The sequence below is a fragment of the Chromobacterium indicum genome (assembly GCF_039708975.1).
In the GTDB taxonomy this organism is placed as follows: domain Bacteria; phylum Pseudomonadota; class Gammaproteobacteria; order Burkholderiales; family Chromobacteriaceae; genus Chromobacterium; species Chromobacterium piscinae.
In genome coordinates this window covers 1-85,281 of sequence record NZ_JAYFSJ010000021.1, presented here as the reverse complement: position 1 = coordinate 85,281, position 85,281 = coordinate 1, and the positions used below count along the sequence as shown (strand labels likewise).

The following is an 85,281-nucleotide window of genomic DNA, read 5'->3' as shown; positions in this document are numbered from 1 at the left end:
AGCAGTGCTGGCCGCTGCGTCGTCATCACCGGAACCGTTTCGTTTCCGCTGTTTCGTTCGCTGCGTCAGCTGAGGAGACGAACTATACCTGCGCCCTCACCCTCGGTCAACAGGTTTTTTGAGAAAAAGGAGAGGTTTTATAAAAATAACGCACAACCCACTGATATTTAATAAACTAATGAATAGGGATTTTTCCAGGATTTCCTTCCCGCCTTCAGAAATCGGGCTTTCGGCCCAAGAGACTGCGTGCGAAAAATGAAAAAAGCCCCGATATTTCGGGGCTTTTCCCTAATGGATGCGTTTTTCGTACTTATCTAGGCCGTAGCCCCACCTCAGCTGCGGTAGTCAGCATTGATCCGCACATACTCATAGGAGAAGTCGCAGGTCCACACCCTTGCGCTGGCGGCGCCGCGCCCCAGCTCCACCCGAACCGTGATCTCGCTCTGGTTCATCACCGCCTGGCCCTGCTCTTCCTTATATAGGGAATTACGGCCGCCTTCACAGGCCACCAGCACATCATCCAGATATAGGGAGAGGCGGTCGACATCCAGATCGGCGACGCCGGCATAGCCGATGGCAGCCAGCAAGCGGCCCAGGTTCGGATCGGACGCGAAGAAGGCGGTCTTCACCAGCGGTGAACGGGCGATAGCGTAAGCCACGTCCTTGCATTCGGCCACCGAGCGGCCGCCGTTCACTTCCACTGTGATGAATTTGGTGGCGCCTTCGCCATCGCGGACGATGGCCTGGGCCAGTTCGATGGCGACATCCAGCAGCGCCTGCTTCAATAGTTGATAGGCCGGCTGCTCGGCCGAGTCGATCAACAGCGCGCCGCTCTGCCCGGTGGAAATCAGGATGAAGCTGTCGTTGGTGGAAGTATCGCCGTCCACCGTGATGCTATTAAATGACTGGTCGGCCACCTCGCGCACCAGTTGGTTCAGCATCGGGCGGGTGACGGCCGCGTCGGTGGCGACGAAACCCAGCATGGTCGCCATATTGGGATGGATCATGCCCGAACCCTTGGCGATGCCGGTGATGGTCACCGGCTTGCCGCCAATATCCAACTTGCGGCTGGCGGCCTTGGCCAGGGTATCGGTGGTCATGATGGCTTCCGCGGCCTCGGCCCAGTTGGCCTGACGCAGGGTCGGCAGCGCAGAGATGATCTTGTCAGCGGGCAGCGGCTCCAGAATCACGCCGGTGGAGAAAGGCAGCACCTGTTCGGTTTGCAGTTGGTCCCGCTCCGCCACCGCCCGGCAAACGGACAATGCGCGCTCGCGTCCGTCAAAGCCGGTGCCAGCATTGGCGTTGCCGGTATTGACCACCAGCGCGCGGAGCTGCACCCCGGCGGCCAGGTGCTCCTGGCACAGCCGCACCGGCGCCGCGCAGAAACGGTTGCGGGTGAACACGCCGGCGACGGTATTGCCCTTGTCCAGCTTCACCACCAGCACGTCCTTGCGGCCCGGGGTCTTGATGCCGGCTTCGGCCACCAGCAATTCAACGCCGGCGACCGGCGGCAATTGGCCGGCTTGCGGGGGATTCAGATTCACAGCCATGAAATTCTCCAGCATTTACATATATGCGACGGATTGTATAAGAATTTCGCCACTCATGGCTGGGCAAATCGTTTTGCCTATTCTTGCGCCTCGCGCAGGCAGCTCAGCAGCGCCTCGCCGTAGCGGGCCAGCTTCAGCTCGCCCAGACCGTAGATGCGCTGCAGGCCGGCCGGGCTGTCCGGGCGTTTTTCCACCAGATCGCGCAGCGTGCGGTCGGAAAACACCGCGTAGGCCGGCACATTGTGCTCGTCGGCCACCTGGCGGCGCCAGCGCCGCAGCGCCTGCCACAGCCGCTCTTCGCGCTCGGTGCGCAGCCAGCGGTCGGCGCCGCCGCTGCCGCGCGACTTCTTCTCGTCAGCCAGCGGACGCAGGTAGATGCTCTGCTCACCCTTCAGCAGCGGCCGGCAGGCGTCGGTCAGCACCAGCGACTGGCCGCGGGCGATGTCCACCTGCACCAGCTGGCGCGCCACCAACTGGCGGACGATGGAGCGCCACCAGCGCTGGTTCATGTCCTTGCCGATGCCGTAAGTGCTGAGCTGGTCGTGGCGGTGATGGCCGATGCTGGGATTCTGCCGCCCGAGCAGCACGTCGATGACATGGCCGGTCGGGAAGCGCTGCCCCACTCTATAGATGCAGGACAGCAGCTTGCGCACCGGCTCGGTGGCGTCGTAGGTGATGGGCGGATGCAGGCAGTTGTCGCAATGGCCGCATGGTTTGCTCGCCTCGCCGAAGTGCGCCAGGATGTGCTGGCGGCGGCAACCGGCGGTTTCGCAGAAGGCCAGCATCGCGTCCAGCTTGGAAAGCTCCACCTGCTTCTGCAGCTCGGCCATCTCGCCGCCTTCTATCATCTGCCGCAGCTGCACCACATCGTTGAGACCGTAGCACAGCCAGCTGGCGGACGGCAGACCGTCGCGACCGGCGCGGCCGGATTCCTGGTAGAAGTTTTCCGGGCTCTTGGGCATGTCGATGTGGGCGACGAAGCGCACGTCCGGCTTGTCTATGCCCATGCCGAAAGCGACGGTGGCCACCATCACGATGCCGTCCTCGCGCAGGAACAGCCGCTGGTTGGCCTCGCGCTCCGCATGGCTCATGCCGGCATGGTAGGCCAGCGCCTCGATGCCGTTTTCCCGCAGCCACTGCGCGGTGTCTTCCACCCGCTTGCGCGACAAGCAATAGACGATGCCGGTGGCGCCCTGGTGCTCCTGGCGAATGAAATCCAGCAGCTGCTTCTTGGCGTTGTGCTTTTCCACCACCTGATAGAACAGATTGGGCCGGTCGAAGCTGGACAGGAACACCCTGGCCTCGGACAACTTCAGATAATGGATGATGTCGAGCCGGGTCTGCTCGTCGGCGGTGGCGGTCAGCGCGATGCGCGGCACATGGGGGAATTGCTCGGCCAGCATGCCCAGCTGCTGATACTCGGGCCGGAAATCGTGGCCCCAATGGCTGACGCAATGCGCCTCATCGATCGCGAACAAGGCGATCTTCAGGCTGGCGATGAACTCCTGAAAACGCGGCGTCAACAGCCGCTCCGGCGCCACATAGAGCAAGTCCAGCGTGCCGGCGCGCGCCTGGCGCGAGATATCGCGCGCCTCGTCCTGCGAAGTGGCCGAATTTAGGCAGGCCGCTGCGACGCCCAGTTCCTGCAAGGTGGCCACCTGGTCCTGCATCAGCGCGATCAGCGGCGACACCACGATGGCGACGCCATCGCGCAGCAGCGCCGGAATCTGGTAGCACAGGCTCTTGCCACCGCCGGTGGGCATCAGCACCAGCGCGTGGCCGCCATGGGCCACCTGCTCGACGATCTCCTGCTGCTGCCCGCGGAATTCCGGGTAGCCGAAAATATGATTGAGGATGGAGACTGCGTCGTGCATGACGGGACGGGATGGCGCGGAGGAAAGCGCCATTGTACGGCAAGGAGGCTCCCGGGACGAGCCGGGCAAAAAAATGGCCGCCAAGTGATGACGGCCTCAAGTTGGATGGAGACAATGTGAAACGAAGAGGAAAAATGCTCTCGCACTACGAAAGACCGGCCTCGCCGCGGTAAAGTTCCGGACTTTCTGTAAAAATCTGCCATGGCGCCGCAAACGGTTTTCCCGCGCCCCCGGCTATGCGACACTGGCGCCATCTTCTGGAGACATTCATGCGCACCCTGTTCACCCCCCTGGCCGCCGCGATTTTGCTGGCCGGCTGCGCCGCCGCGCCGCAACGGACCACGCCGACCCAAACCGTCAAGCCTTCCGCTCCCGCGCCGGCCCAGGCCAGCGCCGACTGGCAGAACCTGGGCGTCTCGCCCAACGGCAATATCCTGAACGAGCTGGATCTGCTGTCGATCAAGCGCCAGGGCGCGGTGACGACCTTCCGCGACCGCAAGACCATCTTCAATCTGAAGAAGGAAAATTTCCTGACCACCCCGCGGCACAAGACCTCGCTCAACACCTGGCAAATCGATTGCGCGCAGCACACCTTCCGCTTGCTGGACATGACCTTGTTCGACGAAAACGGCCGCCAGATCGCCAGCTTCTCCTATAATGACGGTCAGATAAAATCCATGCCGGTGGTGCAGAATTCCGCCAGTTATCAACAAATGCTGCTGGTTTGCAAAGGACAGCCCGGTTTCTGAAACCACCGGGCGCCTAAGCCCGCAGCGCCTCGTCCTCTCGCCTGCCGCACCGCCCAACTACAGGAGTCACCATGACTATCCGACGCGTGGTATTCAATCAGAAGGGCGGGGTGGGCAAATCCACCATCGCCGTCAATCTGGCGGCGGTGGCGGCCAGCCGCGGCCGGCGCGTGCTGTTGATCGACCTGGACCCGCAAGGCAACGCCAGCCATTACCTGCTCGGCGCCGCCGGCGGCGAAGCCGGCCCCAGCCTGGCCGACCTGTTCCAGCAGATGCTGAACATCTCGCTGTTCGCCAAGGAACCGCGCGAATTCGTCCGCGGCTCCGGCATCGACGGCCTGTCGCTATTGGCCTCGCATCCCGAACTGTCCGAGCTGATGGCCAAGCTGGAATCGCGCTACAAGATGTTCAAGCTGAAAGAGGCGCTGGACCAGCTGGCGCCGCAATACGACGAGATCTGGATAGACACCCCGCCGGCGCTGAATTTCTATACCCGCTCGGCGCTGATCGCGGCCGACCGCTGCCTGATCCCCTTCGATTGCGATGCGTTCTCGCGCCACGCCCTCTATAACCTGAAAGAAAGCGCCGACGAGATTCGCGCCGACCACAATCCCGATCTGTTCATCGAGGGCATCGTGGTCAACCAGTTCCAGCCGCGCGCCAGCCTGCCGGTGCGGCTGGTGGACGAATTGAAGGCGGAGGGCCTGCCCGTACTGGCTTCCCCGCTGTCGGCCTCGGTCAAGATCCGCGAATCGCACCAGGCCGCGCGGCCCATGATCTATCTGGATCCGCGCCACAAGCTGTCCCGTGAATTCGAGGCGTTGTACCAAGAGTTGAGCGATCGCTGACGAGGGAGCCCATGCCGAGGTTGAACCGCCTCACCTCGCTGCTGCTGTGCGGCCTGCTGGGCTTAGGCCTGTTGCTGGGCGAATACTGGCTGCTGCTGGAGCATGACCGGGAAGAGCGCCAGCAGCAGCTGCAGCACTGGGGCGCGCTGGGCACCGGCATCGTGGTCCTGCAGATACAAAACGCGCTGGAGCATTCCCGCATGCTGGCGCAACAGCTGGCCAGCGCCGACGCCCCGCACAGCCTGACTGATCTGGCGCGCCGCGTCGTCCGCGACGACAGCGTGTTCGCCGGCATCGGCACAGTGGAGCTGGTGGAGCAAAACCGCCGCGCCGCGTTTGAAAACCGCATCGCCACCAGCATCCGCTTCCTGCAGAACCAGCATCTGCAGGCCAGCCCGATTCAACTGCAATATTATCCGGTGGCCAGCTACCTGCCCGACGACGCCAACGCGCTGCCGCAGGGCCTGGATCTCAGCCACCGGGGCAACTCCAAATGGGTGTTGGACCTGGCCCGCCGCAGCGACCAGCCCATGCTGTTGTCCGGCCAGCCGATGGATACCGGCATGCCGCGCCTGGACGTCGTCACCCGCCTGGGCAACGACCATACGCTGCTGCTGCTGCACCTGCGCCAGGACAAACTGATACAACCGATCAACAACGAGCTGATCAGCGGCAACCCCCTGCACCATGTGCGGCTGCTGGCCTGGGGGAAAAACCAGCCTGACACGCCCTTGCTGGACTCGGTGCCAGGCCGTCCGCTGCCGACCGATTCGCCGATATTCTCCCGCCTCAGCCCGGTAGGCGGCACCGATCTGCAGCTGGGCGCCTACGCGCTGCAACCGGTGCGCCCCCAGCTCGGCCCTATCGCCTGGATCATCCTTGCGGCGTCCGCGCTGGTGCTGGCCCTGCTCCTGCTGGCGCAGCAACGACTGCTGCGCGGCGGCTTGTTGCTGGAAAGGCTCGCGGCAAGCCTGCGCCTGCAGTTGCAGGAGCTCGACCGCACGCTGCGCGAACAGATCAGCGACCGCGAGCAATCACAGCAGGCCCTGGCGCAAAGCGAGGCGCGCCAGCGCGCGATATTGCAGGCCAGTTCGGACGCCATCATCCTGATCCACCGCGACGGCCACATCATCCAGGCCAATCCGGCCGCCGCCAAATTGGTGGAGCAGAGCGCCCAGTCGCTGGAAAACCTGCCCGTCGGCGTGCTGTTCCCGGAACTGTACACGCCAGAGCCCAGCCCCCCGTTCGAACAGACCGCCCAGCGCCACGAAGGCCGTCCGTTCGAAGCCAGCCTGCTGCGCAGCGACGCCCAGCGCCTGCCGGTGGAGCTGTCCTTGAGCCGGGTGGTGATGCCGGACGACTGGTTCTACGTCACCGTGTGCCGCGACATCTCGCGCCGCAAGGAGCAGGAAGAGGCGCTGATCCGGCTGAAGAACAGCCTGGCCGAGCAAGTCGAGGTGCAGAGCCGGCAACTGGCGGCCCTGCTCGACGCCAGCCCGCTGGCGATGGCCTACATCGTCGATCGCCACCTTCGCCAGGTGAACCACGCCTTCCTCGAACTGTTCCAGCAACAGGGAATGGACGTGATCGGCCAGCCCACCATGCCTTACTTCGAAAACCCAGAACAGTGGGAGCGCACCGGCAAGGCGCTATACAGCCTGCTCAACGACGGCAAGGTGGTGCAAACCGAAGTGAGGCTGCGCACCGGCAAGGGCCAGCTGTTCTGGTGCCGGCTGCACGGCCGCGCGGTCAACCCCTCGGTGCCCAAGCTGGGCACCATCTGGGTGTACCAGGACATTTCCGCCCAGCGCGCGGTGGAGGAAACGCTGCGCCACGCCAAGATACTGGCCGAGGAAACCAGCCGCGCCAAAACCGAGTTCCTGGCCAATATGTCGCATGAGCTGCGCACTCCGCTGCACGCCATCCTAGGCTTCACAGAGATGGGCCAGCTGCGCGCGCAGGGGCAGGGCGACGCCAAGGCGGAGCAGTACTTCGCCCGCATCAATACCAGCGGCAGCCGGCTGCTGACCCTGCTCAACGATCTGCTGGACATGGCTAAGATGGAAGTGGGGCGGATGGAATACTCGATCGGCCGCGGCAATCTGACGCAATGCCTGCGCGAAGCGTGCGACGAAATGACGCCGATGGCCGGCCGCAACCAGATCCAGCTGAAGCTGAGCTGCGAGCCGGAGATGCTGGCGGCCGACATCGACCCCTTCCGCCTGGGGCAGGTGATACGGAACCTGCTGTCCAACGCGATCAAGTTCAGCCCGCCCGGCTCGGAAATCCAGGTGCGGGCATGCCTGACCGAGCGAGACGGATCCGACTGGATCATGACCAGCGTCGAAGACGGCGGCCCCGGCATCCCGGAGAAGGAGCTGGAAACCATCTTCGACAAGTTCATCCAGAGCAGCACCACCAAGACCGGCGCCGGCGGCACCGGCCTGGGCCTAGCCATCAGCCGCGAGATCATGCATGCCCATCACGGCTGGATCACCGCCGGCAACCTGCCCCAGGGCGGCGCCATCTTCACTTTCGCGATTCCCTGCCATTTTCAGCTAAAGGAGGACGACTCCGATGTCTCATAAACTCCTGCTCGTCGACGACGAGCCCTTCAACCTGGAGCTGATGACGGAGCTGCTTCAGGACGCCGGCTATGAAACCCGGCAGGCGGAAAACGGGGAAATCGCCTGGGACATCCTGTCCAGCGAAGGCGAACAGTACTCCACCGTGCTGCTGGACAAGATGATGCCGGGCATGAGCGGCTTCGACGTGCTGAAGAAAATCAAGGCGGAGCCCCGGCTGGAATTCCTGCCTGTGATCATGCAGACCGCGATGGGCGCCGCCTCCAGCGTTCAGGAGGGCCTGGCCGCGGGCGCCTTCTACTACCTGACCAAGCCGTTTTCCCGCGACATGCTGCTGGCCATCGTCGGCGCCGCGGTCGGCCACTGGGACCGCTATGCCCATTTCCGGGAGCTGGCCAATCTCCATGTTGACGCGCTCAAGCACCTGAACGCCGCCACCTTCCGCTGCCGCAGCCATCGCGAGGCCCAGGCGATCACCGCGCTGCTGGCCAAGACCTGCCCGCAGCCGGAACGGGTGGCCACCGGCCTGTTCGAGCTGCTGGTCAACGCCATCGAGCATGGCAACCTGGAAATCAGCTACGAACAGAAAAGCCAGCTGATCGCCGCCGGCACCTGGGAGCAGGAGCTGGAAAACCGGCTGTCCGCGCCGACCTACCGCGACCGGGAGATCACGGTGGCGTTCACGCAGCAGGGCAAGCAGTTGCAATTCGTCATCGAAGACATGGGGCCGGGCTTCGACTGGGAGTACTACCAGAACGCCGAGCCGTCGTCGCTGATGAACAGCCACGGCCGCGGCATCCTGATCGCGCGCAAGCTATCGTTCGACGATCTGCGCTACCAGGACAAGGGCAATCGCGTGGTGGCGCTGGTCAATCAGGGGGAATGACGGCCTCTTCGCCGCAGGGACCGGCATCGCGCCAGTAGCGAGGCGCTTCGCGGCGCAGGCAGCGCCAGGCCAGCTCGTCCCCCATCTCCAGCGTCAGCGCGCCGTCCAGATCGGTGCGCAAGACAGCCGCCCCCGCGCGCCGGAAGCGCTCCAATACCAGCGGGTGCGGATGGCGGTAGCGGTTCAAGTGCCCGGCGCTGACCACCGCCAGCCTGGGGCTCGCCGCCGCCAGCCAGGCCTCGCTGCTGGCGGTGCGGCTGCCGTGATGGCCAGCGACCAGCACGCTGCTGGCCAGACGCAGGCCAGGCTGGGCCGCCAGCGCCTCCTCCATCCGCGCCGGCGCGTCGCCGCTCAGCAGCAGCGCCTGCCGCCGCGTGGCCACCCTCAATACGCAGCTTCGGGCATTATCCTCGTCGGCCTGCCATCCCGGCGGCGGACCCAGCATGTCGAAACGGACGCCGTCCCATTCCCAGCCCTGCCCTTGCGCGCATCCCGCCGCGCCCGGCGCGGATTCCGGCTGCCCCGCCAGCACCCGCCCCACCGGCAACGCGGCCCTCACGCCCGCCGCCGCGCCGTCGTGGTCGCTGTCGTGGTGAGACAGCAGCAACGCGTCCAGCTGATCAACGCCCAGGCCGCGCAGCTGCGGCAGCACCACGCGTCCGGCCTCGCCCGCGCCGGTATCGAACAACAGCGCATGGTCGGCCGTCTGCACCAGCACCGACAAGCCCTGCCCCACGTCCAGCACCGTGGCGCGGGCGATGCCCCATTCCGGCCCCGGCGGCCGGTAGACCAGCAAGGGCAGCAGCAGCAATCCGCCCAGCCCCTTGCCGGGCACGCCGCGCGGCGCGATAAGCCACACGCTGCCGATGCCTGCCAGCGCCAGCAACGCCCATGGCGCGCCGGCCACGTGCCAGGCCGGCCCATGCGCCAATACGCCGACCACCCAGTAGAATCCGCGCGCCAGCCAGCCCGCCAGCGGCAACAAGCCATCCCAGGGCAGGGCGACGGCCAGCAGCGACAGGGGGGTCAACAAGACGGAGACATAAGGGATGGCCACGGCATTGGCCAGCGGCGACAGCAGCGGGAAACCTCCGAACAGCGCCGCCAGCGGCGCCAGGCTGGCGATGCCGGCCGCCCACTGCCCCGACGCCGCGGCCCGCCAGCCGACGAGAGGCCGCCGCCGCGCCAGCGAGCTGAACATCAACGCCGCCACCAGGCCGAAAGACAGCCACAAGCCGGGCGTCAGCGCCGCGAACGGGTCCAGCAGCAATACCAGCGCCAGAGCCAGCCACCAGGCCTGGAACGGCGACAGCTGACGCCGCCACAGCAGGCAGGCGCTGCCCGTCGCCAGCATGAACAGCGTGCGCTGGGTCGGCACCGTGAAGCCCGCCAGCAGCGAATACAACGCCGCCGCCGACAGCGCCAGCATCGCCGTCGCCACTCGGGGCGCCCGCAGCCCGGGCACCCTCCGCACCAAGCGGGCGCCCATCCAGGCGACCAGCGCCGCCAGCATCGTGATATGCAAGCCGGACACCGAAACGATATGGGTCAAACCGGTGGCGGCGAACAGCTGCCAATCCTCCCTGGCGATGCGCTGCTGCGCGCCCACGGTCAAGGCCGCCACCAACGCCGACTCCCGCCCAGCGCCCAGCGCACGCTCGATGCGCGCCACCTGAGCGCCCCGCCAACGGTCCACCCAGGCCATCAGATCGTTGCGGTCCGGCAGCCGTTGGCGCGGCTTGCCCGCCGATCCGCTGGCGAGCAGCCCCTCAGACCAGAGCCAGCGCTCGGCGTCGAAGCCGAAGGCATTGGCGCTGCCTCGCCGCGGCTTGAAACGCGCGCTCAACTGCCAACGGCTGCCCGGCGTCCAGTCACGCCGCTGGTAGTCGTGCAGCTGTACCCGCTCCGGCAGCGCGACGCCCGGCGTCAGCGTCTTCTCCACCTCCAGCGTCAGCCGGACGCCGTATTCGCCGGGATCGGGCAAGCCCCGGACGGTGGCGACCAGTTCGACCGGTTTCTGCCACCATGCCGGCGGCAGCGATTGCTCCAGCCGCCACTGCGCGCGCAGGGCGGCGTAACCCAGACCCAGCAGCAAGGCCAGCGCGCAGACAGCCCCCTGCCGCAGCCATGGCCGCCCGCGGCATCCGGCAACCGCGGCGGCGGCCATCCCCGCCGCCAAGCCCATCCACCATGTGCCGGGCAGCGCAGGCAGGAAAGCGCAAGCGACGATGCCGGCCACCCAGGCCACCCACTGCGACATGTTTCCTCCGACTCTGCGGCCCGCCGGCCATGGCCAGCATCCCGCCGCCTGCCCGGCCTCTGGTTCCTAGGTAAAACTACCTGGCAAAACAACGGGCAATGTCGATTGAATTTAAAACCCCATGGACTAAACCTATGTCAACGGATGGGTTTTTTTCCCCTGCCGGCACCCCGCCGACGGGATCATCTGACGAAGGAGCGAACGTGGAAGCTTATATCGGCAGCATTATCCCCTTTGCCTTTGACTACCCCCCGGTCGACTGGGCGCAATGCCAGGGCCAGACACTGCAAGTCTCGCAAAACCAGGCGCTGTTCGCCGTCATCGGCAACCATTACGGCGGCAACGGCAGCACCAACTTCCAACTGCCCAATTTGTGTGGCCGGATGCCGATCAGCATCGGCCCGGCGCAACCCACCTACAATCTGCCGTCCTACGCGATCGGCAACTTCGGCGGTCAACAGACGGTGGCGCTGCTGACTTCCAATATGCCGCTGCACGCCCATGGCACCTCAGCGGTCAGCGTCAGCTTCCAGGCCTCCACCGTGGCCAATCCCAATCCGCCCGCCAGCTCGCCCAGCACCAACAATCCCTACCTGGGCGCATCCGGCGGCGGCACCGGCCTCGCCACCATCTGGAACGCGCAGCTGGAGAGTCCGGTCACCGTCAAGGGCCTGGGTTTGAGCGGCAACACCGACGTGGCCGGCGGCACCACCCCGGTCAGCGTGCTCAACCCCTTCCTGGCGCTGAACTTCTGCATCGCGGTTCAGGGCTTGTTCCCGACTCGACAGTAAACACAAACCCGCCGGCGGAGCGGATCGCTTCCGCCGGTCCTGCCATGCCAGGGGGAATGCCATGCTGGACACGCTGAGCAGCGAGGATTTCACGCCGCTTCTGGGGCAATGCTGCCGCTTTCGCGCGGCGCCGTGGCCGGAAGTGGAACTGCAGGTGCAATCGATACGGCAAAAGCCTTTGTCCCAGGTGCCGGGACGGGAAGGAAGCGAACGCACGCCGTTCGTGGTCGAGCTGGTGGCCACCGCGGCCACCGAGCTGGTCGACGCCGTCGGCCAACTGCAATTGCCGGCGGCCGGGGCGCTGCCGGCGCGCACGCTGGACAATGTATGGATCAGCCGCACCGGCGCGATGGGCCGCGACCGGCGCTACTGCTATTTCCAACTGCCTTTCAATTAGCGCCTCTTCGCCAGCCGGGACCGGCTGGCGGCCTCAGACCGCGCCGGCCATGATGGCCCGGCCATCCGGATGCCACACCAGCTTGTCGGCCATCGCGCCGGCCTCTTCCAGCACGAAACCCAGCGACTGGTAGACCCGGCGCGCCTCGCCGTTGTTATGCCAGACCACGGCGGCCAGCGGCGCGCCCACCTGCTTCGCCGCCTGCTGCAGTCCTTGCAGCACGGCCTTGCCGTAACCCTGGCCGCGCGCCTCCGGCAGCATGGCCAAAAAGATGATGCGCACTTCGTTGGGCCCGAAGTCGACCATCACCGCGCCAACCGCGCCGCCGGCCTTTTCCACGATGAAATGCATGGCGTTCGGGTAGTTTTGTCCCGTGCCCTGCTGCAGCACCTGCAGTTGCTGGCGCTGCACCATGTCGATCAATTCGGCGTCGCCGCTTATCCACTGCAAGTCGGGCCGCGCGCTGCGGTAAATGCGGTCGATGCAAGGCGCGTCGGCCTGACGCGCAGGGCGCAGCGACAAGGACGGGCACAACGAGGAAAAATGAAGTTCGGCAGACACACATGTCTCCTTGCCAGTTCATGGGAATCGGAATCCCGCGCGCGCCGCGCCGGCCGGACCGCTACAGCCCCGCCTCGCGCTCAAGCACCGCCGCCAGCCGTCGCCAGCCCAGCAGCAGCAAGCTGTAACGCTCGCCGCTCAGACGCGCCCAGCCGGGCATCTCCCGCAGCGGCGGAGCCCGCCGGTCGCAGTCCTCCAGGCGGACCCGGAAAATCGCGCGCAAGGGCACCAGGTCATGGTCTCTCAACTCGACCGGAATCGGCCCGCCATACACCGACGCCAGCAACGGCTGCTCCAGCGCCGCCTGATTCAAACGGTCTATCGGCCCCAACCGGCAGGCGATGGCCCAGGTCTCGCCACTGTCCGGCACGAAACGGGCGGCATCGCCGCGTCGCAGACCCGCCAGGCCGTCCTCGTCGACATAGGCCTCGCCCCTCACTCCATCGGCGCCGACCACCTGCAGCAGACGCTCGCCCTGGGCCACCACGGTGCCTCGCCTCAAAGCCTCGCTCACATCGGCCACCCGGCCGGCGAAGGGCGCCGTCAGAGCCAGCCGGTCCCGCTGGCTCTGCAAGCCCGCCACCTGCTGCCGCGCCGCCTGCCATTGCTGTTGCAAGGCGGTGCCCTTGCTCTGCAGCTCACTGTTGAAAGACTGCTGCGCGACCTGCCAGGCCAGATCCGCCTCCACCACCCGGGCCAAGGCCAGCCGCTGGTCGAGTTGCGGCGAAGCCAGCTGCGCCAATACCTGCCCCGCCCTGACGCGTTGCCCTTCGCGCGCGCTCACGCCGGCAACCACGCCAGCCTCCGCCGCGTACAGCCCCTGGGACTGGGCCGCTCCCATCACCGCCGGGCTGGATAGTTCGTTCTGCCACGGCAGGATCAGAAACAGCAGCAACAGGGCCAGCAGGGCGGCGCTGCGCCGGGTTTCCATCCGCCAGCGCAGATCGGCGCGGCGACGCCACCATGCAGACACCTCGCCGACGATGGGCCTGGCGATGAACCATCCCAGTTCGACGAACAGCAGCAGCAGGCCCAGCGTCTTGAAGAACATGTGGTAGACCAGCAGCGCGATCGAAGTGAACAACACCAGACGGTACAGCCAGGTAGCCCAGGCGAACAGGATCAGGCCGCGATGGCGGGCCGGCGGAAAGCGTTCGGGAACCGGATCGTCCAGCCCCAGCAGCCAGCGCCGCAGCTGCCAGCGCGCCAGCGCGAAGGAGCGGGCGTGCAGATTGGGCACGCCCAGCCAATCAGACAACAGGAAATAACCATCGAAGCGCATGAAGGGGCTGGAGTTGATGGCCAGAGTCGCCAGCCAGGTGGTGGTGGCCAGCAGAAACACGCCGGCGCGCAGCGGCCCCTCCGGCAGCGCGCACCACGCCAGCGTGGCCCAGGCGGCCAGCGTCAGCTCGGTCAGCATGCCGGCGGCGCCGATCAGCAGCCGCTGGCGGCGCGAAGGCAGCTTCCAGGCGTCGTTGGTGTCGGTGTACAACACCGGCACCATCACCAGGAAGGCCACGCCCATCGCCGGCACCCGGCAGCCGAAATGGCGGGCTGTCAGCGCGTGGCCCAGCTCGTGGGACATCTTGGCCAAGCTCAGCGACGCCGTGACACCCAGCGCCGCGGTCCAGCCGCCGTAACCGGCGAAGGTATGGGTGAACTCGTCCCAGCGGCGCGACGCCAAGGCCAGCCCCAGCAGCGCGACGCCGGCCATCGCCCACCAGAATGCCGGCCGGAACAGCCATCCGCACCAGGGCAGCAAACGATTGAGCCAGGCTTCCGGCCTGACCAACGGGATGCGGAAAAACAGGTAGTTCTTCAACAGCCACATCGCATGGCTGGGCCTGCCGGCCTGATGGACGCGCCACAACCAATCGCTGTCCGCCGCCTGCAGCAGCTGGTGGTGCAGCAGGAAGCGCAGCAGCTCCGCCAGATCGTCCTCACCCAGGCGCAGCGTGGTTTCGGCGTTGACCGCCTCCAGCACCGCAGCGCCGCCGCCCAGCGGCCAGCGCGACAGCATCTCGAAGCTCGCCCAGCCCAGCTGGTAGTAGCGGTTGGCCGCCGGGTCGTGGAGCATCCAGCTGGGCGACCCATCCGCCAGATCAGGGCCGGCATGCAGCGTCAGCTCCTGACGCAGCGGCGGCAGCGCGCGGGCGGCCATGCTACCAGCCCAGCCATTGCCGCGCGGCGGTCAGCGGCCGGCGCAGCGCGTAATACGCGAGGGGCACCCAGTCGCCGTACACCCGGGCGGTGCCCATCTGCCCCAGCAGCGGCAGCCGCTGGCCAGCGGCGAACCGCGCCTGCAGCCGGTAAGCCAGCAAATTGCCCTCGCCGGCCTCGGCCTTGTAGGCCACCCGCAGCAGCGTGGCCTCGTACGATTGGAACGGCGTGGCGTTCGGATACAGCGTCACCTTGCCGCCCGGCTCCAGGTCGATCGCCTCCGCCGCCGGCAGCCAGGCGGCCAGTTCCACCTTGGACGGATCGGCCAGCGTCATCACCTTCTCGCCCTGGGCCACCGCCTTGCCCTGCCAGTCGTTCCTGTCGGAAAACACCACCACGCCGTCAGCCGGCGCGGTGACGTGCAAGCGCTTCAACTCCCGGCTGGCGAAATCGGCGCTGATGTCCTTCTCCTCCAGCTTGGCCCTGTCCTGCGCCAGGGCGAGCTTGCCCTTGTCGTCGGTCAGCGCCAGCTGGGCGCTGGCGCGGAAGCTTTCTTCCGCCGCGCTGGCTTCCTCCTTCGCCAGCGCCAGTTGGCTGGACAGCACCGTGGCGTCCAGATCGAACAGCGCCGCGCCGCGTTTGACCGGCTGGTTGGGCAACACCGCCACCTTGTCTATCACCCCGGACACCGGCGCGCGCAACAGGATGGGATCGCTGGGCACCACCTCGGCGCGGGCCAGCACGCTGAGCCGCACCGGGAAGCAGACGACAAGCAGCGCGGCGATCAGCAGTCGCTTGCGGCGGGGACCCTCGCGCAGCCACGCCTTCGCCAGCGCCGTCCAGTCGCGCCGCGGCGCATGCTGGCGCAAGGCATGGCCATAGCCGTGCGCCAGCTCCTCTGCCAGTTGCACCTCGTACTCGCTCCATGGCAGATCGCGGGCCAGCAGCAGCGCGCCGTGCCCATCCAGCCTCAGCCACAAGCCATGCTCCGGCAGCCAGTGCGCCCATTCGTCAGCTAGCGCTTCCGGCAAGCCGGCAGCGTCGCAACACACGCTGAGCCGGTCGGGTGCTCCTGTCGCCAGATGGCGGAACAAGGCGGACAGCCATTGCAGATAAGGGGCAGTGGGGTCCGGCTCGGCCAGCCCGGACAAGACGGCGACATGGGCGCGCAGGCCCTCGCGCCAGAACGCCGCCTGGCGGTAGGGCAGCAGATGCTGGGTCTCGTTGACCATCACGAAGCCCAGGCGCTCCGCGCCATCGGCCTCGCGGGCTCGATGCAGCAGCTGCAGCAGCGTGGCCAGTTCCCGGCTACGATCGGCGTGGCCCATGGCGGCTACTTGAAGCTGGCCCAGCCGCTCATGCCGGGCAGCAGGTTGGCGGCTTTGCCGTCTATCACGCCTATCGCCAGGATGGTCTGGCTGACCGGGTCGATCTGCGCGCCCAGCCGCTCGATGCGCGCCGGGAAGCTGGCGCCCAGCTCATCAACCGCGACGCTGAAGCGGCTGCCCGGCTTCAGCGTCGCCAGCCATTTGGACGGCACCAGCATGCGCAGCTCGAGCGAGTCGGCGTCGACGATGTCCAGGATGGGATTGCCCGGGTTCACGTACTGGTGCACCGCGGCGCTGCGTTTGGCCACCCGGCCGTCGAAGGGCGCGGCGATGCTGCACTTGGACACCAGCGTCTGCGCGTAGCTGGCGTCGGCGGCCGCCTCCTTGGCCTTGCCCTGGGCCTGCGTCAGCTCCAGCGTGCCGACCGAGTTGTACTTGGCCAGCTGGTTGTTCACCTTCAGCAACTGGCTGGCGGCCTCCAGCGAGGCCTGGGCCTTGCGCAGCTGGGCGCGGTAACTGCTGCAATCGAACTCCACCAGCGGCTGGCCGCGGCGAAAGCCGCCGCCCTCCACCACCGGCATCGCCGATATCTTGGCCGGAATCTCGCTGGACAGGGTGACCGCGTGGCGCGACATCAACTGCACGCGGATGCGGCCGTCGGCCGCGGTGGCCGGCGGCGCGGCCTGCGCGGCCATCGACATGGCCATCACGATCCAGGCCAACCTCATTGCTTGCCCCCCGAAACCGTCCCCTGCCACTGGCTTTCCGCGCCTTGCAGCGCCTGGCTCAACGACGCCAGGTCGTAGCCCTTGGTGGTGGACGGCAGCGGATCCAGGCCCAGGCTGGCGCCCATCAGGCCATAGGCGTTTTGCAGATCGCCGTACGATTGATACAGCCGCAGCGACGAGAACACCGCGTTGGCGTCGGCGAGTATGCCCTGCAGCCGCGCCGAGGCGCCGCTCTCGACCGCGTTGCGGGTCTGCTGGTAGATGGCCTGGTCGACGCCGTTCAACTCATGCTCCAGCTCGTACTGCCGCGACTTGCCCTGAAAATCCAGATAGGCGACGTGCACCTGGGTCAGCACCGCCATGTTCAGCGCCAGCCGCTGCGAATTGCTGACCTGTTTCTGGGCGTCGGCAGCGCGGGTGATCGGCCCGGCGCTGAACAGGTTGAGCAGGTTCCAGCTGATGCGCAGCCCGGCGTCGCTCCATGAATTGTTGACCAGGAATTTGTTGCTGTCGTAATGCTGGCCCACGCTGAATTCCAGTCCGGGCAGCAGCTTGGCCATGGCCTTGCGGGTTTCCAGCGCGCTGATGCGGCTGCTGTACTGCGCCTCGACCACTTCCGGCCGGTTCAGCAAGGCCATCTCTTCCATCCGGTCGACATCCATGCCCAGCGCCGGCACCGGCATGCCGGACGGAGTCGCCACCTGGAAGTCCTGGCCCGGCGACACGTTCATGATCGCGGCCAATCTAGGCTTGGCCTGCGACAGCGCATTGCGCACCGCGCTCATCTGGCGGATCACATCCAGCAACTGGCGGCGGTAGTTGAGCGCGTCCAGCGGCGAACGCAACTTCTGTTTCTCCACCTGCCGCGCGTCCTCCAGCGCGGACTGCGCGTCTTTCAGCAAGGCATCGACCCGCCCCTGCAGCTGCTGGGCGCCGGCCGCCTGCCACCACGCCTCGCGCACCTGCTGCATCAGTTGCTGCGCCACCTTGCGCTTGCGCTGCTCCAGGATCAGCACCCGGTCGGCCTGCTGCTGGGCCGAATAGTAGCTGACGCCAAAATCCAGCACGTTCCAACTCAGGTTCAGGTCGGCGGTGCGGTCGCGTTTCTCGGTTGATATGGACGGCACCAGCGATTGCTCGCCGGTGGCGACGTTCTGCGACGACGACGCGTTGTCCTTGCTGCGGGTGGTGTAGCCGGCGGCCAAGGCCAGCTTGGGCAGCATGTCCAGGCTGGACAGGTCCAGCTGCCGCTGCGCCATCGCCTCCTCCATCAGCTTCACCCGGTAGTCCAGGTTGTACTTGAGCGCCCGCGCCATCGCCTCCTGCAGCGTCACCGGCGCGCTGACAGCCTCCTGGCTGCCGAACATCGTCTGCCGGTCGGCGCGGAGCTGGGCCTGGCGCTCGGCCAGGCTCAACGGTTGCGGCGTCACCGCGCAGCCGGCCAGCGCCAGCGCGCACGCAAGCGGAACCAACCGGAGTCCGCGCGAGCGCGGCCTTGCCTGAAAATCGGATTGCATTTCGCTGCCCCCTTAGAGCATTGTCGGTTTACCCAGGCCATCCTTGTCGCTGTCTGATATCCGCGCTTCGCCTGGAGAGGCGGAGCTAACCCTGCTTGTCTTCTCCCAAAAACGCCGCCAGCCGCTGTAAAAAGCTGCGTTGGCCGTGGTGGTCGAACTGTTGGTTGAGCGCCAGCTTTCCGGCGGCGGGTGTCGCCTTGCGCGCCTGCGTTGACGGCGTCGCCTGCCGCTTGCCGAAATTGAGCTGGATATGGCTGTTGCCATGGTGGCCGGTCTTGTCCTGCACCCGGATGTCGATCGAAACCGGCTTGTTCCATCCCGCCGGCGCCTGCCCGGAGAAGCGGCCCGTCGTCGGATCGAACTTCAGCCAGGCTGGCAGGGGCTGGCCATTGCTCTGGCGCGCCACAATGCTGAGGTTGGCCGAGGACTCGCGGCTGATGATGGTGGCCGGCGGCAATACGATGGTGAACGACTGCCCGGCGGCGACGGGGCGCACGCCCAGGTCCGGATTCACCTGCAGAGCGATGGTCGGGTTGCTGGCGGTGTTGCTGACGAAGGAGGGCACGCCGCCGTTGACATTGTCCAGCCCGTTGGCCCCGAGCGACGGCGCGTTGGCATGCGAGGCGTCAGACAACAGATTTTGCGCCGCATTGTCGGCATGCACGTCGCCAATGGCGACAGTCGGCGCGGCTCCCACCGCCGCCAGCACGATATTGGGCGTGATGGGCGGCAACTGGATAGTGTTGGCGGCTACGGCCGGAGGCGTAGAAATTACTGCCGATACCGGGATCACAACGTTGTCAGTCGTCGTCTGCTGAGCGCTGACCTGATACGACGGCATGGTCGCTTGCCCGGTCAACAGATTGCCGGCCTTGTCGCTGACCGTTCCGCTCTTGATCGCCAGCGACAGCGAGCCGGCGCCGCCGACGTCGGTCAGCTGGACGGTATAGGTGGTGGCGTTGACCGCAGTCACGCTGGAGATCGTGCCGTGCGCGCTGCCGCCGGTGACCACGCTCAGGTTATCCGCGGTGAACGAGGCCACCGGCTTGCTGAATGTCACCTGATAGGACAGCGTGCTGGCTGTCGTATTCAGCGGGCCGGTGGCGCTGACGCTCTGAATCTGCGGCGCAGTGGTGTCGATGGTGATGTTGTATCCCGTCGATTGCCCGCTGATGTTGCCGGCCGAGTCAGCCGCCGTCGCCCGGATGCTGTGATTGCCGTCGGCCAGCGGACTGCTCAGGTTGTAGCTCCACGCGCCGCTGCCGTTCGCCGTGGCTGTGCCCACCGCCGTTCCGTCGACATACACCGTCACCGTGCTGTTCGCCTCCGCCGTGCCCTGCACCGTCGGCTGGTTGTTGTCGGTGACGCCGTCGCTGTGGCTGGACCCGGTATCGCTGGCCACGCTCAGCGCCAAGCCGGTCGGCGCAGCCGGCGCGGCAGTGTCCACCGTGACGCTGTATGCGGTCGACTGGCCGCTGGCGTTGCCGGCGGCGTCGGTCGCCGTCGCCCGGATGCTGTGGTTGCCGTCCGCCAGAGGGCTGGCGAGGTTGTAGCTCCACGCGCCGCTGCCGTTCGCCGTGGCTGTGCCCACCGCCGTTCCGTCGACATACACCGTCACCGTGCTGTTCGCCTCCGCCGTGCCCTGCACCGTCGGCTGGTTGTTGTCGGTGACGCCGTCGCTGTGGCTGGACCCGGTATCGCTGGCCACGCTCAGCGCCAAGCCGGTCGGCGCAGCCGGCGCGGCAGTGTCCACCGTGACGCTGTATGCGGTCGACTGGCCGCTGGCGTTGCCGGCGGCATCGGTCGACGTCGCGCGGATGCTGTGGTTTCCGTCCGCCAGGGGGCTGGCCAGGTTGTAGCTCCATACGCCACTGCCGTTCGCCGTGGCTGTGCCCACCGCCGTTCCGTCGACATACACCGTCACCGTGCTGTTCGCCTCGGCGCTGCCGGTGATCGTCGGTTGGTTGTTGTCGGTGACGCCGTCACTGTGGCTGCTGCCGGTGTCCGACGCCGTGTTCAGGCCGCTGACCGCCGGCGCGCTGGGCGCCGCGGTGTCGATGGTGATGCTGTACGCCGCCGACAGAGTGCTGACGTTGCCCGCGGTATCCGTCGCCGTCACTCGTGCGCCGTGGTTGCCGTCCGGCAGGCTGGCGCTCAGGTTGTAGCTCCATGCGCCGCTGCCATTCGCGGTGGCGGTGCCCACCTGGAAGCCGTCGATGTACACCGTCACCGTGCTGTTGGCCGGCGCGGTGCCTTGCAAAGTGGGCGTATTGTCGCTGGTGACGCCGTCGCTGTGGCTGCTGCCGGTGTCCGTCGCCGTGGTCAGCCCGCTGATCGCCGGCGTCGCCGGCGTCGCGGTATCGATGGTGACGCTGTAAGCCGTCGCCTGGCCGCTGACATTGCCGGCGGTATCAGTCGCCGTCGCGCGGATGCTGTGGCTGCCGTCGGCCAGGCTGCTGGAAATGTTGTAGGTCCAGGCGCCGCTGCCGTCGGCCGTGGCGGTGCCCACCGCCGTCCCGTCGACATACACCGTCACCGTGCTGTTCGCCTCCGCCGTGCCCTGCACCGTCGGCGTGTTGTCGCTGGTGATGCCGTCGCTGTGGCTGGAGCCGGTGTCGGTGGCCGTGGTCAGCCCCGTCACCGTCGGCGCGGCAGGCGCGCTGGTGTCTATGGTGACGCTGTAGCCGGAGGACACGCCGCTGTTGACGCCGCCGCTGCTGGCCATCGCGGTGATGGCGTGGCTGCCGTCGGCCAGGCTGGAAACGAAGCTGTAGCTCCAGGCCCCGCTGCCGTTCGCCGTGGTGGTGCCGACGCTGACGCCGTCCACATAGATGGTGACGGTGCTGCTGGCCACGGCGGTGCCGGTCACCGTCGGCGTGTTGTCGCCGGTGATGCCGTCCGAGCTGCTGCTGCCGGTATCGGTGCCCGCCGTCAGGCCGCTGACCGTCGGCGTCGGCAATTGGATGGCGATATTGCGGGTGACGGTGGCGCTGTTGACGGTGCCGTCGTTGACCGTGAAGCTGACCGTGCGGGTGGCGGTGTTGGGCGAGCCGGCGGTGTCGTTGTATGTCACCGCCTGCAGCGCCGCCTGCCACTGCGCCACCGTCGCCGTCGCGCCGCTGGAGGTCAGCGTCAGCACGCCGGTGCCGCTGTTGTAGCTGGCTACGATGTTGCCGTAGGTGGACGAGCTGGTATTGGTGAAGGCCAGCACATCCTCGCTGCTGTGGAAGTTGCCGGTGATGGACACCGTCGCGCTGGCCAGCGTGGTGTTGTCGCGGTCGGACACGGTGATGCCGCTGTCCACCGCCACCGGCGTCGGCGTGCTGCCTATGGTGTAGCTGCCGTTGGCGCCGGACACAGTGGCGATAGGGGTCTGGTCGGTGTCCGCCACCGTCACCGTCCGCGTCGCCGCCGCGCTGTTCTGCTGGCCGTCGTTGACGGTGAAGCTGATGGTGCGGGTGGCGTTGTTGGGCGTGATCGCCGTGTCGGTGTAGGTGATGGCCCGCAACGCCGCCTGCCATTGCGCAACCGTCGCCGTAGCGCCGCTGGAAGTCAGCGTCAGCACCCCGGTGCCGCTGTTGTAGCTGGCGCTGATATTGCCGTAGGTGGTGGAGTTGGTGTTGCTGAACGCCAGCACATCCTCGCCGCTGTGGAAGTTGCCGGTGATGGACACCGCCGCGCTGGCCAGCGTGCTGTTGTCGAGGTCGGACACGGTGAAGCCGCTGTCCACCGCCACCGGCGTCGAGGTGACATTGTTGCCGGCGGTGAAGGCCGCGCTGCCGCCGCTGGCGGTGACGATGGGCGTCTGGTCGGTGTCGGCCACCGTCACGGTCTTGGTCGCCGCCGCGCTGTTCTTGCTGCCGTCGTTGACGACGAAGCTGATGGTGCGGGTGGCGCTATTGGGCGTCACCGCGCTGTCGGTGTACTTGACCGCGCGCAGCGCCGCCTGCCATTGGGCCAGCGTGGCCGTCGCGCCACTGGAGCTCAGCGACAGCACGCCTGTGCCGCTGTTGTAGCTGGCGGTGATGTTGCCGTAGGTGGACGCGCTGGTGTTGGTGAAACTCAGCGAATCCTCGCCGCTGTGGAAGTTGCCGGTGATGGACACCGCCGCGCTCGCCAGCGTGGTGTTGTCGAGGTCGGACACGGTGATGCCGCTGTCCACCGCCACCGGCGTCGAGCTGGTGTTGTTGCCGGCGGTGAAGGCGGTGCTGCCGCCGCTGGCGGTGGCGATCGGCGTCTGGTCGGTGTCGGCCACCGTCACCGTGCGCGTCGCCGCGCTGCTGGCGTTGCTGTTGCCGTCTGCCACCTGGAAGCTGACGGTGCGGGTGGAGCTGTTCGGCGTCACCGCGCTGTCGGTATAGGTGACCGCCCGCAGCGCCGCCTGCCACTGCGCCAGCGTGGCCGTCGCGCCGCTGGAGCTCAGCGTCAGCACCCCGGTGCCGCTGTTGTAGCTGGCGCTGATATTGCCGTAAGTGGTGGCGTTGTTGTTGGTGAACGCCAGCACGTCCTCGCCGCTGTGGAAGTTGCCGGTAATCGACACCGTGCCGCTGGCCAGCGTGGAGCTGGCGTTGTCGGTGACGGTGATGCCGCCATCCACTGCCACCGGCGTCGAGGCGGCATTGTCGCCGGCGGTGAAGGCCGCGCTGCCGCCGCTGGCGGACAGCAACGGCGCGGCGCTGACCGCCATCGTCACGCTGGCGGCGCTGCTGGTGCCGCCGCGGCCGTCGTTGACCGTGACCTGTATCGTGCGGGTGGAGGTGTTGGGTATGCCGGAGGCGGTGTCGTTGTAAGTCAGCGCGTCCACCAGCGTGGTCACCCGGCTGGCGGTGGCATTGCTGTTCAGCGTGACGATCAGGTCGTGGCCGCTGACGCCGTCGCCGCTGCTGGCGATGGTGCCGATCGCCACGCCGCTGATCGACACCGTGCTGCCGACGCTGGTGCCGCTGGACAAGGTGACCGTGCCGCTGGTGTCGATGCCCAGCGCGTCCTCGGCGCTCTGGCCGTTGGCCGAGATGTGCACCGTCACATTGCCGCCGTTGAGGCTGGTGGTGTCGCTGTCGGTGACGGTGGCCGCGGTGCCGGTGTCCAGATGCACGGCGCCGTTGCCGGCGTAATAGGTGTTGCTGTCGCCGTTCAGATTGCCGATCACCGGCGCCGCGTCGGCGGCCACGGTGACAGTCTTGGTCACCGTGCTGCTGGTGTTGCTGCTGGCGTCGGTGATGGCGAAGCTGATGGTGCGGGTGCTGGTGTTGGGCGTCAGCGAGCTGTCCTGGTAGGTCACTGCCTCCAGCGCCGCCTGCCATTGCGCGTTGGTGGCGGTGGAGCCGCTGGAGCTCAGCGTCAGCACCCCGGTGCCGCTGTTGTAGCTGGCGCTGATATTGCCCATGGTGCTGCCGTTGTTGGTGAAGGCCAGCACGTCCTCGCCGCTGTGGAAATTGCCGGTGATGGACACCGTGGCGCTGGTCTGCGTCGAGGCGGCGGTGTCGCTCAGCGTGATGCCGCTGTCCACCGCCACCGCGCTGCCGGTGCCGGAGCTATAAGCGCTGCTGCCGCCGCTGGAGGTCAGCGTCGGCCCGGGAAAGTGGAAATTGGTGGCGTTGATCCCGCCGATGCCGATCAGGCCGGTGACGTTGTTGCCGGTGGAGGGCACGACCCGGAACGAGTCTATGCCCTGGAAATTGCTATTACCGGACACATTGAAGGTCACCACCGAGCCGCTGTTGTCGATGTCGGAGACGCTCTGGCTCAACGTGGCGCCGCTCACCAGCGAACCGTTCAAATAGCCCTGCAGCACCAGCGTGCCGCCGGAAAAGCTGGAGTTGTAACCATCCAGCACCACGCTGATGGAATTGAGCGTGAACAGGCTGCTGTCGTTGGGCTTGACCGAGAAATAGGTGATCTGCTTGCTGCCGTCGCTAAGCGCGTCCACCGTTTCCACCGAACTGGAGCCGTCCTTCTCGACGATGATCATCTCGTTCTGGCCATCGCTGGCGGAATTCATCTGCATCGTGAAATTCCAGCCGAGGAAGTTGCTCACCGTCAGCGAGGTTTGCCCAGTCGGGATCACCGTGGTGGAGCCGTCCAACGTGTCGAAGGAGGTGGTGCCGGAGGTGGGCCGCGTCAGCAGGCCGTTGTAGCCCGGCAGATCCAGCGCCGCCGCGTGCAGCAGGCCGGTGCTGTATTCCAGCGTCCAGTCGCCGCCCAGGCTGGCTGCGCCGGTGGGATCGGTGGAGCCAGCCGTCACCCGGCCGCTTTCCCGCGCGATGGCGTTGACCAAGGCCGCGCCGTCGCTGCCTTCGGCCACATCGCAGCCATACAGCAGGATGTCGCCGCCAGGCCGCAGCGCCTGGCCTATGGTGGCGAGCTCGGCCTGGCGGCTGCCGACATTGGCGGTAGTCAACTCGGCGGTGCCCAGCTGCAGATCGTTCTCTTGGCCGTGGGAAATGATGTGGATCGCGCTGTAACCGTGATGGGTTCGCGCCCATTGCGCGATCTGCGCCAGGCCGTCCTTGCCGCTGTCCAGAATCACCACCTGGTAATTGGACGGCAACTGGGCGATCAGGCTCCGGTAATTGGCCACGTCGGATTCGACAAACACCACCTGCGGCCCCTGCGCATGGGCATCGCGCGCGCTGGCGGCGTCCCGCGGCGGAGCCGCCGCGGCTACGGCCGCCGCCGTCTCCCCATGCCGCTGCTGCGCGTCCACGCGCGCCGCGTCGTGCGCGGGGTCGACATGATGCGCGGCCTCGCCGACCGAAGCCGCCACCGCGCCGTCGAACATCATCCTGGGCTCCAGCGCCTGCAGCAGCAAACGGCCGGCCGGACGCCCAGCCTGTTTGGCCGGTTCCCGGCCCGTCGATTTCCACCATGCCATGTTCCTGCTCCCACACCTGCGCTACGGCAGCCGCCGATTGCGTTTGAATAAAAATGCCCCTGCTACAGAAATAGACTAGTTGAGGGCATAAAAAAATGTCGTATGAGTAAAGGTCCTTTAGATAAATCTACGTATCACCCTCGCGCGCGACGCGCGCCATCCCGGCGCGGCCGCTTGCGACGAGGCCTCGCATCCCGTATCGTGCGCAACAGTTTTGAAGGATTCCCGATGACCGCCACACCGCTTTACTGCGCCGAGCCTGCCCGCCTCGACGCCGCCCGCCGCCTGAGCGAACGCTTCGCCCTGCCCCTGATCAAGCAGCGCCCAGCCGACGGCTACTGGCTGGAGCTGGGCTCCGAGCGACTGGAATTGCTGACCACCGGCAAACACGGCGCGGTGTACGCCGAATTCGTCGAAGGCGCGGCTCGGCACCGCCGCGAACAAGGCGGCGGCCGTGGCCAGCCGGTGGCCAAGGCGGTGGGTTTGAAAGGGGCGAAGGATTTGCCCCACGTGGCGGACGCCACCGCCGGCCTGGGCCGCGACAGCTTCGTGCTGGCCACCCTGGGCTGCCGGGTGACGATGGTGGAGCGCTCGCCAGTGGCGGCGGCGCTATTGGCCGACGCGTTGGAGCGAGCGGAGCGCGACGAAGCCACCCGCGACATCGCCGCGCGGATGACGCTGGTGCACGCCAACTCACGCGACTGGCTGGCGGGATTATCGGCCGACCAGCGGCCGGATGTGGTCTTCGTCGATCCGATGTTCCCCGACACCGACAAGAAATCCGCCGCCGCCAAGAAAGACATGCAGGCCTTCCAGCACGTGATAGGCGACGACATGGACAGCGCCGAGCTGCTGGCCGCCGCCATAGCCGCCGCCAAGGTGCGGGTGGTTGTGAAACGGCCGCGCCTGGGCGCGGCCATCGCCGGCGTGAAGCCGTCGGCGGTGCTGGACGGCAAATCCACCCGCTTCGACCTCTACGTGATCAAGGCGCTGGCCTCAGGCTGAGTGTACGGAGCGGCTGTCCGTCGGCGCCTGCCCGCGCTCGTTCATGCCGTAATCGCGCAGCACCGCCGCCACCCGCAGCCGATAGTCGGCGAACACGCCTCCCCTTCCCGCGGCCTGCGCCATCCGGTGCGACTCCAGATTGCGCCAGGCGGCAAGCGCCGCCTCGTCCCGCCAGAACGACAGCGACAGCAGCTTGTCCGGCTGATTCAGGCTCTGGAAACGCTCGATGGAGACAAAACCGTCCATCGTCCGCAGCTGCTCCGCCAACCGCGCCGCCCATTGCAGATAGGCCCCGCGCCCGCCCTCGGCCAGCGTCGCCTCGAATATCACCGCGATCATGCTCGTTCTCCCGCGCCGAAGCGGCGCATCCTGACATTGGGCGGCCCCTGGAAAACGATGCCGCCGCCCAAGGCCCGCCAATCCGGACGGCTCTCTTCCAACGCGTCCAGCGCGCCCCGGGCGATGGCCAAGGCCTGCGCCTCCCCCGGACAAGCGTGCCGGCCGCGGCCGAAATCCATGGCCTCGCCCGGCGCTGCCGGGTCATGCGCGGCGGCGGCCAACAACACCAGCACCTGGTCGCCGGCCCGCAAGGTCTGGCCGGCCAGCGTCGCATCCGCCTCGACGAAGCGCCGGGTGTGGTGCAACACCGGATCCTGCCGCAAACGCGCGCGCCACTCGCCGGGATCGGCATGGTTCCATTCGCCCAGGCAACGCCAGGCGATGCCGGCCGACAGCAGCCCCGCGCCGGCATCGCGGCTCTGGAACAGGATGCCGAGCAGATTGGCGCATAAGACGGCAGCGTCGAGACCGGCAAACTCGGCGCGCCAGCGCCTCAGCCCCCCCTCGGCCGGCAGCGCGGCGAGATCGGCAAGCAAGGTCCCGCAAGCCTCCGCGCCCCGTTCGCGCGCAACGGCGTCGGCATCGGCCGCCAAGGCCCGGCACACCCGCGCGATCCCTGCCGCCGCCTCTGCCAGCGCGGCTTCCTGCCACCCCAACAGCGAAGCCAGCGTGGCGACCGGCAGGAAATCGACCAAGCTGTCCAAGCGGCGGCCATCGACCGCTCCAGCCGTCAGGAAAGCCCACGCCAGCCGCCGCGCCGTCTGCTCCGCCTCATTGCAGGGCAAGGCCGCCAAGCCCTCGCCCACCGCCGTCCGCAAGCGGGCATGCGCGTCGCCCTCGCTCATCCGCAGCCAGCGGCCGAACACCTCTCCCAGCGGCGACCCGGCGATGCCCGCCGGCACCGGTTCCCGCGCCGGCCGCACCCGGCAGACGGGGCTGCCCAGCACCGCACCCACCGCCCGGCGCGAGGCGGCCAGCCACAATCCCAGCTTCGCGTCGCGCCGCCAGCCATCCTCGGCCAGCGCCCGGTAATAAGGATAAGGATCGGGATGGCTGGCGGCGGCCAGCGCATGCTCCGGCCAGCCGTTCATGCCTCGCCTCTCAGATACTGCCGCCGCACGCCGTCGACGCAGCGCGCGCGGGAGCTGGCCGCGCGCTCATGCGGCGCGAACCATGCCTCGGCCTCATCCAGCAGGTCCACCGCGCGGCGCAGCAAGGCCAGCTCGGGCTCCGGCAACGCCGGCCGGGTCTGACGCTCGGTCAGCCGGTCGATCAAGGCCACCATCGCGCCCTTGGCCGCGATCTGCTCCGCCCGCCCGTGGCGGGTGCAGACGCCGTAGGTGCCGGCCAGGAAATGCGCCCACTCTTCATCCAAACCGCCAATTGATTCGACCGTGGGCAGCCCTTGCTCCGCCAGACGCGCCAGTTCCGCCCGGTAGCGCCGCTCAAAACGCGTGCGCAGCGTCGCCGCGTCGGCATGCTCGGCCTCGATCAGCCACTCGGCCATCGCCTGCGGATACCAAGCCAACTCTCCGTCCAGCGCCTGCTCGCCGAAATAAGACGTGACGGCGCCGGCACAGCGCACCTTGTAAGAAGGCAGGGGCGCGCAGCCCTCGCTCTGCAACGCCGCCAGCCGCCCCGGCGCCAGGCCGCAGCGGAACAGCAGCTGCGGCTCGCTCAAGAAATAGGTGTGTAGATAATCCAGCAGGGCTCGCATGGCTCAACTCCTTGGCATGTCGTTCGAATGTCCGTATCGTAGCCGGCGAACTGCCACAATGTTTCACGCTGGAGTGAACCATGACCGACACCCATCTCCCCGACATCAGCCGCCTAGCCAGCCTGCTGGCCGATCCCGGCCGCGCCCTCATGCTGCTGTTGATGCTGGACGGCCGCAGCTACCCAGCCAGCGAACTGGCGCAGCACGCCGGCCTCAGCGCCCAGGCCGCCAGCAACCACCTGGCCAAGCTGCTGCAAGGCGGCGCGGTCAAGGTGGAGCGGCATGGCCGCCATCGCTACTACCTGCTGGCCAACGCGGCCATCGCCCAGGCGCTGGAGGCGCTGAGCGCCGCCGCCCACGGCCACGATCTGGCCCGGCCGCGCGCGGCCAGCCGGGTCGCGCCGGAACTGCGGCTAGCGCGCACCTGCTACGACCACCTGGCCGGCAGGCTGGGCATCGCCATCGCCGACGCGATGCTGGAAAACGGATTGCTATTGCTGGATGAGGACAGGCAGTTCGCGGTGACGGCAGCCGGCCGCGGCTGGTTCGCCGCGACGCTGGCGGTGGACGCGCCGGCCGGCGGCAAGCGGCCGCTGGCGCGGGCCTGCCTGGACTGGAGCGAGCGGCGCCCGCACCTGGCCGGCGCCCTCGGCGCGGCATTGTGCCGGGAATTCCTGCGGCGGAACTGGGTGGAGCGGCGGCTGGACAGCCGCTCGCTGCGCGTCACGCCGGCCGGGCAAGCCTTCCTGCGAGAGCAGTGGGGCATCCGGCCGGAAACGCTGATTGAATAGACGCTACGGCAGACTCAGGCGGTCAGCCGCTCGGCAAAGCCTTCCGGAATGGCGGGGCGGCCGCGCTCGTTGATCGCGGTGCCGATCACCAGGCCATCCAGCACCACCTTGCCGTCGGACTCGCGCACCACCTGCTGGCGGAAGCCGAAGCGCACTTTGGACACCGCTTCGAAAGCCACGGTGACGGCGAAAACGTCGCCGCTGGTCAGCGAGGCCTTGTAGTCCATCTCCGAGCGCACCACCACCAGGTTGATCTTGTCGCGCGCCAGTTGGGCGAAGTCTATGCCCTTGGCCAGCAGAAACTCGTGCCGGGCGTGCTCCAGATAATTGAAATAGACGCCGTTGTTGACAATGCCCTGCATGTCGCACTCGTAGTCGCGCACTTTGAATTCAACGGAAAAGACTGACATCAAGCGGTTCCCTGTTTCGAAACGATGAAGCGCCCGCCGCGGCGGACAAGCCGCTTGGACGCCGACGATGGCAGGGAGTTTCTCAGATAGGCGCCCAGGGAACCAGCGCAGCCACCCGCTTTCAGCGCTTGGAGGGCGACGGCGGCGGCGCGACCCGCCGCCATTCCACCTTGGGCGGCGCCTGCAGCGCGGTGCGGCCCAGCAGCCAGGCCAGCCAGTTTTCATTGCCGGAGAAAATCATGACAGCCTCCTCCAGCCATGGTGGCGCAAGCGCTGCTCGACCGCGGTGGCGGAGCGGCGGCAGGCCAGCACCGGGATGCCCAGCGCGGCGGCGCGGTCGCGGTAATGCCGCATCACGTTGTGGCCGAGAAAATCGGTGAGCAGGATCAACACGTCCGGCCGGCCGGGCAGCGCTGCCTTGCGCTGATGCGCGACGTTGCGGCCGCAGATGTGGCGGGCGATGCGGATGTCGTACAGGCTCAGCACCTCGGGAATATTGCCCAGGCTATCGGCTCCCACCAGCAGCGCTTCCATCTTGCCTCCTTGCCGCTTCGCGCGGAATCGGGTGATGGTTTGACTGTAAAGCGGCCTCCTAATCTCTCAAAGTAATAATAAATTTTATTTCAATATCAATTTGATATATAGATGACATGAAAGGTCAGACTGCTAGACAGGCCCCGACAAACCCGTTACCCTGCCCGCCCCGCGCAGCCGCGCATAAGCCACTGATTTGTCTATACAAATGAATGCCGTTGTTCTAGCCGTGGGCGCCATGCTCACCCTGACCCTGCTGCGCACCCATGTCGTCATCAGCCTGCTGATCGGCGCCTTGGTCGGCGGCCTCGCCGGCGGACTGTCGCTGCCCGCCACCCTCGCCGCCTTCAACCAGGGCATCACCGGCGGCGCTTCGGTGGCGCTGTCCTACGCCTTGCTGGGCGCCTTCGCCGTCGCCATCGCCAAGTCCGGCCTGCCCCACGCGATGGCCGACCTGGCGGTGAAGAAGCTGGAGCACGCCAGCGCCCACCGCAAGCTGAAATGGACGCTGATCGGGCTGCTGGGCTGCGTCAGCGTCGCCAGCCAGAACCTGGTGCCCATCCACATCGCCTTCATCCCGATGCTGATCCCGCCGCTGCTGTACGTGATGGCGCGGCTGCAGCTGGACCGCCGGCTGGTGGCCTGCGTGATCACCTTCGGCCTGGTGACGCCCTACATGGTGTTCCCGGTGGGCTTCGGCGACATCTACCTGAAGCAGATCCTGCTGGGCAACGCCGCCAAGGCCGGCATGGACACCTCGGGCATCAACGTGATGCACGCGATGGCGATTCCGGCGCTGGGCATGGTGGCGGGCCTGCTGTCGGCGGTGTTCGTCAGCTACCGCAAGCCGCGCCGCTACTCGCTGGGCAAGATCGAAAACGCCGAGCGCACCCACGCCCGCGTCAGCCGCAAGTCGCTGGCCACCGCCTTCGCCGCCATCGTCGCCGCGTTCTCGGTGCAGCTGTACACCGACTCGATGATCATGGGCGCGCTGTCGGGCTTCCTGTTGTTCCTCGCTGCCGGCGTGGTCAAGTGGAAGGACGCCGACGGCGTGTTCAACGAGGGCATGAAGATGATGGCGATGGTGGGCTTCACCATGATCACCGCCCAGGGCTTCGCCGAAGTGCTGCGCGCCAGCGGCGAGATCGCGCCGCTGGTCAAGGCCGGCGCGGCGCTGTTCGAGGGTCAGCGCTCGCTTGCGGCGCTGGCGATGCTGGCCATCGGCATGACGGTGACGCTGGGCATAGGCTCGTCGTTCTCCACCGTGCCCATCCTCACCGCCATCTACGTGCCGCTGTGCGCCCACCTGGGCTTCTCGCCGATGGCCACCGTGGCCATCATCGGCACCGCGGGCGCGCTGGGCGACGCCGGCTCGCCCGCGTCGGATTCGACGATGGGCCCGACCTCGGGCCTGAATCTGGATGGCCAGCACGACCACATCCGCGACACGGTGATCCCCACCTTCCTGCACTTCAATCTGCCGCTGATGACCGCCGGCTGGATCGCGGCGATGGTGTTGTAGAATGGCGGGCATGAACACCGAAAACGAAAACCGCGTCGAGGCGCTGGAAGTGCGCCTCGCCTTCCAGGACGAGCTACTGGACGCGCTGAACGCCACCGTCGCGCGCCAGCAGAAGGAAATCGACCTGCTGCAACAGCAAATCCGCCTGCTGTACCAGCAGTTCAGGAGCGCGCAGCCGGACGACGGCCCCGGCGGCTCGCCGCGGGACGAGATTCCGCCGCACTACTGACCCGCCTCCCGGCGCTCAAGATGCCGGCCGGCGCATCCCGCGCCGCCGGCGGCCATCCGCCTGCCCTCTCCCCCTGACGCGTGCCGCCGCATGCCAACGGCGGACACGCCTTCCTCCCGCCTTATCGGAAAAACAGGTTTGCAAATACGAAATCATGCAGACAAATGCGTCGATATACCTGCTTTTATAGGATATCTGCCGACATAAATCGGCTGGCCGCAATCCCAGTATCCGCGCCCGGCCGCCAACGGTAGGCTGGTCTCACTTTCCGCCGCCTCTGCGGCCACTACCCTGAAACGGAGACCTTCCATGACCGCGACACGCCCCCCCGCCTTCTGCTGTTGACCAACCCAAAGCAGGAGTATCCGACATGGCACACAGCATCGCAGTGAACGTTCCCGCCAGGCAGGAAATCGAAGCCGCCGACGGCGTCGTCAAACAGCTGAAGGAGTATCAGTCGAAAAACTGGGCGATCGGCCTGAACGGCGACAACCTGGCGCCGGACAACTTCCTGGCCTTCTTCACCGAGCGCCAGCTGCCGTTCGCCTACTACGTCCGCGCGCAGGGCGTCAGCGTCGGCGAGTCGTCGGCCTATCAGATCAACATCGACACGCTGAACCACTACGTCGCGCTGATCCGCAGCTCCGAGGGCATCGCCGTGCACGGCGCGATCACGCAGCTGAACCACTACAAGGCCAATAATTGGGCGATCGGCCTGAACGGCAGCACGCTGCAGCCGGACGACTTCCTGCCCTTCTTCGATACCCGCGGCGTGGCGTTCGCCTACTACGTGCGCAGCGGCAGCGTCGAACTGGGCACCCCGGCCGCCTACGACAACAATATCCGGGCGCTGCAACAGTACCTGGACAATCTGTAAGCCCCCAGCCTCCCGCCCCGCCGGCTCCCGCCGCGGGGCGGCCCGCTTTGCTTCAGTTCCGCTTGCGCCGCCGCGACACCGTCGCCTCGATGTTCTTGCGGCCGATCAGCTTGACCGGCTCCGGCATCGCCGGCTTTTCCGCCTCGCCCAGCCATTTGTACATCACCAGGCAGTCGACCAGCCCGTGCGCCGGGTGGCGGTAGGCCCGCGGCAGCCGGCCGACGACGTCGAAGCCCAGCTTCTGCCACAACGCCACCGCCGCCGCGTTGGTGGCCACCACGCTGTTGAACTGCAGCGCCAGAAATCCCCGCTCCCGCGCGCGTTGCTGCGAATGCTCGCACATCGCGCGGGCCACGCCCTTGCCGCGCGCCGCCGGCGCCACCATGTAGCCGCAATTGCCGACATGGCCGCCGGGCCCGGCGGCGTTGGCCTTGAGGAAATAGCTGCCCAGCAACTGGCCATCCTCTTCCGCCAGCCAGGTTTCCAGCGGCGCCTCGCACCACAGCCGGCGCGCCGCCTCCTGGTCCATGTCCGGATCGAAAGCGTAGGTTTCGCGGGCGGCCACCACTTCGCGGAACACCGGCCAGAACGCCGCGAAATCCCGCGGCTCCATCAATCTGATCTGCATCTTGTCTTTCCGATTCTCGATACTCAAGGCGTGGGCTGCGGCTTGCTGCCGGGCCGGCTCATGCCGCCGGACAGCAGGCTGGCGCCGGCGATCAACGCGCCGCCCAGCCACTCCTGCAGCGACATTTTCTCGCCGGCCAGCAGATAGGCCGACACCGCGGCGAACACCAGCTCCATCAGCATCAGCGTCATCGCCTGGGTGGCCGGCATGATGGACAGGCCGTACTGCGACACCACGCTGGTGCACAGCAGCACCACGCCCAAAATCGACAATACCAGCCAGCTCTCGGCCGGGATCTCCAGCATCCTGGGGAGATCGCCGCTCTGCAGCAAGCTGAACGCGCCGATCAGCGCCACGCCGAACCACACCGTCGCCGATTTCACCGGCACCGGGATGCCGTGCGAGCGGCGGCTGATCACATTGCCCAGCGCAAAGGCCATGCCGCCCGACAGCGCCAGCCACTCGTAGCGGTGGGTCAGCGGCAGCTCGCCGGCGAACAGCTCCGGCCGGTAGATGAACACACCACAGCCCAGCAGCGACAACCCCACCACCGCCCAGCCCCGGCCGGTCAGGTGCTCGTGCAGCAGCAGCCGCGACCATAGCGCGGTCCACAGCGGCGACAGGTAGAACAGCAGCAGCACCCGCATCACATGGCCTTCGGCCACCGCCATCGTGTAGCTGAAATTGCACCAGCCGAACAACAGTGTCAGCAGCACCAGCACCGGCTCGAAATGGAACTGACGCCGGTACACTTTGAAGAACAGCGTCAGGCCGGCGGCGATGGTGACCAGATAGGTGGCCAGCGAGGCCATGGGCACGCTGACGCCCTGGGCGTTGAGGCTGCGGAACGGGTACCACATCAGCCCCCACACCAACGCGGTGGTGAGGATGCCGGAGGTAGCGACGATTTTTTGTTTTACAGGTGTCATGGCTGTTCTTAAGATGGTCGATTGCCTGTGCCGAATTTCCAATGGAGACGCCGCTTTGAATCCCCGCCTGGACCAATTGCACCCCTACCCGTTCCAGCGCCTGGCGACGCTGCTGGCCGACGCCAAGCCGCCAGCGGCATTGCCGCACATCAGCCTGGCGATGGGCGAGCCCAAGCATCCGGCGCCGCAACTAGTGAAGGACGCGCTGTGCGCGAATCTCGCCGGCCTGTCCGGCTACCCGGCGACGCAAGGCACTCCGGCGCTGCGCCAGGCCTGCGCCGACTGGGCCGAGCGCCGCTACGGCGCGAAGCTGGATCCGGCGGGCGAAGTGCTGCCGGTCAACGGCAGCCGCGAGGCGCTGTTCTCGCTGACCCAGTGCCTGATCGACGCCGGCGGCGCGGCCAAACCGGTAGTGGTGTCTCCCAATCCCTTTTACCAGATTTACGAGGGCGCGGCACTGCTGGCCGGCGCCGAGCTCCATTACCTGAATTGCGAAGCGACGAACCGCTTCCAGCCGGATTGGGACGGCGTGCCGGCGGACGTATGGCGGCGCGCGCAGCTGGTGATCGTCTGCAGCCCCGGCAACCCCACCGGCGCGGTGATGGACCTGGCCGCCTGGGACCAGCTGTTCGCGCTGTCAGACCGCTACGGCTTCGTGATCGCCAGCGACGAGTGCTATTCCGAGATCTATTTCGACGCGCCGCCGCTGGGCGGCCTGTCCGCCGCCCGCGCGCTCGGCCGCAGCCTGGAACGGCTGGTGATGCTGACCAGCCTGTCCAAGCGCTCCAATGTGCCTGGCATGCGCTCCGGCTTCGTCGCCGGCGACGCGGCGGTGCTGAAGCAGTTTCTGCTGTACCGCACCTACCACGGCAGCGCGATGAGCCTGACCGTGCAGGCGGCGAGCGTCGCCGCCTGGAACGACGAGGCTCACGTCGAGTCCAACCGGGCCGCCTACGCCGCCAAATTCGCTGCGGTGTTGCCGCTGCTGCAGCCGGTTCTCGAGGTGGAGATGCCGGAAGCCGGCTTCTACCTGTGGGCCAGGGTACCGGACGGCGACGACGTGGCCTTCGCCCGCGCGCTGTTCGAGCAGCGGCACGTGACCGTGCTGCCGGGCAGTTTCCTCGCCCGCGACACCCACGGCGCCAACCCCGGCCGCGGCTACGTGCGCATCGCGTTGGTGGCCGAGCAGGCCGAATGCGTGGCCGCCGCGCAAAGGATTGTAGAATTCATCCAGACCCAGAGCGCCGCAATGCCGGCGTGACGCTCCGCCACAGGACCCAGAATCACAGATGACGACTTCGATTCACATTGCCAAAGGACTGAACCAGATGCATCCGATCCAAAGCCTGATCGAACAGGCATTCGAAAACCGCGCTGAAATCACCCCCGCCACCGTGTCGCCGGAACTGAAGGCCGCCATTGAGCAGGTCGTGACGGAACTGGACAACGGCCATCTGCGCGTCGCCGAGAAGCAAGGCGGCGACTGGGTGGTGAACCAATGGGTGAAGAAGGCGGTGCTGCTGTCCTTCCGCATCCGCGACAACGCGATGCAGGACGACGGCGTCAATCGCTACTTCGACAAAGTCGACACCAAGTTCGCCGACTGGAACCAGGCCCGCTTCCAGGAAGCCGGCTTCCGCGTGGTGCCGGGCGCGGTGGCGCGCAAGGGCAGCTTCATCGCCAAGAACACCGTGCTGATGCCGTCCTACGTCAATATCGGCGCCTACGTCGACGAAGGCGCGATGGTGGACACCTGGGCCACCGTCGGCTCCTGCGCCCAGATCGGCAAGAACGTGCACCTGTCCGGCGGCGTCGGCATCGGCGGCGTGCTGGAGCCGCTGCAAGCCAACCCCACCATCATCGAGGACAACTGCTTCATCGGCGCGCGCTCGGAAATCGTCGAGGGCGTGATCGTCGGCGAAGGCTCGGTGATCTCGATGGGCGTCTACATCGGCCAGTCCACCAAGATCTACGACCGCGAAACCGGCGAAGTGATGTACGGCCGCGTGCCGCCGGGCTCGGTGGTGGTGTCCGGCAACCTGCCGTCCAAGGACGGCAGCCACAGCCTGTACTGCGCGGTGATCGTCAAGAAAGTGGACGCGCAAACCCGCAGCAAGACCAGCATCAACGAGCTGCTGCGCGGCGTGTGATCCCGATCCAAGACGCCTCCCGGCGTCTTTGCGCCGGCCGCGAACCGATCCCCGGTCGCGGCCGGTGTGCCATTATGGCAACACCCCTGCCCCTGTCGCGATGACATGGGCATCAAATTGCGGCGATTTTGCACACCGTAACATAGCGAGATTTGGCGCAAAGTCGCCAACGCTATAAAATCCAGCTATTCGAGACCGGATAGTACGCTACCATAAACCGCGGCCGGCCAGATTCGCTCCGCAAGCGAAACAGGTTGAATTTCGCCGCCGCTACAGGGTCAGACAACCGATCCCTCTTTCAAGCTGTTTGGAATTTTTGTGTCCACAGACCATTTCATCGAATTCAGGAACGTCAGCTTCGCCTACGGCGATCGGCCCATCCTGAAGAACCTTACTCTCAGCGTGCCGCGCGGCAAGCTGGTCGCCATCATGGGCGGCAGCGGCAGCGGCAAGACCACGCTGCTGCGGCTGATCTCCGGTCAGATTCGCCCGCAGTCGGGCGAAGTGCTGGTCGACGGCCGCGACATCGCGCGGATGAGCCAGTCCGAGCTGTATCAGCACCGCCGCCGCATGGGCATGCTGTTCCAGTTCGGCGCGCTGTTCACCGACTTGTCGGTCGCCGACAACGTCGCCTTCCCGCTGCGCGAGCACACCAAGCTGCCGGAAAGCATGATCCAGGATCTCGTCACCATGAAGCTGGAGGCGGTGGGCCTGCGCGGCACCCAAAAGCTGATGCCGGCCGAGCTGTCCGGCGGCATGGCGCGCCGCGTCGCGCTGGCGCGCGCGATCGCGCTCGACCCGCAGCTGATGCTGTACGACGAGCCCTTCACCGGCCTGGACCCGATCTCGCTGGGCGTGATCGCGCTGTTGGTCAAGAAGCTGAACGACGCGCTGGGCACCACCGCGGTGATGGTGACGCACGACGTGCACCAGTCGCTGGCCATCGTCGACCACGTGCTGTTCGTCGCCAATGGCCAGATCATCGCCCAGGGCTCGCCGGACGAAGTCCGCGCGTCCGACTCCCCGTGGGTGAAGCAGTTCATCAACGGCGAGGCCGATGGCCCGGTGCACTACAACTTCCCCGCCGCCACCTCGCTGGCGGCGGACCTGGGTCTGCAAGGAGGCGGGCATGCTTGATTTTCTGACCTCGCCGCTGCGCCGCCTCGGCCACGCCACCATCAACGCTGTCTGGCGGCTGGGCTTCGCCGCCCGCTTCCTGGCCGCCATCCTGCTCAACAGCGGCCAGAGCCTGCTGCGGCTGCAGATGACGATACGCGAGATCTACTTCGCCGGCGTGATGTCGCTGATCATCATCGTCGTCTCCGGCCTGTTCGTCGGCATGGTGCTGGGCCTGCAGGGCTACACCACGCTGGCCAAGTTCGGCTCCGCCGACGCGCTGGGCGCGATGGTGGCGCTGGCGCTGCTGCGCGAGCTGGGCCCGGTGCTGGCCGCGCTGCTGTTCGCCAGCCGCGCCGGCAGCGCGATGACCGCCGAAATCGGCCTGATGAAAACCACCGAGCAGCTGGACGCGATGAGCGTGATGGCGGTCAATCCTATGGCCCGCGTGATCGCCCCGCGCTTCTGGGCCGGCGTGATCTCCATGCCCATCCTGGCCGCGCTGTTCAATGTGGTCGGCATCTTCGGCGGCTATCTGGTCGGCGTGGTGATGATAGGCCTGGACGCCGGGACCTTCTGGTCGCAGATGCAGGGCAATGTGGACCTGCATTACGACGTGATCAACGGCATCATCAAAAGCCTGGTGTTCGGCATCGCCGTGACGCTGATCGCCGTGTTCGAAGGCTACGACGCCACCCCGACCGCCGCAGGCGTGTCGGCCGCCACCACCCGCACCGTGGTGACCTCGGCGCTGGTGATCTTGGCCTTGGATTTCGTGCTGACCGCCTTCATGTTCTAGGAATAAAACGAATGAAACGCTCTACCATTGATTTATGGGTCGGCATCTTTGTCGCCCTCGGCATCGCCGCCGTCGTCTTCCTGTCGCTGAAAGTGGCCAACCTGACGCCGCAGAGCGCGTCGCAAACCTATGTCGTCTACGCCGACTTCGACAACGTCGGCGGCCTGAAGGTGAAGGCGCCGGTCAAAGAAGCCGGCGTGCTGGTGGGCCGCGTGTCCGACATCCGCCTGGACCCGAAGACCTACCGCGCCCGCGTCGCGCTGAACATCGACAAGACCTACCAGCTCAGCGACGACGTCAGCGCCTCGATCCTGACCTCCGGCCTATTGGGCGAACAGTACATCGGCCTGCAGCAAGGCGGTTCGGAAACCAATCTGGCGCCCGGCGGCACCATCACCATCACTTCATCGGCGCTGGTGCTGGAACAGTTGATCGGTAAATTCATGACCGGATTTACCGGCAAAGACGCAAGCAAATAGCGTCGCAAGCGGGGCCAACCCTCCTCGCGGCACCGCGTGCCGCCCGACTAGTGAAAAATGGAATGTCGCAAATGAAGAAACTGCTTACCCTGTTCTGTCTGATGCTGGGCCTGTCCTCCACCCAGGTTCTGGCCGCCGCCGACAACCCGGTCGAGCTGATCAAGGACGGCTCGCGCCAAGTGCTGGACATCCTGAAGCAAGACAATGGCAAGAACACCAAGCAAGTGCGCCAGCAGGCCGAAGCCGTCGCCGTGCCGCTGTTCGACTTCCCGCGCATGACCGCGCTGGCGGTCGGCCTGGGCTGGCGCCAGGCGTCGCCGGATCAGCGCAATGAGCTGACCCAGCAATTCCAGACCCTGCTGGTGCGCACCTACTCCACCACCATGACCCGCTTCAAGACCGCCCAGGTCAACGTGCAGCCGAACCCGGTGCCCGGCGCCAACGGCAAGGACGTCACCGTGAAGTCCAGCGTCACCCTTCCGGGCAACGCCAATCCGGTGGCCGTCGACTACGTGCTGAACAAGGGCGACAAGGGCTGGAAGATCTACAACGTCAGCGTGGAAGGCGCCAGCCTGGTGACCGTGTACCGCAACAGCTTCAATGAGGAAATCCGCAAGAACGGCGTGGATGGCCTGATCAAGCTGCTGCAGGACAAGAACGCCGGCCCGGCATCCGCCGCTGCGGCCGCCAAGGGCAAGGGCTGATGCTGAACGCCACCACCCCCGGCGCGGCCAGCCTGTCCGGCCGCATCGACATGGCCAGCTGCGCCGGCTTGGCGCAGCCGCTGGCCCAGCTGGCGGCCCAGGGGCCGCTGCGGCTGGACCTGTCCGGCGTGGAAACCGCCGACTCCGCCGCGCTGGCGCTGCTGCTGTCGGCGCGCCGCGCCGCCGCCGCCGCCGGCCACCCGCTGACGCTGTCCGGCATCCCCGCCGGCCTCGCCACGCTGGCCGGCCTGTACAATCTCGAACCTTTGCTTCGCGCTGGAGACTGACCATGCGCCCCGCCAAACTCCTGGCCGCCGCCAGCCTGCTGGCTCTGGCAGGCTGCGCCAGCCATCCCACCACCGCCTACGACCCGTACGAGCCGTACAACCGCGCGATGTTCACGGTCAACGACAAGGCTGACCAGTGGGTGATCAAGCCGGTGGCCCAAGGCTACCAGGCTGTCGTGCCCTCACCCATTCGCACCGGGGTGAGCAACTTCTTCGACAACCTGAAGGATGTCTACAGCTTCGCCTTCAACGTCCTGCGCGCCGAGCCGGAAAAAGCCGCCAACGACTTCATGCGCGTGGCGATGAATACCGGCTTCGGCCTGTTCGGCCTGATCGACATCGCCGACCAGGCCGGACTGAAGAACAACAAGACCTCGCTGGGCGATGTCATGTCAGCCTGGGGCTGGAAGAACAGCAGCTATTTCGTGCTGCCCTTCTTCGGCCCTTCGACGGTGCGCGACAGCACCGGCCTCGCCACCTCGCTGGCTGGCCCGGGTCCGGAAAAGCTGGTCTACCACAACACCAACGAGGCCATCGCCTTCTATAGCGTCTATGGCGTCAATACCCGCGCCAAACTGCTGGGCGCCGACAATCTGCTGGATACCGCGGCAGTGGACCGCTACAGCTATACCCGTGACCTCTACATGCAGTACCGCGCCAAACAGCTGGGCCAGCCGGACCCGACCCAGCCGGTGGACAACTTCAATCTGGACGACCTGGTGAGCGGCGGCGACAGTTCCGCCCCGGCGGCAGAACGCAAAGCCGCGCCGGCGGAAGCGTCCGCGCCCGCGGCGGCCATCGCCGCTTCGGCCGCGCAATAAGCGCCCGCCTCGTCCCATGCCGCTGCCGTCCTCCGGACGGCGGCGTTTTTCTTTTTCAAAACACAGGAGCCGCCATGAGCCAATTGCCCGCCTGCCCGCAATGCGGATCGGAATACACCTATCAGGACGGCGCGCTGTTCGTATGCCCGGAGTGCGCGCATGAATGGAGCGACCAGCCCGCCGCCGCCGCTGAGGAACAACGCGTGGTGCGCGACGCTGTCGGCAACGTACTGCAGGACGGCGACAGCGTCACCGTGATCAAGGACCTGAAGGTCAAGGGATCGTCGCTAGTGGTCAAGGTCGGCACCAAGGTGAAGAACATCCGCCTGGTGGACGGCGACCATGACATCGACTGCAAGATAGACGGCATAGGCGCGATGGGCCTGAAGTCGGAATTCGTCAAGAAAGCCTGATCCGCGCGGCGGATACCGGCGATCGACGAAGGCGGCCCTCGGGCCGCCTTTTTTTCATCCCTTCTATACTCATGACAACTCCATCGCCAAGCGCCGACATCGATGATCCGCGTATTGTCCGGGCTATGCTCCTGCCTGTGGCTATGCCAGGCCGCCTCCCAGCCTCCCGCCGTCCGCTTGTGCCATGAGGACGCGCCATCCTATCCCTGGCTGCTGGAGAACGGCCGCGGCCTGAGCCAGATCATGATGGGCATGGTGGCCGACCGGCTCGGCATCGCCATCCAGACCGAAGCGCTGCCCTGGGTGCGCTGCATGGCCGAGGTCAAGGCCGGCCGCCTCGACGGCCTGTACAAGGTCAGCTACGCGCCGGAGCGGGTGGCGCTGGGCGAGTTTCCACTGAAACACGGCCAGCCCGACGCCGCGCTGCGCATGCTGACCGACAGCTATCATCTTTATCGCGCCAAAAACAGCCGCCTGGGTTGGGACGGCCGCCATATCACCCACGCGGACAAGGGCATCGCCGCCCAGACCGGTTTTTCCATCGTCGGCCAGTTGCAGCAATGGGATCTGCGGGTGGACAGCAGCTCGCGCAGCGCGGCGGTCATCCTGCGCAAGGTGCTGCTGGGCAGGGTGGACGGCGCGGCGCTGCAAAGCCGGGCGGCAGACGACGCCATCGCCGCCGACCCGTCGCTGCAGGGCAAGCTGGACAAGCTGGAGCCGCCGCTAGCGGTCAAACCCTATTACCTGATCTTCTCGCACGATTTCTACCTGCGCCAGCCGGCGCTGGCCCGGCGCATATGGGACGCCGTGGCCGAGGTGCGCGCCTCGCCGGCCTACGCCGCCGCCCGCCCCGGCCAGTGAGCGGCGGCGAACGCCGGCACTAGACAAAAAAACGCCGCGTCCCGAAGGCCCGCGGCGTTTTCCGTCATCAACGGCGCTGCGCTCAGCTGACGCGCTCGATCAGCGCGCCGACGGCGCCCAGCTTTTTCTCGATGTACTCGTAACCGCGGTCCAGGTGGTAGATGCGGTCGACGATGGTCTCGCCCTCGGCCACCAGGCCGGCGATCACCAGGCTGGCGGAGGCGCGCAGGTCGGTGGCCATCACGGTGGCGCCGGACAGCTTCTCCACGCCCTTGACGATGGCGGTGTTGCCTTCCACTTCGATGTTGGCGCCCATGCGGTTCAGTTCCGGCACGTGCATGAAGCGGTTTTCGAAGATGGTCTCGGTCACCACGCCAGCGCCCTCGGCCACGCAGTTCAGCGTCATCAGCTGCGCCTGCATGTCGGTCGGGAAGGCCGGGTACGGCAGCGTGCGGAAGTTGACAGCCTTGGGGCGCTGCTTCATGTCCAGAGAGATCCAGTCGTCGCCGCACTCGATCAGCGCGCCGGTTTCGCGCAGCTTGTCCAGCACCGCCTCCATGCTCTGAGGCGCGGCGTTCTTCAGCACCACATGGCCGCGGGTCATCGCGCCGGCCACCAGGAAGGTGCCGGCCTCGATGCGGTCCGGCATCACCGCGTACTCGGCGCCATGCAGCTTGTCCACGCCCTCGACCACCAGGCGGTCGGTGCCGATGCCGGAAATCTTGGCGCCCATCGCCACCAGGCAGTGGGCCAGGTCGGTCACTTCCGGCTCGCGGGCGGCGTTTTCCAGAATGGTGGTGCCCTCGGCCAGGGTGGCGGCCATCAGCAGGTTCTCGGTGCCGCCGACGGTCACCATGTCCATCACGATGCGGGCGCCGCGCAGGCGCTTGGCGCGCGCCTTGACGTAGCCGTGCTCGATCGACACCTCGGCGCCCATCGCCACCAGGCCCTTGATGTGCTGGTCTACCGGGCGGCTGCCGATCGCGCAGCCGCCGGGCAGCGACACGGTGGCTTCGCCGAAGCGCGCCAGCGTCGGACCCAGCACCAGAATGGACGCGCGCATGGTCTTCACCAGCTCGTACGGCGCCACCAGGCTGTCCAGCTGCGAAGCGGTGATCTCCACCTCGTGCACATTGTCGGTCATCACCCGCACGCCCATGCCCTGCAGCAGCTTCTGGGTGGTGGCGATGTCGCGCAGCATCGGCACGTTGGTGAAACGCATGGTGTCGCCGGTCAGGAGGCCGGCGCAGAGGATGGGCAGCGCGGCGTTCTTGGCGCCGGAGACGCGGATCTCGCCGTTCAGCGGGCCGTTGCCGATGATTTTCAGTTTATCCATGGTATTGCTTTCAGGCTTGCTGTTTGGCCCACTCGTCCGGCGTGGCCGCCTTGACGATGGAGAGCGCGTGGATTTCGTTGCTGGCCAGGCGGCTGGCTATCACTTCCTTCACCATGCGATGGCGGTCGATCAGGCGCTTGCCCTCGAAGGCGGCCGACACCACGGTGGCGTAAAAGTGGTGGCCGTCGCCCTCCACTTTCAGGAAAACACAGTCGAGGCCGGCCTCGATATATTGTTTGACTTGCTCAGGGGTCATCTTGATTGTCCGAATGGCGAATAGGGTTCAGTGGCGCAGCTTGTAGCCGGCGCGGATCATGCCCAGCGCCAGCGCGCACAGCAGCGCGAAGCTGCCGGCCGCCACGCCGGCCGACAGCCAGGGATTGACGTCGGCCTGGCCGAAGAAACCGTAGCGGAAACCGTCGATCATGTAGAACACCGGGTTGGCGTGCGACACGGCGTACCAGAACGGCGGCAGGCTGTGGATGGAATAGAACACGCCCGACAGGAAAGTCAGCGGCATGATCAAAAAGTTCTGGAAGGCGGCCAACTGGTCGAATTTTTCCGCCCAAATGCCGGCGATCACGCCCAGCGCGCCCAGCACGCCGCAGCCGAGCACCGCGAAGACCAGCGCCCACAGCGGCTGGGCCGGCAGCGGCAGGCCGAACCAGGCGGTGACGGCGAGCACGCCGGCGCCCACCGCCAGGCCGCGCACGATGGAAGCCAGCAGGTAGGCGAAGAAGAACTCGGCCGCGGTCAGCGGCGGCAGCAGCAAGAACACGATGTTGCCGGTGATCTTGGACTGGATCAGGCTGGACGAGCTGTTGGCGAAGGCGTTCTGCGCCATCGACATCATCGCCAGGCCCGGGATCAGGAAAGCGGTGTAGTCGACGCCGGGATAGGCCTCGACATGCTTGGACAGCACGTGGGCGAAGATCAGCTGGTACATCAGCGCGGTCAGCACCGGGGCCGCCACGGTCTGGAACGCCACTTTCCAGAAGCGCACCAGTTCCTTCTTGAACAGGGTGAAGAAGCCGGTCATGCCGCGCCTCCATTCATCATCTTGACGAACACGCTTTCCAGATCCGCCTCCACCACGTTCAGTTCGCGCACTTCCACGCCGGCCAGGCGCAGCTCGGCGAGCACGCCCTCCAGCTCCGACAGGTCGGCCAGCTGCAGCACCGCGCGGCCGTCGTCGTCGCGCAGCTTGCGCGGCAGCAGGCTGTCGGGCAGCGGGCCGGACAGCTTGACCGCCACTTCGCGGCGCGCGCTGTGCGCCAGCAGCTTGTCCTTGTTCTCCAGCGCCAGCAGCCTGCCCTTCTTCAGCATGGCGATGCGGCCGCACAGGGCCTCGGCTTCTTCCAGATAGTGGGTGGTCAGCACGATGGTGGTGCCGGCGCGGTTCAGCTCCTGGACGAAGGTCCACAGGCTCTGGCGCAGCTCGACGTCGACGCCGGCGGTGGGCTCGTCCAGCACCACCACGGGCGGGCGGTGCACCAGCGCCTGCGCCACCATCACCCGCCGCTTCATGCCGCCGGACAGCGCGCGCATATTGCTGTCGGCCTTGTCGGCCAGGCCCAGCTTGAACAGGAGCTCGTCGATCCAGGCCTCGTTGCGGGCCAGGCCGAAGTAGCCGGACTGAAAGCGCAGCGTCTCGCGCACCGACAGGAAGGGATCGAACACCAGTTCCTGCGGCACCACGCCGAGCGCGCGCCGCGCGTCGCGAAAGTCGCGCACCACGTCGCGGCCCATCACCCTGATGCTGCCGCTGTCGGGACGGGCCAGGCCGGCCAGCGCCGAGATCAGCGTGGTCTTGCCGGCGCCGTTGGGGCCGAGCAAGGCGAAGAATTCGCCGGGCTCGACAGCGAAGCTCACCCGGTCCAGCGCCTGCAGCTGGCCGTAGCGCTTGCTGACGGCCTCGATTTCGATTGCGTGGGACATGAAAACCATGGGGCCACCAAGGCGATGCCGTCCGGATGAACGCGCGCTAGTGGCTTGAGAAAAAAGCGCAATTATAGCGCCGGCTCAGCCGCAAGTGGTAAGTTGTTCCATCACCGGCGGCAGGAAAATGCCGCGGTACAAATACTGCAACAGCCGGCTGGCGGCCAGGGTGGCGTCCGGACACGGCGTCTCCACCAGCAGCCGGTTCATCAGGCCGTCGTGCAGCGACTGCAGCGCCACCGCCACTTCGTCCGGATCGACGCAATCATAGGTCTGCCCCCGCTCCCTGGCGGCCCGCACCACCTGGCTCAGCATCCCGCGCGCCTCGTGCATGTGGGCGACGCATTCCTCGTGGATCGGCGCCAGTTCGCCGACGTGCTCGCTGCGCATGAACAGGATCAGCAGGATGCGCCTCACCTGCGGATTATGCTCGATCAGCGCCAGCAGACGGTGGCTGTGCTGCCACAGCGCCTGGGCCGGATCGGTGTTGGCGACAAGCAACAATTGCTCGCGCATGTCGTCGAACGACGGCGACACCCGGTCCAGCATCGCGCGGTACAGATCCAATTTGTTCTGGAAGTGCCAGTACACCGCGCCCCGGGTCAAGCCGGCGGCGGTGGCGATTTCCGCCAGCGTGGTGCGCGACACGCCCTGCTCGCTGAACAACTGTTCGGCGGCGTCCAGCAGCAGCTGGCGGGTCTGTTCCGCTTCCTCACGTGTTTTCCGTGCCATTCCTGATTCTTTACGCTAGTACTAATTAATGAATTTTAACGCCTATCCCTAGCCGATATCGCAAAGCTGTTACATGACTCGACATTTCTTCATTTTACATACAGACGCGTATGTATGTAAAATGCGCAGACTCGGGGATATGACACCTCAGACCATTCCCCCAATAACAAAGTAATTCTCCATTACCTTTCCGGATTCTGCTTTCGAGGACTCGAGACCATGCAAGCAAGTGCAGTTTTCCCGCGCGCCGCGCGCGGGCTGATGCTGGGCGTAGTGGCCGCCAGCCTGGCGGCCTGCGGCCAGAAACCCGACGCCCAAGCCGGCGGCGCGATGCCGCCGGTGCCGGTGGCCGTGATCAAGGTGCAGCCGGCCGACGTGCCGGTATCATACGAATTCGTCGGCCAGGCGGCCGGCTCGCGCGAAGTGGAAGTGCGCGCCCGCGTCGGCGGCATCCTGCAGAAGCGCGCCTACGCCGAAGGCAAGCCGGTCAAGGCCGGCGACCTGCTGTTCCAGATCGACCCCGAGCCGTTCAAGGCGGCGCTGGACCAGGCCAAGGCGAATCTGCAGGTGCAGCAGGCGCAGCTGGCCCGCACCAAGCAGGACTACGAGCGCATCATGCCGCTGTTCAAGGAGAACGCGGTCAGCCAGAAGGACCGCGACGACTCCGTGGCCGCCTACAACGCGGCCAAGGCCTCCACCGCCGCCGCGCAGGCGCAGGTGGAACAGGCGCAGATCAATCTGGGCTACACCCGCGTCACCGCGCCGATCTCCGGCATCACCAGCCAGGAAGCCCGCTCCGAGGGCAGCCTGGTGGCCACCAGCGCCGACGCCAGCCTGCTGACCAAGATCTCGCAGCTGGACCCGATCTACGTCAACTTCAGCATGTCCGACGGCGACATGCTGAACCTGCGCAAGATGCAGCACGCCGGCAAGCTGAAGCTGGCCAACGGCGGCGGTTTCGAAGTCCAGCTCAAGCTGCCCGACGGCAGCATGTACGGCAAATCCGGCCATCTGAACTTCACCGATAGCCTGGTGGACACCACCACCGGCACCATCCGCTCGCGCGCCACCTTCGCCAACCCGCAAGGCGGCATCCTGCCCGGCCAGTTCGTCCGCGTGCAGCTGAACGGCGCGGTGCGCACTCAGGCCATCACCGTGCCGCAGCGCGCGGTGCTGACCACGCAGCAGGGCAAGATGGTTTGGGTGGTCAGCGCCGAAGGCAAAGCCGCGCCGCGCCCCATCGTCACCTCGCAGGAGGTGGGCATGGACGTGCTGGTCGAGCAGGGCCTGAAGGCCGGTGACCAGGTCGTCGTCGACAACATCATCAAGCTGCGTCCGGGCGCCGAGGTCAAGCCTCACCCGTTCCAGGCCGACGCCAGCGCGCCGGCCGCCGCGGCCAAGCCGTAAACCCAGGGGGAATCTGATACATGTTTTCCGCTTTCTTCATCCGGCGGCCGATCTTCGCCAGCGTGATCTCCATCGTGATCATGCTGGCGGGCCTGGCCGCCATCAAGGCGCTGCCCATCCAGCAGTACCCTGAAATCGTGCCGCCGGTGGTGAACGTCACCGCCAGCTATCCGGGCGCTTCCGCCGAAGTGATCGCCAACACCGTGGCCGCGCCGCTGGAGCAGGCGATCAACGGCGTGGACGACATGCTGTACGTGCAGTCGAACAGCGCCAGCAACGGCACGCTGTCGCTGACCGTGTCGTTCAAGATCGGCACCAACCCGGACCAGGCCACCATCAACGTCAACAACCGCGTGCAATCGGTGCTGTCGCAGCTGCCGGAAGAAGTGCGGCGCCAGGGCGTCAACGTGCGCAAGAAGTCCGCCACCATCTTGCAGGTGGTGTCGCTGTTCTCGCCCGACAACAGCCACGACACGCTGTTCATCAGCAACTACGCGCTGTTGAACGTGGTGGACGAGCTGAAGCGGGTGCCGGGCGTGGGCGACGTGGTGAACTTCGCCGGCCAGGACTACTCGATGCGGATCTGGCTGAAGCCGGACAAGCTGGCCCAGCTGAAGCTGACGCCCAGCGACGTGGCCGCCGCCATCCGCGAGCAAAACTCGCAGTTCGCCGCCGGCAAGCTGGGCGCAGAACCGACGCCGCAAAAGCTGGACTTCACCTACACCGTGACCACCCAGGGCCGCCTGTCGGAGCCTGAGGAGTTCGAGAACATCATCGTGCGCGCCAATCCGGACGGCTCGGCGGTGAAGCTGAAGGACGTCGCCCGCGTCGAGCTGGGCGCGCTGTCCTACGACTTCCACGGCAAGCACAACGGCAAGGCCACCATCCCGATCGGCATCTTCCTGGCGCCGGGCGCCAACCAGCTGGCCACGGCGCAAGCAGTGGAAACCGAGATGCTGCGCCTGTCCAAGAGCTTCCCGACCGGCCTGTCCTACGGCATCCCCTACGACACCACCAAGTTCGTCGAAGTGTCGATCGAGGAGGTGTACAAGACGCTGGCCGAAGCCATGGTGCTGGTGTTCCTGGTGGTGTTCCTGTTCCTGCAGAACTGGCGCGCCACGTTGATTCCCTGCCTGGCGGTGCCGGTGTCCATTGTCGGCGCCTTCGCCGGCATGTACGCGTTCGGCTTTACCATCAACACGCTGACGCTGTTCGGCCTGGTGCTGGCCATCGGCATCGTGGTGGACGACGCCATCGTGGTGCTGGAGAACGTCGAGCGCCTGATGACGCAGGAAGGGCTGTCGCCGCGCGAGGCCAGCCTGAAAGCGATGAAGGAAGTGTCCGGCGCGCTGGTCGCCATCGTGCTGGTGCTGTGCTCGGTATTCATCCCGGTGGCCTTCCTGGGCGGCATCGCCGGCCAGATGTACAAGCAATTCGCGATGACGATCGCGGTGTCGGTGGTGATCTCCGGCATCGTGGCGCTGACGCTGACCCCGGCGTTGTGCGCGCTGATCCTGAAGTCCGAACACCAGCACCCGAACCGCTTCTTCACCTGGTTCAACAACTGGTTCGACCGTCTGACCGAGCGTTACGCCAGCGGCGTGGCCTTCATCAACAAGCGCGTCCTGCTGGCCGTGGTGCTGTTCGGCGGCCTGCTGCTGGCGTCCGCCGGCCTGTTCCGCGTCATCCCGTCCAGCCTGGCGCCGGACGAGGACCAGGGCTACATCCTGGCCGCGGCCTTCCTGCCCGACGGTGCCTCGCTGACCCGCACCGCCGCCACCATGGACAAGCTGGACGCCATGATGGCCAAGAACCCGGCGGTGCAGGACCGGATGACGTTCGCCGGCTTCGACATCCTGTCCGGCGGCAACAAGACCAACGCCGGCGTGTCCTTCATCGTGCTCAAGCCCTGGGATGAACGCAAATCGCCGGAGCTGTCGTCGATGGCAGTGGTGAAGGACGTGTTCGCCAAGGGCGCGATGGGCGTGACCGACGGCATCATCCTGGCCTTCAACCCGCCGCCGATCTCCGGCATGTCCAACACCGGCGGTTTCGAAGCCTATGTGCAGGACCGCGCCGGCCGCACCCCGGCCGAACTGGGCGACATCACCAAGAAGATGGTGGCCGCCGCCGCCAAGCGTCCGGAGCTGAAGGGCGTGCAAACCACCTTCTCCGCCAGCGTCCCGCAGATCTTCGTCAAGCTGGACCGCGACAAGGCCAAGGCGCTGGGCGTGCCGGTGAACAATGTGTTCGACACCATGCAGAGCACCTTCGGCGCGCTGTACGTCAACGACTTCAACAAGTTCGGCCGCACTTTCCGCGTGCAGCTGCAGTCCGAGGCGCCGTTCCGCACCAAGGTGGACGACCTGCGCAACGTCTACGTGCGCTCGCAGGCCGGCCAGATGATCCCGTTGACCGCGCTGGTGACCATCCAGCAGACCACCGGCCCGGAAACGCTGGAACGCTTCAACGTGTTCCCGGCGGCCAAGCTGGTGGGCGGCCCGGCGCCGGGCTACAGCTCGGGCCAGGCGCTGACCGCGCTGGAGGAAGTGGCCAAGGAAACGCTGCCCGAGGGCTATAGCCTGGCCTGGACCGGCTCCGCCTTCCAGGAAAAGTCCACCAGCGGCTCGTCCAGCCTGGTGTTCGGCTTCGGCATGATCATGGTGTTCCTGATCCTGGCGGCGCAGTACGAACGCTGGAGCCTGCCGATCTCGGTGCTGATGGCGGTGCCCTTCGCCGTGTTCGGCGCGCTGATGGCCAACTGGCTGCGCGGCCTGGCCAACGACGTGTACTTCCAGGTGGCGCTGGTGACGCTGATCGGCCTGTCGGCCAAGAACGCGATCCTGATCGTCGAGTTCGCGGTGCAGCAGATGGAGGAAGGCATGGAAGCGGTGGACGCCGCGATGCAAGCCGCCCGCCTGCGCTTCCGCCCGATCGTTATGACCTCGCTGGCCTTCGTGCTGGGTTGCGTGCCGCTGGCCATTTCCAGCGGCGCCGGCTCCGCCAGCCGCCACTCGATCGGCACCGGCGTGATCGGCGGCATGCTGGCCGCCACCTTCCTCGCCACCTTCTTCATTCCGCTGTTCTTCATCCTGATCATGAAGCTCAGCAAACAGAACAAGCCTCAGCAGAATGCCGAGGCCGGAGGAAACGCAGATGCTTAAGCGGGCCCTGATCCCCACCATGCTGGCGCTGGCGCTGTCCGCCTGCGCGGTGGGCCCCGACTACAGCCGGCCCAAGGTCGAGCTGCCGGAAGCCCAGGCCGGCGCCCAGGCGCCGGCGGTGGACGCCGGCTGGTGGAAACGCTTCGACGACCCGGTGCTGAACCAGCTGATAGAGGAAGCCGTCAAGAGCAACCTCGACCTGCAGGCCGCCGCCGCCCGCGTCGACCAGGCCGCCGCGCAGGCCGGCATCGCCCGCGCGGCGCTGCTGCCCGCGCTGGGCGCCAATGCCGGCTACCAGAGCGGCCGCACCTCGCAGCAGCTCGCCACCCCGGGCGCGCCGCTGGTCAACGACGTCCGCGCCGCCAACCTGACCGCCTCATGGGAGCTGGACCTGTGGGGCAAGCTGCGCCGCAGCAACGAAGCGGCGCGCGCCGGCTACCAGGCCAGCCGCTACGACCGCGACGCCGCCCAGCTGGCGCTGGCGGCCCAGGTGGCGCAAACCTACTTCCAGATGCGGGCGCTGGACGCCCAGCTGGACATCGCCAAGCGCACGCTGCAAAGCCGCGAGGAATCGCTGAAGCTGCAGACCAAGCGCTTCCACGGCGGCCTGATCTCCGAGCTGGACCAGCGCCAGGCCGAGGTGGAGGCCGCGTCGGCCCGCGCCTCCGTCCCGCAATTCGCCCGTTCGCTGGAGCAGACCGAAACCGCGCTCGGCGTGCTGCTGGGCCACAGCCCCAGGCAACTGGTCGACGGCGGCCTGGTCCGCGGCAAGGACATCAACAGCCTGGCCAGCCCGCCGGACGTGCCGGCCGACCTGCCGTCCAGCCTGCTGGAGCGCCGTCCCGACGTCGCCTCCAGCGAGCAGCAGCTGATCGCCGCCAACGCCCGCATCGGCGTGGCCAAAGCCGCCTACTTTCCCAGCATCAACCTGACCGGCGCGCTGGGATCGCAGAGCCTGTCGCTGGACAGCCTGTTCACCGGTCCCACCCGCACCTGGAGCTTCGCCGGCAACCTAGCCGCGCCGATCTTCAACTTCGGCGCCACCGGCTATAACGTGGACGCCGCGACGGCCGGGCAAAAGCAGGCGCTGGCGCAGTACCAGAAGACGGTGCAGACCGCGTTCAAGGACGCGCTGGACTCGCTGGCCGCCAACGGCGCCGCCCGCGATATCCTGCAGGCGCAGACCACGCAATCGACCGCGCTGAACCGCACGCTGAAACTGGCCGGCCTGCGCTACGACAACGGCTACGCCAGCTATCTGGACGTGCTGGACGCGCAGCGCAACAGCTTCCAGGCCGAGCTGAACCTGGTCAACGCCAAGCTGGACAAGCTGAACACCACCATCGGCGTGTACAAGGCGCTGGGCGGGGGGTGGGAAGAACTGAAACGTCCATAACAGCAAAAGCCTTCATCCGACAAAAAGCCCGTCTTGAATCAAGACGGGCTTTTTCATAAACAAATCAGTTCAAATCGGTTGCTTTGGCCAATCTATCTCCTCCAACTTCGGCCATATAGGCAACTGCTCCACACGCGACAATTGCACACAATAGCGCTTCCAATCCTCCAGTCTGCTTAGTTCCAACGGCGAGGCCATGCCCAATTCGGCAGCATCCTCCAAAGGACGGCGGTTCTGATAGGCGGCGGTCAGCCTCTCCTGGACTTGCCGCCGGACAGCGGCGGCTTGCGCTGTCGACTGCGCCGCCTCATCCACACCCCAGGCATCGCCTCTCCAAACGGCGAAGGCTGGCGGCTGCAATTCGGTAGCATTCAAACTATCCGGGGTATCGCCGATAACCGCTGAGACTAGCCGGGCATCTGCCTTGCTCCACAACGGCACCTCCCTCCAATCTGCGTGCAACGCCCACATTTGATTATCGTACACAGCGATCTGGCGCTCGCCCGGCTGCGGCGGCTGCTGTTCTGTGGCGAAAGCCGGCACCAGCCAGAATTCCTCCAGGTCCATCGGGGACAGAGTCGCCTGAGTCGAACCCAGGTATTCACCGGTTTGCGGATGATAGCTATAAACGGTTTTCTGTGTTTCCATCGCAGGGGTCCTTAGTATTTGATACAAGCAAGCAAAGCAACGTTGCGAGGGCGGGTTTCTCCTCCTCCGGTCCGCTCAGTGAAATAGCGGCCCGTGCGCAAATTGCTTATCCCCGGCCCGGAGTTATCTGCCGAGACAACACCATCCCCGGAGTTGTCATTGATAATGAAGGCTGCGGTATTGAATACCTCGATGGTATTGATGCCATGGCCATGCGCCTCGATGCTTTGCGCTTGCGGCGCGCCAACCAGCCGTCCGGCATCGACGCCACGGCCATCATCCAGACTGCGGATGAACTCCCCCCGCAGTTCGGGAAGGCAAAATAGATTGTTGGGATCGGTGTTGGGTCTTTTGGGATCCGGATTGGGAAACCTGTCTTGAATCGCCGCATACAAACTGGCATAAGAAGCCTTAGGCACATAGGAACCATCGCACTTTAACCAACCGGTTGGCGCTTTGTCCGAAGCGAAATAGGCAATCTGTCCTGCGGGAATCACACTGCCATTGATCTGGCTGCTGCCCAATAATGGCAGGCCATTCACCAACTCAAACATCACATCCAGCTGCGCATCGGTGCTGCCAGGCGCATCCCCGCGATACCGTTCTACCCCTTGGCCTTCCCCGCATCCCGCTCGACCGATCAGAATATAAGCACTGCGATATTGGAATTTGTCGCTGGCGAAAACCTGGCTGCTAGCGCCGCAACGATACATGGCTTGCGGAAATCCTCCAGTCAGCCGCCCTCCTTGTGGCTCGTCGAAGGTATACACGATAACCGTCACCCCCACAGGTACCGCGTTCAGCCAGTCAGCCGCCGCCTTGTCCTGGCCGCTGCTGCCGGCAAGGTCAAAGGTCGCTGCGCGACTAACTGTGCCAATGGCATCCAACTGCACCATATTGTAGTTTCGCGCCACTGGACCCACCGCAACACCATCGATCTCCACGCCAGCCATGCCATTCTGCACGGAATAACCGCTGGCTCGGACACGGACCATCCGACGGTTGTTGACCTTGGCCGCCACTTTGGATAGATCGCTTGCGCTAGCTGCATCTACGATGCCATATCCCGCCAGCGTGGTCGCTTTAGCGGCAAACTTTTCATGCAACCAGCCATAAGCGCCGCTCCACAAGCCAGTCTTGTTGGCGCTCAACATGGTCTGACCGTCAATATTCAGCTGCAGCTCCTGAGTTCCGACATTGGAGCCTAGTCCTCCAGTCGCAAACAGACCAGTATCGCCATCGGACTCGAAAGCATAACCCGTAGTGCTGGAATCCGCGCCAGCGGTACCTCCTTTCTTGGCCCGGAAAGCAGAACCCCACACCCGGCCATCCTGGTCTTTGCCCGCCGCATCGGCAATGCCATAGCCCACCAAGGTAGTCGCCTTGTCAGCCTTGCTGGACAACTGCTTAGTGATGGTAGCTGCGTAGTTGCTGTCGTTGCCAAGAGCGGCCGCTATCTCCTGCAGGGTATTCAATGCGCCTGGAGCACCCGCTACGATGCCGTCGACAGCAGTCTTCAACTCAACCTTGGACGCAAATTTCTCTTCCAATGCGCCATAGGCTGGTGTCCAGATGCTGCCATTTTTATAAACATTAAAAACCTTGGCTGAGTCGATATATAAGCTGAGATTGTCGGTACCTGTATTTGGAGCATTGCCAAGAGAATCGGCAAACAGGCCTGTATCACCATCGATTCCAAACGCAAAACCGACGGCGGCATCATCGCTAGCCGGCCCACCCTTGCTGGCGCGGAAAGCGTTGGCCCATGCCCGGTTACTGGCATCCTTGCTGGCACCATCCACAATGCCATACCCTGCCAGCGTGGTCGGCTTGCCTGTGGATATCTTGCTCCAGTCATGCGCTGGCACATCGTCGCCGCCCATTTTCCGCGCCTTGGTGACGCGGCCCTTCGCATCCACGGTCACCATGCCGTAGTCGCCCGGCGCCACGCCGCTGTCGCGCAGCGTCAGCTGGCCGCTGACATCCTTGCTGCCGTCAAAGGAAACATTCCAGCTGCCGTCGCCAGTGATTTCGATCTTGCGCGCGGCGCTCAGCTTGGCCGCATTGCCGGAGGGCTGCTCGCCGCTTTCCAGCTTGTCCACTCTCTCCTTCAGATGGACAGTGCGGTTGGCCAGCTGCTTGCCTTGCAGATTGTCGATGCCGTCCGGCCCGGCCAATACCGGGTCGGAAGTTTCCAGTTGATAGATGCCGGGTTCCCAAAACGGCTTTTCCTGCAGATTGGCCATGTCATTCCTCGCAATCATGAGCGGTGATGGACTGCCGGCCCGCAGGCGGCAGAAATGAAATCATGACCGTGGCGATGAATGCATGCCTTCCTCTTCAAGCGCCTGAATCGTGCCAAATGCGCGACAAAAACCGGCCTCAAACTGAAGCCGGCCATCCGGTCAGGACGATATGGTGCCCAATCGGGAAAAATGAAGCTTTTAACCGTAATTAGAAAACCGCTTTAACACCATCAAGGTTTAAGCTGAGAAAGTTGCAAGGGATCTGGCCTGGGACCATTACTCCATTTTCGACAAGCATTGATAAAATCTGACATGGCACTCTTTTCGCCTTGAGAACCTTCACGTAGAACATTCATTTGCTTCCACAAAGGATAAACCTGCAATATGTACTCCTCACAAACAATTTTTGCCTCGTCTACCGCACATAAGCAACTAAACTCGCCTATACCAGCTCCCAACCGCTCTACCAGCATATCCAACAAATGCTTCTCTTGAACAAAGCCATAAGGTTGGCCGTTTCTGAATACTTGCATACTCCCTCCTTAGCACGAGACCATATAGTTTTGATTAAACGGCACCGCCAAATATGGCAAAGCCATATAAGCCTCCACATCTCCCTCGCCAACACCCAAAGAAAACTGAGGACCACCTAGCGTTGTCACTCTTGAAATACTAACCATGCCAGAATATCGATACCAGCCATCAGGCGCTGCCGCAGTCATTTTTGAATCAATGATAGCTACCCCTGGATTAAACTGCATCCCTTTATTATCCCATATATAACCAGCATCGGAACCCAAGCCTACACTACCTTTAACTACAAAAAACCAGGCAGAAAAATAAACGAGATTAGTTGAGAGAGGCAGTTTCACCCCCATAAAAACTGATCTAAAACCCGGGGACCGCGGTTGGTTTGGTGCCGTAATTTTCATAATGCCACCATTTAGCATGCCCCCCCAACCGCCTGACAACCCGCCTCTCTCACTCCGCCCTCCCATATAATTCACGCCAAACCAAAATGGATTATCTGGTGTTGCATTCATAGGAGAGCTGGCTGTTGCATTAGCCGGCTTCGTATCCGTATATGGCCCCTCATACCCTTTAGTGTAGGGATGGACTGCTTTAATCATCACCCCTCCCCCAATGACACTAAACCCCGCTGGAATTGCATTTTCATCAATTTGAGTCATGTGACTATTAGTAATTAAGTTTGGCGGCATCAAACTCACTACGCTACCAACTGCGCTATTCAAATCCGACTTACTTGCCGCATCGGCAATGCCGTAGCCGGCCAGCGTGGTCGCCTTGTCGGCCTTGCCCGCCAGCTTGCCATCCACCGTCGCCGAGTACTTGGGGTCGTTGTTCACCGCCACGGCCAGCTCCTGCAGCGTGTTCAGATTCGCTGGCGCGCCGGACACCAGGCCATTCACCGCATTCTGGAGATCCGTCTTGCTGGCGCCGTCGGTAATGCCGTAGCCCGCCAGTGTGGTCGGCTTGCCGGTGGATATCTTGCTCCAGTCGTGCGCGGGCACGTCGTCGCCGCTCATTTGCCGCGCCTTGGTGACGCGGCCCTTCCCGTCCACGGTCACGATGCCGTATTCGCCCGGCGCCACGCCGCTGTCGCTCAGCGTCATCGCCGCGCTGGCGTTGCCGCTGCCATCGAAGGTCACATTCCACTTGCCGTCGCCAGTCATCGCGATGTTGCGCGGCGTTTTCAGCCGATCGGCGTACTCCGCCACCAGCGCGCCGGAAACCAGATCATCGATCTGTTTTTTCAGATAGGCGGTGCGATTGGCCAGCTGCTTGCCTTGCAGATTGTCCACGCCGTCAGGGCCGGCCAGCACCGGATCTGAGGTTTCCAGTTGATAAATGCCCGGTTCCCAGGTGATTTTTTCTTGCAGATTGGCCATCAGGCGGTTCCTCGGTTGAATTGCTTGTTGCGGCGGATGAGGCCGTTGTGGCGGTTGGCCACGGCTTGGTACTCCAGGCTGGCCAGCTGGCAGCGCGCTGGCGCGTACAGCGCCAGCATGCGGCGCAGCTGGGCGGCCTGATCGTTGGTGATGGGCTGGTTCAGCAGCACCCGGTATTGGTTCCAGCTGGTCGGGTCGCCGTGGACGTAATAGCCGTTGCGGCGGATGAGGCCGTTGCGGTACTGGCCGGCCAGCCCCTCGATCAACGTCACTTCGCCCAGGCCCAGGCGGCGAATCACCTCGCGTATCGCCCATGGCGTGCCCTTGTAGCGGTGCAGCTCATTGGCGCTGTGCAACAGCGCGCGGCGGGCGCCGTCGGACTCGGCCAGCGTCCAGCCTTCCTCGCCGTGGATATGGAATTGCTCGGCCAGCAGCGGCAGCACGTCCGGCTGCACGGTGTCGATCAAGTTGACCAGGAACACCGACAGATCAAGGCCCGAGACCCGCTCGGTGAGCCGGGACAGCGGCCCGAAGCGCTGGTCGCGCGCCAGGATGGAGGGAATGGCGTCAGTCATCGCGCGCGCCTCCTGGTTGGGGATATCCGCCCGTCGCCGCTTGACGGCGCGGGCGAAGGCCGGGTTGCAGATGCATGGGGACCTCCTTGGTGCTTGAACAGGGATAGGGGATGGGACGGAGCGCCTGCGCGGTCCGCAAATGGGAAGGGAGCAATAGTGGTGGAACCACCGCCGGAGAGAAGTCAGCGGGCGTGCATAGCCACGCGCAGCACGGCCAGCGGACGGCAAACGCAATGGAGGGATGCAGGCTGCCGAATCTCGGGTCCAAAACTTGGCTGAATATCTTGTTCCGGCTTCCCGAAATCGGGATCAAAAGCGGTGGATAGGATGCGTGTACAGGGTTCGGAAACGGGAAGAAGGGACATAGGCAGGCTCCTTGAAGCCAGGAAAGAAAAGCTGGGATGGACCAGAAGACCAGCATGGCCCAAGCAAGAAAGGGAACGGAAACCGCCAAGCGGAAAACCTAGAAATCAAGTGGGATAAAAATCAGAAACGACAGAGGAAAAACCAAGAGGGGAGCAGTGACAAGGGCGCGGGAAGCCCTATTTTGACAAAACAGATGGGGACCGCCGGGCATCGAACTGAGCCCGACGGCAAAATCAAGTCTAGTGTGAGCATGACGGAAGTGGACCGCCGCCATGCATCATGCCTTACTGCATCAGACCATACCAGCCAGTATGTGGCCAGCCGCTCAGGCGGGAAGCTGCGGCCAAGCGATCTGGCCCATACCCGCCATGGTTTCTGGCAGGTCGCGCAGCGCCTGTCGATATTTGGCCCATGCAGACTTCTGCTCAGCGGACAACACGGCATCCTGCACCTGGGTCCAGTCGCAGGCGCGCAGACGCTGGTCGCGCTCGGAGCGCAGCGCGATCAGCGCCGTCTCTTTGCGCGCGTCGGCGATCGCCTGTTCACTGGCACCGAAGACATCGCGCGCCTCTTGTTCAGACACATTCAGAATTTCCCCTCGCGGGGTTTGCACGGAACGCAGCAGCATGACAGCTCCTTAAATATTGGCAATCGGGCTAGGAATGGAGACGGCGGAGCTCCAGATCGGATCGACAGTCGTCAACGGAGATACCTTGACCCCACCTCCTTTGTATGGCGCTGCCGCATCCGGGTACAAAATAGAGTCAGGCTGCATCAAGGGCTTCAGCCCCTCCGTTCCTCCATACAACTTACCTTGGCCCAAGTCAAAATCAGCCAGGAAGTCATAATGCATGCCGCCGCCGCGCAGCCAAACCACGCGGCCAATCAAATCCGTGCGCACTTTGGCGACGGCTTGGTGGTAGGCGAAACCATAGTATTCAGCCCTCGTCATCCAGAAGTCGGACCAGGCTGAACCACGAATCGACAGTTCCAGCAACAGTCCGGCAACATGGTCCGTACCAAGCGAAGACGGATGTGCTGCGTTGTAATCACGACAGATCACCAGCCTACCGCATTTTTCATACGGACTAGCCCAGATCGGAACAGGATAGTAGGTATTGGCATCCCCTCCAATCTCCACGCTGTACCGAAACGGCAGCGTCATCTCGTTGCGAGCGTTTTGCCGCCACACATCCAGCTCGGCAGTCTTGGCTGCCACCTTGGCGTCGATATCCGCTTGCTTGCCAGCAACGGTGTTCGTCAGATTGTTCGATGCCGTCACTAGGGCGGCTACCTGTTGCTCCAGACTCATGGTCTCTCCTTCACTTGGGATTCAAAACACTGCGTTGCAGGGTCAGGCATTGCAGCTGAATCAGCGCCGCAGCCTGGGCAGTGGCCAATTCGGCCAGATCGTCGCGGTATTGCTGTCCGCGACGGTCGAGGAATAACAAGGCATCGTCATGCCCACTCAGACGGCCGTCGTGGCCAGCCAGCCGCTGCTCGGCTTGGCCCAGAAGCGCCTGCTGAGCGCGCAGGGTGTCATCCCGCTTGAGGCCCCGCGTCATTTCGTCAATTTGCGCTGCGCCCAGGCTAGCCAGTTCCTCGCCCAAGGCCAGGTTCAGTCCTGCACCGGTGGACTGCACGATCACGCTGCCGGCCGGCACGCCGGACAGTGCCAGATCAAAGGCCAGCAGCAGTTCCAACCCAGCCTGCTTATAAGCCAACGCTTGCTTGGGATCGGACCAGATGGCCAGCGGCTGGCCGCCTTCCAGGATAAAAGCCACCTCGCGCACCCAGAATTCGGTCTGGTCGCTGGCCAGCGCGGTCAAGTGCAGCTGGCGCGGGCCCTGGCTCTGGCCATCGGCGATCGGGTAACGAACGATCTCGTTGCGCAAACCGGTTTGGCCTGCATCCGGCTGATAGCCGGCATCGCCGAGCGCGACATGGGTGATCCTGAGCTGGACGCCGTCATGGCTGGCCAGATGAATCGCGGCCAAGCCACCATCCAGGATCTGAGGAATCAATGGGTTACTGCTCATCGCGGTTCATCTCCATTGGGAAACGCGCCACCGCCAGCGACGTCAAAGCGCCTGCGAAACGCAGCGGCTGCGATAAAGGTTTGGCCGGATTCGGCCGACACTCGGCGCCGCTGCGGTTCAGCGCCCACTCCTGCATGGCGCCGGCCCAACGCAAGGGCTGGTTGAATACCGCGCCGATCTTGAAGCCGTAACTGCTGCGCGCGGGTTTGACGTGCTCGATCATTCGCCGCAAGCGGGCATACAGATCCGGATTGAGCACCGCCCGATCCGACATCAGATTGTCGTTGGCCCAGGCGGTCAGATCGAAGGTGTAAGGCTGACCGGAGCCCTTCTGCTCCCACCACTCCTTCAGCTCAATCTCGATGCCCAACACCCTGAACACCTCGTTCACCGCCCAGCGCGTGCCCTTGTAGCGGTGCAGCTCGATCGCGCGCTTGATCAGCTCGCGCTGCTGCGCCTCGCCGGCGGCCAGCAGCCAGCCTTCGTCGCCGGACACGTGGAACTGCTCGGCCAGCAGCGGCAGCAGTTGGGGCTGCGCGCAGTCCACCAGGTTGACCAGCAGATCCAGGGTGTCGAAGCGGCCTTGCGTCTGCGGGTTGGCCTCGTCCCCGCCCGGCACGCCCAGCCGGCGGGTCAGCTCGGCCAGCGGGCCGAAGCGGGCGTCCCGCGCCAACAGGCCAGGCGTCGCGTCCTTAGCCATTGTTGAGGCTGTCCACGGTCAGTCCCGCGATGCCGTTGGTGCAGTGCGCCCAACCGTAGGACGGCACTTTCTGGACGGCGGCCGGCTGCTGCAGATTCACCTGGTACACGCCCGGCACCGACAGCGCAGCCACCAGCTGCGATGGCACGATGTCGTTGCCCAGCTTGGCCTGTTGGGTTTGCAGGTAGGCTTGCAGCGCATCCTGCGCGCGCTGCAGCACCTGCTTGGCATCGGAGCCGGCGTAGAGCTGCAGGCTGGCCGCCACTTGGTAGGCGAACTCCACCGGCGGCTTCACCGACACCTTGTCGGTCAGCGGCCGCACGCGGTCGGCGCTGCAGGTGTTGGCCACCTTGGCCCGCAGGTCGTCGCTGGGCAGCCCGCCGCTCACCAGCGGATACAGCCAGACCTCGCCCGGCTGCGGCACATCCTCCGGCTTGCCGCCCTCTTCCAGATTGTTGGCGCTGACCACCGCCACATCGACGATGCTCTGGTCGGCGCGCAGCGCGTGGTGGCGATAGGCGGCGGCGCTGCCGGCCACGCTGAACGATTCCGGCGCCAGGCGGATGCGCTGGCGCAGCCGCTCGTCGTCCTCGGCGTCGGCACCGCCGGCGCTGACTTCCGTGTTCCTGACGGTCACGTTCACGCCCAGATCGTCCACCAGCTGGTTGATGGCGCCCGGCTCCTGGCCGTTGCCGTCCATGCCCGGCTCCACAGCCACTATCGACAGAGGTACCGTCACGTTCTGGTCCTTCAGAATGTTCACCGCAGCCTGTTCCGTGGTCTGGAACTGGATGTCGCCGCGGCCGGCCACCAGCGTCTGCGGCTTGATGATCACCGTCTGCGGCGCGCCGGCCGCGAAGGTGAAAGTCACCTTGCTGCGCGCCGGCTGCGCCGGCAGGCGGGTGACGCCCACCAGTTCGCCCAGGTAGTCCAGCATCGGCGCGCGGGCGAAGGCCACCAGGTTTTGCCGCCCGGCGTCGTTGAAGGCGGCGCGGGCCACGCTTTCGCGGTAGGCGATCAGATCGATCAGCAGCCGCTCCACCTGGCCTGGATACAGCGTCTTGCCGGCCATGTTCTGGTAGGCGGTGATCAGCTCGTTGGTGATTTGCTGCGGATCGTCGTCGATAAACTTCGGAAGGTCGGTCGTCGTCTGATTCATGGCTCTTGTCCTAGATTCACAGCCTGAGTTCGGTTTCGCGGATCACGCCGTCGGCCAGCTTCCATTGCGCGCACAAGTGCGCGCCGCCGTCGGCCTCGATGCTGAACAGCACCTTCAGCAGCTGGACGCGCGGCTCGCCATACAAGGGATGGCTGATCGCCGCCACCGCCTCCCGCACCACATGCGGGCGGGCGCGGTCCACCGGGTAGTCCAGATAGCGGAACAGGTCGCTGCCGAACTCCGGCCGCAACGGATCGCTGCCCTTGGGCGTGCCCAGGATGATCCGCAAGGCCTGGTGGATGTCGTCCAGGTTCTCGACGATGTCGGCGACGCCGGCGCCGGGTCTGGCATCGCGCGGCTGCAGCGCCGGCTGCCAGTGCAGGGATGAGATGTCGGTTAGCTGTGTCATGGCCTTATGGTGCCAAAGCGCCGCCAGCGGGGCTTTTAAACCGGATTAGGAACGGAGTGGAAACCCGCCCGTTTTCAGCGGAGGGCGACTGCGGCGCGTGGAAGAGAGTGGGTTGAGTCCGCCATCCGGATGCGGACGGGCTGGGGAGATGGCGCGCCCCGTTGAGAGGGGCGCACCGGGCAAGGCGAAGGAACAGATGAGTTGGACGGTCGAATCAGACCGCGGCTGGGGCGTTGGCCAGCACTTCAGCGGCCCGGCCCTTGCCGATCAGGCCGGCCGCCTCCAGCGCCTGGACGCCGTTCTGGGTGACCGCGTCATCCAGGCTGATGTCGCGCGCCAGGCTGAAGCGCTCCCACCAGGGCCGCAGCGCGGGATTGTCGCCGAAGGCCTTGAGCATCGCCTGGATCTCCGCGTCGGTGAAGCGCGCCATGAACTGCTTGTGCGTCATCCGGCGCGGCGCCGCGACCGCGACGTCGACCGCCCAGACGAAGGCCTGCACGCTGGCCGCGTCGGTCAGCGCATCCACCGCCTGCTCGGCGGCGTTGGACGAGCGACGGATCGACTCGCGCGCGGCCAGCGCCGCGTCCACCTCGGCCAGGGTGCCCCAGCCGGCGGCCTCTCGCTCGCGGGCGCGTTGCAGCTTCCAATCATCGGCCTCGATCAGATGGGCGGCTTCCAGCTTGATGCGGGCCTTGCGGGCGGCCTTGGCGCGGGAAAGCATGGCTCCGGCATCCCGAACCAGCTCGCTGCCGTCAAAAACGTAATCGCCCATCGCATCGGGATCGAAACCCTCCGGCGGCACAATCAACGCCTGATTCTTCCCTGCCGGGAAATCGCCATCCGCCGTGACGCCCGCCACGGTTTTGGTCTGTAAATCGACAATGATTTTCATGTTCATCCTCAATCCATCACCACGTATTGCAGCTGCGACGAGTGGCCGGTGTTGTTGTTGAACTGGAGCGGATTGACCGCCAGGACATTGTTTTTCCATCCATCGCTAGATGCAGGCTGTGGCGTCTGCACTTGACCGACTGTGGACCCCGCCCGCCGGGTAGCGAAGTTGTGGAACCAGCCAGGACTGGTGCTGGGCGTGGAAAGCTGCTGATGGCGCAGGATCAGGGCCCGGCCGCTGTAGTAGGTGTAAGGGGCGGAGTCCGTCCTCGCCGCCGGCGTCGTCGCCCGATTGCTGACCAGCCAGGCGATGGCCGACGCGTCATTGGCGATGGCCTGAACCGCCGTATCGGCAGCCCATACCGCCTGCCGCGCCGCCGCGGAAGCAAACACAACGGTCATCGCCGTCGAAGATGCGGCAACCACAGCCATCGCAGCCGGAGACCCCACGACGGTCGACAGAGCGGATGCATTCGCCAACAGAGTGGTCATCCCCGCCGGAGACGCCGCCATCACCGTCATCGCCGCTGGCGATGCCAGCACCGCTGCCAGCGCGGTCGGCGACGCAGCCACCAAGGTCATCGCAACCGAGGATGCGACAATCGCCGCCCATGCGACCGGGCTCGCCAACAACGCGGACAAAATGACTGGTGACGATATCGCTACAGTCATCGCCGTCGACGATGCCGCCACAGCAGCCATCGCGCTTGTGGATCCCATCACAACCGCCAGCGCACTCGGCGCGGAAGCGATTGCATTCATCGCAATCGACGATGCCGCCATCGCCGTCATCGCTGTCGGCGACGACACCACGATCGCCCATGCGGACAGGTTCGCCAGCAAGGCGGACAACGCAGTCGACGATGCTGCCACCGCGGCCATCGCAATCGGCGACGACACAATGCTCGTCCAGGCCGACGCGTTCGCCAACAGGGCGGCCATCCCGGTCGGCGACGATGCCATCGCCGCCATCGCGGTCGACGACACCGCCGCGACCGCCATCGCCGCCGGTGACGCGATCACGGCGACCATAGCCACCGCGCTGGCGGCCACCGCTTTCATCGCCGTGGCGTTGCCGACCAGCAGATTGGTGATAGGCGCATTGCCGACGATGGCCGTCATCGCCGGCGCGCTGCCGGCGACCGAGGCCATCGCCGTCGGACTGTCGGCGACGGCGGCCATGATGACGGCGCTGGAGACGATGGACGGCATCACGCCGGCGGAAGCCAGCTGCTGCTCGAAGCGCGCGCGGTTCCCCGCCTGCTGCAGATAGTTTTCCAGCACGGCGCCGTTCATGTCGCGCAGATAGTCGATGTCCTGCAGATCCAAACTGCTGACCAGGCTGTGCGCCCTGAGCAGCGCCGACTGCATCACCAGATCAGTGGCGCCGGCGCTGCTAAGATCGGTCCCGAGCAACTGGCTCTTGATGCGCGCCAGGTATTGCGCGCGATATTCCGGTAAATCTTTTGACATGGTTCCTCCGGGTTTTACAGGCCGGCACTGGCCAGCGCGGTCAGGATTTGCAGCCGAGCGTCGACGATGCGCTTCTGTTCGGTAAACTGGCCGGCTGCGGCGTCGATGTCGCCGCGGGCGCGCTTGACGGCGGCCACCAGTTCCTGGACGGTGTCCAGGTTGAGATCGTCGCTGGACAGCAACGCATCCAGGCTGGCCATTTTCTGGTCCAGCGCCGTGAAGGCGTCGCGTATCCGCAGCACGTCCTCAGCCAGGCTGTTGCCGGGATTCGGCAGCGGCAGGTTCAGATGGGGGGTCTGATTGTCCATCGCCCCTCCTTACAGCACGATCACGCGCAGATTGCGCACGCGCGGCCGGGCGGCGCTGTTGCCGGACAAGGTCAGCTTGACCCGGACCATCGCCTCGCTGATGGAAGCCAGCTCGTGCGTCATTTCCATCCAGCCATCGCCCAGCGGCTTGCTGCCCTGGTAGGCCACCGCCTGGAAAACATCGCCGTCGTCGATGCCGGAGGCGGCAGCCGTCACGCTGGCGCCGGCCGGGATCAGCGCGTCGAACACCACCCGCACCCGGGCGTTGACGCCGGCCGGAATGGCGCGGCTGACGTAGTCGGCGCTCTGCGCGATCTGGCCGCTGACCAGCTGGGTGCCGGGGAACAGCACCGGCGACGCGCTCTCGGTGCCGAGCAGGCGGGCCGAAACGCCCACCTGTCCGCTCAGCGGGGCCGGCAGCCGCACCGGCTGGCCATCGGCCACCTGGACCGCACTGCCGTCGGGCAGGCCCAGGCTGTATTCGACGCGGGCGGCGGCGGACGGGCTGTCGGACAGCGACAGCAGCATCAGGTCGGTGGCGTTCTTCACGTCGATCTTGCCCAGATCTACCGTTCTGGCGGTCACCGCGTAGCTGGCGGCCAGCAGGCGGAAGGCCATGTCGCGGTCCTGGTGCGCGGTCCAGCTGCTGGCGTTGCTGGACGACAGCAGCACGCCCACCTGGTAGGGCTGGCTGGTCACCCAGCGGCTGGCGCTGTTGTCCCACTTGCCCAGCTCGGCGATGGCCAGCGCGGCGTCGGCGTCGTCGCACAGCACCACCAGCGCGTATTCGACGCTGCCCTGCAGGTTCACCGGCGCGGCGAACTGGATGCGGGTGGGGCCGGACAGGACGATGTCGGCCGGCTGCAGATGCGCTTCGGCCAGCACCGAGCGGGACGGCACGCCGGTGGTGGTTTCGCGGATCTGCACCGCCACCGGGCTGGCGCCCTTGGCGGTGAACCACAGCTCGATGCCGCCCAGCTGGGTGTCGGCGTTCAGCGTGAAGGTCTGCGCCAGCGGGTCCACCTGCCAGCGGGTTTCGGTGATGCGGGTGATCTGGCGGCGCAGCTCGGTCTGCAGCTCGCCCTGGCCGACGAAGACCGCCTCGCCGCGGCTGCCGCCGGCGCCGACGAACTCGACGCGCTTGACGCCGGCCGGCACGCCGGGCGGGATGGTGAACTTGCCGGCGAGCAGGCCGGCGCTGTTGGCGTTGAGAGGCATGGTTTCTCCTTACTGGGCGGCGGGCGCGACGCTGATGCCGTCGAACTTGAGGCTGGACAGGGCTTCGTTGGGATCGAAACCGGACACGCTGAAGCGCACCTCGATGGAACGCAGGGTTTCGATCGGCTTGCGGCTGGTGGACAGCAGCGCGTCGGTGGTGGTCTGGCTGACGCTGGCGCGGTTGCCGCTGCCTATCGTCAGGCGCTCGGTCAGCGGGCTGGCCCAACTGGTCTGCAGCTCGGTCCACCGGTCCAGCGCCGGGGTCAGCGTCACCGCGGCCGGCAGCGGGTCGAAGGCGAGATAGGGGTTGATCTTCATGCTGCCGGTGCGCATCGGCTGTTCCAGCGCCGGAGCCAGGCTGAAAGCCAGGCTGGTCCGGTCGGACACATCGTTGGGCACCGAAGCGGCGCTGGCGGCGATGGGCAGGGTCAGCTCGCCGCCGACGATGGCTGCGGCCTGGACGATGCCGGCGTCGCGCATGCCGTCGGACAGGAAGGGATCGACGAACAGGCCCTTCTTGGCGCCGGCTTCGCGCAGCTGGGCGTCCGAAGTCAACCGCTGCTGGGCGATCAGCTCGGCCATCCGGTCCAGCCGGCCTTGCAACCCGGCCAGGTCGGACATCGGCACCACCCGCACGCCGTCGTTGCTGACCGCGCGGTCGCGGGTCCAAGTCTGGATGATGGAGGCCAGCGGCAGCAAGGACGCCGGCACCGCCGGCGGCTGCGGATTCCAGTCGGCGGCCACGCCCTTGATCCACACCAGCTCGCTGTCCGCGCCGATGGCCAGGCGGTCGATGCGCGGCAGTTTCTGGCTATAGCTGACCAACACCAGGGTGCCGGCCACCGCGCCCTCCACGGTGAAGCCGGTGGCGTCGGATTGGGTGGGCTGCGCCGCGGCGATGAACTGGTAGCGGACCGTGTAGGTGCTGCCCGGCGCCGGCTCGTTGCCCGGCAGGCTCCAGTCCAGTTTGCCGGCGCTGAGCTTGTAATCGGTGCCGGCGGCGTAGACGGTGCCGCCCTGCTTCACTTCCAGCACCGAGATCACGGAAGTGTCCGGCAGCGGGTCCTGGGCGCCGGTATAGCCGCCATGGGTCAGCGTGGCGGTGACTTCCTTGGTGATGCGCACCTGGCTGATCACGGCGATGGGCGCGCGGTCGACATTGATGCGCTGGGCGCCGGCGCTGGCGCTGGTATGCGGCTCGCTGTCGATGGGCCGCAGATCGGCGGCGGCCGGATAGACCAGGCGCCGCGAAGTGCTCAGCTCCACGCCGTAGCCGTTGACGCGGGCGCGGCCCTCGCTGACGGTGTAGACCTGCTCGCCGCCGGGCAGATCGGCTGCGGCGGCCACGGCCAGGCCGGACACCACATAGGAGCCGCCCGAGCTGTCGCGGTCGTAACGCGCCAGCGCCTGAGTGACGCCGTCCAGCTGCGGCGGCGGCTCCTTGGCGCGCAGCACGCCGTTTTCCACCTGGTAGACCGGGAAGAACTCGCCGGCCTGGCCGTCGCCGGCGAAGCCCCACACCGCCTCCACCTTCAGCCGCGCGGCGCCGGCTTCCTGGTAGTTGCGCGCGCCCACCGCCGGGTCGCGCAGGCTGGGGTCTTCCAGCTCGGTCACCACCGACTCTTGCAGATACAGGCCGATGGCGACCACGCCGACCACGGGAATCGTCAGCTGCTTGGGCGCCACGCCGCGCACCGCGCCCTTCAGATAGACGGCGCCGGCCTCGCAAACGGCCTGGCCGCTGTCGGCGTGCACCACGACGCGGGCGTCGCGCACCACGTTGCCGTCGCGGAACATCGCGTCGGCAACGCCCTGGATGCGGGCGGACAGGCTGGACTGGACTTCATTGAACTCGGCCGCTTGCACCGCATAGCTCGCCCGGAACAGGTGGGCGTCGAAATGCTTGGCCGGATCGAAACGGTTGTAGTAACCGTCTGGCATGTTGGACATGGCTGCAATCCTTACAGGGAGATGACGTGTTCGAAGGTTTCGCGGGTGGCTGGCGAACGGTGGATGGGGGTGATGCGTTCCAGCGCGACCAAAATGCCGGGGGCGGCGATCTGGTCTGGCGTGAAGTAGCGCTGGCCGGCCGGCAGATCGGGCTGGGTCTTGCTGCCGGCGAAAACGGCGACTTCGCGTATCACCGAGGCCGGGGCGTCGCCGAACTCGAAGGCGATGCGCAGCAGCAAATGGCGTGTCGGATCGTTGGAAACGCGGTAGCGGCCGGTGGGGACGACGATTTCGCCGGCCGGGTCTTCGGTGACGAAGCGCACCTCGGTGATCAGGCGGCGGCCCACTTCCGACACCAGCGCCGTAGCGTCTATCGGTTCGGGAACGGGCTTGTCGTCCCAGGCCGCCTGGCCGATGCCCCAGGCGAAATGCAAGGTCTGGGACGCCAGCGCGGCGGCCAACGCGGCGCGACCGCTATGGGTCAGGGTTGCCATAAGGTTGTTTTCCTCAGGTGGTTAAGGTTTGGTGGGAGAGAGAGAGATCGCCGCGCCAGCGCCGGTCATCCCAGCGGCCGCGCCAGCCATAATGGTCGGCGCGCGGGCCGAGCCCGGCGGTGTCGCCGGTAGTCAGCCGGTACTCCAGCCGCCCACCGGTGGACTCGGCCAGCGGCCGGTCCGACCAGCGCAGGCCGCTATCCATCCGGATCGCGCCGCGCCAGTCGATCTGGCCGGTGTGCAACGAACGCCGGGTAGTGCGCGCGCCCATCGCGTCGCCATCGTCGGGCCGGACCGCCGCCAGGCCGTGCGCCTCCACCTCGACGGCCTCGATGACCAGGCGCGTTCGGCCGGGGTCGAAATCGGACAATTTGCATGCGGAGTCGGACCAGATGAAGCGCCCGGCCGAGGTTTCAGCCCAGCCGCCGAAGCGGGTGTTCGGCTCGCCCAGCCGCGTGTCGCCGGACAGCACCAAGGCGGCGCGGGCGGTGCGCCGGTGCGGCGTCATCGGCAGCCAGCGTCCCCATGTTCTGTCATCCCAGCCGCCGGTCCAGCTGGACGAGGGCGGATTGCCGGCCAGGATCACCGGATCGCGCAATCCCTCTTTGTTGCCCAGGCCGATCAGGCGGCTGCGCATCACCGGATGGTTGAGCACCGGCGCGTCGCCGAAGTGGGCGGTGCCATAGCGCAGCATGTCCGGGTAGAGCGTGCGCGACGCATGCACGCGCCGGCGCCCCAAACCGGTGGCCGCCGCCGGGCAAACCGCGGACAGCGGCCGCCGTCGGCCAAAACTCAGCTGCACGCCGTCGCGCCACACGCCGGAATCGTCCGACAGGAAAGCATCCGACCAGCGGTCGCCGCTCGACGCGTTCAGCACGCGGCGGTCGTAGCCGCCGTACAGCCGCGCCAGGTGCGAGCGGGCCGGCGCGGCGAAACGGGCCAACTCCAGCACCGTCAGCAAGGCGTCGCCATCCACCGGCGCGTCCAGCTCCAGCTGGAATTCCGCCCAGCGGGTGGCCGGCGCGGTGGCGTCCTCCACCTTGCCCGCGTAACCCGCCCACGACAGCGCGGCCTCCACCGACCACGGCGAGCCCTTGGCCCGGTGCCACGCCGCCGACTCCTTGATCGCGCGCCGCTTGGCCGCGTCATCGGGCAGGTAGGCCCACAACGGGCCGACCACGTTGAATTGCTCGGCCAGCAGGGGGAGGAGCTCGGCCGGCGCCTGGTCGATCAGGTAGATCAGCGCCGGCGACAGGTCGAAGCCGGCGCTGCGCGCCGACAGCGCGTCGAAAGCCCGGCCGCGCGCGTCGCCCGCCAGCGGCGGAACCAACAGCTCAGCCATCGCTCACCATCCTTCCCAGCGTCACCTCCACCGCCGCGCAGCGCGGCCATTGAGACGACGACAGCACCCGCTTGTCGGCCGGCTCCAGAACGCGAACGTCATACAAACCGTCGATGTCGTGCAGCGCGGTCTTGATCTGCGACGGCACGATGTCACCGCCCAGCCGGCGGGCCAGATTGGCCGCGTATCCCTGGCAGCGCTCCTTCGCCATCCGGCACACCAGATCAGGAATGCGGGTGGTCAGCACGTCCACTTCCAGCCGGATCGCGTAATCCACCACCTCGGCCGGAACCACCTCTATCCTGTCGTTGATCATCCTGGCCTTGTCGTCCGCCAGCGCCGTCCGGACGCGGCGCAGGGTTTCCGTCGACGGCGCGCCGTCTTTCCCCAGCACCACCACTTGCACCGTGCCGTCCGGACGCGGCGAAATCACCCTCACATCCGCCGCGTCGGCGGCCGCCGTCATCGCCGCCAGCCGGTAGCGGTTGGCCGAGCCCCAGGAATAGGCTTCCGGCGCCAGCCGGATGCGCTGGCGCAGATGCTCGTCGTCTTCCGCCTCGGCGCCGCCCCACGGCTTCTCCGCCCCGGCCACCTCCACCTTGACTCCGGGATCATCCAGCAGCTGGTTGAGATCGCCCGCCTGCGGCAGATTGCCCGCCTCGCCCGGCACCGTGGCCGCTACCTCGCAGGCTAGATCCTGCGGCTTGTCCGCCAAATTCACCGCCAGCGGGGCGGTGGTCTGGAACTGTGTCGCGGCATTGCCGGAGATGCGCGCGCCGGCGGGCAGAATCACTTGCTTCGGCCCGCCGTCGACATAGGCCGGAAAAGTCAGCGTCACCCGCGCCGTCGCCGCCTGGGCCGGCTGACGCGCCACGCCCACCAGCTCGCCCAGGTAATCCAGCATCGGCGCGCGGGCGAAGGCCACCAGATTTTGCCGCCCGGCGTCGTTGAAGGCGGCGCGCGCCAGGCTTTCGCGGTAGGCGAACAAATCGATCAACAGCTGCTCCACCTGACCCGGATACAGCCGCTTGCCGGCCATGTCCTGATAGGTGGCGGCCATCTGGGCTGCGACGGTTTTGGGGTCGTCGTCGATGAATTTGGGCAGGTCGGCGGCGGCGAGACCGGGCTGGCGATTGGCCAGCATTTCCGTCAGCAGCTGCTCCATCTGTTTCGGGTACTGCTGCCGGCCGCCCAGTTTCAGATAGGCGTCGGCCATGGCGCTGGCGGCGGCGGCCGGATCGACCATGGGCAAGTCGGGCAGATCGGGGAGGTTCGGGCTCATGGACGGGTCCTTGTCGGTTGGCTTACAGCCTAAGAGCCGCTAACAAAACTTCGCAGAGAACCTGAGCCAAGGCGCGCCGACGCAGGCAGCACCCACTCGTACGACAAGGAGGCGCAACGCAGGATCAGGGGTTTTGCTAGCGGGTCTACGTTCGATTTCGTGGATCACGCCGCCGGCTGCCGGTCGTCGTTATCGTCACGTCATATTTGCAAATCGCCGCGGACGCGGCTTTTGAAGCGATTTAGGAAATGCGTTGAAGCGGGCGCGGATAGAGCGTGACCGCCTCCCGGCACGGCAGGCCCATGCCCCAGCGCAGCGCAGCCTGGCCATCCAGCCGTCCCCGCTGCCAAGGCAGGACGGTGACGGTTTCGACGCCGCCATGGGCCGCGCCCAGGCGCAGCGGCCCATGCTGGCGCAGCTCGCGCCGCGCCTGCGGATAGACGCTGGCCACCTCGCCGCCGGCGGAAACCGCGGCGACGGCGGGCAGTTGCTCGCGCAGCTCCACCCGCAGGTCCAGGCTCTCCAGCCGGGAACGGGCGTTGCGGTACTGGTCCAGCATCTGCCGCAGCGCCTGGTAGGTGGCTTCGCCCAGGCCGCGGCCGGACAGGTCGAGATCGATCTTGAAATGGAAGGGCCGGCCCTGGTACTCGAACCACTCGCTGACGCGGCCATCCAGGCCCAGCGTGGCCAATACCCGCTGCAAGGCCCAGCGGGTGCCCTTGTAGCGGTGCAGTTCTATCGCCTGCTTGATCAGGTCGCGCCGCTGCGCTTCGCCGCCGGCCAGCTGCCAGCCCTCGTCGCCGGCCACGTGCAGCTGCTCGGCCAGCAGCGGCAGAAAATCGGCCTCCACCTGATCCACCAGGTAGACCAGAAAGGGAGCCAGATCGATGCGCTGCAGGCGCCGGCTCAGTTCGGCCAGCGGCGATAGCCGCTTGTCGCCGGCCAGCGCATTGGGTGTGATGTCGGTCATTGGATAACCTTGGAAACAGCGCGCCGGCCGGGATGGCCGGCCGCGGGAGGGAAAACCGGCGGCGCGCGGCCGCCGGCCGGAGATCAAGCCCCCCGGGAGAGCAGCTTGAGAGAGGAACGCCAGAAGCCGCCGGCATTGGCCGCGTCGCTTTCCGGCGCGGCCAGCGCGTCTGGCGACTCTGCCAGCTGACGCAACTTGGCCAGCGCGTCCTCGGCCGCCGCGCGGGCGGCGTCGCCATCGACAGCGTTGCGAACCGCCTCCTTGCCCGCCAGGCGCAACGCTCGGATCGCGTACAGCGCCTGGCCGCAGGCGGCGGCCTTGACCAGGATGCCGTCGGCCGCGTCCTTGCCGGACAAGCCTTTGGCGCTAGCCCAGGCCTGCACCGCCGGCGGCGCGTCGCCCTTGCAGCCGCCGTCTTTATAAGACTGGGCCTCGGCGGCGGCCTGCCGGTACTCCAGCGCGCGCAGCTCGCTGCCGACATAAAGCTGGCTGGCGGCGTCGGCGGCGGCGTCGATCCGGCCGCATGTTTCCAGTCTGAATTGCTCCAGCTGCTGTTTCGCCAAAGCATCGTCTACAACCCAGGCCTCTCCATTCCAGGCATGCGCAATGGATGGCCGCAACGGGCGCAGTTCGCCATCGTAGGACAGTAAATCGGCTACCATTTTCATCGAACGACCTCCCAGGTCAGCACGGCATTGACGCAATTGGCGAAGCTGATGGCCAGGCCGGAGTCATAATCGGCCTGCAGCATGTTCTTGTGCCCCATCCCCATCAGGTGCTCGTCGCTGTTGACGCCATCGACGTCGCCCAGCTGATGCTCCAGCTGCAACACCTGCCACATCGACTTGCCGGCGACGTGGTCGAACATGCCGGAGCAAACCGACGCCGTGGTATCGCCGACCACATTGCTTGAGGTGACAATGACCGGGTTCCCAGGCACCCAGCCCAAAGAAACGCCGACGGCGTAGGTGGCCGCGCTCCGATTCGGCGCCGCATACCAGTAGCCGGCGCCGGTCCAGCCGGCGGAGCCGTGCATGACGGAGGAAATGGCCGTGGCGTGCGGCGTGACGATGCCGGTGGAGATGCGGCCGGTTTTGACAAAGGGATCCAGCGGCAGGTAGACGACGCCGTTGCCGTTCATCGTCGCCGACCAGGCATCCTGCCCGCGGTTGATCACACGCTGCACCGTCGGCGCGCTGCCGGCCGCCCCGGTGACGATGCGGGCCAGACAGATATCCAGAGCCGTCGAAAAGAAACCGCCGCCGCCAGCCGAAGACGGACTCCCCTTCAGCGAATCCGGCCGCGCGTCGCTCAAAGCGCCTCGCTGCACATACAGCGACAACGCGCCGCCGACCACTTGGCCACGCAGATAGTATTCAGCATTGGCCTGCAACGCCGGGCTGGTCCAGGCCGCGGTGACAAAGGTCCGCATCCGGCCGCTCTGTCCCGCCACGATTTCCTGGGCCAGGCTCAGCGGCACGCCGGCCGGCACCGACACAGTGCCGCCCTGCCCCGCCACTGCCGTCGCGGCCACCGCCACGCGGTTGCTGTCCGCCGTCGACACCACCGGCAGCGGCAAGGCCGCCAATGGCAGCGCCAGGTCGGCGCCCAAGCCGAGATCGTCCACCGTCGCCGGATTGCTGCCGCCCACCACCTGCCCCCTGGCATTGACGGTGACGCTGCGGTAAGTGCCGGCCGCCACGCCGGTATTGCCGGCGATTTGCGTGAAGGCCAGCGCGGTGGTGCCCAGCGCGATGGGCGACGGCGTGGTCAGCTGCCACAGCGAGCCGCCGTTGGCCGCGCCCTGCTCCACCGCGACGAACAGCCCCGGCGTCACTTCCAGGCTGATGTTGGCGTCGGCGGCGCGCGCCCAATTGCCCGTGCCGGCCACGTAGATGCCGTTGTCGGCGCCCGCCGCCTGGTTCTTCACCAGCACTCGGTCGCCCAGCTGCAGCACGACGCCGTCCACCGTCGGCAGGCCAGTCAGCGCGATGGGGCCGGTGGTGGCTGCGCGAACCGACGGCTTGCCGTCCAGCTTGGCCAGCTCCTCGGCGATGCGTTGATCGACGCTGCCGCGAGTGGCGAGCACCACGCTCGGGTCCACCATCAGCGTCACCGCCGCGGCGTTGGACACTTCCAGGATCATCCGCACGTAAAGCTGCTTGTTGGCACCGTCAGCCAAGACCGGCTTGTAGCTTTCCGGGAACTTGCCCACTGCGAACAGCGCGCCGTCGGCGTCGAACACGCCCACTTCGCGGATGGTGAAGCCGCCCACCTGGTCCGGAATCACCAGCTCGGCGACGATCCAGCTGGGATTGGCCGGGTCGGTCGACAGGTGGTTGAGCCCGGCGCGCCAGGCCTCGCTTTTCAGCGCGGTTTGGCTTTCGCTAGGCGTGTAATACGCGCCGTTGTCGCCCTCGCCCACCGCCATCTGGCTGAGCTTCAGCGGCGCGCCGCCGCTGGCTGCGGCGGCCAGCTTGGCCTTGCCGACAGCGGTGAGCAGGGTGAAGAAATCGTTGTTCATCATCGTCTCCAATCAAACTGCGAATAAGATGGCGCCGCGGCTCAGAGCGGCGGGCTGGTCGGGCCGTGGGCACCCATGTGGTTGTGGCCCACCAGGCTCTTGCCGCTGGCGGTGACATCGCCGCTGACGCTGACGCTGCCCGTTACAGTGGCGCCGCCGCCGCCGGACACCGTCAGGCCGCCCTTGCCGGTGATCGCGCCCTGCACCGTCAGCGTGCCGCTGATCTCGGTGGCCGGCGCGTTGATGCTGACCTTGCTCCCGGCCTTGACGGTGACGGTCTGGCCGCCGTCTATGGTGATGCTGGAGGCGGCCTTGATCAGCACGTCGGCCTGGGTATCCACCACCACATGCTTGACCCCGCCGTTGACGGTCAGCTGGTTCTGCTGCCGGTCGTACTCCAGCACCGCGCCGTCGGCGAAGCGGCGCTGCCATTTCTCCTCGCTCGCCACCGGCACCGCGTCCGCCTCGGAGTAAATGGCGCCCAACACCACGCCGTCCTCGCCGCGTGCGTCCATCAGCACCGCCACCTGTTCGCCGATGTCCGGCAGCCAGTAGTCCTTGTCCTTCAGGCTTTTGCGGCTGAGCACCGGCAGCCAGGCGGTCAGCAGCTGGCCCAGCTCCGGCAGCCGCACCCGCACCCGCTGGGTGGGGGCGTCATGCTCGGCCACGCTGCCGAATTTCAGCGTGGCCAGCGCGTCGGGCAGGGAAACATCGTTCATTTCTTCTCCTTGGCCGCGGCGGGCGCCGCGCGTTTCAGGTCCAGTTCGCAGATATAGCCTTCCTGCCGCGACAGGCGGTGGCGGGCGCGCTCGATCAGGTAGCGGCCGGACAGCTTGCCGAAGCCGGACAGCTCCACGTTGCGGCCGGCGGCAAGCTGCGGCGAGCCATCCACGGTGACGCTCATCTCGGTGCGCGCCAGCTGGCGGCGCTCCATCTCGGCCTTGGCCTGCAGCTCCGCCTGCGCCCGTCCGCCCGACTTGCGGGTGAGCTTGATCACGTCGGCGCTGCTGGCCTTGCCGCCGGGCGAGCGCGCGTCGGCGCCCACCCGCGCCGTCTGCAGCTTGCGTTTGTGCGGGTCGTGGTAGCTGACTTCCACCGCGCTGGGCACCTGCGACAGCTGGTCGCGCGCGCGCCAGGAAATCAGATCGGCCGGCGCAAACTGGCGCACGCTGGCCGACGCCACCAGCTCGGCGCGCTTCCAGAACACCAGCTTGCGGTTGTTGTCCATCACCTTGCAGACGTAGCCGTAGTGGCTGGACACCCGCTGCAGGAATTGCAGGTCGGTTTCGTGGTACTGGGTCAGCCGCTCGATTTCGACGTCCTCGATCTTGCCTTCCAGCTTCATGCCGTGGCGCTTGGCGATGCGCTGCGCCAGCGCCTGCAGCGTCAGCTTGTCGTAGGCGCGGCCCTCCGGTGTGCGCAGCGGATGCTGGACGCCGGTGGCCAGCGCGCGGATGTGGACCACCGACGGCGGCGCGCTGTAATCGACCTCGTCCACGTCGAAGCTGCCGAGCGCCACCAGCGCCGCGCCGCGGTAGCCCAGCTTGAAGTCCAGCGTCGCGCCCTTGTCCGGATACCAGCCGTTCAGCCAGCGGCCGTCGCAATCCTCCAGCTCCACCTCCAGCTCGTCCGACTCGCCGGACAGATGGTCGGTGTAGCTGATGTTGAGCGCGTACTGGGCGATGTCGGCGGTGATGGACTTGCCGTTGTAGCTGAGCTCGAACGCCGGCGCGGCCACGTCCTGGATGCGGCTGTCGGTCATGAGCGCCTCCACGGCGGCAGCTCATCCAGCGCCGCCTCGTCGCGCGCCTCCAGCAGCGGGATGGCCAGCTGGGTGCCGGCCGGCAGCGTCTCGCTGATCGGCGCCTGCGGATTGGCGGCGATCAGCATCACCATCTGGCCGACGTCGCCGTAATAGCGCCAGGCGATCTGGTCCCAGCGCTCTCCTTCCTGACAGATGTGCTTGAGAAACATGGTTCACTCCAGAATGCGGCGCAGCACCGCTTTGGCGGCCAACTTCGCCATCTCGATGTCGCGTGTCGGCCAGTTTTTGTCGATGTCGCGGACCGTCGCCTCCGCCTTGCCCAGCTTGTCGGCGACGTTGTCCAGCGTGCAGCCCTGCATCGTTTCGGCCAGCGCGCCAAGCTGGCGGCCCATGGCCTGAAACTGCGGGATCAGCGGCTTGATGCTCTCAGCCAGCCGCGCATACGGCTGGATGAACTGGTTCAGTCGCTCCACGCCCTGGGCGATGCCCGGCACCGCCGTCTGCACGTCCTTCAGCACGCCATCCACCCTGCCCAGCGCCGACAACGGATCGCGCCGCGCCAGGTCTTTCAGCTCGCGCACGTCGTTGACCACCTTGCGCGCCTGCACCGCCATGGTCTTGGCCTGGGACAGCGCCTTGCTCAAGCCGGACAGGTCCGGCTTGAAGCCGGCGCCGGCCAGCGACTGCTGCAGCTTGGCCTGCGGCAGTCCGCTGACGCTGCCCAGCAGGCCGGGCTTGGGCGACGGCGCCGCCTGGCCGCGGAATTCGCGCAGCGACAACTGCGCCTCCACCGCCAGCAGATTGCCGGTGCGGTCGCTCTGGCGGCCGGTGCTGGTCAGCTCGGTGATCACGAAATGGCCTTTGTGATCGCCGTTGCCCAGCACCAATGCCAGCGCCTGGTGCGTCTGGCGGGCGGCGTGCAGCCGCTGCAGCTCGGCGTCCGGCTGGCAATAGGCGGCGTGCAGCACCAGGTCGATGCGGACCTCGTCCAGACGGTCGCCGACGAACTGCAGCACCGGTTTGCCGCCTATCCGCGCGTGCTCGGCGTAATCGCTGCCGCCGCGCTGCTCCAGGCCGTCGAAATAACTGATCAGGTCGAACTCGATGTCACCCAGTACCGCGTACATCGTTTGCTCCTTTCTTCATGGATGCGTCTCCTCAGCCCCGCGCCGCGTAGCTGCGCCGCTGACGGTCCGCCTCGTAGCGCTTCATCATTCGTTCGAACTCGGCGAAAGACTGCTGCATCGCCTGCTGCGCCTGCTGCTTGACGCCGGCGGATGCCGCGCCGTTGATGGTGATCTGCGGCGAGAAGGTGATGTTGAACACGGCGGCCGGGCCGGCGGGCTTGGCCGCGGCCTTGTTGGCCGTCTGCTGGATGCGTCGCAGCTGTTGCGCCTGCTGCGCCTGGGCTGCCGGCTTGGCTGCGGGTTTGGGCGATGGCTTGACGGGCGCCGCCGGCTTGGGAACCGCCACCGGCTTGGGTGGGGTCGCCCGCTTGGGCACCGCCACCGGCTTCGGCGCCGCGCTCGGCTTGCCTGCCCAACTGCCTATCTTCTCGCCCAGCCACTCGCCGCCCTTCTGCCCCAGCCAGCTGCCCACCTGCCGGCCGACGAAAGTGCCGACGCCGGGCAGCAGCATGGTGCCGATGGCGGCGCCGGCGGCGCCGCCGGCCAAGGCGCCGGCGGTGCCGCCCAGCGTCTTGCCGTAGGCGGCCGCCTTGGCTTGCGGGCTCAGATTGGATCGACTGGTGGCCAGCAGATCCATGCCCACGCCCAGCAGATCGGCCTTGCCGATCAAACTCTTCAAACCCTTGCCGCCCTTGCTCAGCGCTTTGAGTCCCGTGTTCAGCAAGCCCCCGCCGGACTTGGACAGCTTCAATCCGGACAGCAAACTCTTGCTCTTGCCCGGCAGGCCGCGCGCTTCCTTCAACGCATTGCCCGGCTTGACCGATGGCTTCGCAGCCGGCTTGGCTTTGGCCGGCGCTGTGGTTTTGGGCGCCGGTTTCGGCGTGGATTTCGCCGCCGGCTTGGCGGCCGCGCGCTTTTTCCCCTTCTCGCCCTTGCCGCCGGCTTGGGGGCCGCTGTCGGCCTCATCGCCGCTCAGCAGCGCGCCGGCGGCTGCCATCGCCTTTTGGAAAACGTTGCCGGACGCGCCGGAGTAAGCGCGCAAGGCCTTGCCCGCCATCCCGCCGGCCTTGGACACGGTCTTGCCCAGCTCCTCCAGCTGCTCCAGCCCGCCCAATATCGAATCGACGCTGGGCAGCGCGCCGCCCAGCTTGGCATTGAGCTTGCCATGCACGTAATCCAGCGCTTCGCGCCCCTCGCCCTTGGACAGCGCGGCACGCAGCCTGCCGCTGGCGTCGGCGACCACCGCCCCGCCGCGCTTGGCGTAGTCTGCGGCGCCGGTCAGGCTCTTGCCGGCGTTGCCGGGCTTCAGATCCGACCATTTGACGCCGTCCAGGCTTCGCAGCGTCACGCCGGCCAGTTGGCCGCTCTTGGATACCACTTGGCCGACTGTCTCGGCGGTCTTGAGGCCGCCGAGGATTTTTTCGACGCTGGGCAGCCTGCCGCCCAAGGCCTTGTCCAGCTTGCCGTGGACGAAGTCCAGCGCTTCGCGCCCCTCGCCCTTGGACAAGGCGCTGTGCAGCCTGCCGCTGGCGTCGGCGATCACCGCCCCGCCGCGCTTGGCGTAATCGGCCGCGCCGATCAGGCTCTTGCCGGCATCGCCCGGCTTGAGATCCGACCATTTGACGCCGTCCAGGCTGCGCAGCGTCACGCCGGCCAACTGGCCGCTCTTGGATACCACCTGGCCGACTGTCTCGGCGGTCTTGAGGCCGCCAAGGATTTTTTCGACGCTGGGCAGCCTGCCGCCCAAGGCCTTGTCCAGCTTGCCGTGGACGAAGTCCAGCGCTTCGCGCCCCTCGCCCTTGGACAAGGCGCCATGCAGCTTGCCGCTGGCGTCGGCGATCACCGCCCCGCCGCGTTTGGCGTAGTCGGCCGCGCCGGTCAGGCTCTTGCCGGCGTTGCCCGGCTTGAGATCAGCCCATTTGACGCCGTCCAGGCTGCGCAACGTCACGCCGGCCAGCTGGCCGCTCTTGGATACCACCTGGCCGACTGTCTCGGCGGTCTTGAGGCCGTCCAGGATTTTTTCGACGCTGGGCAGCTTGCCGCCCAGCTTGGGATTGAGCTTGGCGTGGATCGCATCCAGCGCCTTGCGCCCTTCGCCCGTCGACAATGCCGCATGCGCCTTGCCGCTGGCGTTGGCGACGGCGGCGCCTGCCTTTTGGGCGAAATCGGCGACGCGGATCAGTTCCTGCCGGGTCGGCAGGCGGAGTTTGCCAAGGGAGAGATCGATGCTGGGCCAGCGCCAGCCGGAAGAAGAGGACGGAGAGGAGGAAGAAGGGCGTTTGGCGGGCGCGTCGCCGGCATCGTTGCCACCGCCGCTCCGATTGCCGCTCTTGCTCCCTCCCCCCTGGCCGCCGCGCGCGCCGGTGCGGGGCTCGCCCGCCGGCGGCAGATTGCGCTCGGCCTTGTCCTGGTCGCGGCGCTGGCTTTCCAGCTTCTGCTCGACCTGGCGGATGGATGCGCTCAGCCGGACCGAGGCCATGACCTCGATCCGGCTTTGCTGGATGCGCAGCGTCGACTGCAGCGCGCCGCCCGGCGCGATGCTCAACGCCCGGCCGCGGCGCAAGCTGGCCTGCCACGCCTCGTGCTGGCGGGTCAGCCGGCCCAGCGTGGCTTCCAGCTGGCGGTGCTGGCGCTCCAGCCGGGCCAGATCCAGCCCGGCATAAGCCCGGCGCGTGCGTTCGACATTGCCGGCCAGGTCCTTCTGCGCGTCGGACAGGCGCAAGCTGCTCTTGCGCAGATCGTCCATCGCGGAACGCGCGGAGCGGAAGGCGTTGTCGAACACCCCGGACAGCGTCGCGCCCACCTTAAGGCCGATGAAAAACTCGCTTACCATGGTGATTGCCTGTATTTGGGGAATAGAAAGGGCGATCGGCCCCGTCCCGGCGGGCGAGAGGCGGCCGATCAGGAAAAGATTCGGACTAAGAGCGGCGGGACAGCCGCCTTACATGGCGTCCAGCAGGTGCTGCTGGCGCTCGTTGCGGCGCTGGACCTCGCGCTCGGCGACTTCGCACCAGAACCAGTAGTCGTCCATCGCCAGCGCGTCGATCTCCGACGGCGGCAAGTTCAGCACCGTCAGCAAGACCTCGTCGAACGACTTAAGCGTTGTCGGATCCGCCCACCATTTCGCGAAAGCTGTCGGCCAGCGCGCGGCTGTCGGCGATGTCCAGCTGGTCGATGTCTTCCAGCGTCAGGCCGGTCATGCGGGCGAACAGGAAGTCTTCCTGGTCGGCGTCGTCCTGGCTGTGGTGGCCGGCGGCCTTCAGGTCGGCGCGCTTCAGGCGCGCCACGTCCAGCGTGTCGATGCGTTGGCCGGCGGCATTGGTGAACGGGTATTGCAGCTTGATCTGCATGATGGCTCCTTGAAGCGGGTTGGGATGCCGTCATTTTCCGGCAACCGGTATCGGGGGTATGCGAAAGCGCTTTAGAGATTGGCTTTAAAAGCGGCCGACGGGGTCCGGGAGGCGCCCTCCCCGCCAAGCCGCGCCCACCCGCCCGCCCGCGGACCAAGTCCGCGGACGAGCCGGGATTAGCCGCCGATGTTCTGGCGGTACAGCTCCAGCATGTCGCTGCCGCCTACGCGGAAGATGTTGGCCATGTAGTCCAGCTCCAGGATGTCCTCGCCGTCCACCACCTGCTTGACGTAAGTGGCGGTGAAGGCGGAGCTGAAGTCGGCGTTTTCATGCTGCTTGAAGGTGCCCAGCGGGTTCTTCTTGAACATCACGGTCAGGAAGGTGACCAGGCTCACTTGCTGCAGACGGCCTTGCGAGCCGTAGGTCTCGATGCTGGAGCGGGCTTGCAGCTGCACCGCCTGGAACGGATTGGCGATGATCTTGGCCACGTCCTTGTACAGCGAATTCCACTTGATCTCGCCTTCCAGTTTCTCGAAGCCGGCGGGCAGCTCGATCTTGCCGACCATGCCCAGCGCCTTGTGCTCCTGCATGATGGCGGACACGTCCGGCAGCTTGATCTCTTCGGCGCGGCCCAAGAGCGAGTTGCCGTTGATGTAGATGTTGGCGTTGGTGATGCGGTTGATTTCAATCTTGCCGGCCATGATTAATTGCCTCCTTTCAGGCTGAGCAGGTATTCCGAGGTGATCTCGGTTTCAAAGGTCAGGCGTTCCAGCGGCGGGGCCACGGTGTACTTGTAGCTGATCAGCAGATGGCCGGCGGACAGCTCGGTCGCCGGATTGCGGGCCGGGTCGAACCAGGCCTTGAAGCCCAGCAGCGCGCCGTCGCCGATCAGTTTGCGGCCATAGCCGTTCACCGACTCCACCAGCGCGTCGATGGTGGCCTGGTTCAGCGGCATGTCGATGAACTGCTGGCTGAAGTAGCGGATCGACTCGTTGATCACGTCGCCGGTGCGGCGCACGTTCTCGAAGTTGCGCATGTGGCTGACCGCCGGCCAGGCCGCGGTGCGGTTGCCCCACAGGCGGAAGCCGGAGCCGTAGCTATTGAACACCGTGGTGATGCCCTTTTCGTTCAGCTGGTTCACCTCGCAGTTCGGGTCATCGATCATCGCGGTCAGCTGGCGCTCGACGCCGACCACGCCGGCCAGTTCCTGATTGGAGCTGGACCACCAGAAGCCCTTGTCGTTGTCCACCTTGGCGCGCAGGCCGGCGGCGCGGGACGACAGCGGTTCGTAGCGCAGGCCGCCGTTGCCGTCGGCCACCATCACGTGCGGGTAGCACAGGCGGACGCGGTCGCTGGAGGTGTTGAAGTTAATGGTGCCCACCGGGCCGCGGCCGGCCAGCGCGTCGGCGAAGGCGGTGCCGATCGGCGCGTCGACGTAGGCGATGGCGTCCAGCTTGTCAGCCATCGCCACCATTTCCGCGGCGACGGTGTTCTGGGTGCAGAAGCCCGGGGCGATCAGCAGCTTGGCGAAGAAGCCGAACTTGTTGTAGGTGTCCTGCAGCGCCTTGAGACCGGTGCGGTTGCCCGCGGCGTTGGCGGCGGCGCCGATGATGTCGGCGGCGGTCACCCTGGACGGATCCGCGTAGTCGTAGCTCACCTTCAGACTGGCGCCAGCGATGATTTTGCCGGTCTTCAAGCGGGTGATCTTGCCGTACACCGTATCCAATACATAGTCCTGGCCGGCAACGGCAGTATAAGAGGAGGCGCCGTCAGTGCTCTTGACCACCACATTGGCCACCGCCGGGTTCTTCAGGCGCGCGGAGTCGGTGACCAGGTCCAGGGTCACGGCCTCGTCCGTGATCGTAGACTTATGCGCAACCGGGTCCAGCACGTTGATCACCACCACGGTGCCGGCGCCGTGATCGTAGATCGCGGTCAGCGCCTGCGGAATGGTGAAGCCGGGCAGTTGCGGGCCGAAGGCCGCCGCGTCTTTTTCCGACAGGGTCAGCGTGGTCACGTTGACCGCGCCGGCCGGCGCGGTGCCGATCAGGCCGATCACCGCCGACTTGACGGTGCGCACCGGACGCGGGCCGCGCTCGACTTCGATCGTTTCAACGCCATGCAGATAGTTTGCCGCCATGCTTACTCTCCTTGTTCAGCGGTATGGGAAGGGATGGTTTCGCCCCCGGACTGCGCGCTCAGGTAGCCCAGCGCCACCAGGGTGCGGGTGTAGCTGTGTTCTTCCGGCATCTCCACTTCCTTGCCGGGAAACAGCATGATTTCCTGGCCGTCGCCCAGGGTGACGCCGCTGATCGGACCGGAATACAGATACTTCATGGTTGCTCCTCGTTTGAGACTGCGTTAAGCATGATCACGGGCTCCAGGTCGGCCTCCGTCACTTGCAAGGTGTCGGTGGCCAGCGCGATGGCGTAGCGCGCCACGCCGTCGCGGTAACCCAGAAAGGTTTCCGACAACAGCCACGCCGGTTGGCAATCCGGCGGGGCGAAGCCGAGACAGGCCCGCCGTATCGCGTCCAGCGCGTCGCAATCCCCCAGCCCGGCGTCGCGCTGATTCAGCAGCACCGTGATCGCCAGCTGCAACGTGCGCACCTGGCCGTAGCCGTCGCGCAGCGGGCCAAACTGGCTGCCGCGCAGGCACAGCAACGCCGCGCCCTGCGGATGCGCCAGCGGATAGTCGTCCTCGGCGCCGGCGAAATACTCGACGGTCAGTTGCGGCGCCGCGCCGCGCAAACGCGCCAACAGCGCGCCGACAATCTGGGAAGTGCTTGCCACAGCGGAACTCCAAGCAGAGGGGAAAAGGGACGCGCGGAAACCGCGCTCGGACTGCCGGCCAGCGGAGTTGCTTGCCGGATGTGGCGAAGAATGCAGCAGGGAGGGGGGAGGCTTCTTGTAGCCGCTGTTAGTAAATGCGGCACTGACATCGCGCTGACACCGGTCATCCGGCCTGCGACAGGGGGAAATGGAACAATGGCATCCATTGGAACAACATCACGCGGGAGCGCACATGCAGGCACAACTTCGCAGCAAGGGGCCGGAACTGCTGGCCGACCTGACCGACCACATCACCGCGGCGCTGCGGCAGCTGGCCAATACCGAAGATCGGCAGGCTGAGAAGATCGCCCGCGAAATCACCCGGCGCATGGCCCAGCACTGGGGCGGCCAGAACGTCTACTTCCCCTTGGGCAAGAGCAGCAAATCAGCCGAGCGCGATCGCTGCATCCTGGCGGAGTTCAACGGCTCCAACCACGCCTCGCTGGCGCAGAAGCACGGCATTTCCGTGCAATGGGTATACAAGATCATCAAGAACGCGCGCAGCACGGTCTAAGATCGCCGCCTACCTCTCCCGCGGCAGATCCTGCCGCCGCGCCGATTGACAAAAGCGGGATCGGCCGACACAGTAAGCTCACGCCATAGCACCGGCGAAACTATCAAAATAAACAAAGAGCATCAGGAGAGATTCATCATGAAAACCCGACACAGTCTGCTGCTGTGCACCTTGGTGGCAGGCGTCGCCGCTTGCAACAAACCCGCCAGCCAGGCGCCGCAACAGGAACAGGCCACCGCCGGTTCCGCGGTGGTCAAAATCGGCACCGCCAATCCGCTGACCGGCCCCTTCGCCCACTGGGGGCGCGACGCCGACAACGGCGTCAAGCTGGCGGTGCAGGAAGCCAACGCCGAGAAGCTGACCCTGGACGGCAAGCCGGTCACCTTCGAAGTGGTATCGGAAGACGATCAGGCCGACCCCAAGGTCGCCACCCAAGTCGCCCAGCGCATGGTGGACGCCAAGATCGCCGGCATCGTCGGCCACCTGACCTCCGGCGCGGCTATCCCTGCTTCCCGCATCTACGCCGACGCCGGCATCCCGATGATTTCCGGCTCGGTCACCAGCCCGTCGTTCACCCAGCAGGGCTACCACAACACCTACCGCCTGATCGCCAACGACCTGCAGCAAGGCCAGGCGCTGGCCAAGTACGCGGTGGACAAGCTGGGCGCCAAGCGCGTCGCCGTCATCGACGACCGCACCACCTACGGGCAGGGCCTGGCCGACGACTTCGCCAAGTCCGCCGAACAGGCCGGCGCCAAGGTGGTGAAGCGCGAATTTACCACCAACACCGCCACCGACTTCATGGCGGTACTCACCTCGATCAAGGGCGAAAAGCCCGACCTGCTGTTCTACGGCGGCATGGATGCCCAGGCCGGCCCGATGGTCAAACAGATGGCCAAACTCGGCATCAAAGCCGCCTTCATGGGCGCCGATGGCGTCAACACGCCGGAATTCGCCAAGCTGGGCGGCGACAGCGCCGAAGGCAGCTACGCCTCCAGCGCCGGCGCGCCCAAGGAAAAACTGCCCGGCTACGGCGAATTCAGCCAGAAATACAAGCAGCAGTTCCAGGCCGACATCCAGGCGTACGCGCCGTATACCTACGATGCCGCCAAGGTGCTGATCGCGGCGATGAAGCGCGCCGGCTCGGCCGAACCGGCCAAGTACCTGCCGGAAATCGCCAAGACCGACTACCAGGGCGTCACCGGCCCGGTGAAGTTTGATTCCAAGGGCGACATCCAGCAGGCGACGGTATCCCTGTATCAGCTGAAGCAAGGAAAGTGGATCGGCCTGTAAGCGTCTCGGGCATCCGCCAAATAAAAAAACCGCCAGGCAACTGGCGGGTTTTTTATAGAAAAAGCGCTGAAACAAAGCCCCGCCGGGGTTCGGTCGGGGCTGCTTGGGGGAGGTTTCGCGCGCGCAATGCACAAAGCCCAGCTCGTCTGAGCTGGGCTTCGTTATGGGGCGTCTGGCGGTGTCCTACTTTCACATGGCGAATGCC

Annotated in this window: 80 protein-coding genes; 26 read left to right on the top strand and 54 right to left on the bottom strand. The window is 66.1% G+C overall.

The window, feature by feature from the left end; all coding sequences use genetic code 11:
* Positions 1–332: 332 nt before the first annotated feature.
* Both argJ and recQ read right to left on the bottom strand, forming a co-directional pair.
* Positions 333–1,550, bottom strand: a complete 1,218-nt coding sequence (gene argJ, locus VA599_RS22235) for a bifunctional glutamate N-acetyltransferase/amino-acid acetyltransferase ArgJ (protein WP_346790685.1) — start codon at positions 1,548–1,550, stop codon at positions 333–335.
* A 77-nt stretch (positions 1,551–1,627) separates the two neighbouring features.
* Positions 1,628–3,424, bottom strand: coding sequence for a DNA helicase RecQ (gene recQ, locus VA599_RS22230; protein ID WP_070980129.1), 1,797 nt, complete (start codon positions 3,422–3,424; stop codon positions 1,628–1,630).
* A gap of 269 nt (positions 3,425–3,693) precedes the next feature.
* Between recQ and VA599_RS22225 the strand changes: the two genes are divergently transcribed.
* From VA599_RS22225 to VA599_RS22210, 4 genes are all read left to right on the top strand, one after another.
* Positions 3,694–4,173: a surface-adhesin E family protein gene (locus VA599_RS22225; protein ID WP_021479119.1), complete on the top strand. Its 480-nt coding sequence runs from the start codon at positions 3,694–3,696 to the stop codon at positions 4,171–4,173.
* Between the two features lie 71 nt (positions 4,174–4,244).
* On the top strand, positions 4,245–5,021 hold the full coding sequence (locus tag VA599_RS22220; protein ID WP_104945608.1) for a ParA family protein: 777 nt from the start codon (positions 4,245–4,247) through the stop codon (positions 5,019–5,021).
* 11 nt (positions 5,022–5,032) lie between these two features.
* On the top strand, positions 5,033–7,609 hold the full coding sequence (locus tag VA599_RS22215) for a sensor histidine kinase (RefSeq protein WP_346790684.1): 2,577 nt from the start codon (positions 5,033–5,035) through the stop codon (positions 7,607–7,609).
* Complete coding sequence (locus VA599_RS22210) at positions 7,599–8,492, top strand: ATP-binding response regulator (RefSeq protein WP_021479122.1); 894 nt, start codon at positions 7,599–7,601, stop codon at positions 8,490–8,492. Before VA599_RS22215 ends, VA599_RS22210 begins: the two co-directional genes overlap by 11 nt.
* On the opposite strand, the gene VA599_RS22205 is transcribed toward VA599_RS22210, so the two are convergent.
* On the bottom strand, positions 8,476–10,752 hold the full coding sequence (locus tag VA599_RS22205) for a DNA internalization-related competence protein ComEC/Rec2 (RefSeq protein ID WP_346790683.1): 2,277 nt from the start codon (positions 10,750–10,752) through the stop codon (positions 8,476–8,478). The two genes, VA599_RS22210 and VA599_RS22205, sit on opposite strands and share 17 nt — an antisense overlap.
* Before the next feature lie 203 nt (positions 10,753–10,955).
* On the opposite strand from VA599_RS22205, the gene VA599_RS22200 reads away from it, so the two are divergent.
* A complete protein-coding gene (locus tag VA599_RS22200; protein WP_021479124.1) occupies positions 10,956–11,543 on the top strand; it encodes a phage tail protein in 588 nt (195 codons plus the stop codon).
* 61 nt (positions 11,544–11,604) lie between these two features.
* Entirely contained in the window at positions 11,605–11,940 is a 336-nt protein-coding gene (locus VA599_RS22195; protein WP_021479125.1) for a hypothetical protein, read from the top strand.
* Positions 11,941–11,973: 33 nt separating this feature from the next.
* Here VA599_RS22195 and VA599_RS22190 read toward each other — a convergent pair whose 3' ends face one another.
* The 6 genes from VA599_RS22190 to VA599_RS22165 all read right to left on the bottom strand — a co-directional run bounded on the left by VA599_RS22190 (position 11,974) and on the right by VA599_RS22165 (position 25,108).
* Positions 11,974–12,501, bottom strand: coding sequence for a GNAT family N-acetyltransferase (locus VA599_RS22190; protein ID WP_021479126.1), 528 nt, complete (start codon positions 12,499–12,501; stop codon positions 11,974–11,976).
* 61 nt (positions 12,502–12,562) lie between these two features.
* Positions 12,563–14,662 carry a site-2 protease family protein gene (locus tag VA599_RS22185; RefSeq protein WP_346790682.1) on the bottom strand — a complete coding sequence of 700 codons (2,100 nt, stop codon included), beginning with the start codon at positions 14,660–14,662 and terminating at the stop codon, positions 12,563–12,565.
* A gap of 1 nt (position 14,663) precedes the next feature.
* Positions 14,664–15,989 (bottom strand): efflux RND transporter periplasmic adaptor subunit, encoded by a 1,326-nt coding sequence (locus tag VA599_RS22180; protein WP_104945613.1) that lies wholly within the window; start codon positions 15,987–15,989, stop codon positions 14,664–14,666.
* A gap of 5 nt (positions 15,990–15,994) precedes the next feature.
* Entirely contained in the window at positions 15,995–16,717 is a 723-nt protein-coding gene (locus tag VA599_RS22175; RefSeq protein ID WP_104945614.1) for an efflux RND transporter periplasmic adaptor subunit, read from the bottom strand.
* Positions 16,714–18,189 carry a TolC family protein gene (locus VA599_RS22170; RefSeq protein ID WP_104945615.1) on the bottom strand — a complete coding sequence of 492 codons (1,476 nt, stop codon included), beginning with the start codon at positions 18,187–18,189 and terminating at the stop codon, positions 16,714–16,716. The genes VA599_RS22175 and VA599_RS22170 overlap by 4 nt, the downstream gene beginning before the upstream one ends.
* Positions 18,190–18,319: 130 nt before the next feature.
* Complete coding sequence (locus tag VA599_RS22165) at positions 18,320–25,108, bottom strand: Ig-like domain-containing protein (RefSeq protein WP_346790681.1); 6,789 nt, start codon at positions 25,106–25,108, stop codon at positions 18,320–18,322.
* A gap of 228 nt (positions 25,109–25,336) precedes the next feature.
* On the opposite strand from VA599_RS22165, the gene VA599_RS22160 reads away from it, so the two are divergent.
* On the top strand, positions 25,337–26,113 hold the full coding sequence (locus VA599_RS22160) for a class I SAM-dependent methyltransferase (protein WP_021476338.1): 777 nt from the start codon (positions 25,337–25,339) through the stop codon (positions 26,111–26,113).
* Here VA599_RS22160 and VA599_RS22155 read toward each other — a convergent pair.
* From VA599_RS22155 to VA599_RS22145, 3 genes are read right to left on the bottom strand one after another with little or no spacing between them, the layout of a single operon-like run.
* Complete coding sequence (locus VA599_RS22155; protein ID WP_021476339.1) at positions 26,105–26,452, bottom strand: antibiotic biosynthesis monooxygenase family protein; 348 nt, start codon at positions 26,450–26,452, stop codon at positions 26,105–26,107. The genes VA599_RS22160 and VA599_RS22155 overlap by 9 nt on opposite strands.
* The gene (locus VA599_RS22150; protein WP_346790680.1) at positions 26,449–27,543 is read right to left on the bottom strand and encodes a cytochrome P450 family protein; all 1,095 of its coding nucleotides are present in this window, start codon (positions 27,541–27,543) and stop codon (positions 26,449–26,451) included. Before VA599_RS22150 ends, VA599_RS22155 begins: the two co-directional genes overlap by 4 nt.
* The gene (locus tag VA599_RS22145; RefSeq protein ID WP_346790679.1) at positions 27,540–28,169 is read right to left on the bottom strand and encodes a DUF6058 family natural product biosynthesis protein; all 630 of its coding nucleotides are present in this window, start codon (positions 28,167–28,169) and stop codon (positions 27,540–27,542) included. The genes VA599_RS22150 and VA599_RS22145 overlap by 4 nt, the downstream gene beginning before the upstream one ends.
* 80 nt (positions 28,170–28,249) lie before the next feature.
* Here VA599_RS22145 and VA599_RS22140 point away from each other — a divergent pair, with 80 nt between their 5' ends.
* Positions 28,250–28,960 carry an ArsR/SmtB family transcription factor gene (locus VA599_RS22140; RefSeq protein WP_346790678.1) on the top strand — a complete coding sequence of 237 codons (711 nt, stop codon included), beginning with the start codon at positions 28,250–28,252 and terminating at the stop codon, positions 28,958–28,960.
* Between the two features lie 14 nt (positions 28,961–28,974).
* Here VA599_RS22140 and VA599_RS22135 read toward each other — a convergent pair whose 3' ends face one another.
* Positions 28,975–29,370 carry an acyl-CoA thioesterase gene (locus VA599_RS22135; protein ID WP_346790677.1) on the bottom strand — a complete coding sequence of 132 codons (396 nt, stop codon included), beginning with the start codon at positions 29,368–29,370 and terminating at the stop codon, positions 28,975–28,977.
* A gap of 237 nt (positions 29,371–29,607) precedes the next feature.
* Entirely contained in the window at positions 29,608–29,904 is a 297-nt protein-coding gene (locus VA599_RS22130; protein ID WP_021475592.1) for a DUF2325 domain-containing protein, read from the bottom strand.
* Positions 29,905–30,112: 208 nt separating this feature from the next.
* Here VA599_RS22130 and VA599_RS22125 point away from each other — a divergent pair, with 208 nt between their 5' ends.
* From VA599_RS22125 to VA599_RS22115, 3 genes are all read left to right on the top strand, one after another.
* On the top strand, positions 30,113–31,426 hold the full coding sequence (locus VA599_RS22125; RefSeq protein ID WP_031295653.1) for a Na+/H+ antiporter family protein: 1,314 nt from the start codon (positions 30,113–30,115) through the stop codon (positions 31,424–31,426).
* Position 31,427: 1 nt separating this feature from the next.
* Complete coding sequence (locus tag VA599_RS22120) at positions 31,428–31,655, top strand: SlyX family protein (protein ID WP_021475590.1); 228 nt, start codon at positions 31,428–31,430, stop codon at positions 31,653–31,655.
* A 370-nt stretch (positions 31,656–32,025) separates the two neighbouring features.
* Entirely contained in the window at positions 32,026–32,532 is a 507-nt protein-coding gene (locus VA599_RS22115; protein ID WP_346790676.1) for a hypothetical protein, read from the top strand.
* A 52-nt stretch (positions 32,533–32,584) separates the two neighbouring features.
* Here VA599_RS22115 and VA599_RS22110 read toward each other — a convergent pair whose 3' ends face one another.
* Both VA599_RS22110 and VA599_RS22105 read right to left on the bottom strand, forming a co-directional pair.
* Entirely contained in the window at positions 32,585–33,160 is a 576-nt protein-coding gene (locus VA599_RS22110; protein WP_234004466.1) for a GNAT family N-acetyltransferase, read from the bottom strand.
* Between the two features lie 23 nt (positions 33,161–33,183).
* Entirely contained in the window at positions 33,184–34,089 is a 906-nt protein-coding gene (locus VA599_RS22105) for a DMT family transporter (RefSeq protein ID WP_031295651.1), read from the bottom strand.
* Between the two features lie 55 nt (positions 34,090–34,144).
* Between VA599_RS22105 and dapC the strand changes: the two genes are divergently transcribed.
* The 10 genes from dapC (at position 34,145) to VA599_RS22055 (ending at position 41,719) form a co-directional block, all read left to right on the top strand.
* The gene (gene dapC, locus VA599_RS22100; RefSeq protein ID WP_346790675.1) at positions 34,145–35,350 is read left to right on the top strand and encodes a succinyldiaminopimelate transaminase; all 1,206 of its coding nucleotides are present in this window, start codon (positions 34,145–34,147) and stop codon (positions 35,348–35,350) included.
* A gap of 67 nt (positions 35,351–35,417) precedes the next feature.
* The gene (dapD, locus tag VA599_RS22095; protein ID WP_346790674.1) at positions 35,418–36,239 is read left to right on the top strand and encodes a 2,3,4,5-tetrahydropyridine-2,6-dicarboxylate N-succinyltransferase; all 822 of its coding nucleotides are present in this window, start codon (positions 35,418–35,420) and stop codon (positions 36,237–36,239) included.
* Positions 36,240–36,557: 318 nt separating this feature from the next.
* Positions 36,558–37,376, top strand: a complete 819-nt coding sequence (locus VA599_RS22090) for an ABC transporter ATP-binding protein (RefSeq protein WP_231155063.1) — start codon at positions 36,558–36,560, stop codon at positions 37,374–37,376.
* Entirely contained in the window at positions 37,369–38,154 is a 786-nt protein-coding gene (gene mlaE / locus VA599_RS22085) for a lipid asymmetry maintenance ABC transporter permease subunit MlaE (RefSeq protein WP_346790672.1), read from the top strand. The genes VA599_RS22090 and mlaE overlap by 8 nt, the downstream gene beginning before the upstream one ends.
* An 11-nt stretch (positions 38,155–38,165) precedes the next feature.
* Positions 38,166–38,633: an outer membrane lipid asymmetry maintenance protein MlaD gene (gene mlaD / locus VA599_RS22080; protein WP_021475582.1), complete on the top strand. Its 468-nt coding sequence runs from the start codon at positions 38,166–38,168 to the stop codon at positions 38,631–38,633.
* A gap of 71 nt (positions 38,634–38,704) precedes the next feature.
* Positions 38,705–39,337, top strand: a complete 633-nt coding sequence (locus VA599_RS22075; protein ID WP_346790671.1) for an MlaC/ttg2D family ABC transporter substrate-binding protein — start codon at positions 38,705–38,707, stop codon at positions 39,335–39,337.
* Positions 39,337–39,624, top strand: coding sequence for an STAS domain-containing protein (locus VA599_RS22070; protein WP_104945627.1), 288 nt, complete (start codon positions 39,337–39,339; stop codon positions 39,622–39,624). Before VA599_RS22075 ends, VA599_RS22070 begins: the two co-directional genes overlap by 1 nt.
* Positions 39,625–39,626: 2 nt before the next feature.
* Positions 39,627–40,445, top strand: a complete 819-nt coding sequence (locus tag VA599_RS22065) for an MlaA family lipoprotein (RefSeq protein ID WP_346790670.1) — start codon at positions 39,627–39,629, stop codon at positions 40,443–40,445.
* Between the two features lie 74 nt (positions 40,446–40,519).
* The gene (locus tag VA599_RS22060) at positions 40,520–40,858 is read left to right on the top strand and encodes a zinc ribbon domain-containing protein YjdM (RefSeq protein ID WP_021475023.1); all 339 of its coding nucleotides are present in this window, start codon (positions 40,520–40,522) and stop codon (positions 40,856–40,858) included.
* 102 nt (positions 40,859–40,960) lie between these two features.
* Positions 40,961–41,719, top strand: coding sequence for a transporter substrate-binding domain-containing protein (locus VA599_RS22055; RefSeq protein ID WP_346790669.1), 759 nt, complete (start codon positions 40,961–40,963; stop codon positions 41,717–41,719).
* An 82-nt stretch (positions 41,720–41,801) separates the two neighbouring features.
* Here VA599_RS22055 and murA read toward each other — a convergent pair whose 3' ends face one another.
* From murA to VA599_RS22030, 5 genes are all read right to left on the bottom strand, one after another.
* Entirely contained in the window at positions 41,802–43,055 is a 1,254-nt protein-coding gene (gene murA / locus VA599_RS22050; protein WP_021475025.1) for a UDP-N-acetylglucosamine 1-carboxyvinyltransferase, read from the bottom strand.
* A 10-nt stretch (positions 43,056–43,065) separates the two neighbouring features.
* Positions 43,066–43,311 carry a BolA family protein gene (locus VA599_RS22045; RefSeq protein ID WP_021475026.1) on the bottom strand — a complete coding sequence of 82 codons (246 nt, stop codon included), beginning with the start codon at positions 43,309–43,311 and terminating at the stop codon, positions 43,066–43,068.
* Between the two features lie 27 nt (positions 43,312–43,338).
* Positions 43,339–44,094 (bottom strand): ABC transporter permease, encoded by a 756-nt coding sequence (locus VA599_RS22040; RefSeq protein WP_070980157.1) that lies wholly within the window; start codon positions 44,092–44,094, stop codon positions 43,339–43,341.
* Positions 44,091–44,993, bottom strand: a complete 903-nt coding sequence (locus VA599_RS22035) for an ABC transporter ATP-binding protein (RefSeq protein ID WP_104948002.1) — start codon at positions 44,991–44,993, stop codon at positions 44,091–44,093. Before VA599_RS22035 ends, VA599_RS22040 begins: the two co-directional genes overlap by 4 nt.
* An 84-nt stretch (positions 44,994–45,077) precedes the next feature.
* Complete coding sequence (locus VA599_RS22030) at positions 45,078–45,725, bottom strand: TetR family transcriptional regulator (protein ID WP_021475029.1); 648 nt, start codon at positions 45,723–45,725, stop codon at positions 45,078–45,080.
* Positions 45,726–45,944: 219 nt separating this feature from the next.
* Here VA599_RS22030 and VA599_RS22025 point away from each other — a divergent pair, with 219 nt between their 5' ends.
* The 3 genes from VA599_RS22025 to VA599_RS22015 are packed head-to-tail and all read left to right on the top strand — an operon-like array spanning position 45,945 to position 51,692.
* Positions 45,945–47,132 carry an efflux RND transporter periplasmic adaptor subunit gene (locus VA599_RS22025; protein ID WP_031295273.1) on the top strand — a complete coding sequence of 396 codons (1,188 nt, stop codon included), beginning with the start codon at positions 45,945–45,947 and terminating at the stop codon, positions 47,130–47,132.
* A gap of 20 nt (positions 47,133–47,152) precedes the next feature.
* Entirely contained in the window at positions 47,153–50,296 is a 3,144-nt protein-coding gene (locus tag VA599_RS22020; protein ID WP_021475031.1) for an efflux RND transporter permease subunit, read from the top strand.
* On the top strand, positions 50,289–51,692 hold the full coding sequence (locus VA599_RS22015; protein WP_346790668.1) for an efflux transporter outer membrane subunit: 1,404 nt from the start codon (positions 50,289–50,291) through the stop codon (positions 51,690–51,692). The genes VA599_RS22020 and VA599_RS22015 overlap by 8 nt, the downstream gene beginning before the upstream one ends.
* Positions 51,693–51,761: 69 nt before the next feature.
* On the opposite strand, the gene VA599_RS22010 is transcribed toward VA599_RS22015, so the two are convergent.
* The 33 genes from VA599_RS22010 to VA599_RS21850 form a co-directional block, all read right to left on the bottom strand.
* On the bottom strand, positions 51,762–52,340 hold the full coding sequence (locus VA599_RS22010; protein ID WP_346790667.1) for a tail fiber assembly protein: 579 nt from the start codon (positions 52,338–52,340) through the stop codon (positions 51,762–51,764).
* Between the two features lie 11 nt (positions 52,341–52,351).
* Positions 52,352–54,586 (bottom strand): tail fiber protein, encoded by a 2,235-nt coding sequence (locus VA599_RS22005; RefSeq protein WP_346790666.1) that lies wholly within the window; start codon positions 54,584–54,586, stop codon positions 52,352–52,354.
* A gap of 230 nt (positions 54,587–54,816) precedes the next feature.
* The gene (locus tag VA599_RS22000) at positions 54,817–55,119 is read right to left on the bottom strand and encodes a hypothetical protein (RefSeq protein WP_346790665.1); all 303 of its coding nucleotides are present in this window, start codon (positions 55,117–55,119) and stop codon (positions 54,817–54,819) included.
* A 9-nt stretch (positions 55,120–55,128) separates the two neighbouring features.
* The gene (locus tag VA599_RS21995) at positions 55,129–56,496 is read right to left on the bottom strand and encodes a hypothetical protein (RefSeq protein WP_346790663.1); all 1,368 of its coding nucleotides are present in this window, start codon (positions 56,494–56,496) and stop codon (positions 55,129–55,131) included.
* Entirely contained in the window at positions 56,496–57,071 is a 576-nt protein-coding gene (locus VA599_RS21990; protein ID WP_346790662.1) for a phage tail protein, read from the bottom strand. The genes VA599_RS21995 and VA599_RS21990 overlap by 1 nt, the downstream gene beginning before the upstream one ends.
* A 691-nt stretch (positions 57,072–57,762) precedes the next feature.
* Positions 57,763–58,065, bottom strand: a complete 303-nt coding sequence (locus tag VA599_RS21985; protein ID WP_346790661.1) for a tail fiber assembly protein — start codon at positions 58,063–58,065, stop codon at positions 57,763–57,765.
* Between the two features lie 9 nt (positions 58,066–58,074).
* Positions 58,075–58,749 carry a hypothetical protein gene (locus VA599_RS21980; RefSeq protein ID WP_346790659.1) on the bottom strand — a complete coding sequence of 225 codons (675 nt, stop codon included), beginning with the start codon at positions 58,747–58,749 and terminating at the stop codon, positions 58,075–58,077.
* Positions 58,750–58,759: 10 nt separating this feature from the next.
* Positions 58,760–59,476, bottom strand: a complete 717-nt coding sequence (locus VA599_RS21975; RefSeq protein WP_346790658.1) for a phage tail-collar fiber domain-containing protein — start codon at positions 59,474–59,476, stop codon at positions 58,760–58,762.
* A complete protein-coding gene (locus VA599_RS21970) occupies positions 59,466–60,176 on the bottom strand; it encodes a phage tail protein I (protein ID WP_346790656.1) in 711 nt (236 codons plus the stop codon). Before VA599_RS21970 ends, VA599_RS21975 begins: the two co-directional genes overlap by 11 nt.
* A complete protein-coding gene (locus VA599_RS21965; RefSeq protein ID WP_346790655.1) occupies positions 60,169–61,335 on the bottom strand; it encodes a baseplate assembly protein in 1,167 nt (388 codons plus the stop codon). Before VA599_RS21965 ends, VA599_RS21970 begins: the two co-directional genes overlap by 8 nt.
* A 16-nt stretch (positions 61,336–61,351) precedes the next feature.
* Positions 61,352–61,744, bottom strand: a complete 393-nt coding sequence (locus VA599_RS21960; RefSeq protein WP_166440929.1) for a GPW/gp25 family protein — start codon at positions 61,742–61,744, stop codon at positions 61,352–61,354.
* Between the two features lie 214 nt (positions 61,745–61,958).
* Complete coding sequence (locus tag VA599_RS21955; RefSeq protein ID WP_346790653.1) at positions 61,959–62,636, bottom strand: hypothetical protein; 678 nt, start codon at positions 62,634–62,636, stop codon at positions 61,959–61,961.
* Positions 62,637–62,644: 8 nt separating this feature from the next.
* On the bottom strand, positions 62,645–64,108 hold the full coding sequence (locus VA599_RS21950; RefSeq protein ID WP_346790651.1) for a hypothetical protein: 1,464 nt from the start codon (positions 64,106–64,108) through the stop codon (positions 62,645–62,647).
* A 14-nt stretch (positions 64,109–64,122) separates the two neighbouring features.
* Positions 64,123–64,416 (bottom strand): hypothetical protein, encoded by a 294-nt coding sequence (locus tag VA599_RS21945; RefSeq protein ID WP_221664881.1) that lies wholly within the window; start codon positions 64,414–64,416, stop codon positions 64,123–64,125.
* Between the two features lie 9 nt (positions 64,417–64,425).
* A complete protein-coding gene (locus VA599_RS21940) occupies positions 64,426–65,634 on the bottom strand; it encodes a hypothetical protein (protein WP_021476605.1) in 1,209 nt (402 codons plus the stop codon).
* A 9-nt stretch (positions 65,635–65,643) separates the two neighbouring features.
* Positions 65,644–67,584, bottom strand: coding sequence for a DUF4815 domain-containing protein (locus VA599_RS21935; protein ID WP_346790649.1), 1,941 nt, complete (start codon positions 67,582–67,584; stop codon positions 65,644–65,646).
* 11 nt (positions 67,585–67,595) lie between these two features.
* Positions 67,596–68,078: a hypothetical protein gene (locus VA599_RS21930; protein WP_021476603.1), complete on the bottom strand. Its 483-nt coding sequence runs from the start codon at positions 68,076–68,078 to the stop codon at positions 67,596–67,598.
* A 13-nt stretch (positions 68,079–68,091) separates the two neighbouring features.
* Entirely contained in the window at positions 68,092–69,420 is a 1,329-nt protein-coding gene (locus VA599_RS21925) for a phage tail protein (RefSeq protein ID WP_346790647.1), read from the bottom strand.
* Complete coding sequence (locus tag VA599_RS21920; RefSeq protein WP_104945644.1) at positions 69,413–70,702, bottom strand: baseplate J/gp47 family protein; 1,290 nt, start codon at positions 70,700–70,702, stop codon at positions 69,413–69,415. Before VA599_RS21920 ends, VA599_RS21925 begins: the two co-directional genes overlap by 8 nt.
* A gap of 241 nt (positions 70,703–70,943) precedes the next feature.
* On the bottom strand, positions 70,944–71,672 hold the full coding sequence (locus tag VA599_RS21915) for a phage tail protein I (protein ID WP_346790645.1): 729 nt from the start codon (positions 71,670–71,672) through the stop codon (positions 70,944–70,946).
* Positions 71,673–71,755: 83 nt separating this feature from the next.
* A complete protein-coding gene (locus VA599_RS21910; RefSeq protein WP_346790643.1) occupies positions 71,756–72,340 on the bottom strand; it encodes a hypothetical protein in 585 nt (194 codons plus the stop codon).
* Positions 72,337–74,199 (bottom strand): phage tail protein, encoded by a 1,863-nt coding sequence (locus VA599_RS21905; RefSeq protein WP_346790641.1) that lies wholly within the window; start codon positions 74,197–74,199, stop codon positions 72,337–72,339. Before VA599_RS21905 ends, VA599_RS21910 begins: the two co-directional genes overlap by 4 nt.
* 38 nt (positions 74,200–74,237) lie before the next feature.
* Entirely contained in the window at positions 74,238–74,915 is a 678-nt protein-coding gene (locus VA599_RS21900; RefSeq protein WP_346790640.1) for a phage baseplate assembly protein V, read from the bottom strand.
* The gene (locus VA599_RS21895) at positions 74,912–75,958 is read right to left on the bottom strand and encodes a phage late control D family protein (protein ID WP_346790638.1); all 1,047 of its coding nucleotides are present in this window, start codon (positions 75,956–75,958) and stop codon (positions 74,912–74,914) included. Before VA599_RS21895 ends, VA599_RS21900 begins: the two co-directional genes overlap by 4 nt.
* Positions 75,955–76,170, bottom strand: a complete 216-nt coding sequence (locus VA599_RS21890) for a tail protein X (RefSeq protein WP_046157938.1) — start codon at positions 76,168–76,170, stop codon at positions 75,955–75,957. The genes VA599_RS21895 and VA599_RS21890 overlap by 4 nt, the downstream gene beginning before the upstream one ends.
* Before the next feature lie 3 nt (positions 76,171–76,173).
* A complete protein-coding gene (locus VA599_RS21885) occupies positions 76,174–77,088 on the bottom strand; it encodes a phage tail protein (protein WP_021476594.1) in 915 nt (304 codons plus the stop codon).
* A gap of 31 nt (positions 77,089–77,119) precedes the next feature.
* On the bottom strand, positions 77,120–79,921 hold the full coding sequence (locus VA599_RS21880) for a hypothetical protein (protein WP_346790635.1): 2,802 nt from the start codon (positions 79,919–79,921) through the stop codon (positions 77,120–77,122).
* A gap of 108 nt (positions 79,922–80,029) precedes the next feature.
* On the bottom strand, positions 80,030–80,167 hold the full coding sequence (locus VA599_RS21875) for a hypothetical protein (RefSeq protein WP_021476592.1): 138 nt from the start codon (positions 80,165–80,167) through the stop codon (positions 80,030–80,032).
* 16 nt (positions 80,168–80,183) lie between these two features.
* On the bottom strand, positions 80,184–80,438 hold the full coding sequence (locus VA599_RS21870; RefSeq protein WP_104945651.1) for a phage tail assembly protein: 255 nt from the start codon (positions 80,436–80,438) through the stop codon (positions 80,184–80,186).
* A 176-nt stretch (positions 80,439–80,614) separates the two neighbouring features.
* The gene (locus tag VA599_RS21865; protein ID WP_046159141.1) at positions 80,615–81,139 is read right to left on the bottom strand and encodes a phage major tail tube protein; all 525 of its coding nucleotides are present in this window, start codon (positions 81,137–81,139) and stop codon (positions 80,615–80,617) included.
* Between the two features lie 2 nt (positions 81,140–81,141).
* Entirely contained in the window at positions 81,142–82,578 is a 1,437-nt protein-coding gene (locus tag VA599_RS21860) for a phage tail sheath subtilisin-like domain-containing protein (protein ID WP_346790634.1), read from the bottom strand.
* Positions 82,579–82,580: 2 nt separating this feature from the next.
* Positions 82,581–82,775, bottom strand: a complete 195-nt coding sequence (locus VA599_RS21855) for a hypothetical protein (protein WP_346790633.1) — start codon at positions 82,773–82,775, stop codon at positions 82,581–82,583.
* Positions 82,772–83,230 (bottom strand): Gp37 family protein, encoded by a 459-nt coding sequence (locus VA599_RS21850; protein ID WP_346790631.1) that lies wholly within the window; start codon positions 83,228–83,230, stop codon positions 82,772–82,774. Before VA599_RS21850 ends, VA599_RS21855 begins: the two co-directional genes overlap by 4 nt.
* A 232-nt stretch (positions 83,231–83,462) precedes the next feature.
* Between VA599_RS21850 and VA599_RS21845 the strand changes: the two genes are divergently transcribed.
* Positions 83,463–83,783: a Mor transcription activator family protein gene (locus VA599_RS21845; RefSeq protein WP_346790629.1), complete on the top strand. Its 321-nt coding sequence runs from the start codon at positions 83,463–83,465 to the stop codon at positions 83,781–83,783.
* Positions 83,784–83,921: 138 nt separating this feature from the next.
* Positions 83,922–85,076, top strand: coding sequence for a branched-chain amino acid ABC transporter substrate-binding protein (locus VA599_RS21840; protein ID WP_346790627.1), 1,155 nt, complete (start codon positions 83,922–83,924; stop codon positions 85,074–85,076).
* Positions 85,077–85,281 lie beyond the last annotated feature (205 nt).

Coding starts and splice junctions, on each gene's coding strand:
- argJ (WP_346790685.1), bottom strand. CDS start 1,550: ATGGCTGTGAATCTGAATCCCCCGCAAGCCGGCCAATTGCCGCCGGTC.
- recQ (WP_070980129.1), bottom strand. CDS start 3,424: ATGCACGACGCAGTCTCCATCCTCAATCATATTTTCGGCTACCCGGAA.
- VA599_RS22225 (WP_021479119.1), top strand. CDS start 3,694: ATGCGCACCCTGTTCACCCCCCTGGCCGCCGCGATTTTGCTGGCCGGC.
- VA599_RS22220 (WP_104945608.1), top strand. CDS start 4,245: ATGACTATCCGACGCGTGGTATTCAATCAGAAGGGCGGGGTGGGCAAA.
- VA599_RS22215 (WP_346790684.1), top strand. CDS start 5,033: ATGCCGAGGTTGAACCGCCTCACCTCGCTGCTGCTGTGCGGCCTGCTG.
- VA599_RS22210 (WP_021479122.1), top strand. CDS start 7,599: ATGTCTCATAAACTCCTGCTCGTCGACGACGAGCCCTTCAACCTGGAG.
- VA599_RS22205 (WP_346790683.1), bottom strand. CDS start 10,752: ATGTCGCAGTGGGTGGCCTGGGTGGCCGGCATCGTCGCTTGCGCTTTC.
- VA599_RS22195 (WP_021479125.1), top strand. CDS start 11,605: ATGCTGGACACGCTGAGCAGCGAGGATTTCACGCCGCTTCTGGGGCAA.
- VA599_RS22185 (WP_346790682.1), bottom strand. CDS start 14,662: ATGGCCGCCCGCGCGCTGCCGCCGCTGCGTCAGGAGCTGACGCTGCAT.
- VA599_RS22180 (WP_104945613.1), bottom strand. CDS start 15,989: ATGGGCCACGCCGATCGTAGCCGGGAACTGGCCACGCTGCTGCAGCTG.
- VA599_RS22175 (WP_104945614.1), bottom strand. CDS start 16,717: ATGAGGTTGGCCTGGATCGTGATGGCCATGTCGATGGCCGCGCAGGCC.
- VA599_RS22165 (WP_346790681.1), bottom strand. CDS start 25,108: ATGGCATGGTGGAAATCGACGGGCCGGGAACCGGCCAAACAGGCTGGG.
- VA599_RS22160 (WP_021476338.1), top strand. CDS start 25,337: ATGACCGCCACACCGCTTTACTGCGCCGAGCCTGCCCGCCTCGACGCC.
- VA599_RS22155 (WP_021476339.1), bottom strand. CDS start 26,452: ATGATCGCGGTGATATTCGAGGCGACGCTGGCCGAGGGCGGGCGCGGG.
- VA599_RS22150 (WP_346790680.1), bottom strand. CDS start 27,543: ATGAACGGCTGGCCGGAGCATGCGCTGGCCGCCGCCAGCCATCCCGAT.
- VA599_RS22145 (WP_346790679.1), bottom strand. CDS start 28,169: ATGCGAGCCCTGCTGGATTATCTACACACCTATTTCTTGAGCGAGCCG.
- VA599_RS22140 (WP_346790678.1), top strand. CDS start 28,250: ATGACCGACACCCATCTCCCCGACATCAGCCGCCTAGCCAGCCTGCTG.
- VA599_RS22135 (WP_346790677.1), bottom strand. CDS start 29,370: ATGTCAGTCTTTTCCGTTGAATTCAAAGTGCGCGACTACGAGTGCGAC.
- VA599_RS22130 (WP_021475592.1), bottom strand. CDS start 29,904: ATGGAAGCGCTGCTGGTGGGAGCCGATAGCCTGGGCAATATTCCCGAG.
- VA599_RS22125 (WP_031295653.1), top strand. CDS start 30,113: ATGAATGCCGTTGTTCTAGCCGTGGGCGCCATGCTCACCCTGACCCTG.
- VA599_RS22120 (WP_021475590.1), top strand. CDS start 31,428: ATGGCGGGCATGAACACCGAAAACGAAAACCGCGTCGAGGCGCTGGAA.
- VA599_RS22115 (WP_346790676.1), top strand. CDS start 32,026: ATGGCACACAGCATCGCAGTGAACGTTCCCGCCAGGCAGGAAATCGAA.
- VA599_RS22110 (WP_234004466.1), bottom strand. CDS start 33,160: ATGCAGATCAGATTGATGGAGCCGCGGGATTTCGCGGCGTTCTGGCCG.
- VA599_RS22105 (WP_031295651.1), bottom strand. CDS start 34,089: ATGACACCTGTAAAACAAAAAATCGTCGCTACCTCCGGCATCCTCACC.
- dapD (WP_346790674.1), top strand. CDS start 35,418: ATGCATCCGATCCAAAGCCTGATCGAACAGGCATTCGAAAACCGCGCT.
- mlaE (WP_346790672.1), top strand. CDS start 37,369: ATGCTTGATTTTCTGACCTCGCCGCTGCGCCGCCTCGGCCACGCCACC.
- mlaD (WP_021475582.1), top strand. CDS start 38,166: ATGAAACGCTCTACCATTGATTTATGGGTCGGCATCTTTGTCGCCCTC.
- VA599_RS22075 (WP_346790671.1), top strand. CDS start 38,705: ATGAAGAAACTGCTTACCCTGTTCTGTCTGATGCTGGGCCTGTCCTCC.
- VA599_RS22070 (WP_104945627.1), top strand. CDS start 39,337: ATGCTGAACGCCACCACCCCCGGCGCGGCCAGCCTGTCCGGCCGCATC.
- VA599_RS22065 (WP_346790670.1), top strand. CDS start 39,627: ATGCGCCCCGCCAAACTCCTGGCCGCCGCCAGCCTGCTGGCTCTGGCA.
- VA599_RS22060 (WP_021475023.1), top strand. CDS start 40,520: ATGAGCCAATTGCCCGCCTGCCCGCAATGCGGATCGGAATACACCTAT.
- VA599_RS22055 (WP_346790669.1), top strand. CDS start 40,961: ATGATCCGCGTATTGTCCGGGCTATGCTCCTGCCTGTGGCTATGCCAG.
- murA (WP_021475025.1), bottom strand. CDS start 43,055: ATGGATAAACTGAAAATCATCGGCAACGGCCCGCTGAACGGCGAGATC.
- VA599_RS22045 (WP_021475026.1), bottom strand. CDS start 43,311: ATGACCCCTGAGCAAGTCAAACAATATATCGAGGCCGGCCTCGACTGT.
- VA599_RS22040 (WP_070980157.1), bottom strand. CDS start 44,094: ATGACCGGCTTCTTCACCCTGTTCAAGAAGGAACTGGTGCGCTTCTGG.
- VA599_RS22035 (WP_104948002.1), bottom strand. CDS start 44,993: ATGTCCCACGCAATCGAAATCGAGGCCGTCAGCAAGCGCTACGGCCAG.
- VA599_RS22030 (WP_021475029.1), bottom strand. CDS start 45,725: ATGGCACGGAAAACACGTGAGGAAGCGGAACAGACCCGCCAGCTGCTG.
- VA599_RS22025 (WP_031295273.1), top strand. CDS start 45,945: ATGCAAGCAAGTGCAGTTTTCCCGCGCGCCGCGCGCGGGCTGATGCTG.
- VA599_RS22020 (WP_021475031.1), top strand. CDS start 47,153: ATGTTTTCCGCTTTCTTCATCCGGCGGCCGATCTTCGCCAGCGTGATC.
- VA599_RS22015 (WP_346790668.1), top strand. CDS start 50,289: ATGCTTAAGCGGGCCCTGATCCCCACCATGCTGGCGCTGGCGCTGTCC.
- VA599_RS22010 (WP_346790667.1), bottom strand. CDS start 52,340: ATGGAAACACAGAAAACCGTTTATAGCTATCATCCGCAAACCGGTGAA.
- VA599_RS22005 (WP_346790666.1), bottom strand. CDS start 54,586: ATGGCCAATCTGCAGGAAAAGCCGTTTTGGGAACCCGGCATCTATCAA.
- VA599_RS22000 (WP_346790665.1), bottom strand. CDS start 55,119: ATGCAAGTATTCAGAAACGGCCAACCTTATGGCTTTGTTCAAGAGAAG.
- VA599_RS21995 (WP_346790663.1), bottom strand. CDS start 56,496: ATGGCCAATCTGCAAGAAAAAATCACCTGGGAACCGGGCATTTATCAA.
- VA599_RS21990 (WP_346790662.1), bottom strand. CDS start 57,071: ATGACTGACGCCATTCCCTCCATCCTGGCGCGCGACCAGCGCTTCGGG.
- VA599_RS21985 (WP_346790661.1), bottom strand. CDS start 58,065: ATGCTGCTGCGTTCCGTGCAAACCCCGCGAGGGGAAATTCTGAATGTG.
- VA599_RS21980 (WP_346790659.1), bottom strand. CDS start 58,749: ATGAGTCTGGAGCAACAGGTAGCCGCCCTAGTGACGGCATCGAACAAT.
- VA599_RS21975 (WP_346790658.1), bottom strand. CDS start 59,476: ATGAGCAGTAACCCATTGATTCCTCAGATCCTGGATGGTGGCTTGGCC.
- VA599_RS21970 (WP_346790656.1), bottom strand. CDS start 60,176: ATGGCTAAGGACGCGACGCCTGGCCTGTTGGCGCGGGACGCCCGCTTC.
- VA599_RS21965 (WP_346790655.1), bottom strand. CDS start 61,335: ATGAATCAGACGACGACCGACCTTCCGAAGTTTATCGACGACGATCCG.
- VA599_RS21960 (WP_166440929.1), bottom strand. CDS start 61,744: ATGACACAGCTAACCGACATCTCATCCCTGCACTGGCAGCCGGCGCTG.
- VA599_RS21955 (WP_346790653.1), bottom strand. CDS start 62,636: ATGAAAATCATTGTCGATTTACAGACCAAAACCGTGGCGGGCGTCACG.
- VA599_RS21950 (WP_346790651.1), bottom strand. CDS start 64,108: ATGTCAAAAGATTTACCGGAATATCGCGCGCAATACCTGGCGCGCATC.
- VA599_RS21945 (WP_221664881.1), bottom strand. CDS start 64,416: ATGGACAATCAGACCCCCCATCTGAACCTGCCGCTGCCGAATCCCGGC.
- VA599_RS21940 (WP_021476605.1), bottom strand. CDS start 65,634: ATGCCTCTCAACGCCAACAGCGCCGGCCTGCTCGCCGGCAAGTTCACC.
- VA599_RS21935 (WP_346790649.1), bottom strand. CDS start 67,584: ATGTCCAACATGCCAGACGGTTACTACAACCGTTTCGATCCGGCCAAG.
- VA599_RS21930 (WP_021476603.1), bottom strand. CDS start 68,078: ATGGCAACCCTGACCCATAGCGGTCGCGCCGCGTTGGCCGCCGCGCTG.
- VA599_RS21925 (WP_346790647.1), bottom strand. CDS start 69,420: ATGGCTGAGCTGTTGGTTCCGCCGCTGGCGGGCGACGCGCGCGGCCGG.
- VA599_RS21920 (WP_104945644.1), bottom strand. CDS start 70,702: ATGAGCCCGAACCTCCCCGATCTGCCCGACTTGCCCATGGTCGATCCG.
- VA599_RS21915 (WP_346790645.1), bottom strand. CDS start 71,672: ATGACCGACATCACACCCAATGCGCTGGCCGGCGACAAGCGGCTATCG.
- VA599_RS21910 (WP_346790643.1), bottom strand. CDS start 72,340: ATGAAAATGGTAGCCGATTTACTGTCCTACGATGGCGAACTGCGCCCG.
- VA599_RS21905 (WP_346790641.1), bottom strand. CDS start 74,199: ATGATGAACAACGATTTCTTCACCCTGCTCACCGCTGTCGGCAAGGCC.
- VA599_RS21900 (WP_346790640.1), bottom strand. CDS start 74,915: ATGAACGATGTTTCCCTGCCCGACGCGCTGGCCACGCTGAAATTCGGC.
- VA599_RS21895 (WP_346790638.1), bottom strand. CDS start 75,958: ATGACCGACAGCCGCATCCAGGACGTGGCCGCGCCGGCGTTCGAGCTC.
- VA599_RS21890 (WP_046157938.1), bottom strand. CDS start 76,170: ATGTTTCTCAAGCACATCTGTCAGGAAGGAGAGCGCTGGGACCAGATC.
- VA599_RS21885 (WP_021476594.1), bottom strand. CDS start 77,088: ATGTACGCGGTACTGGGTGACATCGAGTTCGACCTGATCAGTTATTTC.
- VA599_RS21880 (WP_346790635.1), bottom strand. CDS start 79,921: ATGGTAAGCGAGTTTTTCATCGGCCTTAAGGTGGGCGCGACGCTGTCC.
- VA599_RS21870 (WP_104945651.1), bottom strand. CDS start 80,438: ATGCAGATCAAGCTGCAATACCCGTTCACCAATGCCGCCGGCCAACGC.
- VA599_RS21865 (WP_046159141.1), bottom strand. CDS start 81,139: ATGGCCGGCAAGATTGAAATCAACCGCATCACCAACGCCAACATCTAC.
- VA599_RS21860 (WP_346790634.1), bottom strand. CDS start 82,578: ATGGCGGCAAACTATCTGCATGGCGTTGAAACGATCGAAGTCGAGCGC.
- VA599_RS21855 (WP_346790633.1), bottom strand. CDS start 82,775: ATGAAGTATCTGTATTCCGGTCCGATCAGCGGCGTCACCCTGGGCGAC.
- VA599_RS21845 (WP_346790629.1), top strand. CDS start 83,463: ATGCAGGCACAACTTCGCAGCAAGGGGCCGGAACTGCTGGCCGACCTG.
- VA599_RS21840 (WP_346790627.1), top strand. CDS start 83,922: ATGAAAACCCGACACAGTCTGCTGCTGTGCACCTTGGTGGCAGGCGTC.